This is a genomic window from Myxococcus guangdongensis (genome assembly GCF_024198255.1).
GTDB lineage: Bacteria > Myxococcota > Myxococcia > Myxococcales > Myxococcaceae > Myxococcus > Myxococcus guangdongensis.
This window is the reverse complement of sequence record NZ_JAJVKW010000009.1, coordinates 343,985-456,279: the sequence shown is the minus strand read 5'-3', so window position 1 is coordinate 456,279 and position 112,295 is coordinate 343,985. Positions and strand designations below refer to the sequence as shown.

The window sequence follows — 112,295 nt, the reverse complement described above, 5'->3', positions numbered from 1 at the left end:
ACGCCCACTCCGGCGTCGTCAACCGCCTCCTCTGGATGCAGCAGCAGTACTCCCTCACCGCTCTGGACACCGTCCTCCAGAAGACCCCCTTCAGCTTCGACGTCTCCGTCTGGGAGTTCTTCTGGCCGCTCCTCACCGGTGCTCGCCTCGTTCTCGCCAGGCCCGGCGGTCACCAGGACCCCGCCTACCTCGTCCGCCTCCTCTCCGACGAGCGCGTCTCCACCGTCCACTTCGTCCCCTCCATGCTCCGCGCCTTCCTCGAGGAGCCGGGGCTCGACTCCCTCAAGCACCTGCGCCGCGTCCTCTGCTCCGGTGAGGCCCTCCCCGCTGACCTCGTCGGCCGCGCCCACTCGCGCCTGCCTTCCTCCTCCGAGCTCCACAACCTCTACGGCCCCACCGAAGCCGCCGTCGACGTCTCCTTCTTCCACTGCGCTCGCGGCTCCTCCCTCGCCTCCATCCCCATCGGCAGGCCTGTCGCCAACACCCGCCTCTACGTCCTCGACTCCCACGGCCAGCCTTCTCCCGTCGGCGTCCCGGGCGAGCTCTTCATCGGCGGCGTCCAGGTCGGCCTCGGCTACTGGCGCTCACCTCACCTCACCGCTGAGCGCTTCATCCCCGATGCCTTCAGTGACTCGCCCGGCGCTCGCCTCTACCGCACCGGTGACCTCGCTCGCTGGCTCCCCGACGGCACCCTCGAGTACCTCGGCCGCTCCGACTTCCAGGTCAAGCTGCGTGGCTTCCGCATCGAGCTGGGTGAAGTCGAGAACGCGCTGCTCGCGCATCCGTCCGTGCGCGATGCCATCGTCACCGTGCGCGAGGACGTCGCGGGTGACGCGCGGCTCGTGGCGTACGTCACGAGCAACGCGGAGCCGCTGCCCCAGGCGCAGCTCCGGGCGCACCTCGAGCCTCGGCTGCCCGAGTACATGGTGCCCTCGGTCTTCATGCACCTGGAGTCCATGCCGCTGACGCCGAGTGGCAAGGCCGACCGCAAGGCGCTCCCCGCGCCGGACCGGCTCACCACCACGGCTCGCGAGCACCTCGCGCCCCGCACGCCGACGGAGCAGCTCCTCGCCTCGCTCTTCGCCTCCGTGCTCCATGTCGAGCGCGTCGGTGTCACCGACAGCTTCTTCGAGCTGGGCGGACACTCGTTGCTCGCCACGCAGCTCGTGTCGCGGGTGCGTCAGTCGTTCAGCGTCGAGCTGCCGGTGCGGGCCATCTTCGAGGCTTCCACGGTGGCCCAGCTCGCCTCGCGCATCGAGTCCGCGCGACACGAGCATCAAGGCCTCCAGGTCCCGCCCTTGGCGCCCGTGCCGCGCACGGCGGGGCTGCCGCTCTCGTTCGCGCAGCAGCGTCTGTGGTTCCTCGACAAGCTGCAGCCGGACAGCCCCACGTTCAACATGCCCATCGCGCTGCGGCTCGAAGGCGTGCTGGACGTCGAGGCGCTGCGACAGGCCATCACCGAGCTGGTGCGGCGTCACGAGGTGCTGCGCACCACATTCCAGGAAGGCCCCGTCCAGATCATCCACGCGCCCGCGCCGGTGCCGATGCCCGTCGAGGACCTGTCCTCGCTGTCGGGAGACGCTCGAGAGGCGGAGGTCCAGCGAAGGGTTCTCGCCGAGGCGAGGCGTCCGTTCGACCTGGGCCGAGGCCCCGTGCTGCGCGCGTCGCTGCTGCGAGTGGAGGCGACGCAGCACGTGTTGATGCTGACGCTGCACCACATCGCCGCGGACGGCTGGTCCATGGGACTGCTGGTGCGCGAGTCCACGGCGCTCTACGAGTCGTTCGTGACGGGCAAGCCTTCGCGGCTGCCCGAGCTGCCCGTCCAGTACGCCGACTACGCGGCATGGCAGCGCGACTGGCTCCAGGGTGACGCGCTCGAGGCGCAGCTCGCGTGGTGGCGGACGCACCTGGCCGGCGCGGCGCCGCAGTTGGACCTGCCCACCGACTTCCCGCGGCCCGTGGTGCAGGGCTTCCAGGGTGCGATGGTGGGCCGCGTCCTGCCGCGCTCGCTCGTCGATTCGCTCCAGGCGCTGTGCCGTCAGGAGGGCTCCACGCTCTTCATGGCGCTGCTGGCGGGCTTCCAGGTCGTGCTGTCGCGCTACTCGGGTCAGGAGGACTTCGTCCTCGGCACGGACATCGCGAACCGCAACCGCGCGGAGACCGAGGGCCTCATCGGCTTCTTCATCAACCAGCTCGCCCTGCGCGCGCGGCTGGGTGGCAATCCGTCCTTCCGTGAGCTGCTCGCTCGGGTGAAGTCGGACACGCTGGGCGCCTACGCGCACCAGGACCTGCCGTTCGAGGAGCTGGTCAAGGAGATCAATCCCGGCCGAGGACTGGGCTTCGCTCCGCTCTTCCAGGTGAAGCTGGTGCTCCAGAACCAGCCGGACCTGGTGCTGGAGGTCCCTGGTCTCACCTTCCGTCCGTTGGAAGGCGGCACGGGCACGTCGCGACTCGACCTCACGCTCTCCATCACCGAGTCGGCGCAGGGCCTCGCGTGCTCGGCGGAGTACCGCACGGACCTGTTCACCGCGGAGACCATCGACGGACTGATTCGCCACCTCGGCAACGTGCTCGAGGCCGCGGTGGAGCAGCCGTCCGCCCGCGTCTCCACGCTGTCCCTCATGCGACAGGAGGAGCAGCAGCGCGTGCTGGTCGAGTGGAACGACTCCGCTCGCGACTTCCCGCGCGAGGCCACCGCGCACTCGCTCTTCGAGGCCCAGGCGCTGCGTACGCCCGAGGCCGAGGCGATTCGCTTCGAGGGCGCTTCCCTCACCTTCGCCCAGCTCGACGCGCGCGCCAATCAGCTCGCACACCACCTGCGCTCACTCGGCGTCAGGCCCGAGGTCCCCGTCGCGCTCTGCCTCGAGCGCTCACTCGACCTCGTCGTCTCCATGCTCGCCATCCTCAAGGCGGGCGGCGCCTGGGTCCCGCTCGATCCGAGCTACCCCGTCGAGCGACTCTCCTTCATCCTCCGCGACTGCTCCGCGCCCGTCCTCCTCACCACCGAGGCCCTGGCCGACGAGCTGCCCGTCTCGACGCAGCAACTGGTCCTGCTCGACTCGGACGCCCGCTTCATCTCGCGGCAGCCGACGTCCACGCCGGAGTCGGGCGCGCTCGCCGACAACCTCGCCTACGTCATCTACACCTCCGGCTCCACCGGCACTCCCAAGGGCACCCTCCTCCAGCACCGCGGCCTCTCCAACACCGCCCTCACCGCCGGCCGCCGTCACGGCTTCTCCCCCTCCTCTCGCGTCCTCCAGTTCGCCTCCTTCAACTTCGACGCCTCCGTCGCCGAAATCTTCGGCGCTCTCCTCGCCGGCTCCACCCTCGTCCTCGCTCCTCGCGAGCGCCTCATGCCCGGCGCTCCTCTTCGCGACTTGCTCCGCGACGAGTCCATCTCCGCCGTCACCCTCACCCCCTCCGTCCTCGCTCAGCTCAACCCCGAGGACTTCCCCTCCCTCTCCACCCTCATCTCCGCCGGTGAGGCCTGCCCTCCGGAGCTCGTCTCCCGCTGGGGCTCTCGCCTCCGCCTCCTCAACGCCTACGGCCCCACCGAAGTCACCGTCTGCGCCTCCATCTCCCAGCCTCTGCTCCCCGGCCAGACTCCCTCCATCGGCACCCCCTGGGACAACGTCCGCCTCTTCGTCCTCGACTCCTCCCTTCGCCCTCTCCCCGTCGGCGTCCCCGGCCAGCTCTGCGTCGACTCCGTCGGCCTCGCTCGTGGCTACCTCCACCGCGCCGACCTCTCCGCCGAGCGCTTCGTCCCCAACCCCTTCTCCGACGTCCCCGGCGCTCGCCTCTACCTCTCCGGTGACAAGGCTCGCTGGCTTGCCAACGGCACCCTCGAGTTCCTCGGCCGCCTCGACTCCCAGGTGAAGCTGCGCGGCTTCCGCATCGAGCTGGGTGAAGTCGAAGCCGCCCTCCTCCTCCACCCCTCCGTCTCCCAGGCCGTCGCCTCCATCCGCACCGAGTCCTCCGGCGACAAGCGCCTCGTCGCCTACGTCGTCGGTGACGACATCGACGTCTCCGTCCTCCGCGACTTCCTCAAGCTGCGTCTGCCCGAGCACATGGTGCCCGCCGCCATCGCCCAGCTCGACGCACTGCCTCTCACCCCCAACGGCAAGGTCGACCGCGACGCGCTGCCCTCGCCCGACGTGTCCATCTCCGCCCCCGTGCGCGAGTACGTCGCGCCGCGGACGAGCACGGAGATTCGCCTCGCCGCGCTCTGGGCCGAGCTGCTTCACGTCGAGCGCGTCGGTCTCACCGACGACTTCTTCGAGCTCGGTGGACACTCCCTCCTCGCCACGCAGTCGCTGTCCCGCCTCCAGGCCCACTTCGGCATCGAGGTACCGCTGCGTGAGCTCTTCGAGGCGCCCACGGTGGAGAAGCTCGCGGCCCGCGTGGAGGCGCTCGTCCAGGCCGGCGCGACCACCCCGCGTGCACCGGAGCTGACGCCGGTCCCTCGCACGGGTGACCTCCCGCTCTCCTTCGCCCAGCGTCGACTGTGGTTCCTGGACCAGTTGGAGCCAGGCACCGCGCTCTACAACCTCCCGGCGGCCATCCGGCTCGACGGCACGGTGGAGGTCCCCGCGCTGGAGCAGGCCTTCGCCGCGCTCGTGCGACGCCACGAGGCGCTGCGCACCACGTTCCCCGCGAGCACGGACGGCAGCCCGCGTCAGGCCATCGCGGAAGACGTGACGTTGAACGTCGTCCGGGTGGACCTCTCCTCGCTCTCCACCGAGCAGCGTGAGGACGAGGCCCGTCGCCTGGCGCTCTCCGAGGCCCAGAAGCCGTTCGACCTCGCCCGAGGTCCGCTGCTGCGCGTGACGCTCCTGCGTCTCGCGGAGCGCCAGCACGTGCTGCTGCTGACGATGCACCACATCGTCTCCGACGGCTGGTCCACGGGCGTACTCGTGCGCGAGGCCGCGGAGTTGTACGGCGCGGCGCGCGAGGGGCGCACGGCGTCCCTGCCGGAGCTTCGCGTGCAGTACGCCGACCACGCCGCCTGGCAGCACCAGTGGCTCGGCGCCGGTGAGCTCACGCGTCAGCTGTCGTACTGGAAGACGCAGCTCGCGGGAGCCAACCAAGTGCTGGCGCTCCCGACGGACCGACCCGTGCCGCCGATGCAGACGCAGGCCGGCACCACGCATCCCGTGCGACTGTCACCGGAGGTCTCCTCCGCCGTGACGGCCCTGGGACAGCAGCTGGGCGCCACGCCCTTCATGGTGGTCCTCGCCGCGTTCCAGGCGTTCCTGTACCGCATCACCGGTCAGGACGACGTGCTGGTGGGCTCGCCGGTAGCGGGACGCAACCGCCCGGAGACCGAGGGCCTCATCGGCGTGTTCATCAACACGCTCGTGCTGCGCGGCCAGATGTCCGGAGCCATGTCGTTCCGCGCGCTCGTCGAGCAGGCCCGCGAGGCCGCGCTCGGTGCACTCACGCATCAGGACGTCCCGTTCGAGCACCTGGTGGAGGAGCTGCAGCCGGCGCGCAGCCTGAGCCACTCGCCGCTCTTCCAGGTGATGTTCGCGCTCCAGAACACGCCGGTGCCGTCGCTGACGCTGCCGGAGCTCTCGCTCAGCCCCGCGGACGTGGACCCGGGCATCGCGAAGTACTCGCTGTCCCTCGCGCTCCAGGAGACGCCCGCGGGCCTCATGGGCGGCTTCGAGTACAACACCGGCCTGTTCGACGCCCGCACCATCGAGGCGATGACGGGTCAGTTCACCCGACTGCTCGAAGCGGCGGTCTCCACGCCGGACCTCTCGCTCGCCGCGCTGCCGCTGCTCTCCCGCGAGGAGCGTGAGCAGCTGCTGGTGCGGTGGAACGACACCCGCTCCGACCACTCGCGCGACAGCTCCGTCTTCACGTGGTTCCAGGCGCGCGCGGCGCAGACGCCCGACGCCGTGGCCCTCGAGTGGACCGACGGGAAGCTCACGTATCGCGAGCTGGAGCGACGCGCCCTCGCGCTCGCGGACGTGCTGCGTCAGCGCCACGTGGGTCCCGAGGTGCGCGTGGGTCTGTTCGCGCGCCGCTCGCCTGAGCTCGTCATCGGCGTGCTCGGTGTGCTCGCGGCGGGAGGCGTCTGGGTCCCGCTCGATCCTTCGTCGCCGTCCGAGCGACTGGGCATGATGCTGGACGACACCACCCCCGCGGTGGTGCTGAGCCAGCGCGCGCTGCGTGCCGCGGTGCCGTCGACGAGCGCGGCCCAGGTGCTCGTGCTCGAGGACCTGGTGTCCGCCGACGCGGTGGCGAGCAGCGACTTCGCCACACCGAGCCTCACCGGTGAGAACGCGGCCTACGTCCTGTTCACCTCCGGCTCCACCGGTCGCCCCAAGGGCGTCGTGGTCCCGCACCGCGCGCTCGCGCGTCACACCGCCTGGTTCACGAAGAACCTGGGACTGGGTGCGACGGACCGCATGCTCCAGAAGACGGCGCCCGGCTTCGACGCCGTGGTGCCCGAGCTGCTCGCCTCACTGGCCAGCGGCGCCACGCTGGTGCTGCCGCCCTCCTCCGCGGACCTGGACATGGACGCGCTGCTGACCGTGCTCGCGCAGCAGCGGGTGACGGTGCTCCAGTTGGTGCCGTCGCAGCTCAGCCTCCTGGTCGAGGCGGAGCGACTCGAGCGTGCCTCGGGGCTCCGAGTGCTCGTGTCCGGTGGTGAGGCGCTGCCAGCGGAGCTGGCGCGAAGGCTGCGTGCGCAGTGGCCGCAGACCCGGTTGGCCAACTGCTACGGCCCCACCGAGACGACCGTCGACGCGACGTCGTGGACGGTGAGCGGAGACATCCAGGGCGCCACCGCGCCCATCGGTGGCCCCATCGCGGACACGCAGGTGTACGTGCTGGATGTGAACGGACAGCCGGTGCCCGTGGGCGTCACGGGTGAGCTGTTCATCGGAGGCGAGGGCGTGGCCCGGGGCTACATCGGCCAGGCCGCGATGACCGCCGAGCGCTTCGTGCCAGACGCGTTCTCCTCCGTCCCCGGCGCCCGGCTGTACCGGACGGGCGACCAGGTGCGCTGGCGTCATGACGGCGTGCTGGAGTTCCTCGGCCGCGCGGATGACCAGGTCAAGGTGCGTGGCTTCCGCATCGAGCTGTCGGAGATTGAATCCGCCCTGCTCGCGCACCCCGAGGTGCGTGAGTCCGTGGTCCTCGTGCGCGAGGACCGTCCTGGAGACAGGCGCCTCGTGGGCTACGTCGTGGCGCCCGCGTCGCTGGACACCACCGCGCTGCGGTCCTTCGTCGCCCAGCGGCTGCCTGAGTACATGGTCCCGTCCGCCCTGCGGGTGCTCGAGTCCCTACCGCTCATGAGCAACGGCAAGGTGGACCGCAAGGCGCTGCCGGTCCCCGAGCAGACGTGGTTCCTCGCGGAGGATGCGCAGGTCGGACCGGGCACTCCCACCGAGGAGCTGCTCGCGGGCCTCTTCGCCCAGGTCCTGGGTGTGCCGCGCGTCAGCACCACCGCGAGCTTCTTCGAGCTCGGTGGTCACTCACTGCTCGCCACGCAGCTCGTCTCGCGCGTGCGCTCCGCCTTCCAGATCGAGCTGCCGCTGCGTGACCTCTTCGAGTCGCCCACGGTCCAGGCGCTCGCCCAGCGCATCGACGTGGCGGTGAGCACGGGCACCGGACTCCAGCGGCCCGCGCTCACGGCGCTGCCTCGCGAGGCGGACGCGCCCAGGGCGTTCGTCCAGTCCTTCGCCCAGCAGCGACTGTGGTTCCTCGACCAGCTCGACCCGGGGAGCCCGACGTACAACATGCCCATCGCGCTGCGGCTCGAGGGCGCCGTGGACATGCGAGCCCTGGAGGGCGCGTTCACGGAGATGGTGCGGCGTCACGAGTCCCTGCGCACCACCTTCCGCGCGGGCCCGGAGCAGGTCGTCCATGCACCGTCGCCAGTGACGATTCCCGTGGTGGACGTGTCCTCGCTCGACGAGGGCCAGGTCCAGCGATGGGTCGATGAGGAGGCGCGTCGTCCGTTCGACCTCGCGCGGGGTCCGCTCCTGCGCACGACGTTGCTGCGCCTGGGTGAACAGCGGCACATCCTGCTCCTGACGATGCACCACATCGTCTCGGACGGTTGGTCCATCGGCGTGCTCGTGCGCGAGTCGGCGGCGCTCTACGCCGCGTTCCACGCGGGCCAGCCTTCACCGCTGCCCGAGCTGTCCATCCAGTACGCCGACTACGCCGCATGGCAGCGCGCGTGGCTTCAGGGCGAGGCGCTCGAGGCCCAGGTCTCGTGGTGGAAGAAGCACCTCGTCGGAGCGCCTCCGCTGCTGGAGTTGCCCACCGACTTCCCGCGCCCGGCGCGGCAGGGCTTCCGTGGCGCGTCGGTTTCACATGTGCTCCCGCGCTCGCTCGCCGATTCGCTCCAGGCGCTGTGCCGTCAGGAGGGCTCCACGCTCTTCATGGCGCTGATGGCGGGCCTCCAGGCCGTCCTGTCCCGATACTCGGGCCAGGAGGACTTCGTCGTGGGCACGGGTATCGCCAACCGTCACCAGGCGGAGACCGAGGACCTCATCGGCTTCTTCATCAACCAGCTCCCGCTGCGCGCGCGGCTGGGTGGCAATCCGTCCTTCCGTGAGCTGCTCGCTCGCGTGAGGAAGGACACGCTGGGCGCCTACGCGCACCAGGACCTGCCGTTCGAGGAAGTGGTCAAGGCCATCAACCCGGAGCGCAACCCCGCCCACGCGCCGCTGTTCCAGGTGGCGCTGGTGCTCCAGAACCAGCCGGACTCGGAGCTGAAGCTCCCCGACCTCACGTTCCACCTCCAGCCCTCGAACACGGGGACCTCGCGGCTCGACCTCACGATCTCCGCCGCCGAGACGGCCCAGGGCCTGGCCTTCGCCGTCGAGTACCGCACGGACCTGTTCACCGAGCAGACCGTCGACGGACTGGTTCGTCACCTCGGCGTCCTGCTCGAGAAGGCCGTGGAGCGCCCCGAGGCGCCTGTCGCCTCGCTGTCCCTGCTCACCGAAGCCGAGCGGCAGCGCGTCCTGGTCGAATGGAACGACTCCGCTCGCGACTTCCCGCGCGAGGCCACCGCGCACTCGCTCTTCGAGGCCCAGGCGCTGCGTACGCCCGAGGCCGAGGCGATTCGCTTCGAGGGCGCTTCCCTCACCTTCGCCCAGCTCGACGCGCGCGCCAATCAGCTCGCACACCACCTGCGCTCACTCGGCGTCAGGCCCGAGGTCCCCGTCGCGCTCTGCCTCGAGCGCTCACTCGACCTCGTCGTCTCCATCCTCGCCATCCTCAAGGCGGGCGGCGCTTGGGTTCCGCTCGACCCGACCTATCCCGCCGAGCGGCTCTCCTTCATCCTCCGCGACTGCTCCGCGCCCGTCCTCCTCACCACCGAGGGGCTCGCGAAGCAGCTCCCTGTCTCGACCCAGCAGCGTGTGCTGATCGACTCGGAGGCGGAGCGCATCGCGAATCAGTCGACTGCCGCGTTGGAGTCGGGCGCGCTCGCCGACAACCTCGCCTACGTCATCTACACCTCCGGCTCCACCGGCACTCCCAAGGGCACCCTCCTCCAGCACCGCGGCCTCTCCAACACCGCTCTCACCGCCGGCCGCCGTCACGGCTTCTCCCCCTCCTCCCGCGTCCTCCAGTTCGCCTCCTTCAACTTCGACGCCTCCGTCGCCGAAATCTTCGGCTCCCTCCTCGCCGGCTCCACCCTCGTCCTCGCTCCTCGCGAGCGCCTCATGCCCGGCGCTCCTCTTCGCGACTTGCTCCGCGACGAGTCCATCTCCGCCGTCACCCTCACCCCCTCCGTCCTCGCTCAGCTCAACCCCGAGGACTTCCCCTCCCTCTCCACCCTCATCTCCGCCGGTGAGACCTGCCCTCCGGAGCTCGTCTCCCGCTGGGGCTCTCGCCTCCGCCTCCTCAACGCCTACGGCCCCACCGAAGTCACCGTCTGCGCCTCCATCTCCCAGCCTCTGCTCCCCGGCCAGACTCCCTCCATCGGCACCCCCTGGGACAACGTCCGTCTCTTCGTCCTCGACTCCTCCCTTCGCCCTCTCCCCGTCGGCGTCCCCGGTCAGCTCTGCGTCGACTCCGTCGGCCTCGCTCGTGGCTACCTCCACCGCGCCGACCTCTCCGCCGAGCGCTTCGTCCCCAACCCCTTCTCCGACGTCCCCGGCGCTCGCCTCTACCTCTCCGGTGACAAGGCTCGCTGGCTCTCCAACGGCACCCTCGAGTTCCTCGGCCGCCTCGACTCCCAGGTGAAGCTGCGCGGCTTCCGCATCGAGCTGGGTGAAGTCGAAGCCGCCCTCCTCCTCCACCCCTCCGTCTCCCAGGCCGTCGCCTCCATCCGCACCGAGTCCTCCGGCGACAAGCGCCTCGTCGCCTACGTCGTCGGTGACGACATCGACGTCTCCGTCCTCCGCGACTTCCTCAAGCTGCGTCTGCCCGAGCACATGGTGCCCGCCGCCATCGCCCAGCTCGACGCACTGCCCCTCACCCCCAACGGCAAGGTCGACCGCGACGCGCTGCCGGCGTTCGACTCGCAGGCCTCGACCCGCGAGTACGTCGCGCCGCGGACGAGCACGGAGATTCGCCTCGCCGCGCTCTGGGTCGAGCTGCTCCACGTCGAGCGCGTCGGTCTCACCGACGACTTCTTCGAACTCGGTGGACACTCCCTCCTCGCCACGCAGCTCGTCTCCCGAGTCCGGGCGACCTTCGGCGTCGAGCTCGCGCTGAGGGACTTGTTCGCGGTGCCGACGGTCGAGGCGCTCGCCCAGCGCATCGACGACGCGGTCCTCGCTGGCAAGAGCGTCCAGTTGCCGCCGCTGGTCCCGGTGTCTCGCGAGAGCGGCCCGCTGCCGCTGTCGTTCGCGCAGCAGCGGCTCTGGTTCCTCGACCGCTTCCAGCCGGAGAGCGCCTTCTACAACATCCCCTCCGCGCTCCGGCTCGACACGGCGGTCGACCTCGACGCGCTCATCCGCGCGCTCCAGGAGCTGGTCCACCGCCACGAGGCGCTGCGCACCAGCTTCCACACGCGTGAGGACGGTGAGCCGTACCAGCACATCCACCCGCGCGTGGAGCTGTCCGTGCCCGTGGTGGATCTGACGCGTCTGTCGGAGTCCGCGCGCGAGGCCGAGGCCCTGGAGCTCGCCTCCACCGAGGCTCAAAAGCCGTTCGACCTGTCGCGCATCCCGCTGCTGCGCGCCACGCTCCTGAAGCTCGCCCCCGAGCAGCACGTGTTGCTCTTCACGGTGCACCACATCGTCTCGGACGGTTGGTCCAGCGGCATCCTCGCCCGCGAGGTCGGCGCGCTGTACGCCGCCTTCAGCCAGGGGCTGCCTTCACCGCTGCCCGCCCTGCCGCTCCAGTACGCGGACTACGCGGCCTGGCAGCGCGGCTGGCTGCGCGACGAGACGCTCGCCGCCCAAGTGGGCTGGTGGAGTCAGCACCTCGCCGGTGTACCCCACGCGCTGGAGCTGCCCACGGACCGGCCTCGGCCTCCCGTGCAGACGTCGCGCGGCGCCAGCTTCCCCGTGAAGCTCGGGGCCGAGCTGTCCGCCGCGCTCCACGCCCTGTGCAAGCAGGAGGGCATCACGCCCTTCATGGCGCTGCTGACCGGCCTGCACGTCCTGCTCGCCCGCTACTCGGGTCAGGACGACATCGTCATCGGCTCGCCCATCGCGAACCGCCGCCAGTCCGAGCTGGAAAACATCGTCGGCTTCTTCGTCAACACGCTGGCGCTGCGCGCTCGCCTCACGTCCGGAATCACCTTCCGCACACTGCTCGCGCAGGTGAAGGAGACCACGCTCGGGGCCTATGCCCACCAGGACGTGCCCTTCGAGAAGCTGGTGGAGGAGCTGAAGCTGGAGCGCGACCTGAGCCGCTCGCCGCTGTTCCAGGTCATGCTCGCCCTCCAGAACACGCCGCGTGGCGCGCCGGGCGCCCAGGCCGCCCGTGGCACCGACGCACTGCGCTCGGTGGACGTCGACAGCGGCACGGCCAAGTACGACCTGTCGCTGCTCATGGGGGACTCGGGCCAGGAGATCGAGGGCCTGCTCGAGTTCAACACCGACCTGTTCGACGTGAGCACCGCGCGGCGCATGGGCGCGCACTGGGTGCGGCTGCTCCAGTCCGCCGTCGCGAACCCGGACCAGTCGCCCTGGAGCCTGTCGCTGCTGAGCCGCGAGGAGGAGCGTCAGCTCCTCGTGGAATGGAACGACACGTCGCGCGAGCCGCACACCGCCACCACCATGCATGGACCGGTGGAGGCACAGGTCGCGCGCACGCCGGAGGCCATCGCCATCACCGATGGACAGCGCTCGCTGACGTACGCGGCGTTGGAGCAGCGGGCCAACCAGCTCGCGCATCACCTGCTCCAGCACGGCGTGACGCCCGGGAGCGCCGTGGGCATCTGCGTGGACAAGAGCCTGGACATGGCCATCGCCGTGCTCGCGACGCTCAAGGTCGGCGCGTACTACGTGGCGCTGGACCCCACGTACCCCGCGGACCGGCTCGCGTTCATGCTCGAGGACACACGCGCCCCGGTCGTCCTCACGCAGTCACACCTGGGCGGGAGCCTGCCGTCCAAGAGCCTCGCCCGCCGCATCGCCATGGACACCGAGGCGGTGCTCATCGCGCGGCAGCCGACGACGTCCCTGGCGCGTGACGTGTCGCCCGAGGCGAACGCGTACGTCATCTACACCTCCGGCAGCACGGGCATCCCCAAGGGCATCGTCATGCCCCACCGGGCCCTGAGCTACATGCTGGCGTGGCAGATTCAGCAGTCGCCGCGCCCGCGCGCCACCACGCTCCAGTTCGCGTCGCTCAACTTCGACGTGTCCATCCAGGAGCTGTTCGCGTCCTGGTGGGTCGGCGCCCGGGTGGTGCTGCCCACGGACTCGCTGCGACGGGACATCCCCGCGCTGCTCGACTTCATGGACCGCCAGGGGGTGGAGCGACTCTTCCTGCCGTTCGTCGCCCTGCAGGCCATGGCCGACTCCGTGGCCCACGGCGCCACGCTGCCGCGCGCGCTGTGCGAGGTCATCACCGCCGGCGAGCAGCTCCAGGTGAACGCCACCCTCGCCGCGATGTTCGAGAAGCTGCCGGGCTGCACGCTCGAGAACCAGTACGGCCCGTCGGAGGCGCACGTCGTCTCCGCGTACCGGATGCGGGGCCCGCCGGCCTCCTGGCCTCGGCTGCCCCCCGTCGGAAGCCCGCTGGGCCACACGCAGCTGTACATCCTCGATTCGCTCGGTCAGCCCGCGCCCATCGGTGTCGCTGGCGAGGTCTTCGTCGGTGGCAGCCACCTGGCGCACGGCTACCTGGCCCGGCCGGACATCACCGCCGCCGCCTTCGTCCCGAACCCGTTCAGCGGCATCCCCGGCGACCGGCTGTACCGCACCGGTGACTCCGCGCGATGGACGGCGGACGGCAACCTGGAGTTCCTCGGCCGCATCGACTTCCAGGTGAAGGTGCGTGGCTTCCGCGTGGAGCTGGGCGAGGTCGAGTCCGTGCTGCGCACCGCCCCCGGCGTTCGCGACGCGGCCGCCGCCGTGCGCGAGGACGTGCCGGGTGACAAGCGGCTCGTCGCCTACGTCGTCCCGGTGCCCCCGGACGAGGCCCCCGCCTCGGCGACGACGGCGGAGACGCTGCGGACGTTCCTGCTCAAGCGCCTGCCCGAGTACATGGTGCCCTCCGCGTTCGTCACGCTGGAGACCCTGCCGCTGACGCCCAGCGGGAAGCTGGCCCGCAAGCTCCTGCCCGCGCCCGACGCGGAGAGCCTGCGCACGCAGACGTCGTTCTTCGCCCCGCGCACGCCGGTGGAGGAGAAGCTGGCGGAGCTGTTCGCGACCGTGCTGAAGCTGGCGCGCGTCAGCGTCACGGAGAACTTCTTCGAGCTGGGTGGCCACTCCCTGCTGGCCACGCAGGTCACCTCGCGCATCCGCTCCGCCTTCTCGGTGGAGTTGCCCGTGCGCGAGCTGTTCGAGGCCCCCACCGTGGCCGCGCTGGCCCAGCGGGTGGACGCGGCGCTGCGCACCGGCGCGACGACCTCCGCTCCGCCCATCGGCCGCGTGGCGCGCGAGGGCAAGCTGCCCCTGTCGTTCTCCCAGCAGCGCGTGTGGTTCCTGGACCAGTTGGAGCCCGGCAGCCCCGCGTTCAACATCCCCGCCACGCTGGTGCTCGCCGGAGCGCTCGACGTGGAGGTGCTGCGCCGGACGCTGGAAGCCGTCATCCATCGCCACGAGGCCCTGCGCACCACGTTCCGCGCGGAGTCGGACGGCCCCGTGCAGGTCATCCACGCGCCCACGCCGCTCGTGCTGCCGTTGACCGACCTGCGCGACCTGGCGCCCGAGCAGCGTGAGGCCGAGGCCCGCCGCCGCGCGGGCGAGCACGCGCTCCACTCGTTCGACCTGAGCACCGGGCCGCTGCTGCGCGTCGAGCTGTTGGTGCTCGCGGACCGTGAGCACCTGCTGCTGCTCAACCTGCATCACATCGTCTCGGACGGCTGGTCCATCAGCGTCATCGTCCGCGAGATGTCCACGCTGTACGGCGACTTCCAGGCGGGCCGGACGCCGAGCCTCCCCGAGCTGTCGCTCCAGTACGCGGACTTCGCCGCGTGGCAGCGTCAGTGGTTGGAGGGCGCGGAGCTGGACCGCCAGCTCGCGTGGTGGCAGCGCCAGCTGGACGGCGCGCCGCAGGACCTGGAGCTGCCCACCGACAGACCGCGCACGCACCTGTCGCGGCCCCGGGGTGGCGTGGTGTCCCTGGTCATCCCGCCCGCGAAGGCGGACGCCATCGAGGCCTTCTGCCAGCGCGAGGGCATCACCCCGTTCATGTTCTTCCTGACCGCGTTCCAGCTCCTGCTGTCGCGCTACTCGGGACAGGACGACATCTCCGTCGGCTCGCCCGTGGCCGGACGCAACCGCGCGGAGCTGGAGGGCCTGGTCGGCTTCTTCCTCAACACGCTGGTGCTCCGCACGAAGCTGGAGGGCGACCCGACGGTGCGCGAGCTGCTGGGCCGCGTGCGCGAGACGGCGCTCGGTGCGTACGCGCACCAGCATCTGCCCTTCGAGCAGCTCCAGCCGCTGCGCGACCTGCAGCAGTCGCCGCTGTTCCGGGTGATGTTCATCCTCCAGAACACCCCGGACGCGGCCGTGTCCCTGCCGGGCCTGGAGCTGCGTCCCGGCCCCGACGAGGTCCATGTCGCCAAGTTCGACATGACGCTCTCGATGGGCCGCAACGGCGCGGGCTTCACGGGTGAGCTCGACTACCAGGCGGACCTCTACGACGCGTCCACCATCGAGCGGATGACGCGACACTTCCTCGCGCTCGTGGAGGTCCTGGTCTCCGCGCCCGACCGCCGCATCTCCACGGTGACGCTGCTCTCCGACGAGGAGCGCTCGCGTCAGCTCGTGGCGTGGAACGACACGCGCGCGGACTTCCCCGACACGTGCGTGCACACCCTCTTCGAGGCCCAGGTCCGCGACGCGCCCGACGCGCTCGCGGCCCGCTTCGAGGGCGCGCAGCTCACGTACGCCGAGCTCGACGCGCGCGCCAACCAGCTCGCCCAGGCGCTGCGCCGCCGCGGCGTCGGCCCCGAGGTGCGCGTCGCCCTGAGCGTGGAGCGCTCGCTGGACGTGGTCATCGGCCTGCTCGGCATCCTCAAGGCGGGTGGCGCGTGGGTGCCGGTGGATCCGCTGCTGCCTCGCGAGCGACTGACCTTCCTGCTGGAGGACAGCGGCGCGGAGATGCTGCTCACCCAGGCGCCCCTGTTGGAGCGCTACCCCGAGGCGCACCGCGCCCGCGCGCTGTGCCTGGACACCGAGAAGGAGTCGCTGTCGCGCGAGAGCACCGAGGCGCCCGTCACCGGCGTGCATTCGGGCCACCTCGCCTACGTGCTCTACACGTCCGGAAGCACGGGCCAGCCCAAGGGCACGGCGGTGGAGCACCGCTCCGTGGCCAACCTGGTCACCCACGAGGCCCGGGCCTACGGCATCGGTCCCGGTGAGCGCGTGCTGCAGTTCGCGAACCTCTCCTTCGACCTGTCCGTGGAGGAGATCTTCACCACGCTGACGTCGGGCGCCGCCCTGGTGCTCGCGCCGCTGGAGAAGGTCATGCCCGGCGCGCCGCTGCACGCGCTGCTGCGTGACGAGGCGCTCACGGTCATCAGCCTCACGCCCGCGGCCCTGGCGGCCACGCCCGCCGAGGACCTGCCCGCGCTGAAGACGGTCATCTCCGGCGGCGAGGCGCTGCCCTCGGACGTCGTCGCGCGGTGGGCGCCGGGTCGACGGTTCCTCAACACCTACGGCCCCACGGAGGCCACGGTGGTGGCCACCCTCACGGAGGTCGTGGCGGAGGAAGGCCGCGTGCCCTCCATCGGCCGTCCGCTGGCCAACGTGCGCGTCCACGTGCTGGATGCGCGCGGCGAGCCGGTGCCCGTGGGCGTCAAGGGTGAGCTGTACCTGGGCGGCGTGGGCGTGGCGCGAGGCTACGTGGGCCGCGCCTCGCTCACCGCCGAGCGGTTCGTCCCGGATTCGTTCTCCGGCCTCCCCGGCGCGCGGCTGTACCGCACGGGCGACGTGGTGCGCTGGCGCGACGACGGCACCCTGGAGTTCGTGGGCCGCGTGGACGCGCAGGTGAAGGTGCGCGGCTTCCGCATCGAGCTCGGTGAGGTCGAGGCCGCGCTGGCCCGGCACCCCGCCGTGCGCGAGGCGGTGGTCATCGCCCGCGAGGACGGCCCCGGCGGCAAGCGGCTGGTCGGCTACGCGGTGGCGCGCGAGGGCGTGCCCACCGACGGCGCCACGCTGCGCTCGGCGCTGAAGGAGGTGCTGCCCGAGTACATGGTGCCCACCGCCGTGCTGGTGCTGGACGCGCTGCCGCTGACGCCGAACGGCAAGGTGGACCGCAAGGCCCTGCCCGTGCCCGACATGAGCGTGGTCAGCGGACGCCCGGAGTTCGTCGGCCCCCGCACGCCCACCGAGGCGCGGCTGGGCGCCATCTGGTGCGCGGTGCTCGAGGTGGAGCGCGTGGGCATCCACGACAACTTCTTCGAGCTGGGTGGCCACTCACTGATGGCGACGCAGGCCATCAGCCGCATGCGCGCGGTGTTCGGCGTCGAGCTGCCGCTGCGAGACTTGTTCGACACCCCGACGCTGGAGGCGCTGGCCCAGCGCGTGGACCTGGCGGTGCAGCAGGGTCAGGGGCTGGAGATTCCGGCGCTCGTCCCGGTGCCGCGCGAGGGCAACCAGCCGGTGTCCTTCGCGCAGCAGCGCCTGTGGTTCCTGGACCAGCTGGAGCCGAACAGCGCCTTCTACAACATCCCCGCCACCGTGCGACTGGAGGGGGCGCTGAACGTCGAGGCCATGGAGCGGGCCACGAACGAGCTGCGGCGTCGCCACGAGTCGCTGCGCACGTCCATCCAGAACAACGGCGGCCAGCCCATCCAGGTCGTCCATCCGCACGAGCCGTCGCGGCTGGAGGTGCTGGACCTGAGCGCGCTGGAGCCCACGGCCCGCGAGGCCGAGGCCCGCCGCGCCGCCACCGAGGAGACGCAGCGCCCGTTCAACCTGGCGGACCGCTCGCTGCTGCGCGTGCGGCTGTTGAAGCTGGGCGCCGAGGACCACGTGCTGCTGATGTCCATGCACCACATCGTCTCGGACGGTTGGTCCATGGGCCTGCTCGTCAACGAGCTGGCGACCGCGTACTCGGCGTTCTCCAAGGGCCTGCCGCTCACCCTGCCGGAGCTGCCGCTGCAGTACGTGGACTACTCCGCGTGGCAGCGCGGCTGGCTCAAGGGCGACGTGCTCGACAAGCAGGTGGCCTGGTGGAGCAAGCACCTGACGGGCGCGCCTCCCGCGCTCGAGCTGCCGTCGGACTTCCCCCGTCCCCCGGTGAGCTCCTTCCGCGGCGACATGGTGGGCTTCACCATGCCTCGCGAGCTCCAGGACGCGGTGCAGACGCTGGCCCGACGCGAGGGCGCCACGACGTTCATGGTGCTGCTCGCCGCGTTCCAGACGATGCTGTCGCGCTACTCCGGCCAGGACGACATCAGCATCGGCTCGCCCATCGCGGGCCGCCGTCACTCGGACCTGGAGAAGCTCATCGGCTTCTTCGCGAACACGCTCGTGCTGCGCACGCAGCTGTCGGAGCACCTCACCTTCCGCGAGCTGCTCGGCCGGGTGCGTGAGACGACGCTGGACGCGTACGCGCACCAGGACGTGCCCTTCGAGAAGCTGGTGGAGGAGCTCCAGCCCGAGCGCAGCCTGAACCGCACGCCGCTGTTCCAGGTGCTGTTCGTGCTGCAGAACGTCTACAAGGAGAACTACGACACGGGCGACTTGCGCATGTCCCCGGTGGAGGCCACCAGCGGCACGGCCAAGTTCGACCTGACGCTCTCCGTGTTCGAGTCCTCGCACGGCCTCACGGGCTACCTGGAGTACGCCTCCGACCTCTTCACGCGGCAGACGGCCGAGCGCATGGTGGGCGCGCTCCAGCGGCTGCTCGAGGGCGCCGTCGCCCAGCCGGACCAGACGCTGGGACGGCTGCCGCTGTTGTCCGAGGCGGAGCGCCGTCAGGTGGTGGAGGACTTCAACGCCGCCGTGGACCCGACGTACGTGCCGGGGCTGATGCACCAGTGGGTGGAGGCCCAGGTCGCCCGCACGCCGGAGCGCGTGGCGGTGACGGACGGCACGCAGTCGCTCACCTACGCCCAGCTCGATGCACGCGCCAACCAGCTCGCGCACCACCTGCGCGCGCTCGGCGTGAGCGTCAACAGCACGGTGGGCCTGTGCCTGGAGCGCGCGAGCCTGGACATGCCCATCGCGGTGCTGGCCACGCTCAAGGCGGGCGCGGCGTTCCTGCCGCTGGACCCCAGCTACCCCGCGGACCGACTGGCGTTGATGCTCGAGGACACCGGCGCGCCCGTGGTCCTCGCGCACTCGGCCCTGGTCTCCGCGCTGCCGCCAGGGCTGACGGCGCGCATCGTCCGCATCGAGGAGGAGACGGCCGTCACGTCTCGCCCGACGCACCGGCCCGACGTGGACATGTCGCCGGAGACGAACTGCTACTTCGTCTACACCTCCGGCAGCACCGGCCGCCCCAAGGGCATCGTCATGTCCCACCGCGCGGTGGGCAACATGCTGTGGTGGCTGATGAAGCGCGCGGTGAAGCCGGACGCCACCACGCTCCAGTTCGCCTCGCTCAACTTCGACGTGTCGTTCCAGGAGCTCTTCGGCACCTGGTGCCTGGGCGGCAAGGTGCTGCTCATCAACGGCTCGCTGCGACAGGACCCGCCCGCCATGCTGCGCTACATGCGCGAGCACCGCGTGGAGCGGCTGTTCCTACCCTTCGTCGCCCTCCAGGCGATGTGCGACGCGGCCCTCACGCAGAAGGAGCTGCCCCCGCTGGGCGAAATCGTCACCGCCGGTGAGCAGCTCCAGGTGACGCCCGCGCTGCTCGCGTTCTTCGACCGGCTGCCCGAGTGCACGCTGGAGAACCAGTACGGCCCGTCGGAGGCCCACGTCGTCACGGCGTGGCGCGCGCCGAAGGACCGCAAGCAGTGGCCCGCGCTGCCGCCGGTGGGCTCGCCGCTCACCAACATGCAGATCTACGTGTTGGATCCGCATGGCGCGCCCTGCCCCATCGGCGTCGCGGGCGAGGTCTACGTGGGCGGCGCCAACGTGGCGCACGGCTACCACGGCCGTCCGGACCTGACGGCGGACCGCTTCCTGCCGCACTTCATGCGAGGCACGTCCGGCGCCCGGCTGTACCGCACGGGTGACAAGGCCCGGTGGCTCGCGGACGGCAACCTGGAGTTCCTGGGCCGCCTGGACAGCCAGGTGAAGCTGCGCGGCTTCCGCATCGAGCTGGGTGAGGTGGAGGTGGCCCTGCGCGCCCTGCCCCACGTGCGCGACGCGGTGGCCATCGTCCGAGAGGACGTCCCGGGAGACCGGCGCCTCGTGGGCTACGTGGTGCTGCCGCCCGACGCGCCGTGGAGCACCGAGGAGGCGCGGCAGGTGCTGCGCGAGAAGGTGCCCGAGTACATGGTGCCGTCCATCTTCATGCGGCTGGAGGCGCTGCCGCTGATGCCCACCGGCAAGGTGGCCCGAGGCGGGCTGCCACAGCCGGACGAGGAGAGCCTGCGTGGCACCACGCCGTTCGCCGCGCCCCGCACGCCGTTGGAGGAGCTGCTCGCCAACGCCTTCGCGGAGGTGCTGCGCGCGCCTCGCGTGAGCGTCACCGACAACTTCTTCTCATTGGGTGGACACTCGCTGCTCGCCACGCAGGTCGTCTCCCGCGTGCGCGTGGCCCTGGGCGTGGAGCTGCCGCTGCGCGCCCTCTTCGAGGCGCCCACGGTGGAGTCGCTCGCGGCGCTGCTGCAGCGGGCACAGGCGCAGGAGGCGCGTCCCAAGGCGCGTCCCGCCACGCCCGCCTGGTCTCCGCTCGTCACGCTGCGCGCGGGCAACGACCACCGCCGCGTGCTGCACGTCATCCATGACCTGGATGGCCGCGTGGAGCGCTACACCGAGCTGGCCCGCCACGCCCCCGAGGGCTGGAGCGTGGTCGGCATCCAGGCCCGTGGCCTGGAGGAAGGCCGTGCCCCGCTCGAGTCCGTGGAGGCCATGGCCACGCTCTACGTGGAGGCGCTGCGCGGCGCGATGCCCCAGGGCCCCTACCGCCTGGCGGGCCCGGGTCTGGGTGGCCACATCGCCTGGGAGATGGCGCAGCAGCTCCAGCGCGAGGGCCACGCCGTGGAGCTGCTCCTCGTCGAGCCCCTGCCCGCCGAGCCGGATGCGTCCACGGCGGCGACGACGGCGGGAGCGCAGGCCGCGCTCTTCGCCCGGACCCTGGCCACGCAAGGAGGCATCGACGCGCCGGCGTTCCCCGCCGCGCTCACGTCCGGCAAGGACGCCGAGCCGCTGCTCGCGCTCATGCACGAGCAGGGCGCGAAGACGGGCCTGCTGCCCGAGGACCTGTCGCTCGCGGAGCTGCGCACGCGCTTCAAGGTCTTCGCCAGCCACCTGCGCGCCGCGCGCCGCTACCTGCCCGAGCCCTACGAGGGCCCGGTGCACCTGCTGCGCGCCGCCGACGCCCCCGAGCATGACGAGGATGCGCTCGATGGCGGCTGGGGCGAGCTGGCCGAGGGCGGGCTGACGATGTTGGAAACATCCGGTGACGCCGTCGCGGTGCTGCAAGCGCCGGCCGTCACCGAGTGGGTGAAGCGGTGGGTGGACCTGGGAGGTTCCGGGGAATGAGGGCCGCGTTTCACACCAGGGCCGGGCGGCCCTCGCGCACCAGCACCCACGGTGCCGCGGAAGACAGCCTGTCGGAGCAGTGCGACCAGGAGAGGGTCAAGTGGGCGTCAGCCTACTTTTGGCGGTCTTGACCCATTTTCCTGGGATGTGAACAAGATGCAGCCACTTTCAGGGGTGACTCACATGGCGGACGAGCGCGAAGACACGACGATCTACAAGGTCGTCGTCAACCACGAGGAGCAGTACTCCATCTGGCCGGCGGACCGGGAGAACGCGCTGGGCTGGAAGGACGCGGGCAAGCAGGGCCTGAAGGCCGAGTGCCTCGCGTACATCAAGGAAGTGTGGACGGACATGCGTCCGCTCAGCCTGCGCAAGAAGATGGAAGAGCAGGCCCTGAAGAACTGAGGCGCCCCGAGTCGTGCCCGACGGACCCCGGCGACCTGGCTGGGGTCCGTGGCGGGCGGTGTCGACTCAGAGGTCCGGAGGCGGACGAACCCCCAGGTGGCACGCGCGCAGCGCGAGCTGGGTGCGGTTCTCGGCCCCGAGCTTCCGGTAGAGCTGCGTGACGTGCGACTTCACGGTGCGCTCGGCGATTTGCAGGTGCGCGGCGATCTTCAAGTTGTCCGCGCCGCCCGAGACATACTGCAGCACCTCGCGCTCGCGTTGCGTGAGCGCCATGAGCACGCTCGCGGTGGGCGTCGTCACCGGTGGATGCTCGAAGTCGTTGCGCAGCAATTGGACCGGGAACAGCCGCTCACCGCGCACCAGTGAGTTGATGGCCGAGGAGACCGCGGAGGTGCCCAATCCCTTGCGGAAGAGATACCCCGAGGCGCCTTCATCGAAGCACTGGGAGATGATCTCCGGAACGCTCACGGCCGACAGGAGGAGCATGCGCACCTCCAGACGTCGCTTGCGCGCCTCGCGCAACAGATTGATGCCCTCCGTCACGGAGCATCCCAGGGATGCTTCGCCGTCTCCTTCCACGTCCATCACCGCCACCTGAGGCGGATCAGTCCCGAGACTGTCGAGGAACAGGCGCGCATCCCTCGTCACCGAGGTCACGCTCACGCCCTCACCACGAAGACCGTCGGCGATGTTCTCCCACATCACGAACGGCCCTTCGAGAATGGATACACGAATCGCAGCTTGATTAGTTGCCATGCGAAGGCCCCCCAGCCGCCATGGCGAAACAACTTGTACTAGCGTGTTGACTGCTTCCGACCTCGGGACTGCTCGGTCAGCGGGATGAGGCTTCCAGGTCGAGCTTGCGCGTCCGCTGAACCACTCCGGGGTCGGTCCGATGATGCACGACCTGACTCCGTGACTGCTTTTCACTCCTCACAACTGGTGACGTCCTTCCGGGCTCCACCTCCGATGGAGCCAGCTCCAGGTCCAACGTCACCAATACCCTAACACCGAGGAAGCGCAGAGGCGAAGCCGACCCTGGAGAGAGTGTCAAGTGTGCGCGAATCCGATGCGATTCAGGCACCGCGTCCGTTGGTTCGTCATCGCTGTCGTTGGACTGACAAGCCCTTCCGTCCAGCAGCCGATATCCGCCGAGCCTGGGCACGCGGTCGGCTGTCGACCAGGCGACAGCGGGTGATGTCCGGAATCGTCGGAGGGACTGCCCCAGGTGGCGACGGGCGACGGGCCCTCGGCGTGTATGCTGGGGAGCGGACATGAGTACCGCACCCAGCCCGCATCTCGCCGTGGCCACGCCGGAGCGCGTGGCGCTCTCCCTGCCCGTGGCCGGAATCGGCTACCGCTGCCTGGCGTGGTTGGTGGACGCCAGCCTGCTCTTCTTCTTCTGGGTGGTGGCGTACTTCGTCTTCACGCTGCTGGTGTCGGACGTGCTGGGCGTGTTCCAGGGCCTGTCGAGCCTGGGGCAGACCCTGCTGGTGGTGGGCGTGTTCGCCACCCAGTGGCTGTACTGGACGCTGGGCGAGGTCTTCTTCCATGGACAGACGCCAGGCAAGCGCGCGCTGGGCATCCGCGTGGTGCGCCTGGACGGCTCGCCCGTGGGCCTCTACGAGAGCGCCGTGCGCAACCTGTGCCGCGCGGTGGACTTCCTGCCCGGCGTCTACGCGGTGGGCTGCATCAGCCTCCTGCTGACGCCCCGGCATCAGCGGCTGGGCGACGTGCTGGCGGGTACGGTGCTGGTTCGCGAGGAGCGCATCGACCTGGACAAGTACACGCAGCCAGCGCCCCAGGCGACGAGCGGCGCGGCGCCCTCCACGACGCGGGCGCTGAAGCCCGACGAGGTGGAGCTGGTGCTGGCGTTCCTCACCCGCGCGCCGGGCCTCGCGCCCGACGTGCGGCGCAACATGGGCGCGCGGATGGTGGAGAAGGTGGGCGGGCTGACGGACGAGGAGCGCGACGCGGTGCTCGCGTCCTCGGAGTCCATCGAGGCCCACCTGCGCGGCCTCGTGCGGACGGAGCGCTGAGGATGGCCCTGGCGCTGACGACGTTCGTCTCCCAGAAGCGGGAGGGCTGGAAGTCGCTGGAGGGGCTGCTCGAGCGCCAGCGCGCGGGCACGCTGACGCTGGAGGAGCTGCGCACGCTGGACACGCTGTATCGCCGCGCGGCCTCGGACCTGGCGCTCGCGCAGACGTTCTATCCGGACACCGACGCGCACCGCTTCCTCAACCAGCTCTGCGCGCGCGCGTACGCCGCCATCTACCAGCCCCCCCGCGAGCGCTGGGCCGCGGTGCGAGGCTTCTTCCGCCGCGACTTCCCGCGCACGCTGCGCCGCGAGCTGGGCTTCGTGGGGACGAGCGCCGCGCTGTTCTGCCTGGGGCTGCTGCTGGGCGCGCTGGTGGTGCTGTGGGAGCCCCGCGGCGCGGAGCTGCTGGTGCCCGCGGGCGTGCGTCAGTACGTGGCCCAGGGCCGCATGTGGACGGACGACATCCTGTCGGTCGCGCCGCCCAACTCCGTGTCGTCCGGCATCGCCACCAACAACCTCACCGTCACCATCCTCACCTTCGCGATGGGCATCTTCGCGGGGCTGGGGACGATGTTCATCCTGGTGAACAACGGCGTGCAGATTGGCGCCATCACCGCGCTGTGCATCCGCGAGGGCATGACGGTGGGCTTCCTGGACTTCATCGCCGCGCACGGCCCGGTGGAGCTGTCCATCATCGTCATCGCCGGCGGCGCGGGGCTGATGGTGGGCCAGGCGTTGGTGGACCCCGGGGAGCTGCCCCGGAGCCAGGCGTTGGCCCTGCGCGGCCGCGAAGCGGTGAAGCTGGTGCTGGGGTGCGCGCCCTTCCTCGCCTGCATCGGCGTGGTGGAGGGCTACGTGTCCCCGGGCGACCTGTTCCCCACCTGGGCCAAGGCCGCGCTGGGCCTGACCCTGGGGGGCCTGTTCTGGGCCTACCTGCTGCGGGCCGGCAGGGCCGACGCGGACACCACGGAGGCGCCGGAGGTCAGCGCCTCCTGACGCTTGCGCTGCTGGTGGCGGAGGATGCGCTCATAGGCCACGTTCAGCTCGCGCATCTTCTCCGCGGAGCCGCCCCGGTCCGGGTGACGCTCCATCGCCAGCGCGTGGTAGCGCGCGCGCACCTTGTCCGCCGAGTCCAGCGGCGACACGCCGAGCAGCTGGTACGGGTCCTGGTCCTCGATGGCGGACAGCCAGCGCTCCAGCCGGTCCTTCACCTCGATGAACTGCTCGTCCTGGGCCCCGGTGTCCTTCACGGGGTGGGTGCGCACCTTGGCGTCCGCCCGGAACACCTCCGAGTAGGTGCTCGAGACCCAGCGGTGGCAGCTGGAACACCGGAAGTAGCGAATCCGGTTCCCCATCTGAAGGGTCATCCGGATGCCGCAGTGGGTACACTCCACCTCGACGTTTTCCAGTGTCCGCCAGTTCGAAGCCACCGCGTTCATCGGCCCTTGCTCCCGTCAGCAACAGTCCTGTAGCAGCGCCAAGGTCCCACGTCGGGAGATCGCGTCAAGAAAATCTCCACCACGCCCCGCCGAACCTTCGGCCTTTCGGGTAGAACCCACCGCATGAGCCCCCTGCTCGTCGCCGGATTGCTGCTCGCCGCCGCCCCGGCCCGGCCCCCGGCCGCCCAGGCCCGCCCCGCCGCCGAAACGCCCCGGCCCGCCCCCGAGCCGGCCAACCCCCAGGCCGCGCCCGGCGACGACGCCGCCTTCCTGCGCGCCCTTTTGTGGGCCGCCCGTCCCGCGCCCGAGGAGATTCGCGCCATCGCCGTGGAGGACCTGGCCCTCTTGGGGGACCCCCGCGCCCTGGACTCGCTGGCCATCCACCTGTGGGACCCCAACCCCCGCACCCAGCAGGCCGTGCTGCGCGCGGTGGCGCTGTTCCAGCATCCCCGGGCCGAGGAGATTCTGGGCAACGTGGTGCGCCACCCCCGGATGCCGGACGCGCTGAAGATCCAGGCCCTCAACGGGCTCATCTTCCAGCGCACCCCCTCCGCCCGGCGCACCCTTCAGGACGCCATCACGGATGCGCGCCTCACCTCCGCCGTGCAGAACGCGGCCCGCGCCGTCGCCGCGCAGTGGGAGGCCCCCGCCGCCGCTCCCTGAGGGCCCGCTGCTCCCTCGCACTGCGGGCAGGCGGGCCTGGAAGGGCGGCTGGGGTCACCCCGGGCCGATTCCTGGAGAAGTCGCGGTCCTGCGCTAGACTCCCGGCGCATGAAGATCACTCCGCTCGACATCCGGCAGAAGCGGTTCGACACGGCGCTGCGCGGCTTCTCCCGCCGCGAGGTCGAGGCCTACCTCGAGTTGATCGCCGGCGAGTTCGAGGAGGTGGTGAAGGAGAACATCGCGCTCAAGGAGGAGCTCAAGCGCACGCAGCTCAAGCTCGAGCAGCATCAGGAGCGGGAGCGCACCCTCCAGGAGACGATGGTCACCGCGCAGCGCATCAGCGAGGACCTCCAGTCCGCCGCCAAGAAGGAGGCGGAGATCATCATCGCGGACGCCGAGCACCAGGCGGAGAAGATCGTCCACGGCGCGCACCAGCGGCTGGTGCAGGTGGTGGAGGACATCAACGAGCTCAAGCGCCAGCGCACCCAGTTCGAGTCGCAGGTGCGCTCGGTACTGGACGCACACCAGAAGCTGCTGGAGACGTTCAAGGCCCCCGCCTTCGCGGACCGCGACTACGCCCGCGTCGAGGACAACGTGGCCTACCTGTCCCAGAAGAAGGCCACCGTCAGCGAGTAGCACCGTGGCCCCACCCTGGCTGAAGTCCCTGCCGGACGGCGTGGAGCTGGCGCTGCTCATCCAGCCCCGCGCCTCGCGCACCCGCGTCGTCGGGGAGCATGACGGGCTGTTGAAAATCCAGCTCGCCGCCCCTCCCGTGGATGGAGAAGCCAACGCCGCCCTGCTCGAGTTCCTGGGCAAGCAGTTGGGTGTCCCCCGGAGGCAGGTGACGCTCATCGCGGGTGACGCATCGCGCCGCAAACGCGTGCACGTGGTCGGCATTGATGCGGCGCGGACTGAGGCTGTTATGTCTGGGGCCTAGCGAGGCCCCCGCATGCGCCACCTGCTCGTCCTGCTGCTGTTGCTTTGGGCCATGCCTCGGGCGTGGGCCCAGGGCCTGGTCGAAGGCTCTGTGTCCCATCCCCACGGCGCGGGTGACGCCCTCGTGGACAACGACGTGGTGCTCGTCCCCCATGCCCGGCCCCCCCAGGTCGCCGGCGAGGTGACGACGAAGCGCTTCCGCATCCTCCACACGGCCGCGGCCACCGGGGCGGCCCGGGAGCTGGCGGGGCAGATTGAAGCGGTGCGTGACGGCTTCGGCACCATCCTCGGGCGGGACTGGCCGGGGGTGACCGAGGTGCGGCTGGGCGTGGGACGCGACGAGTTCGACGCGCTGGCGCTCCCCGGCGGCAAGCCCCCGGGCTGGGCGGTGGCGCTCGCCTACCCCGCCCATCAAATCATCCTCCTGGACGCGCTGAGCCTGAACGCGCCGGACGGGCAGCAGACGCTGCGGCACGAGCTGGCGCACGTGGCGCTGGGACAGCTCGCGCGCGGCTGGCCCCGCTGGTTCCAGGAGGGCGTCGCGCAGAACGTCACCGGGGAGCGCTTCTCGCTCACGCACTACTCCGCCCTCTTCCGCGCGGTGACGCAGGAGCGCGTCTTCCACTTCGAGGACCTGTCCGACGACTGGCCGGACCTGCCCGCGGACGTGGAGATCGCCTATGCCCAGAGCGCCGCCTTCGTCGCGCACCTGGGGGCCCGTTACGGCGCCCACGCCATGGGGCAGTTGGTGGACGGGGTGCGCGCCGGAGAGCCCTTCGAGACGGCCTTCGGCAAGGCCTTCCACACCTCGCTGGACGTGGAGGAGTCCGGCTGGCGCGAGGGGCTCGCGGCCCGCTACGGCTGGCTGCCGCTCACCACCAGCTCCGCGCTGCTGTGGTTGACGGCCTCCGTGCTGTGCGTGGCCGCGTACGCGCGCCGCAGCCGGCAGAAGAACCTGCGCCTGGCCGAGATGGCCGCCCAGGAGGCCGCGGACGAGGCCGCCCTGAGGCTGATGCTCGTCGCCCAGCAGCAGGCGGCCGAGGCCAACGCCACGCCCCTGCCCGTCCCCGCGGACGACGCGCCCCCAGGCGAGGTGTACTGGACGGGCGCCCCACCCGCGCCGGAGCCCGAGCACGCCGACAGCGCGCCCCACGCGGAGTCGCCCTCCGGCGAGTTCGGGATGGGCCCCGAGGGTGAGGCTCCGGACGCGGACGGCGAGGACGCGCGGGCCCGCACGCTCAAGCCCACCCTGCACTGAAGCGTCCGGAGCATCTGGACCTCCGGACACCTCTACAAGCCGAACCCGGAAGTTTTTACCGTTCCACGCACCTCCACGCCACACCCCCTCTGGCCAAGTGGCTGGAATTGCTGGAGGGTGCGGACCTCAGGCGCTGGCAACCGCCTTGCTATAGCTCCCGATGCGATGCGGAAGGCACCGGACATGAGCGAGCGGGGACGTAAGGCAGCGGGGTTGGCGAGGTTCTTCCGCCAGCAGCCGGACCGAATCGCCGCGCTGTGGCGGCGGATGCGGATGACGGCGCACGACTCGGACGGCTCGCAGACGCCGCTGAGCCAACTGGACGGACTGGTGGAGCCGTTCGTCCGGGAGCTGGGCGTGACGCTGGAGGGGGACGACACGAGCCCCTGGAGCCGGACGAAGGCGGTGCTGCGGCTGTCGCCGGAGCGTGGCGCGCGCGCCTTGCACGAGGAGTTCTCGGCGCTGCGGCGCTGTCTGGTGGATGCCGCGGAGGTGTTGGGCGGCGGGGATTGGGAGAAGGAGCAGATCAACCGCGCCGTGGACGAGGCCGTGGACTCGGCGGTGGCGCTGCTCCAGCGACTCAGGGATTCGAGGGTGGAAGGGCCGAGGGTGCCCTTCGGGGGATTGGTGGTGGAGTACTTCGAGCGGCCGTCGCGCGTCAGGCACGTGCCGCCCGGCTCGAGGGATGGACGCACCGCGATGCATTGAGTGAGGGGTGGTCGGGTTTGCCGACCCGTTCGGCTTGACGCTCCAGACTGGGAGGGTCCGAGGCCGGCGGGAGGGAGCGTGCCAGGGGTGGGGACCCCGTGGCGCGCCTTATGGGGACGCGTGCTCCCGCTGGGGAGTGGTGAGCGCGCATCGCGAGCCGCTGGCAAGACGCGTGGATGGGGGTCCGCGCGACTCGCCGGTCGGACGGGTCGGCATTGTTGTCGTGGGGGCTGTTTCGTGGGGGCAGTGAGATAGCGCGTGGAACCGCGGGAGGAGCGTCTACGGGGGTGGGCGCTCCTCCCGTGTTGCTTTTCAGTGGGCGTCCGCCCAGCTCCGCCCCGCGCCGACGTCCACCTTCAGCGGCACCTTCAGCGACGCCACGCCCGCCATGCCGCGCGCCACCAGCGCCTTCACCTGCTCCACCTCCGCGTCCGGCGCCTCCAGCAGGAGCTCGTCGTGCACCTGCAGGAGCAGCACGGTGGAGAGCTTCTGGGCGCGCAGCTCCTCGTCCACCACCAGCATGGCCTTCTTGATGAGGTCCGCGGCGGTGCCCTGGATGGGCATGTTGATGGCGGCCCGCTCGGCGGCCTGCGCCACGCCCCGGTTCTTCGAGTTCAGGTCCGCCATGTACCGGCGCCGACCGTACAGCGTCTCCACGTAGCCCGTCTTGCGGGCGGTGTTGACCGTTTCGTCCAGGTAGCGGCGGATGCCGGCGTAGCGGATGAAGTAGCGCTCGATGATGTCGCGCGCCGTCTCCTGGGGGATGCCCAGGCGCGTGGACAGGCCGTGCGGCGACAGGCCGTAGGCGATGCCGAAGTTCACCATCTTCGCCACGCGGCGCTGCTCGCGGTCCACCTGGTCCGGCGCCACGCCGAAGACCTCGGCGGCGGTGCGGCTGTGCACGTCCTCGTCGTTGCGGAACGCCTCCACCAGCACGGCGTCTTCAGCGATGTGCGCCAAGAGCCGCAGCTCCACCTGGCTGTAGTCCGCGCTGACCAGCTGATGCCCCGGGGCCGCCACGAAGGCGCGGCGGATCTCCCGACCCAGCTCCGTGCGCACGGGGATGTTCTGGAGGTTGGGGTCCGTGGAGGACAGGCGGCCCGTGGCGGTGGCGGCCTGGTGGTACGTGGTGTGGATGCGGCCATCCGCGGCCACCAGCGTGGGCAGCGTGTCCAGGTAGGTGCTCTTGAGCTTGGACAGGCTGCGATACTCGATGATGGCGTTGGGCAGCGGGTGCTCCTCGGCCAGCTTCTCCAGCACCTCCTGGTCCGCGGACGGCCCCGTCTTGCCGCGCTTGATGATGGGCAGCTTCAGCTCGGTGAAGAGCACCTGCACCAGCTGCGGATTGGAGCCGATGTTGAACTCGCGTCCGGCGTGCTTGTAGACCTCCTTCACCTGCGACTCGACGGCCGCGTCCACCTTCACGGAGATGCGCGCGAGCTCCTGCGTGTCCAGGCTCACGCCCCGCCGCTCCATGCGCGCGAGGATGGGCAGCAGCGGCAACTCCAGCTTCTGGGCCAGCTCCGAGAGCTTCGCCTCGTCCAGCTCCTTCCACAGCTCCGGGGCGAGCCTGCGCGCGGCCTCGGCGCGCACCGCGAAGCCCAGCGCCAGCTCCTCCGGTGAGTGGTCCGCCAGCGCGCGGTCCTTCTTGCCGCGCCGCCCTTCGGCCGCGGGGGGCAGCGCCGGCAGCTCGGTCACGAGCCGCTCGCGCGCCAGGTCCGCCAGCGCGTGCTCGCGCCGCGAGGGGTTGAGCAGGTAGCTGAGCAGCTCCACGTCGTCGTGCGCGCCCGTGAGGTCGATGCCCTCGTTGGCGAGCACCAGGGTGAGCGCCTTGAGGTCATGGCCGCCCTTCTTCACCGCCGCGTCCTCGAGCACGGCCTTGAAGGCGGCGGCGAAGGCGTCCGGGCGCACCTGGGTGGCCCCGAGGACATCGTGGCGCAGCGGCACGTAGCGGGTGCTCGCGTCGGGCAGGGCCACGCCCAGGCCCACCAGCTTCGCGGCGAAGGGCAGGCCCTCGTAGGCCGGCACCAGGCTCACCGAGCCCGCCGCGCGCACCGCCTGGGCCAGCGCCTTGAGCTCCTCGTCCGTCGTGACGAGCGTCGTGGTGGTGGGCAGCGGCGCGGGCTTCTCCTTCGCGGGCTCGGAGGCCCCCGGCGGTCCGCCCTGCCCCGCCTGCGGCAGCTCCTTGAGCAGCGCGTAGAACTCCAGCTCGGTGAACAGCTCCCGGGCGCGCGTGGCGTCCAGCTCCTTGCGCGTCAGCTCCGCCACGCGGACGTCCAGCGGCAGGTCCGTCTTGAAGCTCACCAGCTGACGGGCGCGCAGCAGGCTCTCGCGGTGCGAGGCGAGGTTCTCGCGAACCTTCGGCTTCTTCACCTCGTCCAGCCGCGACAGCAGCGTGTCCACGTCGCCGAATTGCTGGATGAGCTCCGTGGCCGTCTTCGGGCCGATGCCCGGCACCTTGGCCACGTTGTCCACCGCGTCGCCGATGAGCGCCAGGTAGTCGCGCATCTGCTTCGGTTCGATGCCCAGCCGCTCCTTCACGTCCGCAGGCAGGGTGTGCACGTCCTTCATCGGGTCGAACAGGCGCACGTCCTCGTCGACAATCTGGATGAAGTCCTTGTCCCCGGTGACGACCTGGACGCAGAAGCCCTCCGCCTTCGCCTTCTGCGCGAGCGTTCCGATGACGTCGTCCGCCTCCCAGCCCGGCATCTCCAGGATGGGCAGGTTGAGCGCCTCCACCACGCGGCGGATGAGCGCGAACTGCGGCACCAGGTCCTCGGGAGGCCCTTCGCGGTTCGCCTTGTACGTGGGGTCGATCTTCTGGCGCTCCACGCGGCTCTCCTTGTCGAAGGCGAGCGCGACGTGGGTGGGCTTCAAGTCCCGCAGGGACTTGAGCACCATGCGCGTGAAGCCGAGCACGGCGTTGGTGGGCACGCCCTTGCTCGTCGTGAGCGGCGGAATCGCGTGGTAGGCGCGGAAGATGAAGCCGGACGCGTCGATGAGGACCAGGGTGGGCGCGGAGCGCGGAGGGCTGGTGTCGGCCATGCCCCCGTGCCTAGCGCGCCCGTCCCTCCCTGTCCACGTCGCGCGCTAGTTGCAGCTCCACTCCTTCTTCTTCGCGACGACCATCTCCTCCACGCCGTCACCCTTGACGGCCAGGTCCAGCACCGCCGCCAGGTCCGGACAGCCGCCGGCCCCACGGAAGGTGTTGAGCGCCAGCGTCGAGCAGAAGCCCGCCGCCTTGTTGAGGTCCGCGTTGCCCGCGTAGAAGCTGAAGCCCAGCTTCCACACGCGGCACGCGCGGCGGTTGTCCTCGCGGTCCGCCCAATGCCTGCCACGCTGGTAGGCCTTGTCCGCCATGTCCTGGAGGATGCTGCGCCGGTAGAACGACGGCTTGGACTCGGCCAGGTCGAGCATCAGCGACTTGTCCACCTCCAGCGCCTCGCGCAGCGGCTCCGACGCCTTCTCCGGGTCATCCGCGGCCAGGTAGCTCTGGCCACCCTTGAAGAGCTGATCCACCGTGGACATGGTCTTCATCATCTCGTCCGCGGCCCCGTGCAGCGCCGAGGACTCGTAGTTGGCGCGCAGCTTCTGCAGCGTGGCCAGGGCCTCGCTGCCGCGGCCGGACCAGTAGTCCATCATCGCCGCCTGCATCAGCTTGTTCGGGTAGCGCTGCTTCACCGACTCGAGCACCACCGTCTTCGGGTCCGTGGGCAGGTTCTCCTGGTTGAGCACCTCGGCCACCGGGCACGTCCAGGGGATGGAGTTCGGGTCCAGCTTCAGGCGCGAGATGAGGAACTTCACGAACAGCGGGTCCTTCGGCCGCCACTCGTTGCGGCGCAGGCGCCCGTCCAGCTTGAGCGTGTAGCCCAGGGGCGGCTGCAGGTCCTCGCGCGGCTGGTTCTGGCACCACACCGCCATGTACGTCTGGCAGCGCGGCACCGCGGCGCTCCACTGCGAGTTGTTCAGGTAGCGCTTGCAGTCATCCAGCGCGCGCTTCGTCACCTGCTCGGCCGCCTCGCTCGCCTTGGAGCGAGCGCGGCGGAAGTACTCGCTCTCGCGCGGAATCTTGCGGAACGACGCCAGGGCCTCCTCGGGCTTGAGGCGCTGCACCAGCTTCTCGCCCGCGGAGAAGTTCTCGTACGCCTCCTTCTCCAGCTTGATGCGGCGGATGAGGGTGTTGGCGTCCGTGTTGATGGGGTCCAGGTCCAGCACCTGGGAGCAGATCTGCTCGGCCTTCACCCAATTGGGAGCGCCCAGCTCGCTGGACGCGAAGGAGCGACACTCGCTGAGCAGGTCCGAGATCTGTTGCGCGGGGTCCACCTGCACGCCCGGCCCCATGGGGCGGTTCGTGTCCGAAGGCGTGGAGGGCAGCATCACCTTCACCACGCCGGCCACGAGCAGCACCGCCACCAGGCCACCGCCCGCCACGAACAGCTTCTTGCGCCGCGCGGCCTCCGGGTCTGCACCGCCGTTGCCAGCGTCTCGACGCCGACTGGGCGGAGGCGCGCCCGCGCCACGCCGGGAGGGCACCGCCGCCGCCTCTTCCTGCGGCGCCTCGAAGGTCAGCTCGATGACGCCGAACTGGAGCTGGTCTCCGGGCTGGAGCTCCACGGGCTCCGGGCCCAGCGGGTCTCCGTTGAGCAACGTGCCGTTGGCGCTGCCCAGATCCCTCACCAGGACGCCCCGGCTGGAAGCCTCGAGCTCCGCGTGCTTCCGGCTGACCGAGTCGTCCTCCAGGATGATGGCCGCCGGAGGAAGCCGGCCCACCAGCACCTTGCCCTTGAGCGGATACGTCTTGCCCGCCCAGGGCCCCACGGTGCCCCGCAGCAGCGGACCGCTCGCGCCACCTCCCGCGGGCCCGCCCGCCGGCTTCGGACGCTTCGCCAGCGCCCCACCCGGAGGAGGAGCGCCCGCGGGCTTCGACTTGACGCTCGGCAGGGCCCGCGTGGCGCGCGCACCACCGCCCTCGCCGCCCACGGGCATGGGCGGCTCGGAGCCGGCGGCCTTCGCGGCGCGCCGGGGGCCGGACGCGCGGCTGGGCGCGGCCTTGAGGCTCAGCGTGTAGTCACCGAGCACCACCTCGGACTGAGGAGTGAGGGCCGTGGGCTCGGCGATGGCTTCGCCGTTCACGAAGGTGCCGTTGGCGCTCCCCAAATCCTCGATGAAGACCGTACCCGCCTCGGTGAAGACGCGCGCGTGCGTGCGCGACACGCCTCCCTCGGTGAGCAGGATGTCACAGCCCGCCTGACGACCCAGCTTCAGCTCGCCGACGACTTCGTGCTCGTTCTCCGTGCCGTCGGGCAGACGGACGACCAATGTAGCCATGGCGCGTCAGTCCTCGCGGAAGATGCTCATGTTGACGGGGATGCCCTTGCGCTGAAGCTCGTCGTAGAACTTCGGCACGAAGCCGGACGCCACGAAGCGACCACGCACCTTGTGGTCCTCCGTGAAGCCGTCCTGCTTGTAATAGAAGATGTCCTGGAGCGTGACGATGTCGACCTCCATGCCGGACACCTCCGTGACGTAGCAGATCTTCCGCGTTCCGTCGGAGAAGCGCGTCTGCTGGACGATCATGTGCACGGCGCTGGAGATCTGTTCGCGGATGGCCTTCACCGGCAGGTCCATGCCGGACATGAGCACCATCGTCTCCAACCGGGCGATGGCGTCGCGCGGCGTGTTGGCGTGCAGCGTGGTGAGCGAGCCGTCGTGGCCCGTGTTCATCGCCTGGAGCATGTCCAGCGTCTCGCCCGAGCGGCACTCGCCCACGACGATGCGGTCCGGACGCATGCGCAGGCAGTTCTTCACCAGGTCGCGGATGGTGATGGCGCCCTTGCCTTCCAGGTTGGGCGGCCGGCTCTCCAACTGCACCCAGTGGTCCTGGGGCAGCTGCAGCTCCGCGGCGTCCTCCACCGTGACGATGCGCTCGTCGTCGGGGATGAAGGCGCTGATGATGTTGAGCGTCGTCGTCTTGCCGGAGCCGGTGCCGCCGGAGATGACGATGTTGCGCCGGGCCTTGACGCACATCTCCAGGAACTCGGCCATCTGCGCCGTCAGCGTCTTGTACTTGATGAGGTCCTGGATCTTCAGCGAGTCCTTCTTGAACTTGCGGATGGTGATGCAGGGACCCTTCAGCGCCAGCGGCGGGATGATGGCGTTGACGCGGCTGCCGTCCTTGAGGCGCGCGTCCACCAGCGGGCTGGACTCGTCGATGCGCCGACCGATGGGCGCCACGATTCGCTCGATGACGCCGAGCACCGCCTGGTTCGAGGAGAACGTCTTCTCCGACAGCGTCAGCTTGCCCTTCTTCTCGATGTAGATCTGGTTGGCGTGGTTCACCATGATCTCGCTGATCTCATCCGACGCGAGGAACGCCTCGAGGGGCCCCAGGCCCAGCGCCTCGTTGATGACGTCGGTGAGCAGCTCCTCCCGGTCCACGTCCTCCGGGAGCTCACCATCGGCCTCCATCTGGTCGATGATGTCGCGGATGGCCTTCTCGGTGCGACGCCACAGCTCGTCGTCACCCAGCCGGTCCATGTCCATGCGACGCAGGTCGAGGTACTCGATGAGCCGGTCGTGGATCTCCTTCTGGAGCCGCGTGTAGCGCTCCACCCGGGGGTCCACCTTCTTCTTGTTCTTCGCCAGCGCGGACGCCATCGACGCGGGCATGCGGCCCGCCGCGGGCTGAGGAGGCGGCGGCGGAGGCGGCTCCTCCTCCTCGTAGGGCTCCTCGTCCTCGTACTGCTCCTCCTCGGGGTAGCCCTCCTCCTCACCCTGGTCGTCGTAGGCCTCTTCTTCCTGGCCCGCGCGCGTCATCGCCGGACCCGCGTCCTCCAGCGGTTCCACGTTGATGATGTAGTCGCCGATGTAGATCTGGTCCGTCGGCTTCAGCACCTGTGGCGCGGCGATCTTCTTGCCGTTCACGAAGGTGCCGTTCGTGGACTTCATGTCCACGATGATGCACTTGCCATCCTTGGCGACGATGCGGGAGTGGTACTTCGAGACATTGCCCTTCGCGAGCATGATGTCATTGCCGGGCAGCCGACCGATGGTGATCTCCGGCTTGTGGTACTCACGCTGCTCGGTCCCGCCGCCCTTTTCCGCGAGGGTGATCAAAAACATGGGGCTGATGCTACCAAGCGCCTCTTCCACCTCAAAGCGTCGCTCGCAGCCGAATGCCCGCCCGCAAAGCCGACGGGCCGGCTCCCACCCCCGAAGGGGAAGGAAACCGGCCCGTGACGGGGCCCCTGGTGGGCCCCGGTGACACCTGGCGCCGGGTGAGCGGCGCCCCGTGTTTCAGTCGAAGATGTTGAAGTTCACCTCGGACCGGGCCTGCTTGTAGCGGCTCTTCACGTCCTCGATGATGGTGCGGACCTTGTCGGAGTCCGGGTTGACGATGCGCGGCGTGACGAAGATGACCAGCTCGCGCTTGGTCGAGTCGAAGCCGCGGCTCTTGAAGAGCTCGCCGACGATGGGGATGTGACCCAGGCCGGGAATCTTGGAGACGGACTTCTGCTCGTCGTGGCTGAACACGCCGGACAGGACGATGGTCTCACCGTGGCGCACGGTGACGTTCGTCTTCACCTTGCGGGTGCGGAAGCCCGGAATCGTGGACGAACCGCCGAAGGACACCGCGACGGACGTGTCGATTTCGGAGGCCTCGGCCTCGATCTCCGTCTGGATGTTGCCGTTGCGGTCCGCCGTGGGGCGCAGGTTCAGGATGACGCCGTACTTCTTGTACTCGACGGAGAACTGGTTGTTGGTGATGAGCGGAATCGGGACCTCGCCGCCCGCCAGGAACTCCGCCTTCTCACCGCTGGCGCACACCAGCTTGGGCTGCGCGAGCAGACGGCCGTAACCGTCGTTGCCCTGGAAGCCGATGGAGAAGTCCGCGCCCGCCGTCAGGCCCAGGTTGGAACCGCCCTGGCCGAAGGTGCCCGGGAACAGCTCCTGCGTCACCGTGGCCGCGGCGGACGCTGTGCCCGTGATGTCCAGGGGGTAGCGGATGCCGTAACGGTCGCGGCTGTTGCGGCGGATTTCGACGAACTGGACCTCCGACAGAATCATCCGCTTGATGCCGACCACGAGCAGGTTCTCCACCTTCTCGCCGATGGCCTTGGTGATGAGCTCCGCCTTCTGGAGGTCCTGCTGGCTCTCCACCGAGCCCTCCAGGAAGATGGTCGCGCCGACCACGTTGGCCTGCACGTTCTTCAGGCCGCCCTTCTGGAACGCGGCGTTCAGGTTCTGCGCCACCAGCTTCTTGGCGTTGGGGGCGATCTTCACGAACGACTTCACGTTCGGATACAGGCTCACCACCTGCTCGATGCGGTCCGCGTCCTGCGTGGTGTAGGCCTGACCGTCCAGGTAGATGCGGTCTCCCACCATGCGGACGGAGACGCCTTCGATCTCACCCAGCAGGCGCTTGATCTCCGCGATGACGTCGTTGGGGTCCTGCTTGCGCACGTTGATGAGGTAGCTGGTGCGCTGACCGGTGGTCTTCCAGATGAGGAGGGTCGTCTTGCCTTCCGCCTGGCCGGTGACGAGCAGCTGGCCGGAGCCGAGCGTCTTCACGTCGGCGATGGACGGATCGCCGAGGGCCACCTTGCTGAGGCCCGGGATGTTGAGAACCTTCTGGGCGCCCACCCCGAGGCTGAACGTGGTGCCTTCCTGGGCCAGGGCGGAGCCGCTGGCAACCAGGGCAACGAGCGCGCCCAGGGCGGCGGCATGCGTGAAGCGTGTGAACATCGTGCGTGTCCCCTCTTCCAAAGTCTCTGCGCCTACAGTCTCTGCGCTAACCCAAGCTTTGTTGCTGCCACCACACCGCCCAGAAGGTCCCGAGCGCGATGGCCACCCCGTAGGGGATGTGGCGCTGCGTGGAGGGCTCCGTCTCCGCGCGCGCCAGGCGAAGACGGACCGCCCAACGCCGCAGCGCCGCCGCCACCGTGTCCCAGACCGCCCCCTGCCACAGGAGCGAGACCACCGCCTGGGCCGCGCCCACCAGGGAGATGAACGCGGCGGCCGCCATCGACGCTGGGAACCCCAGCACGGCGCCCACCCCACCCATCAACTTCACGTCGCCCCACCCCATCCGCCCCCGGACCGCCGCGGGCACCAGCAGCAGTGCCAGGCCCACGCCCGACACCAGCCCGCTGATGAGCCCCTGGTCCAGCCCCCCCACCCCTTCGGTGGCGAGGCGCACTCCCAGCCCCACCGCCATCAGCGGGTAGGTGACCACGTCGAGGATCTCCCGGCGCATGACGTCCGTCACCACCGAGATCACCAGGGCCACTGCAAGGGCCGTCCAAAGCGCGAGTTGTCCAGGCGTCATCCGTCGCCTGTCCCATTCGCGTCCAGGCGTCCGGTATCAAACCAGGGACGCCTGGAGCCCGTCAATTGGCGAACAGCGAGAGCCCCCCTGGAACGAGGGGTGTCTCATCGTCTCAGCGGAAGATGAGCCGGATTTTCTCGCTGCAGATGAAGTACTCGTCCGAGTCTTCGATCTTGCGGCGTTTGATCCGCTGCTTGTTGAACCAGGTCCCGTTGGACGAGCCCAGGTCCTCGATGATCCAGTCATTGCCTTCCTGGCTGATGACGGCGTGCTCGCGCGACACCTTGCCGGAATTGATGACGAAGTCGCAGTGCTTGCCGCGGCCGATGACGTAGCGCTCCTTGACGATGCGCTCCTCGCCACCGTCCTCCGTGCAGAGGTAGAGCGCGGCGCCCTCCTCCTCGGCGAGCTCGTCCGCGGGCTCCTCCTCGGGCTCGGCCTGCTCCTCGTCCTCGAGGGGCGGCTCGTCCTGGTCGGGCAGCGGCTCCTCGTCCTCGACCATCTCGTCGGTGGGCGGGGGCGGCTCGTTCTTGCCCTTGATGAGGCGCTCGAGCTCCGCGGCGGTCTCCAGCACGCGCTCGGCCACCTCGCGGCGGACGGGGTCATTGTCCAGGCCGTTGGCGGAAGAGCGGTCCTCGGGAGGAGGCGGCGCGCCACGGCCCCCCGCACGGGCGGGCGCGGGTGGCTCGGCCTTGGGCGCCGGCGCGGGCGCCAGCACCGGGGGCGCGGAGGGACGGGCGGCGGGGGCCGCCGCCACGGGAGACGGACGCGAAGGCGCGGCCACGGGAGCAGGCGCGACGTGCGCCTCCCCTCGGGACTTCGCCTCGATGAACCCGTTGAGGCGCGCGAACATGAACAGCGCCTGGTTGATCAGGGCGTCGCGGTCCGAGCCCATCTGCTGGGCCATGTCTTCGTACGTCTCCCACAGGTGGTCGGCGATACCGACCTTGCGGGCGGGGCGTGAGTTCTGATCGATCATCGGTCTTGACTCGGACGGTACAGGATGACCCGGACTCTAACAGACACCTCTGGCCACGCCCAATTACTCGAACGCGGACAGGCCGAACGCGTTGAGCGTGTTGTCGGTAATCACGCTCAGGTTCAGCTGTAGAATTCCATCGGCGGAGGGGTAGGCGATGTAGGCCAGGGACGCCCCACCCTTCTGGGCCGCCACCACGGGACCCGGCAGCGTGTAGAACACCAGGCCCGCTCCCGAGGACGAGGACGTGTCCACGCCGAAGATGTGGTTGCGGATGCCGGACCCCACGGACACCACGAACCGATCACCCCGACTCAGCGCGCTGCTCGCGGTCGCACGAAGAGTGAGAGGTGGCGGCGTGGCCGGGAAGAGCGGCACCGTGAGGTCGCTCGACACGCCACAGGTGACGGCGGAGTTGGCCACCGTCGTCGTCTGGGTGAAGTCGATGGGGTGGAAGAAGTAGCTCGTCGGAATCTGGTAGCCCGGCCCCGAGTCCGCCACGTCGCGGGAGAGGACCTCACCCAGGTCGTTCACCAGCACGAAGGGCTGGTCCCCACCAGCGCGCACCGTGAAGAGGGGCAGCTCCGCGCAGTCCTCGGGAATGGGCGTCGTCGTCTCGAGCACCACCTTGCCGGCCTCGCTCGCGGGCCGGATGCTGGTCACCTTGAGGTCCGTGGTGCAGCGGATGTCCTGGTTCGCGAGGACGATGGAGTCGTCCACCCTCACCTGCCGGGAAACCTCGGCGGACTGGAGGACCACGAAGCTCGTGGGCGTGGTCAGGTCCCGCGTCTGGTCCACCATGGTCGGGAACGCGCCCTGGAAGATGAAGCGGAACAGCCCGTTCTCCACCGAGCCCTCGAGCAGCGTCCGCCGGGGGACGCTCGTTCCCGTCGGATTCGACGGGTCGCACGGGTACTCCACCACCTGGCTCACGTTGACGAGCGTGGAGGCGTCGCCCACCGTGATGGCCTGCTCCAGCTCGTTGCGGGCCTCCACCACCACGTTGGCCCGGCGCTGATCCAGGTCGAACTGACGCCGGTCGCTCGCCGAGAAGGTGGTGATGCTGCCGTTGGACGACGGCATCAGCCCCAGCAGGGGTACCGTCGCCGACGCGTCCGCGGTGATGGTCCCCTCCGCGCCCAGCAGCCGCAGCCGCAGGGTCGCCGTCGGGACCAGCGCCAGCCCCGTGGGCAGACCGTCCGGCGGACGGATGGGCAGCATCTTCGCGCCGCTCAGGTCCGTGGCCGTCAGGCCCGTCACCGTGTCCACCGCGAGCACGCCCGTGCACTCCGGCGCGCCACCGCATGACAGCTCGTCCTTGATGCCGAAGACGAACTGCCCCGCCGCCATCACCTGGGTCTCGTTCTGCGGCGTCTCCGCGTTGTCGGGGATGGACACGCGCGGGTGCGTCACCAGGTAGCGCACCGGGAAGTTGTCGAAGCCGCCGGACAAATCCCGCACCGCCGCGGAGGGCGTGGTGCAGTCGACGCTCGTCGCCGGGTTCGTGTCCGCCACCAGCAGCGTGCGGCCCGTCAGGCCCGTGGCCTGGCGCGTGGCCACGACGAGCTGGTCGTTCGGGAGCACCGCCATCGCCTGCACGGACTCACCCGGCTGCAGGCAGAACAGCGTCACCGCCGCCGGAACGGTCTCGCCCGCCACCAGGGCGAGGGGGCCGGGCACCCGCTGACGCTCGATGCGCGAGCCGCCCGTGTCGGGCTCGAAGGGCGCGTCGGGGTCCTGGATGCCGTAGTAGAGCACGCCGGGCCCGGGCGTCTGTCCCTGGGGCACGGGCGCGGGCGAGCGCGCCGCGAACGCGGTGATGAGGCTGCGGCCCTCGATCCGGAGCACCTGCACCAGCCGCTCCGGGTCCGCGGCCACCACGGAGATCTGCGAGGCGCCGGCGCTGCGCGCGTAGACGTAAGGCCCCGGGTGGTCCGCGCCTTCGTCGGTGTAGCCCACGTCGCGCGTGAGCGAGTCCGGCCGGTCCAGCACCGGGATGGCCAGCGTCTGCAGCGGGTTGGGCGCGGGGATGAACTGCTTGGGGTCCTTCGACAAGTCGAGGACCTGGAGCTCGTCGCGGTCCGAGGACGTGACGAAGACCAGGTCGCCGACCATGGCCAGGTCATAGGTGCCGGACAGGCCGGCGAAGCCCGTGGTGGCCTGGGTATCCGAGCAGCCGGCGCCCAGCCCGGCGCACGCGAGGAGGACGGTGAGGGTGCCGCGCTTCACGGGGAGGACTCCTGACACACGCTGGTGCCCTGACGCGTGTCGCGGAGCTGCTGCACGCCGAGCAGGGCGACCCGCCGCGCATCCTGCGGCCGGTCGAGGTTGGGGATGTCGATGACGGCGACGCGTCCGTCGCCAAACGTCGTGGTGAACAGGCGCGCCGAGTTGTTCCGCACGTCCGCCGTCAACCCGTAGGGCTGGCTGGGCTGGGCCGGGTCCTGGTCTCCGACGAGCACCTGGGCCACCAGCTGTCCCACCTCCTCGTCGTAGATGGAGACCGCCTCGTCGCCACTGCCCGTCACCGCCACCAGGTTGCCGCGACCAGCGGCCCGGGGGATGACCTCCAGCTCGCTGGCGCCCTCGGGCAGCGACTGCGCGGACACCACGCGCAGCGTCGGCAGGTCCGCGCGCGCGTTCTCGATGTCGATGATGAGCAGCGTGTCCGGACCTCGCGCGAGCAGATAGACGCGCTCGCGGTCCAGGTCCACCTGCGTCGGGTCGTCGCGCCGCGGCAGGGACACCACCGCCACGCCGCGCGCCTCGCGGATGGAGTAGATGCTCCGCACGTCGGTCTCCAGCACCCGGTCGGTCGCCGTGCGGTCCACCAGGCGCAGCACGTATGCCGCCGACAACGTGCCCAGCTGCTGCGTCGCGGAGTTGCGGCCCGACGCGTAGAGGTACCGGCTGCCGATGGCCACCGAGTGCGCCGCGCCCGGCAACAGCCCGTTGACGCCCAGCGGGACGAAGCTCGCCGGGCTCAGCGAGTCGCGCGTGGGGGCCGCCGCGGGCAGGTCCACCAGATACCCCTGGAGGTCGGACTGGGTGTCCGTCGTCGGCGGGCCGACGAGCTCCGTGTGCGTCACCCACACCCGGCCGTCCGGGTTGAAGCGGTCCACCGTGACGCCCAGCGGCGCCGGCGCGCCCGGGACACCATCCTTGTTGGCGCCCGGGACGCCCACCAGCGAGAGCGCGTTGACGCGGCAGTCGCGGTTGGACGCGGACTGCGCGCACGTCAGGCCCAGCCCGTCATCCGCCACGTCGATGACCTGGAGGTAGCTGCCCTCGGCGCGCGTCGGGACGAACAAGCGGGGCGAGCGGCCCGGCGGGGTCCAGAGCGTCATCTCCCCGGCGAAGCTGTCGATGCGCACGTAGCTGCGGTTGGCGTCGACCTTCAGGTCGGTCAGCAGCGCGGGGAAGCTTCCGACCTCGGCGGCGTCGGCGAAGTCCTTGCCGAAGGGCCGCAGGCCCAGGGCGTCCAGGTCCAGCGCCGTCACCGCGCCGGATTCGTAGCACTTGTCGAAGTTGGCTCCCGCCACGTACAGGAATCCGTTCGTGGACTGGGTGACCTCGGGTCGCCAGAAGGCGACACCGCTCGGATAGACGAGGCGAGTGGACGGCGGAGGCTTCTGCGTGGTGTCGACACAAGACGACAGCAGCAGCAGCGCGGAGGTGACGAGGTAGGGGCGCATCAGAGGGGGCGGGAGTGTAGGAAGGGGCCTCCCCCCGGGCAACCGGAAAGGGGCCGCGCCATTCCCGGGCGCACGGCAGCCGACGAACCGGCGCCCCCGGGGACGTGCTCCATCCCCCGGGGGGCAGGCGGCCGCGTGCAGGCCGTCAGGCCGCGACTTCGGCCTGGATCTTCGAGAAGTCGGCCACCTGGTTGAACAGGGCGCCAATCTCCGTGAGCAGCCGGATGCGGTTCTCCCGCAGCTCCTTGTCCTCGGCCATCACCATCACCTTGTCGAAGAAGGTGTCCACGACGGGCTTCAACCCGGTGATTTCCTTGAGGGCGCCCGCGTAGTCATCCCCCTGGAGCAGCCCCGTCACGGACGTGCGCGCCTGGGAGAAGGCGGTGTGGAGCTGCTTCTCGGCGTCGTCCACCAGCTTCTGGGCCTGCGTCTGGCCCCCCGCCACGTCGCGGCCCTGCTTCTCCACGATGTTGACCACGCGCTTGAAGGCCGCGGCCAGGGGCTGGAAGTCGGCCCGCCCGACGATGAGGCTCAGCGCCTCCAGGCGCTTCTGGGCGGCCACCAGGTCATCGAAGCCCGCCGCGAGCACCGCCTCCACCACGTCCGTGCGGTGCTGCTCCCCCCACAGCGCCTTGAGGCGCCCGCGGAAGAACTCCAGCACCTGCTCGCGCGGCGCGGGGTCGCCCGCCTTGCGCTTGACGTTGGCCAGCCGGGGGGCGAGCAGCCGAAGCGCCTCGTCCACCGCCGCAGACAGGCTGAAGCGGTAGCCCCGCCCCAGCACCAGCCGGATGATGGCCAGACACGCGCGGCGCAGGCCGAACGGGTCCGCCGCGCCGCTGGGCACCTTGCCGATGGCGAAGATGCCGCACAGCGAGTCGAGCCGGTCGGCGATGCCGATGAGCGCGCCCGCGTCCTGCGTGGGCAGCGCGTCCTCGGCGCCTCGGGGCAGGTAGTGCTCGAAGATGGCCAGGGCCACCGCGTCCGGTTCGCCGCTGGCCCGCGCGTACTCGCGGCCCATGACGCCCTGGAGCTCCGGGAACTCGCCCACCATGCCGGTGACGAGGTCCGCCTTGGCCAGCGTGGCCGCGCGCTCGATGGTGGCGCTCTCCCCTGCCCGCTTCGTCTGCCCGGCCAGCCACACCGCCAGCGAGCGGAAGCGCTCCACCTTCTCCAGATAGGTGCCCAGCTGCCCCTGCCACACCACGCGGCCCAGCTTCTCCACGCGGTCGGCGAGCGGCGTCTTGCGGTCCTCGTCGAAGAAGAAGCGGCCGTCCGCCAGCCGCGCGCGCAGCACGCGCTGGTAGCCGCGCAGGCTGAGCTGCTCGTCGCGCACCGGCGTGTTCGACACGGCGATGAACTTGGGCAACAGCTTCCCCGCCCCGTCCACCAGCGAGAAGTAGCGCTGGTGGCTCTTCATCTCCTGCACCAGCACCTCCGCCGGCAGGTCCAGGTGGCGCTCTTCGAACGTGCCCACCACGGGGCTGGGCAGCTCCACCAGGTTGGTCACCTGGTCCACCAGGCCCTCGTCCTCGAGCAGCGCGCCGCCGGCCGCCTTCGCCGCCGCCGTCACCTTCTCGACCAGCTGGGCGCGGCGCTTCGCGATGTCCGCCACCACGTTCGCCTTCGCCAGCGCGGCCTCGTAGTCCCCAGGCGCCTTCAGCTCGATGGCGCCGGGCGACAGGAAGCGGTGGCCGTACGTCACGCGGCCGCTCTTCACGTCGCCGAAGATGACGGGCACCACGTCGCCGCCGAGCAGCGCCACCAGCCACTGCACGGGCCGGGCGAAGGAGGACTCCACGTCACCCCAGCGCATGGACTTGCGGAAGTTGATGGAGTGCACCGCCGCGTACAGCGCGTCCGGGACGATGTCCGCCGCCGCGCGGCCCTTCTCCTCCACGCGCGCGGACACGTACTCACCCTTGGCCGTCTGCGCGCGACCGAGCTGGTCCACCGAGAGCTTCAGCCCCTCGGCGAACTTCTCCGCCGCCTTGGTGGGCTTGCCCTGCGCGTCGAACGCGGCCTTGGCGCTGGGCCCCAGCACCTCCTTCACCACGTCCTTGCCCGCGTCCGCCACGTCGCGCACCCAGACCGCCAGGCGCCGGGGCGTGCCGTAGACCTTCACCTCACCGTGCTCGAGGCGCGCGTCCGCCAGGCGCTCCGTCACCACCCGGCGCAGGTCCTCCAGCGCGGGGGCGATGAACGAGGCGGGGATCTCCTCCGCGCCCACTTCCAGGAGCAGATCACGCGCCACGGGTCACCTCCGCCTTCTCCTTCTTCTCCACCGGCTTGTTGAGCTGCACCGTCTTCCAGTAGTCGCTGGCGGCCTTGCCCTCGAGGATGGCGGGCTGCTCCCCCACCGTCCACGGCGTCTTGAGCAGCGGATAGCCCAGCCGCTCACGCATCTGGAGGTAGCCCTCCGCGCACAGCCGCGCGTTGTCCCGCACGCGCTTGATGAAGGCGGCGCGCTCCGTGACGGAGATGGCGCCGCGCGCGTCCAGCAGGTTGAACGTGTGCGAGCACTTCAGCGCGAAGTCGTACGCGGGCAGCGGCAACTGCCGCTCGATGAGCCGCTTGCACTCCTTCTCGTACGCGTCGAACAGCGAGAAGAGCATGGCCGCGTCCGACTCCTGGAGCGCGTACCGGCTCATCTCCACCTCGTTCGGGTGGAACACCTCGCGGTACTTCACGCCCTTGACCCACTCGATGTCGAAGACGTTCTCCACGTTCTGCAGGTACATGCAGATGCGCTCGAGCCCGTACGTGAGCTCCGCGGAGACGGGCTTGCAGTCGAAGCCGCCGCACTGCTGGAAGTAGGTGAACTGCGTCACCTCCATCCCGTCGCACCACACCTCCCAGCCCAGGCCCCAGGCGCCGAGCGTGGGCGACTCCCAGTCGTCCTCGACGAAGCGGATGTCGTGCTCGAGCGGGTCGATGCGAATCTTCCGCAGCGACTCCAGATACAGCTCCTGCACGTTCTTGGGCGCGGGCTTGAGGATGACCTGGAACTGGTGGTGCTGGAACAGCCGGTTCGGGTTCTCACCGAAGCGGCCGTCCGCGGGGCGCCGAGACGGCTGCACGTACGCCACGTTCCAGGGCTCCGGCCCCAGCGCGCGGAGGAACGTCGTGGGAGCCATGGTGCCCGCGCCGACCTCGAGGTCATACGGCTGCGTGGAGAGGCAGCCCTGGTCGGCCCAGTGCTTCTGGAGCGTGAAGATGAGGTCCTGGAAATACATAGCGATGGTGTCCTTCTCGCAGTGCGTCGAAGGAAAAAGAGCCCGCGGACCCTATTGAGGGGGTCCGAGGGCGTCAAGGACGGCGCTCACTCCTTGTACAGGGGGAGGTCCGCCAGTCGAATCTGCAGCTTCGTCACCTCGCCGGGCTTCACCGGCGCGGACAGGCGCCGGCTCACCCCGTCGGGGCTCGTGGGGTCGACCAACCTCAGCGTGTACGTCCCCACCGGCAGCGGGAACTTCAACAGCGGCGTGGTGCCCAATTGGGTGGCGCCGTCGAACACCGCCGCCCGGGGCACCGTGTAGAGGGTGATCCACCCGAGCCCAGCCTTCGCCGCGCCCTTGGGGGTGCTGGTGTCCATCACCTCCGCCAGCGCGTCCGGGTCCTTCGTCACCGTGGTGACGGGCTCGTCCTCCGGCTTCTCCTTGCCGGCGTACACCCGCGCCTTGCGCGTGACGGGCTTGGAGGCCTCGGCGTTCCGGGCCACCTGGGCCGGGTCCTCCTTCGGCGACTCCTTCCCCTTGCGCACCGTGGCGGTGGACGCGGGGCGAACCTCGGGCGTGGTCGGGGGTGGCTCCGGCGGGGTCTCGGGCTGGGCGGTGGGCTCTGGCGCGGAGGGTGCCTCGGCCTGCTGGGCGCCAGGACGGGGGTCCGGCGCGGGCGCGGTCCCCGGGAAGCCCGGCGGAGGCCCCGGCTTCTGCTGGGGCGGCCACTCCGCGTTGAGCGTGGGGTCGACAGGGGCCTGTGGATCCAGCTCCGCCTTCACCCAGGCCTTCGCGGACTCGTACGCGGGAACGAACTGGGCGCGGATCATGGGCTGCGTCGACGCCCAGCCCGCGGCGCCCAGCAGCGCGAGCAGGAACAACCGTCCCATCCAGCGGGACTTGGGCTTCGCGGCCGGCGTGTGCACCGGCGTGTCCGAGCGCGACACGCCCCGTCCACGGCCCGCGGACCCGGCGCCAGGGCGCGGAGGACGGGTGCGGAACTGCTGCGTCGACAAGTCACTCGGCTCGTCGAGCGAGTCCACGTCCTCCTGTGGCTCCTCGCGCGCCGCGGGACGCGGACGCGGCGTGCGGGACGTGCTGCCCGCCTCCAGCAGCGCGCGCGGGGCACGCGGCGTCGTCGAGGCGGCCTCGGAACCGGTGCGCCGCTGGGGCATGGGCTTGGGACCGCTGCCCGCGCGCGTGGGGACCTCCGGGTCCGTGGGCGTGGCCGGACGCCGCTGGGGAACCGGCTTGGGCGCGCTGCTCCCATCCGTGCGCCGCTGCGGCGTCGGCTTGGGCGCGCTGCTCCCATCCGTGCGCGCCGTGCGGGCCGCCGTCGGCGTCGGCAGCTGCGCGGTGGCGCCCATCTCACCGACGTCGTCCTGCTGCAGCTCGTCGGCCGCCTCGCTCACCCGGGCGTCCTCGGCGCGGCTGGCCAGCTCCAGGAGCGTGCGCGTCTTCTGGCGCTTCTCCTCGAACAGCTCGCCCATCACCGCCGTGACGCCGTCCTCGTCGAACAGCTCGGGCCCGAGCGCCGCCTCGATGGCCCGCGCCATCTCACGGCCGCTCGTGAAGCGCTGCGTCGCGTCCCGGGCCAGCGAGCGCATCACCACCGCATCCAGCGCCTCCGGGATGTCCGGGTTGGCGGCGCGGGGCGACGTGACGTTCGCCTCGACGATCTGCAGCATCACCGCGGCCTCATGCGGGCCGTTGAACAGCCGCTGGCCGGTGAGCATCTCGTGGAGCATCACGCCCACGGAGAACAAGTCGCTGCGGCCGTCCATCGCGTGGCCACGCACCTGCTCCGGGGACATGTACCCACTGGTCCCCTTCACCGTGCCCACCTGCGTGCGCCCCAGCCGCCCCCTCGCCTTCGCGATGCCGAAGTCGATCACCTTGACGACGCCGTCATAGGTGAGCATCACGTTCTTCGGGGACACGTCCCGGTGCACCACCGCCACCGAGCGGCCCGACGGGTCCGTGAAGTGGTGGGCGTAGTGCAGCCCCAGGCACGTGTCGCGGATCACCCGGCCGATGAAGCCCAGCGGCAGCCCGTACTGGCGCCGCGAGGCGGCCTTGATGACCTGCTCCAGGTTCTGCCCGGGCAGGAACTCCATCGCCAGGAACAGCTCGCCGCCGTCCTCGCCCAGGTCGAAGACCTGTCCGATGTTCGCGTGCGAGAACGCCGCCGTGATTCGCGCCTCATCCAGGAACATCTGGACGAATTGCTCGTCCTTCTTGATGTCCGGGAGGATCTGCTTGACGGCGACGAACTTGCGAAATCCGCCCGGCCCCGAGGTGAAGGCGAGGAACAGCTCCGCCATCCCTCCCATCGAGAGGCGGGTGAGGATCTCGTATTTTCCAATGCGCCGCCCCCGGTCGGGATCTTCGCTGGCGCCATCCTGCCTGGCCATGAAGCGGGGCATGTTACCCGTGCGCTGCGTCCACGTCGATGACAGTCGCGCGAAAAGGACCCACCTCCTGGGTGAGCCGAGCCACCAGCCGTGCCCACTCCCCCACGCCCGGATGGAGTCCTCTACAGTGCGCTGTTCACATCACGCGGGCCGAAAGCCGAGCCCCTCTCCGAAAGGACGCCCATGTCTCGCGACGCAGCGCAGCCTCGACTCCTGCTGGGAATGCTGGCCACCCTCGTGCTGCTCGCCTGTGCTCCCGCGCACGCCGACGAACAGGCCGTGGCGCCCAAGGACACGAATACCCAGTCCTCCCAGAAGAAGGACGGCGCGAAGCAGGAAACCCCCGCGAAGGAGGACACGAAGCAGGCCCCCGAGGACACCGGGCCGGGCGAGGGCGGCCAGTGCACTGGCAAGGCGACCTTCTGTGGCGTGTACTCGAGCGTCTTCTGTAACAGCCAGCCGGGCTGTTCCTACTCGTACGCCACCAAGCGGTGCATGGGCCTCGCCATGGATTGCACGAAGGCCACGAACGCGGCCTTCTGCAAGAAGATCAAGGGCTGCAACTGGAAGTGAGCCGCCCCGTCAGGCGCTGAGGGCGCGCACCCGGGCCGCGAGGTTCTGCGTGAAGAGACGGTAGATGCGCAGGGCCGCGGCCTCGTGGGTGTCCAGGTAGTGCTCGAACGCCGTGCGGCTGATGCGCAGCGCGCGCACGGCCGTGCGGGCCCGCACGTGCGCGGACACCGGCGCGTCCTGCACCAGGGAGATCTCCCCGAGATACTCCCCGGGCCCCAGCGAGTTGAGCAGCCGCGCGTCCGACTCCGGGCCGCTGAAGACGTCCACCGTCCCCTCCATCAGGACGAGCAGCGCCACGCCGGGCTCTCCCTTCTCCAGCACCACCGAGTCCTGCGCGAGCACCACCTGCCGGGCCTGCCGGTAGAGGTCCTTCATGTCCTCCAGCGACAGCTCGCTGAAGATGGGGATGGCCTTGAGGAAGCGATAGCCGTTGGCCACGGGCGTGGTGGCGGGCGCGTTGCGACGGCCGAGCACCGCCTCCGCCTCCGCGTTCATGCCCATGCGACGCAAGAGGCGCGCGCGCTCGGTCACCATCGCCGGTTCGGCCCGCGCCACGTCGGAGCTGGTCAACGCGTCCACCAGCACCGCGAGCGCGCGGTGCGTGAAGCCCTCGACATCCAGCAGCCGGCACATGCGCAGCACGGCCTCGATGTAGCGCGGGTCCTCGGGCGTCACGCCGCCAAGGGTCTCCACCTCCGCGTGAGGCTGACCGAGCTCGCGGTAGAGGTCCGCCGCGTCGAAGGGCCGCTTGAGGCGCACCAGGCACTGCGCCATGGACTCACGCGCGCCCAGGCCTCGGTACACCTCCAGCGCGCGCTCCAGCGCCCCCGCGCGCTCGAAGGCCGCCGCGGCGCGCTCGGACTCACCCGCGCGCAGCCACGCCTCCCCCGCCTCCATGTACTGACCGCTCTGCACGTAGAGGTCGGCGGCCGCGGCGTCGTCGCCGCTGCCGTCCATCAACCGCGCGGCGCCCAGGAAGTCCCGGGCGCGACGCAGCACCTCCACCAACCCGCGTCGCTCCTTCACCGGCCCCTGCGCGGCCTGCTTGCGCAGCCGCTCGCGCTGGGAGGCGCCCAACTCCTCGTAGAGCTGCGCGGCCTGCTCCGTGTCCTCCAGCTCCACCAACGACCGCACCGCGCGCAACGCCCCTTCTGCATCCGTCCCCATGCGTGCTCCCCCCACGCGAAGCCCCACTGTGGCTCCTGGCATGTCTCATCCTCCGGCCCGGTTGGCCGCCAGAAAAGGCCCGGTTCGACGCTTTGTATCGCGACGACACCGAATGACACGACGCCCCCATACCTCGTACAGGCCTTAAACGTGAGATAGAAAGCATCCAGCCGGATTCATCCCATGCCCCGCGCACGGCCCATCACCGTCTCGACCTGGACGCCCGCCGGAGCCCCCGGTGTCCAGGTCCTCCGAGTAGAGGATGACACCCGGCTGTGGACCGGCCACGCCACCGCCTACGGCCTCACCGTGACGTACTCGGGCGCCTTCGACTTCTGGTATCGCCAGCGCGTCTGGAGCCACGGTCCCGGCCCCCGGCTCAAGCTCAAGGAGCCCGGCGAGGTGCACCGCGACGAGCGGGTCCACGCCCCCGTCACCGCGCAGTCCATCACCCTCGCCCCCGCGCTCGTGGAAGACGCGGCGCGACAGCTCGGCCTCACCGCGGCACCCCACCTGACGCACGCCGTGAGCCACGGGCATGGGCGCACGGAGTCCACCGCGCTCGCGCTCCACGAGGCCCTGGCCCGAAGGACGCCGGATGCGCTCGAGCGCGACAGCCTCATCGCCCAGACACTCGAGGCGCTGCTCTCCGAGTACGGCGAGGCCCGCCCCAGGCTCTCGCGCGCCACGCACCGCCCCGCCGTGTCGCGCGCGCGTGACGTCCTGCATGCGAGCTACACGCGGAACGTGGACCTGGAGTCGCTCGCGACGAGCGTGGGGCTCAACAAGTTCCATCTGCTGCGTGTGTTCCGGGCGGAGCTGGGCCTGCCTCCCCATGAGTACGTGACGCACCTGCGCGTGGCCCGCGCGAAGACGCTGCTCACCCAGGGGCTCTCCGCGAGCGCCGTCGCCGTGGAGGTGGGCCTCTATGACCAGAGCCAGCTCAACCGACACTTCGGGCGCATCGTCGGACTGACACCCGGGCAGTACGCTCGCGCGATGCGACGTCAATAACGCCCAAGCACGTCTCCTCCCCTCGCCTCTATTCCTCGGTGCCGCCGACACGCCGGCGCTCGCGACCGTCCGCGAGGCCGCTCCACCGAGGAACACCGATGCACCGCTCGCGCGCATTCGCTCCCCCGCTGCTGACGTCCCTGCTGCTCGTGGCGACAGCGCCCCTGACCCACGCCTCTTCCACGAACGAAGCGTCGAAACGATCTCCCGCCTCGAGCGGCGCACGGGCCACGTCGACGGCGCAAGCCACGAAGACCCTCCAGCCGATTCAGGTCACCTGGCTCGGCCACGCCGCGTTCGAGGTGCGCTCACCCGGAGGCACCCGCCTGCTCATCGACCCGTGGCTGAAGGAGAACCCGAGCACCCCCACGCAATGGAAGGACCTCGCCCGCTTCGCCCAGGAGAAACCGGCCGCCATCCTGGTGACACACGCCCATGCAGACCACGCCGGTGATGTCCCCGAGCTGGCCCGCGTGACGGGCGCGCTCGTGGTCACCACGGGCGAGCACCTGCGCGCGATGAAGATTCCCGAACCCCAGCAGCACAGCGTCAACGTGGGGGGAAGCTTCCGGGTGGGCGACATCCAGGTGGATGCGGTGCCCGCCATGCACTCGACGGAGCCCGGAGGCAGGCCGCTGGGCTACGTGCTCACCTTCGCGGATGGACGCTCGCTGTATCACACGGGCGACACGTGGCTCTTCGGCGACATGTCGCTCATCCAGGAGCTCTTCCATCCGGACATCCTGTTGCTCGCGGCCGGCGGTGGCAGATGGGCGATGGGGCCGGACGCCGCGGCGCTCGCCGTGCGCAAATACTTCCGCCCGTCGCTCGTCATCCCCATGCACTACGGCACCTTCGAGCCTCTCTCCACCGAGGCCCAGGTCCGCGCCGCGTTCCCAGAAGACCGCCGCGTGCGGTTCCTCACGCCCGGCGAGCAGACCCCCCTCTGACGACACTCACCGCCGAGGCCGCGTGCTCGGGCGACGTCGCGGCTTCGGTGCACCTCGACGCGCCTGGCTCCGGGGACCCCGACGCGCGGGCGGCTTGGCGCCCCCGGGCCCGTCGACACTCGACAGCACCAGGTGTTTCAGCAGCGCGTACACCGGCGTCGGGTCGAACTTCGGATCCAACAGCGCCTGCAGCGCCAGTCCGTCGAAGCACGACTTGATGATGACGGCGTAGTGGTGGTCCAGCGGCTCGGGGCGCGACGCCTCCCCGCCTCGGTACCGCGCCACCGTGCGGGCCACCTCCACGTCCCCTTCCGCCTGGAGCTCCGCGACGGCGGAGGTGAGCTCCGCGTTGCGCAGCCCCAGCGCGAACAGCTCGTAGCGCAGGCGGAACTGCTCGGGTGACGCGCGCAGGTGGCGCTCACCCCACGCGAAGCTCGTGTCCGCCAGCTCCTCCAGCGGCGTCTCGTCCCGCAGCTTCTTGAGCTCCGCCACGTACTGCGCGCTGTGCGCCCGCGTGACGGCGAGCAGCAACGCGTCCTTGCTGCCGAAGTAGTAGTGCACCAGGCCCTGGTTCACCCCGGCCACGCGCGCTACCTCCTTCACCGTCGTCGCGTCGTAGCCCCGCTCCGCCAACACGCGCGAGCTGGCGGCGATGAGCCGCTCCCGGGCATCCGGCTCGCCCGCGAGCGCCGGCTCGGGCTGAGGGGACGACGGCTTCTTCGGGCTGCGTGGACGGGCCATCTGTCTCCCATAGGACGCCACACACCTACCCGCAAGCACCCCGATGCCGGCCGCCCGGTCGCCTTGACATCGCTCGGGCGCCGCCTTAGTTAGTCGTGTAACTAAATTAGTCGAACGACTAAGAGCACGGGAGCACGACATGAAGATCCAGACCCAGGGAGTCCTGACGGGCGTGTTGGCGGCGGCGGTGTTGGCGGGAGCGCCGGCGTGGGCGGATGACGCGGGCGAGCTGATTCCGTCGCGGGAGCGGGAGCGGCGGGGCTCGGTGCTGCTGGAGCTGCAGCCTCCCGCGCTGGACGCGTCCATGTACGGCGTGCGGCTGGACATCTCGCCCAAGTTCGACGGGCGGTTCTCCTTCGGCCTGATGACGCGCGCGGGCCAGTGGGGCAACGCGGTGGGCGTGCGCACGCGCTTCGAGGGGGCGGAGCTGGGCGAGGTGAAGCTCAACTACGCGGTGGGCGCGGACGCGCGCTACACGGTGACGACGTTCGCGAACGGCACGCTGCGGCCCTTCGTCGGGCTGACGGCGGGCTTCGAGGAGTTCGTGGCGCGCGCGGGCAAGGGCCCCTCGCAGAGCGCGAGCACGGCGGCCTTCGTGGAGCCCGCGGTGGGCCTCATGTGGCGGCCGGGCGCGGGGCGGCTGGGCCTGACGGCGCGCGGAGGCCCGGGCTTCACCTTCACGGACGTGCGCACGCTGCGCATCTCGAATGGGGAGCTGAAGCTGCGTCAGGTCTACCCGACAGCGTCACTCGGCCTGCTCGTCGTCCTCTGAGCATCCGACGGCCCAGCGTGTCGGGCGCGTGACAGGCAAGGCCCACCCCGTCGTGCCCACCCCCTGAGTCCCTTCTTCACCGTGGTGAGCTTTCCCATCGGACGGCCCCGCATCCCGGGCGCCGCCCTTCACATCGTCGCTTCCGACGCGTCGCTGGAGTCCCTCTCATGAGGACGTCGTTCCTGGCCCTCACCCTCACTCTGGGGGCCCTGCTCGGGCTCGCCTGCGGGCGCTCCCCTCCTCCTCCCGCGCCTCCCACCGCGGTGCGCATCGCCACCGTGGGCCGCGCCGGGACGACGGCTGATGCGCGCTTCTCCGCGGAGATTCAGCCCGCCACGCGCGTGGACATGGCCTTCAAGGTCGGCGGCTACGTGGAGTCCATCGCGAAGGTGAAGGACGTGGACGGACGCCCCCGCCTCATCCAGGAGGGCGACGCCGTGCGCGAGGGCATGGAGCTGGCCGCGCTGCGCAAGACGGACTACTCGCAGAAGCTCACCGAGGCCCGCGCGGCGCTCTCCCAGGCCCGCGCCGCCGAGGAGCAGGCGCGCATCAACTTCGAGCGCACCACGAAGCTCGTCGCCGCGGAGGTGTCCACGCCCGCGCAGCTCGACGCTGCCCGCACGCAGAAGGACAGCGCCGTCGGCGCCTCGGCCGTCGCCCAGGCCCGCGTGGACGAAGCCCGCACGGCGCTCGAGGACACCCAGCTGCGCTCGCCGCTCTCCGGCGTGGTGCTCAAGCGCGCCGTGGAGGTGGGCGTGCTGGCCGCGCCCGGCACCATCGCCTTCTCCGTGGCGGAGACGCGCAGCGTCCGGGTGGTGTTCGGCGTCCCGGACACGCTGCTGCCCAGCGTCCGCCTCGGCGCGCCCCAGGCCGTCATCACCCAGGCCTTCCCGGGGCAGCGCTTCGAGGGGCGCATCTCCCGCATCGCCCCCTCCGCGGACCCGAAGAGCCGCGTGTTCGCGGTGGAGGTCTCCATCCCCAACGAGGACCAGCGGCTCAAGCCGGGCATGGTGGCCGCGCTGTCGCTGCGTGATGGCGGATCCGCCCGACTCCAGCCGGAGCTGCTCGTGCCGCTGGCCTCCATCGTCCGCGCGCCCGGCAAGCCGGACGGGTTCGCCGTCTTCGTGTTCCAGCAGCAGGACGGCAAGTCACTCGTGCGTGCGCGCGAGGTGGAGCTGGGCGAGTACCTGGGCAACGTCATCCCGGTGCGCAAGGGGCTGGAGGCCGGTGAGCGCATCGTCGTCACCGGCGCCAGCCTCCTGTCGGACGGCGAGGCGGTGGAGGTGATTCCGTGACGCCCGAGCAAGCGGAGCAGGCAGAGCGCGAGCGCGACGAGGCGCTGGTCCGCCACAAGCACAACACCGCGCGCTACTTCACGGAGAAGCGTCAGGTGGCCTGGGTGTTCCTGGCCTTCACGATGGTGTGGGGCGTCTATGGCTACTTCAAGATGCCCAAGGCGAAGGACCCGGTCATCGCCGTGCGCGTCGCGGTGGCCACGTGTCTGTGGCCCGGCGCGGAGGCGGAGAAGATTGAACAGCTGGTCACCCGCCGCATCGAGCAGAAGATCTCCGAGAACGCCAGCGTCGAGAAGATTGAGTCCATCAGTCGCACCAGCCTGTCCGTCGTCTACGTCACCCTGAAGGAAGACGTCGCGGACCGGGCCAAGGAGTTCGACGACATCCAGGGACGGCTCGACACGATTCGCGATTTGCCGAGCGGCGCCGGGCCGGTGCAGTTCCTCAAGGACTTCGGCGACACCGCGACGCTGATGCTCACGGTGGCCAGCCCCCCGGCGAACGATGTGGAGCTGGAGCTGCGCTCGCGGGCCGTCGCCCGAGCCATCGAGGACGTGCGCAAGTCCGCGTCCTCCTCCGCCCCCCGGGCCACAGTGGTGGTGAGCTTCCCACCCTCCATCAACGCGACGTCCATGCAGCGACTGGGGGACCAGGCGCTGCGCTTCTTCGACGAGCTCCCCGAGACAGACGACGCGCGCTTCATCCAGAGCCCCGGCTTCATCGGCGTGGACATGGCCACCTCCCTGGACGACGCCACGCTGCTGCAGCACCTGCGAGCGTTCGCCCAGGACCACCTGAGCCTGTCCGAGCTCCACCCCGACGTGTGGCGCCCCATCATCGTCCGCGACCCGAAGGACGTCCGCGCCCGACTGACGGCGAACGCCGGAGACCGCTACAGCCACCGGCAGCTCGACGACTTCACCGACACGATTCAGCGACACCTGCAGCGGCTGCCCGTCGTCTCGAAGGTCACCCGCACGGGCGTGCTGCCCGAGAAGATCTTCCTGGAGTACTCGCAGGAGCGCCTCGCCTCCTACGGCATCCAGGCGTCGGGGCTCGCAAACCTCATCTCCGCGCGCAACATCACCGCGCCCGGCGGCATCCTGGAGATGGGCGGCAAGAGCATCACCATCGACCCGTCGGGCGAGCTCTCCAGCGAGCGCGAGCTGGGAGACATCGTCGCCACCACCAGCACCAACGGCACGCCGGTGTACCTGCGCGACATGGTGGACGTGCGCCGCGACTACCAGAGCCCGCCGCGCTTCCTGAACTACCTGGACGCGCGCAACGCCCAGGGCGAGTTCGTCCGCAACCGCGCCATCACCCTCGCCGTCAACATGCGCCCGGGCGAGCAGATCGACGCCTTCGGGCACAGCGTGAGCGAGGAGCTGGCGCACGTCCAACGGCTGCTGCCCGAGGACCTGGTCATCCGCCGCACGTCGGACCAGCCGCTCCAGGTGAAGGAGAACGTGGACCTGTTCATGTCCTCGCTCTACGAGGCCATCATCCTGGTGGTGCTCGTCGCGCTCATCGGCTTCTGGGAGTGGCGGACGGCGCTGCTGTTGGCCCTGTCCATCCCCATCACCCTGGCGATGACCTTCGGGCTGATGCACGTCTTCGGCGTGGACCTGCAGCAGATCTCCATCGCGTCGCTCATCATCGCGCTGGGCCTGCTGGTGGATGACCCCGTCGTGGCCAGCGACGCCATCAAGCGCTCCCTCTCGATGGGATGGAAGCCGCGCATCGCCGCGTGGCTCGGGCCCACGAAGCTGGCCACCGCCATCCTCTTCGCCACCCTCACCAACATCGCCGCCTACCTGCCCTTCCTCTCGTTGCCGGGAGACACGGGCAAGTTCATCCGCACGCTGCCCATCGTCCTCACGCTGTCCCTGGTCGCCTCGCGCGTTGTCTCCATGACGTTCATCCCGCTGCTGGGCTCCGCCATCCTCCGCGCCCCCGCGTCCGAGGTGCCCGCGTCGGAGAGGAAGACCACCGGCTTCGCGCGGCGCTACCAACAGGTCGTCGGCTGGGCCATCGACCATCGCCTGTTCGTGGTCGGCGTGGCGCTGCTCGTGCTCATCGCGGGAGGACTCGTGGGCACCCGCGTCCGCTCCGCGTTCTTCCCCAAGGACCTGTCCTACCTGTCCTATGTGGACGTCTGGCTGCCCGAGGACGCCACCCTCACCGCGACGCGAGACACCGCCAGGGACGCCACCCGCATCCTCCAGGAGGTGGCCGAGGAGTACGGCAAGGCCCACCCGAGCGACGGCAAGCCGCGCCAGGTGCTCGAGTCGGTGACGGAGTTCATCGGCGGCGGCGGTCCCCGCTTCTGGTTCTCCGTGGCGCCGGAGCTCCAGCAGCTCAACTACGCGCAGCTGGTCATCCAGGTCCGCGACAAGGAGGACACCCGCCTGCTGGTGCCCCTGTTCCAGGACGCGCTGTCACGCCGCATCGCCGGGGCGCGCATCGACGTGCGGGAGCTGGAGACGGGCAAGCCCGTGGGCATCCCCGTGTCCATCCGCGTGTCGGGCGAGGACATCTCCGTGCTGCGCGACATCGCGGAGCAGGCCAAGGCCATCTTCCGCTCCGTCCCCGGCACCGCGCGCACGCGCGACGACTGGGGCAGCGACACGTTCTCCGTGAAGCTGGAGGTGGACCCGGACCGGGCCAACCTCGCGGGCGTCACCAACCTGGACGTGGCCACGTCCTCCGCCTCCGCGATGAACGGCATGACGGTGGGCCAGCTGCGCGAGGGCATCCATCAAATCGACATCGTGGCCCGGCTCCGCGCCGAGGAGCGCGCCCAGCTGGGCGACATCGAGAACCTGTACATCAGCTCGCGCAGCGGGCCCCAGAAGGTGCCCCTGCGGCAGGTCTCCCGCGTCGCCTACTCGCTCCAGACGGAGAAGATCCGCCGCCGCAACCAGTTCCGCACCATCACCATCGCCACGTTCCCGCAGCAGGGCGTGCTCCCGTCGGAGGTGCTGAAGGAGGCCCGACCGAAGCTCGACGCGCTCCAGCAGCGCCTGCCCATCGGCTACACGCTGGAGATTGGCGGCGAGGCGGAGGAGCAGAAGAAGAGCTTCGCCAGCATGGTCGTCGTGCTCGGCATGCTCATCGTCGCCATCTACGTGGCGCTCGTCATCCAGTTCAAGAACGCCGTCAAGCCGCTGGTCGTATTCGCGGCCCTCCCCTTCGGCGCGGCGGCGGCACTGGTGTCGCTGGTCATCATGGGCGCGCCGTTCAGCTTCATGGCCTTCCTGGGCATCATCAGCCTGATGGGCGTCATCGTCAGCCACATCATCGTGCTCTTCGACTACATCGAGGAGGCGCACGAGCGCGGCGAGTCCCTGCGCGAATCCCTGCTCGACGCGGGGCTCCACCGCCTGCGGCCCGTGCTGGTGACGGTGGGAGCCACCGTGCTGGGGCTCATCCCCCTGGCGCTGCACGGTGGCCCCCTGTGGCAACCGCTCTGCTACGCGCAGATAGGCGGCCTCACCGTGGCCACGGTGCTCACCCTGCTGCTCGTCCCCGTGCTCTACACGCTGTTCGTGAAGGACCTGCGCTGGATTCATTGGGAGAAGCACTGAAGCGGGCGGAGGAGCGGACGCTGACGCGGCGTTGGTCAACGACAGGACGAGACTCCAGGTTCGTGGATGGAGGTTTCATCGCGCCCTCTGGAAAGGGTGCTCGGCTGGCTGGTCCCGCTCGTGTGCACGTTCACCGTCCTGGTGTCGGCCACGGTGCTGGTGGGCTGGGCGATGGCCAGCGAGCGGCTCACCCGCGTGGTCTTCCTCCCGGGAGCCGGGGTGATGATGCCCATCACCGCCGTGAGTCTGCTCACCACCGGCTGCGCGCTGTGGCTGCTGAGGAGCAAGCCGGGTAAGCGCCTGGCGCGAGGCGTGGGCCTGGCGCTGGCGCTGCTCGTGGTGGGGCTGGGCGGGCTGGTGCTGCTCGAGTACGGGATGCAGCGAAGCTTCGGCATCGACCAACTGCTCTTCGCGAGCACAGTCGACGGCCTGGCGCCCCGGCTCCCGGGACGCCCATCTCCGCTGACGGCGATGAGCTTGATGATGCTCGGGTTCGCGCTGCTGCTGCTGCACGTCCGGACCCGCTCGGGATGGCATCCGGCCCGTCCGCTCGCCTTGTTCGTCGCGCTCATCGCCACGCAGGCCCTCATCGGCTACGCGTACCTGGAGGAAGCGCCGCTGACGGCGTTCATCGGGCTCCGGGCCTTCGGGCGCTACACGCCCATGGCGCTGCACTCGGCGCTGCTGTTCCTGCTGCTCTCGGTGGGAATCCTCTCCGTGCATCCCCGGCATGGGCTGATGGGCGTGTTGCTGCGGAACGACGCCGGCGGACTCATGGCGCGCAGGCTGCTGCCCGCGGTCATCGTCCTGCCACTGCTCGTGTGGGGACTGCACCTGCTCATCGAGGAGCTCGGCTATCGCGGCGGTCCGTTCGGCAACTCCGTCTTCGCGCTCGTCACGGTGCTCGCCTTCGTGCTCCTGCTGGCTCGCAACGCGAATGCCCTGTCCCGGCTGGACGCGCGTCAGCGCGAGGTGGCGCAGTCCCTGCGCATCTCCGAGGCGCGCCTCGCCGGCATCGTCAACAACGCGGCGGACGCCATCATCGCCATCGACGAACAACGCGACATCACCCTGTTCAACACCGGCGCCGAGCGCATCTTCGGCTACGCGGCGGGCGAGGTCCTGGGCAAGCCGATGGATTTGTTGCTGAACGGGCCGCTCGAACTCCCGTCCCCCGCGGCCCTGGGGACGGTCCGCTCCGACGACGAGCGCTGGCGCCTGTCCGGCCGTCGCAAGAATGGAGAGGTGTTCCCCGCGGAGGCCACGCTCGCCGACGTGCGCGTGGACGACGTGGCGTTCAGGGCCGTCATCCTCCGAGACATGAGCGCGCGGGTTCGAGCCGAGGAGGCCCGTCGCAACCGGGAGGCGTTGTTCCGCACCGCCTTCGACCATGCCCCCATCGGCATGTCCCTGGTCGGCCTGGACGGACACTTCCTGAACGTGAACGAGGCGCTGGGGCAGATGCTCGGGTACTCGCGCGAGGAGATGTGCGCGGTGACGTTCCAGGACCTCACGCACCCGGAGGACCTGGAGGGGGACCTGTTCCAGGTACGACGACTGCTGGAGGGTGAGCGAGGGATGTATCAACTCGAGAAGCGCTACCGCCACAAGCTGGGCCACTCGGTGTTCGTCCTGCTCACGGCGTCGCTCGTCCGCGACTCGCGAGGGGAGCCGCTGCACTTCATCTCCCAGGTGCAGGACATCTCCGAGCGCAAGCGACAGGAGCGCGACCAGCACCTGCTCGCGGAGGCCGGGCCGCGGCTCGCCAGCTCGCTGGACCTGGGGACCACGGTCACCACGGTGTCGCGGCTGCTCGTCCCCACGCTGGCGGACTTCTGCATCGTGACGATGATCGACGAGCGCGGGAAGGTCCAACACCGCGAGTGCCTCGCCTCCACGCAGGAGAAGACGCAACTGATGGAGGAGCTGTTCGGCGCGTATCCGCAGGCCCACCTGCGCCGTGGACATGCGCTGACGGAGGTCTTCATGAGCGGCCAGTCGCTGCTGCTGGAGGACGTCCCCGAGTCGCTGCTGGAGAGCACCGCGGAGGATGCCCGGCACCTGGACCTGCTGCGACGGCTCGCGCCCTCCTCCATCATCGTGGTGCCCTTGAGCGCGCGCGGGCACACGGTGGGCGTCGTCGCGCTGGGCACCTCCGAGTCCGGGCGGAGCTATGGGCCTCGGGACCTGACGCTCTGCGAGGAACTGGCGCGGCGCGCGGCGCTGGCCCTGGACAACGCGCGCCTGCACGCGCGCTCGGAAGAGGCCACGCACCTCCGCGACGAGGTGCTGCGCATCGTGGCCCATGACCTGCGCGCGCCCCTGAATGTCATCTCCCTGAGCGCGGGGACCATGATGAAGCGCTCGCCGTCGGAGCGGGCGGCGGATTCACGTCCCCTGAACTCCATCCAGAAGGCGGTCACCCGGGCGACGGCGCTCATCGAGGACCTGCTGGACGTGGCGCGGATGCAGGGCGGTGGCCTCACCGTGGACCGCCGACCGGAGTCGACGGTGGCGCTGCTCACGGAGGCCTTGGAGCTGCATCGCGCGCTGGCCGAGGCCCAGTCCATCCAGCTCCAGCTGGACGTCAGCCCCGACACGCCGGACCTGTTCGTGGACAGGGACCGGGTGCTGCAGCTGTTCTCCAACCTGATTGGCAACGCGCTCAAGTTCACGCCCATGGGCGGCAGCATCATCCTGCGCGCGAGCCCCTGGGGAGAGATGGTGCGGTGCTCGGTGAGCGACACGGGCTCGGGGATCCTCCCCGAGGACCAGCACCACCTGTTCGAGCCGTTCTGGCAGGCCCGGAGCCGCGCGAAGGAAGGCGCGGGCCTGGGGCTCACCATCGTCAAGGGCATCACCGAGGCCCATGGCGGCCGGGTCTGGGTGGACAGCCAGCCGGGCCTGGGCACCACGTTCTACTGCTCGCTGCCCGCCGCGCACTCGGCGGACAGCTCCCTCACCTGGCACGTCTGAGGCCGCGCGGGCCTCGCGCTCAATGCGACGCGGGCGTGGACCCGTCGTGGCCCGGAGCGTGACGCGGGCCGCGCTCCCGGGGCCCCGGGATTTCGGGGGCCGGCGTGCTCGCGGCGCGCTCCAGCGCGTCCTCCGTGAAGACGCTCAACCCGAGCTCCGGCCGGTAGCCGTGGACCTCCTTCACGTCCAGCTTCCGCATGAACTCCACGATGCCCGGGCTCACCTCCTGCCCCGGCACGAGGATGGGGAAGCCCGGCGGATACGGCACCACGAAGCGCGTGGACACCAGTCGCCGCCCCGAGTCCAACACCTGCGCGGCCTCCGGCAACGTCACGAACTCCGCGTTCTCCTCGCGGTACGCCAGGAAGAAGGCGCTGCGCGAATCACCCTCCCCCACTCCGCCCGAGGGCTGGAACGCCGGATGGAACCCGCTGAAGTCCGGCAGCGGCGGCAGCTCCTCGGTGATGGCGCGCACCTTCGCGTCGAACAGCCTGCGCTCCGCGCCCGTCGCCTGCGCCAGCATCGTCTCCAGTCGCTCCGCCTCGTGCCGGAGCCCGTCCAAGAGGAACGACAGCGAGCCCCACGTCACGCCAATCGTCGCGTTCATCAACACCGTGTTGATGGACGTGTGGTTCACCTGGATGCCCAGCCGCTCCATCAACACCTTGCCCCGGAACTCGAACCCGTTGCGGCCCGTGAGCGCGGTGAAGAGCGTCAGGCGCGTCGGGTCCAGCACGAACTCGTCCTGCGCCCACGCCCGGGTCATCTCGTCCACGCCCGCCGAGCCCGGCCCCACGTATCGGTTCAACCCCGAGCTCCTGAACACCTCCGGCACCATCTGGTCCGCGTCCAAGAGCCGCAGGTACCGATGCAGCAACGGGTCCTCGCGCAGCCGCTCGCGCATGCGCATCGCCAGTTGGTAGGCCTCCTTCACCATCGCGAAGCCCTCCAGGTCCATCTGCCGGCGCGCCAGGTCCAGCGACGCCACGAGCTGGTGGTTGGGCGACGTGGTGATGTGCGTGAAGTACGCCTCCGTCAGCGGTGCGGCCGCGCGCCGCTCGAAGTCCTCGTCCCAGACGTGCAGCATCGAGGCCTGACGGAACGCCGACAGCGACTTGTGCGTGGACTGCGTCGCGTACACGCGCACGCGCACCTTGTCCGGGTCCGGCAGCAGCCGCTCCTCCAGCGCCCGGCCTCCCGCCACCGCGTCCCCGTCTGCGCGTCGGGCACGCCACGCGCGATACTCCTCGCGGTACGCGCGACTGCGCAGCCGCTCCGCCAGCTTCTGCGCGGCCCGCATCGCCGTGCGTTGACGCGCCAGCGGCATGAACGTGGCGTAGGCGAACCACGCCTCGTCCCAGAGGAACGCCAGGTCCGGCTTGATGGCCAGCAGCTCCTCCATCACCCGCTCCGGGTGGTAGACGAGCCCGTCGAAGGTGCAGTTGGTCAGCACCACCAGCTTCACCCGGTCCAACCGCCCCGCGGACTTCAGCTCCAGGAGCTTCGCCTTCAGCGTGCTCAGCGCCACGCCGCCGTACATCGCGAACTCCCGCACCGGATACGCATCCAGGTACACCGTGTGCGCGCCCGCCAGCACCAGCCCGTAGTGGTGCGACTTGTGGCAGTTGCGGTCGATGAGCACCACGTCACCGGGCTGGAGCAGCGTCTGGTGGACGATCTTGTTCGCCGTCGACGTGCCGTTGGTGACGAAGAACGTCTGCTTCGCGCCGAACGTCTTCGCCGCCATCTCCTGGGCCTGCTTGATGGACCCCGTCGGCTCCAGCAGGGAGTCCAGCCCCCCCGCGGTGGAGGACGACTCCGCCATGAACAGGTTGGGCCCGTAGAACTCCCCCATGTCCCGCAGCCAGCGCGAGTTGAACACCGAGTGCCCCCGGGCAATCGGCAGCGCGTGGAAGTTGCCGATGGGCCGCGAGGCGTAGTGCTTGAGCGCGTCGAAGAACGGCGTCCGGTAGCGCTCGCGGACCCCGTCCACCACGGTGACGTTCAGCTCGTGCGCGGACTCGTACCGGTAGAAGACGCGGTCGAACAGGCGCTCGGTGTGCATCTCCCGCCCCACCAGCGACTCGTCGGTGACGAGGTAGACGTTGAGGTGCGGACGCAGGCGGCGCACCCAACGCGCCACCACGAGGGCCGCCTCGTCACCGTTGCGCTCCGCCTCCGCCAGCATGGGCTCCAGCATGGAGCGCAGCTGCTTCACCGGTGAGCGCGAGCGCAGCGGCAGGTCCTGCCGCACGACACACGCCTGCACGTCGTCGTTGACGAGCACCGCCACCAGCGCGTCCTCCACCGAGCGGACCTGGAGCAGCTCGTAGAGGAACTGATGCTCTCCGCGCTGCGCCTCGAGCATCCCGCGGTGGACGCGGTCGAAGTCCTCCGCCGCCATGTCGTCCACCACCAGCGTGGTGAAGTAGTGCGAGTCCTCCGGCACCGACGCGCGCAGGCCCTCCGTCCGCGTGAGCAGGCAGGCGCGGTCGCGATGCAGGCTCAACAGCCCCACCAGCCGACGCACCTCCTCGGCCAGCTCCTCCACGTCGTGTCGACGCGCCATCTCCGCCAGCTTCAGCAGCCGGGCCTCGCCCGGGAACACGAAGAGCCGCTCGATGGGGTGCACCTCCGCGAAGAGCGAGAGCACCTGCTCCATGTGCTCGGAGGCCCCGTGCCCCTCGGCGTGCCGCGCCTCCAGCCGCGTCACCTCCTCGCGCAGCCGGTTCCACACGTCAAGTCGGACCTGCTCGGGATTGAAGACCGCGGACAACAGGTGTGCCTGGACACCGGACTCCAGCGAGGTCAGGGGCTCCGCCATGGCGGTACCTCCTCCTTTCGTCAGCGGGCACCGGCGGAGCGCCGTGCGACACGACGTCGGACAAGGTAGGGGCCACGTCATCGACGCGAAGCCCGGACGGCGGGGAGGGCTCCTCCACGCACGCGTGGACGCGAGGGCCTCTTCGCTCGTGCGCTCCCGGCGTTGCCGCGCGGCCGGGTGGCCCCCACTCCTCAACCACCGAAGCCGACGCGCCTGCTGTTGCGCTCGCGGGTGCTCTCGTCGCTGGGAGGAGATGACATGAAGCTCGCAAGCCGCGGTCGCAGAAGCTGGTTGCTCTCCACATGCCTGCTGGCCCTCGCGGGCCCCGGTGTCGCGCTGGGCGCCGCGCCCAAGTCCAGGCCGGCCGCGTCTCCGACGACCGCTCGCCCCTCCCCGGGAGACGAGGCGATGCCGTCCGAGACGGACATCCAGCAGGCCCTCCAGAAGGCCCACAAGCAGTTCCGCGGGACGAAGGAGGGAAAGAACGCGGACTACATCCCGTACCTGGCCAAGGTGGACTCCAACCTCTTCGGCCTCGCGCTCGTCACCGTCGACGGGAAGATCTACACCGCCGGCGACGCCGCCTCGCCCTTCCCCATCGAGTCGCTCTCCAAGCCCTTCACGCTGGCGCGACTGATGGAGGAGGTGGGCGCGAAGAAGGTCGAGGACAAGATTGGCGTGGACGCCACCGGGCAGCCTTTCAACTCCATCGTCGCCATCGAGATGAACGAGGACCACCGCGCCGGCAATCCGCTGGTCAACGCGGGCGCCATCACCTCGGTGAGCATGATTCCCGCGAAGACGCCCGACGAGCGCTGGAAGAAGATCAACGACAACTTCAACTCCTTCGCGGGCGAGCCGCTCTCGGTGAATGAAGAAGTCTACAAGTCGGAGACGGACACCAACACCCGCAACCAGTCCATCTCCGCGCTGCTGGAGTCCTATGACGTCCTCGGCTCTCCGCGCGAGCAGGCGCTCGACATCTACACGCGGCAGTGCTCGGTCAACGTCACGGCCCGGCAGCTCGCCACCATGGGGGCCACGCTCGCCAATGGCGGCATCAACCCCGTCACGGGCGAGCGGGTCATCAGCCCGGACACCGCGCGGCGCACCCTGGCGCTGATGGCCACCAATGGTCTGTATGAGAACACCGGCGAGTGGCTCTATCAGGCGGGCGTCCCCGCCAAGAGCGGCGTGGGCGGTGGCATCGTCGCGGTGGTGCCGGGCCGCTATGCCATCGCGGCCTTCTCACCCCCGCTCGACAAGGCGGGCAACAGCGTGCGCGCCCAGCGCGCCATCACCCAGGTGGTGAACTCACTGGGTGACAACCTGTATGCCGCCACGCCGGGCGGCGAGGGCAAGCAGGGCATCGGTGGCTCGGGCCACGATGGCGCGGAGCAGAAGAAGACGCCTCCCTCACCGTAGATGGCCGTAGCCGCGATTCGAGGGCGCCTCTTCCCATCGCGTGGGAGGGGCGCCTTCTCGCGTGTCGCTCTCGAGCATCCCCTCCCACGAGGACGAGGCCGCTGTCCGTCAGCCATCGCCGCCCCTCGCCCGCCGTCGGCTCGCGGATAGCGCGCGTCGCTCCCGACTGGCGCGCTCCACACGCATGCCCACCGTGCCGCTCGGCCCCTCGCGAGTCGTCTCGCCCGGGGCCGCGCTCATTCGAGGGAACAGGGCATGCGCTGGATACGAGTGGCGGCGGTGGTGGCGGGCGTGGGCAGCGGGCTGCTCGCGCCGACGCAGAGCCACGCGCAGGACGAGAAGAAGGACGACGACAAGCCCACCATCACCGGCGGCTACGACGAGAAGAACGGCTTCCACATCCAGTCCGAGGATGGGAACTACCTGCTCGGCATCGGGCTGCAGGCCGGCTACAAGCTCGAGCCCGTCTATCTGGATGGCAAGGCCGAGTCCCGCACGGCCTTCTCGTTCCTGCGCCCCATCATGCGCGGCAACATCTTCCGTCCCTGGATCCGCTTCTGGACGTCGCTGGAGCTGGCGGACCCGCCGCTGTACCTGCTCGACTCGCTGGTGGAGATTCAACCCTGGGACGCGCTGGGCGTGCGCGCGGGCCAGCAGTACACCCCGCTGAGCCGTCACGAGTCCTGGGGGCCGCAGCAGATCCTCTTCCCCGAGTTCTCCACCATCGCCAACTACTACTGGACGGGTCGCGACAAGGGCGTGACGCTCTTCGGGACCATGGACCGGCTGGAGTACTACGTCGGCATCTACGGTGGCTCGCCGCTGCGCAGCGTCCGCTCCGAGTCCGATAAGTATCAGCTCAACGCGCGCGCCACGTTCTCCCCCATGGGCAAGCCCGGCTACGGCGAGCTGCCGTACATCATGTCCGGCGACAAGGAGCCGCCTCCGCTCAACGTGTCCTTCACCCTGCAAGGCGCCGGCGGCGATGTCTCCCAGGTGAAGGAGAACTTCAACCCGGAGTCCGGCGTCTTCGAAATCCTGCGCGAGGGCGAGCGCCGCTTCGTGACCGGCGGCGTGGACCTGTTCGTCCAGGCGCGGCGGTTCAGCTTCTTCGGCGAGGCGTACATCAGTCGCGTCGACCCGATGAACAGCGCGCGCAACTACTCGAGCTTCGGCGCGTGGGTGCAGGCCGACTACGTCATCTACAAGAAGACCGTGGATGTGGGCGTGCGCCTGAGCTACCTCAACCCGAGCTTCGACCTGGACGACGACCTGCTCTACATCGGCGAGGCCCAGCTCGCCTGGTTCGTCAACGCGCCTCACCTGGCGTTCAAGCTGCGCTACCAGATTGCCCACCAGGAAGCCGCCAACGGCGCCGAGGACGCTGGCGTCGTGATTCCCAAGGACCCGGGCACCTCGCAGCTCATCACCTTGCAGCTCAACCTGGCGTTCTAGCGCCACCGTCTGGCGGGCATCCTGGCGGCGCTTGCGTTATGCCTGCCGACGGCAAGGAGACGCCGCCGCCATGCTCCCCATCGACCACGCCCAGCTCTCGCGCCTGGACCTCAACCTGCTCGTGGCCTTCGACGCGCTGATGCGCGAGCGCCACGTCACCCGCGCCGCCCACCGCATCGGCCTGGGACAGCCGGCGATGAGTCACCACCTGGCGAGGCTGCGCGAGCTGCTCGGCGACGAGCTCTTCACCCGCGCGCCCACTGGCGTCGTGCCCACGCCCCACGCCCTGATGCTCGCCGAGCCCGTGCGCACCGCGCTCGCGTGTCTGCAGGGCGTCCTCACCCAGCGCCCCTTCGACCCCGCCACCCAGGAGCGCCACTTCAAGGTGAGCCTGTCGGACGGCCTGGAGTCCTCGCTGGTGCCCGCCTTCCTCTCGCTCGCCGCGAGCGAGGCGCCCGGCGTCACGCTCTCGCTGTCGCCCCTCCAGGAGTCCCTGGGCCTGTCGCTGCTGGATGATGGCGCGCTGGACCTGCTCGTGGGCCCGCCGCTGGAGCAGGCCCCGCACCACAAGCTGCGCCAGTTCTGCGCGGGCGGCTACCGCGTGGTGTTCGACCCCGACGTCGTGGACGTGGACCTGCCGCTGTCCCTGGAGGACTTCCTGTCCATTCCGCACGTGCGGGTGTCGCGGCGGGCGGACTCGAGCGACGTCGTGGACGATGCGCTGGCCCGGCTCCGCTTGAAGCGCCGCGTCGCCGTGCAGACGGCGCACTCGCTCAGCGTGCCGCACCTGCTGCGTGGTTCACGACTGCTCGCCGTGCTCCCGCGCCGCGCGGCCCTGGCCAGCGCCCAGGCCTTCGGCCTGAGCATCAGCGAGCCACCCCTGCCCCTCACCGCGGACGCCATCGTGATGCGCTGGCACGCGTCGCGCGACGCGGACCCCGGACACCGCTGGCTGCGCGAGACGATGTTCCGCGCCGCCACGCAGAGCGGTGAGGAGAACTCCGCCCCGCACGTCACGGCCAGGACGCCGCCGCGCCGTCGTCGCTCCCGTCAGAAGGTCGCGATGGGGTTGACGGGAGAGCCCGTGCCGCCCTCCACCGCCAGGGGCGCCACGCTCAAGAGGAAGTCGTAGCGCCCTCGCGACGCGGCCGCCTTCGCGAGCGCCTCCGGGTCCGCGTTGTCGATGACGTGGACGCCCAGTGTGTTGATAAGCAGCACGTGCACCGGCACCAGCATCCCCTCCACGCCCGAGGGGATGACGTCCAGGCCCACGTCCGTCGCCACGACGGCCACTCCGCGCGCCGCGAGCCACTCCACGCTCGACGCATGCAACCCTGGTGAGCTCGACGACACGTCCCACGCCCCCACCGCCGCGCGCCGCGCCCACCGCCCCGTGCGCACGATGACCGCGTCCCCGCTCGTCACCTTCACCTTCGTCTTGCGCTCCCACGCCTCCAGGTCCGAGGCATGGATGGGCGTCCCCGGCTCCAGGTACGGCACGCCCTTGAACGCGGCCATGTCGATGAGCACCCCGCGCGTCAGCAGACCGTCCCGCACCGCGTTCACCGACAGCACCGAGCACCCGCGCGCATCCACTCGCGACTGCGGATGGCCGTTGTACGTGCGGCCCTCGTCGAACATGTGGCAGAGCGCGTCCAGGTGCGTGTGGGACCACCCGTGGAAGCCCAGGCCCAGCCGGTCCGCGCTGTACGTGGCGTCGGGCGCCCCGCCGTGGAACAGCATCTGGTGCTCCAGCGGCGACGGGACATCGGCGGCCTCGCGCGTCTCCAGCGTGTGAGCCAGCGACACGGACACGCCCTCTCGCACGAGCTTCGCGGCCTCGCGGCGCTTCGCGGGCGTGATGAGGTTCGCCGTGCCCAGCTGGTCCTTGTCTCCCCACCGCCCCCAGTTGCGGTGCTCCTTCTTCCAGGCCTGGATGGCCTCGGGGCTCGACAGCCCCTTCGCTCCGGACGGAGGCTCGGCCGCCAGCGCGCTGAGCGCCCCCCACCCCACGCTCGCGATGACCAGGCCCTGGATGACGCGCTTGAACATGTGCACTCCGTGGCTTCTCACCTCCCCAGGAATGGAGAGACGGACACGCCCTACCTAGCGACGTGGCCCCGGGGCGCCCAATCGAGTCCGTCGATGACGGTCATCGATGGCGAAGCCCTCCACCTGTGACCCCCCACGCCACAGACGGGCCGGATTTGTAACCTCCAAGGCTACGCCCTGGCTTCGAGGGCGGGAGTGACCCCAGGGTGAGGGTGGAACGGCACACCCGCTGCATTGCCAGCGAGCGCCACACGGTCGGGCGCAACCCACCACGACCGTGCGCTCCGTGCAGCAAGGGGGGCCGGGGGGCGGAGAGGGGGGACGCGGGGCCCGGCCGGTATCGACCGAGCCGGGCCTCCGCGGGGGCATTTCACGGGGCAACCTGACGATTGGACAGGGATGGACGACCGGAACTTCGCGTCACGTGGCCATGGTATCTTGAAGCTCATGTCTGCTTCCGACCGGGCCCGCACAGCACCTCCGACTCCCGACGTGAAGAACGATGCGGTCTGGAAGGTCGAGGCAAGGGAGTCCGGCGACGAGGCGCTCCACGTCACGCTCCCCTACGAGCAGGGCCGCCGCGCGTACGACGCCTCCACCGTGCGCCGCTTCCGGCTGACGGTGGTGGAGGGCCCCCAGTCGGGCAGCACGTGGGAGTCCACGGCGGACACGTGCTCGGTGGGCTCGCATCCGCTCAACGACTTCGCGGTGGATGACTCCACCGTGTCGCGCTTCCACTGCGAGATTCGCATCGGCCCCAAGGGCCCGCAGGTGCGCGACCTGGACAGCCTCAACGGCGTCATCCTGGATGGCGTCCTGGTGATGGAGGGCGTGCTGCGCAGCGGCTCGCTGCTGCGACTGGGCCGGGTGGTGCTGCGCTTCGACTTCAGCGCGGAGAACAACCGGCTGCCGGTGTCGGAGAGCACGCGCTTCGGGACGCTGGTGGGCGCGTCGGTGGCCATGCGCGTGTGCTTCGCGATGATGGAGCGCGCCGCGTCGCGCGACGTCACCGTGCTGCTGGAGGGCGAGACGGGCACGGGCAAGAGCCAGGCGGCCCAGGCCATCCACGAGGCGGGCCGGCGCAAGGACGGCCCCTTCCTGGTGGTGGACTGCGGCGCCATCCCCGCGCACCTGCTGGAGAGCGAGCTGTTCGGCCACGAGAAGGGCGCCTTCACCGGCGCGCTCCAGCGCCGCGCGGGCGTGTTCGAGGAGGCCATCGGCGGCACCGTCTTCCTCGACGAGATTGGCGAGCTGCCCGCGGAGCTGCAGCCCAAGCTGCTGCGCGTCCTGGAGAACCGGGAGATCCGCCGCGTCGGCAGCAACACGTACCAGCCGGTGGACGTGCGACTGATGGCGGCCACGCACCGCGACTTGCGCGCGGAGGTGAACGCGGGGCGCTTCCGCTCCGACCTCTTCTTCCGCCTCGCGGTGCTGAGAATCGCCCTGCCGCCCTTGCGTCAGCGGCCCGAGGATTTGCCGCTGCTGGTGGAGGGAATCCTGGGCACGCTGGGCGCGGACAAGGAGCGCACCGCGTCCCTGCGCACGCCGGACTTCCTGGCCCGGCTGCGCTACGCGGCGTGGCCCGGCAACGTGCGCGAGCTGCGCAACTACCTGGAGCGCTGCCTCGTCTTCGAGGAGGCGGTGGAGCTGACCGAGGACGAGTCGCGCTCGGGCAACCCCATGGAGGTGGACCCCACCCTGCCCTACGCGGACCAGCGCCGCCGCGCCGTCGACGACTTCGAGCGTCGCTACCTGCGCGCGCTCCTGGAGAAGCACCAGGGCAAGGTGGCCCAGGCCGCCGTCACCGCGGGCATGGACCGGGTGCACCTCTACCGGCTGCTGCGTCGGCACGGCATCAAGCCGTGAGCCTCACCGCCGTCCGGTGACGCGGGACCAGATGGCCCCGCCACCGGGCAGCGGCGCCGCGAGGAAGCCGGACTCCAGCCCTCGCAGTGCCGACTCGGTGGCCACCAGCCCCCCGTCCTTCGCGTCCGCCACCCACCCCGGCAGATGCAGCAGGCTCCCACCCGCGCGGCCCTCCGCGCCCGGCAGCTGGTCCACGTGGACGGTGATGGCCAGGTGCACCGGGGAGGCGGACTCGCGCGGGTCCTCGTCTCGCGCCCCTTCCTGCTCCAGGAGGGACAGCGCCGCCGCCAACACGCGCTCTCGCACGGCGCGCTCGGAGGCCGCGTCGTCCGGCAGCGGCGCCAGCGCCATCAGACAGCCGCTCCCCTCCAGTCGCACCTCCAACCCCACCTCGCGAGCGATGAGCCCCGTGCGCTCGAGCAGGGAGTCCATGCGCTCCAGGCTCGTCGAGTCGGGCGCGTGGGACATGCGGGCCTCCGCGTAGAGCGCCACCGCGTGGCCCGGGTTCGCGAGAGGCCCCACGCCGCCCACCGCGCGACGCAGCTCCTCCAGGAACAGGGCCACGTCCGGGTAGCGCTCCTCGCGAGTCTTGCCCAGACAGCGCAGCACCACGTCATCCAGGCCCGAGGGCACGGGCGCGCGCTCGGTGGGCCTGGGGGGCGGCGCGTGCAGGTGCTGCTCCTCCACCTCGTGCCGCGTGGCTCCCTGGAACGGAGGTTGCCCGGTGACGAGCTGGAACAGGAGCACGCCCAGCGCATACAGGTCCGTGCGCGTGTCCGGCACCTCACCGCGAATCTGCTCGGGCGCCATGGACAGGGGCGTGCCCAGGGCGACGCCCGTGTGCGTGAGCGAGGAGGCTCCGGGAACGCCCGGTGTCAGCGCCTTCGCCACGCCGAAGTCCACCAGCTTCACCCACAGGGCCTCGCCGCCGCCAGACAGGCGCATCACGTTCTGCGCCTTGAGGTCACGGTGCACCACGCCCGCGGCGTGCGCGACGCCCAGCGCGGCGCCCACCTGCTCCAGCACCTCCAGCGCCTCGCGTGAGGACAGGGGCCCTCGCGCGGACAGCTCCGCGGCCAGGTCCCTGCCCTCCAGCCACTCCATGGCGATGAAGGGCCGGCCTTCCGGGAGCTCGCCGTAGTCGAGCACCTGGACGATGTGCGGATGACTCAACCGCTGCAGCGTCGCCGCCTCCCGGCGGAAGCGGCGCAGCGCGGTGTCCGTGGACAAGGCCGACGACTGCAGGACCTTGAGCGCGGCGAGCGAACCGCTGCTCGCATCCCGAGCGCGATAGAGGGTGGAGACCGGCCCCCGGTAATGGACACGCTCCACGACCCAGCGCCCCACCAGCGCGCCGGGCCGCAGCTCCTCACCGTAGAGGGCCTCCACGCCTCCGCTCGTCATCGACTAGCGCTCCTTGCCCGGGCGAACCGTCCGCGAGCACAGCTTGCGCAGGCGCGCGTCCTTCACCGGGCCGCAGGCGTCATGCAGGAAGGTTGTCACCGGCTCCTTCCAGAGGCCGCCGTACGGGTCCTTGCAGCGCTCGTAGTCGCCATCCCCCGGCACCTCCGGGCCATCGTCGATCGCACACCGGCCCTCCCCCTTCGCGCCGCTCCCCCAGCAGGGGCCCGCCACCGTGGACGCGCAGTTGGCGCCAGAGCCGGGCAGCGCGCAGACGCGGTACGAGGAGTACGCCGCGCCGTTGCTCCACTGCGGGTCGTAACAGGAGTACATCCGCATGTAGATGGCACCATCCACCACCGCATCATCTCCCACCACGCGGTAGCGCGTGATGTCGCCCTGGCGGATCTCCTCCACGTACACCTGCGTGGCCAGCGCCTTCGAGTCGAAGATGTTGCCGTAGAAGGCGCCCTCGCGGACGCCGAAGACCTCCGCCTCCGCCAGCGGATAGGCCGACACTTCGGCGGGGTCCGCGGCCACGCTCACCGAACCGCTGTCACTGCTGTCGTACGGCGCGGACATCACGCTGAAGTACCCCTCCGCCGGGCAGGTGAAGCCGAGCACCGGCCCCGTGCCAGAGCAGCTCGACTCCGACTCGCCGAGCACCGTGTCGCGGCCGGTATCGCAGCCCACCACGCCCGAGCAGACCCGCAGCGCCATGCGCCCGCCGGACGAGGCCCCCAACGCCGGCCCCGGGCAGGAGACGGCGCCGCCCGCCCCGACCCAGACCTGCGAGCCCGGCAGACAGGAGCCGATACCGTCCGGCGTCCACCCGCAGTCACGCTGCGCGCCCGTCTCGCCCTCCTGGCAGCCCTCGAAGCTCGGCAGCTTCGTCGCCGTCGTCGGATCGTACTCCGCCGGCTTCGACACCGGCTCCAGGTAGAAGATGCTCGGGTTGTTGGTGACCTCGCCGCGGATGGACAGCTCCACGCGCCGGCCGAACGCGTTGTTGCGGGCCAGGAGGCACGCGGAGACGCGGTTGAGACACTCGGGCGTCGGCGCCGACGTCAGCCACTGCGTACACAAGCCCGCCTTGCCCTGCCACACCCCGGGGCCCGGCGTCGGCCCGCGCGGGTTGTAGTACCAGAGCACCTGGGTGGGCCCCAGCGCGCAGCTCACCAGGTAGCTCATGAACGTCTGGGCATCGGGATCATGCATCTGCTTGCGGATGTACGGGTCCCCGCCCGACGCGCTGAACAGGTCCTGCAGCTTCTGCGTCGCCAACATCCGGTTGGCCAGCGCGTTGGTGGAGAGGGCGTTGAGGACGAGCGCATCCGTGGACAGCGAGTTCGCGATGCGAATCTCCGCCCGGCTCTCTGCGACGTCGGACGTGGGGGCGTCCGCGACGGGCACACTCCCTCCTCCACAGCCGGCCAGGGCCCACAACAGCAAGGACACAAAACCCAACGGGGCGCGACGGACAGTGACACCCATGGACGCTCCTCCAGTGAAAAACATGAAATTGGAGAAATACCCCCCCACTGAAGCACGCTCCAGGCCAGCCGTGTCGCCAGTCACCCTCCCCTCTGGGACCCTCCCTGGGAGGTCCTCCTTTGTAGCGTGGGGAGTCACTCCCCGGCGGGTTTGTGACGTCCCGCGCTACACCCGCCCCACCGTGTCGCGCAGGGCCTCCCATCGAGTCCGCCAGAGGGGCGCGGAGGCGACGGCGCTCTCGGCGCGGGTCAGCCAGGTGCGGGCCTCGTCCGGGAGGCGGGAGCGGAAGGCCGAGTGGGCGGCCTGGAGCAGCAGCTCCGCCTTCTCATCGGGAGAGGCCAGCTCGCGGGCCTCGTCCTCCAGCGCCGTCCAGGCGGGGGACTCGTGCACCCCGCCTCCGCGCTCGGCCTCGCGCACCTGGAGCTCCACCAGCTTGCGCATGACGGCGGTGGGCGGCAGCGAGGCGGGCGGACAATGGAACTCGATCCAGCGCAGCTGCCGGGACGCCTCCTCCCAATCACCGAGCGCCACGCCGATGCGCGCGAGCAGCAGCGCGTCCACGGGCACCGGGTGCTCCAGGAAGAAGCGCACGCCGAGCTCATGGGCACGGCGCGCCAACGGGAGCGCCTCCTGCAAGCGCCCCTGCATGTAGAGCACCTCGGCGAGGTTGAAGGTGGACCAGCGCTCCACCTGAGCGTGTCCCAGCTCGCGCCCCAGCCCCATGGCGCGCCGCAGGTCCTCCTCCATCCGCGCCACATCGCCCTGCCCCAACCACAGGAGCACGCGGTTGATGAGCGTGGCGGCCAGGTGCAGCGCGTCGCCCGCGGCCTCGCAGCGGGCCAGGGCCTCCTCGAAGCGGGACGAAGCCTCGTCCGTGCGCTCGAGGAACGTCAGCGACGAGCCCAGCATGGTGAGGGCCACCACCAGCGTCTCATGCTCCCGCGCGCGCTCGGCGCCCTCGATGACGGAGTCGAGGATGCGGGCCGCCGGTCCCCACTCGCCCTGACGCACGTGCAGCCGACCGCGAGCCAGTGTGCAGCGCAGGGACAGGCGTGGGTCATCGAGCTGTTCGATTCGCTCCAAGGCCTCGCGGGCACAGAGCGTCGAGCCCTCCACGTCCTCCATCCAGTCGCGCGCGGTGGCCTCCTCCAGGAGCAGGTCCACGCACAGGGCCTTGTCCCCGCGGACCTCCGCCAGCGTGCGCGCGGAGGCCAGGTCTCCGAGCCCTTCGTGGAAGCGCTGGAGGCGATGGCGCACGCGTCCTCGACCCGCGAGGGCGCGCGCCCGTTGCTCCGAGTCGCGGTCCGGCAGCAGCGCGAGCGCACGGGTGTAGAGCTGCTCGGCCTCCACGGAGCGATGCGCGCGACGTGACTCCTCGGCGAGGGCGAGGAAGGCGGTGGCGGCCTCGTCATGCGCGCCACAGGCCGCGGCGTGGAGGGCGCGACGATGACGCTCGGAAGGTGAATCGCCGGAGGTCGCCAGTCGCGCGGCGGCATGCAGCGCGCGGCGTGTCACCGGCGGCAGGAGCGCTTCGATGGACTCGCGCAGCAAGGGGTGACGGAACGCGAAGCGGCCCAGACCCACGGGCCTCAGGAGCCCCGCGCGCGCCAGACGCTGCAAGCCCGCGCCCGCATCCAGCGAGGTGGCCATGCCCACGCCCTCCTCGGAGGGACCGAGGTGTCGAAGGGCCGCGTCCACGTGCTCGACCTCCAGCTCCGTTCCGAGCACCGCGCACAGTCGCGCGAGCCCGCCGTACGCATCCGGAAGTCCATCCAACGCGCGACTGGCGAGCCGCTGGAAGAGCGGCGTCACGGACACATCGAGCAGCGCGTCCGGTGCGATGTACCAACCTCCCCCGGGCGAGGCCCTCAACGCGCCCGCGGTCCGCAGCGCCACGGCCAGCTCGACGAGCGACAGCGGCACGCCCTGGGCCAGCTGCTCCAATCGCACGAGCACCGGCTCGGGGATGTGCTCCGCGGGGCGCAGCAGGTGCAGCAACAGCGCGCGACTGGCCTCTGGAGGCAGCGGCGGCAGGACATGTCGGACGGCGCTCGCGCTGCGCTCGCCCAGGTGGGGACGCAGGCCGAGCAGCGCCGGTCGAGCGACGACGCAGACCCAGAGCGGAGCGGACGCGCCCGTGAGCGTGGCGACCTCCAGCGCGTCGAGCGTCGTCGGGTCCGCCAGGTGCGCATCATCGAGCAACAGCACCCGGGGCAGCTCACGAGCGCGATGACGAAGCGCCTCGGCGAGCCAGCGCGCCGCCGCGTGACGTGCATCCGCGAGGGGGACGCCGCTGGTCCGAGGAGATTCGGGCAGGGGTGACGCCCCCTCGACGAGCGAGGCGCGCAGGCTCTCGAGCAACGCCTCCGGCGAGCGGACATCCGGAGCCGTGGCGCGCAAGCGGATGACCTGGGCCTGACCGCTCGACTCCAACCGCGCGGCGAGCGCGTCGATGACTCGCGACTTGCCGAGCCCCACGTCCGCTGTGACGACCGAGAAGCCGGGGACCTTCTCCGAGAGGCTGCGGAACGCCTCGTTCGTCAACGACTCCAGCAGGTCCTCGCGGCCGAAGAGTGGCGGCGGTTCGGACGAGGCACTGGACGCCGCGCTGTCGAGGAGCCGCAGTCGCCCCGAGTCCGAGGTGGACTCCAGAAGGCTCGCGGTGTCGCGCCCCACGGCCTCGGTGGCGCTGGGGTCCAGGCGCGCGGCGGCGGCCTCCGTGACGCGTGTCTCACCGGGCACCCACGCCTGCGGCCACCAGTCCGCCGGCGAGTCCAGCGCGGGCCCCGCCAACCGCAACGTGGACGCACCGACGCGCACGTGCAGCTCCGCCAGATGGAGCACGGCGGAGGCCTCCGACTCCTCGAGCAGCTTCCTCGCCGCGAGCGCGCCCGCGCGCACGTTCGCCTCGGCGGTGAGCGACTCCGCGAAGGCGATGACATAGCCACCGGGCCTCACCCGCGCGATGAGCCCTCCGCGCGGCTCGATGGCGGCCTTCACCGCGTCCAACGACAGCGGCGTGTGGAGCCCGAGCAGCGCCACCTGCCGAGGCCCCGCGCCCGACACGAGCGGCTGCTGCGGCGACACGGCCTCGCCCGACGCGACGGTGCCCAGGGCGCTGGTGGCGCGGCACGCGGCATCGAAGGCCGCGAGCACGTCGGGCGCCCTGGCGAAGCGCTCCATCGGAGACTTGGCCAGACAGGAGCGGAGGACATCATCGAGCGCGGCGGGGACCTCCGCGCGCTCGGAGACCTTCGGCGGCCGCAGACTGACGTGGCCGTGGCGGATCTGCTCCGGGCTGCCGACGAAGGGCGGCGCGCCCGTGAGCAGCTCGAAGAGGACGATGCCCAGCGAGTAGATATCGGCGGGAGTGCTGGCCAGCCGCGCGTCGAGACACTGCTCCGGAGCCATGTACAGCGGCGTGCCCAGCCGCTGCCCCGCGGGCGTCACGCCGGGCGGGAGCGCGTCCGACTCGTCCAAGTCCTCGAGGTCATGGAAGCGTGCGAGCCCCAGGTCGAGGAGGCTCAGCGCGCCGCCCTCGCGCAGGAAGATGTTCTCCGGCTTGAGGTCGCGATGCGCCACGCCCGCCGCGTGCGTGTGCTCCAGCGCCGAGCACAGTCCGCGGAGCAGCTCACGCACGCGAGGCAGTGACGCGGCGCCTGAGCCCGGCAGCGCCGCCATCCACGCCGCGAGCGTCTGCCCGTGCAGGTGCTCCATCACCAGGAAGGGCCGACCGCGCGCGACGCCGTGCTCGAGGAGCTCCGGGACGATGGGAGCCCCCACGCGCCGCAGCGCCGCGGCCTCGCGCGCGAAGCGCTCGTGATGCGGACCATGACCGACCTTGAGCGCCACCTCGCGACCGTCCGAGTCGCGATACGCGGTGAACACCTGGGAGAAGCCACCACGGCCCAACGGCGCGGCGCCGCGCACGCCCGGCACGTCCGTGAGCGTCAGTGTCCCGGCGAGCGAGCCGCCTGGAACACTCGCGCCGTGCACGGGACAAGCCGCGCCCGGAGCAAGGCGGCGGTGGCAGTTCAGGCAGCGCATCGGTGTGGAGACGCTACCAGAGCGACTGCGACAGGACGATGGCAACGCCCACCAGCCCCTCGCCCGCGATGCAGCCCGCCGCGAGCGTCACCACTCGCCCTTCGGCTGTCGTGGATTTCACGTAGCTCACGACTCCGGAGATGACGCCCCCGAGGAAGAAACCGAGCGCGTACGATGCGGGCATCAGGCAGGCCAACCCCATGCCGACGGGTGAGGGCATCCATCGACTCCACCGTGGAGGGAGCAGGCGCTCGGCGAGCACGAGGACCGCCGCCACGAGCGCGGCCCACCTCACCGCCGCGCGAGTCATCGGCGCCAGGCTGTCGAGTCCGGAAGCGAGTATCCGCGCGACGCCCGCGGTGGTGAAGACGCCGGGTGCGGGGAAGCGCTCACCGCCCAGCGCCTCCGGGTTCGGCACGAGCAGGAAGAACAGCGGTACCACCGCGAGCGCGCCGATGCCCGAGCCGATCAACTGCGCGAGGAACAGGCGACGGGGATTGGCCCCCAGCAGGTGTCCCGTCTTCAAGTCGGTGAGCAGGTCCGCGGACGAGGACGCCGTGTTCACGGTGATGCCCGCGGTGGCGAGGTTGGCCTGCACCTGGTTCGGCAACAGCACGCCGTAGGTCACCTGCGTCACCTGCCCCAGGGCTCCGACAGGCGTCGAGTCGGTCTCACCCGTGACACGACAGGAGATGAGGCACAGTACGAAGGACATCGCCACGGCGAGCGCTCCGTGCGCCACGGGGACACCGAACCCGACGTAGGCCACGGCGACGGACGCGGGCGTCAGCACGGCGATTCCCGTGAGCAACCAACGCCGTGGGACCTGCAGCGCGTCCACCGGATGCGGCCTTCGAGGCTCTCTTGAGAAGACTCCGCGGAGCGCACGACCGACGACACGGCCCTGGAGCAGGAAGTGGAGCAACGAGCCGACGACGAGCGCGGCGGTGCCGGGCCACAAAGTCCATTCGAGGTGGTTCCCCTCCTTCACGTCGACGACGCCCGCGGAGAACACGTGGGGCGCGACGACACCGTGGATGAGCACCGCGCCCAGCAACATCGACGTCGTGATGCGCGGCCCCAACAGCACGCCCGCGCCGATTGGCAGCAGGCTCAGATCGAATCCGAACCCCAAGCGCTCCAAGGTGAGTCCACGCCAGGTCCCCGGGAACGGGAGCGAGACGGGCAGCTTCCCCCACGCATCCCGCGTCAGCGTGACGAGGCCCGAGAAGAGACCGCCACCTCCGAGCAGCCGCAACCGGAGCGACGCCTCCGAATCCGTCGCGTGAATGGCGCGGATGGTGGTGGCCGCGACGGTGCCGGACGCGAAGGGCAGCTGCTCATGGTCCACGAGCCGCCGCTTGAAGGGCACGGCGAAGAGGACCCCGAGCGCGGACAGGAAGAAGGTCCACGCGAGCAGCACCGGACCCGAGGGATGGTGGCCGGTGACGACGAGCCACGCGCCCTGCACGGACACGAGCGCGCCACCGGTGGCATAGCCCGCGGCCGACGCCACGGTCTGCGCGTTGCACGTCTCCAGCGGAGACAACGGCGCGCCCGCGACGCCGGGGACCAGGCGCCGGAACAAGCCATGGGCGCCCTGCGCGAGCAGCACGGCGGTGATGGCGACACCGAAGACGATGCCCGTCTTGAGCCCGACGTAGAGGTTGGTGGCGCAGGTCACCAGACCGATGGCCGCGCCCAACAGGACCGAGCGCAACGTGAACTGCGGCAGCCGGTCTCCCTGGTACACGTGCTCCAGCCAATACGTGTCCGTGGCCTCGGGCGAGTCCCCCGGGATGCTCAGCAGGGTCAGTGACGCGGCAGACGGCGCGAGCGAAGACGCCGTTGCCTCGGGCGATGCTTGAGGGGGGGACAAAGCCATGGGCCGCCCCATCTTTCCATCCCGCCCCCCTTCCGCACGAGCCCCTCTCGTCGCTTCCGGGTGAACACGCGGTGGCCGGGAGGACTCAGCGACGCTGCACGGCCAACATGAGCAGGTAGCGGTCCGACGTCCCGGGAAGGTAACGCTCCAGGTGGAGCGAGCCGGGACGGAAGCCCATCTCATCGAGGAAGCGGAACACGCGATGCGCGGCCACGTCGTCACGCAGGCCGCACTCCAGGGTGGCGAAGAGCGTGGGCGGGACCTCCTGGCGCCGCGCGCCCGCGGGAGTCCGCCTGCTCGCCTTGATGCGGAACCCGACCTCCCCCGACAGCCGTCCATCCTGCGAGTCGAGCGTCCGCACATAGCCGCTGGTGAGCACCGGCACACCTCGTTGCTGCAAGGCCCGCTTCCTGGAGGCGACATCCGCGCGGAACGGGAGCGGCGCTTCAACCGCGCTCGCGGGGAACCAGACGAGGACGGAGGGCTCGCTCCAATGCTCCAGATGCAGCGGAGGACGCTCGGGTGTCAGTCCGCGCAGGTACTGGTTCGCGACCTGGAGCGAGAGCAGCCTCGCGGCCATCTCCTGCCGCCACGAGGACAGCATCGCCTCCCTCGAGCGGACGTCCTTGCGGAGGAAGTCACGGATGGCGCGGAGGGAGATGCCCGCGGCGCGAAGGCTTCCGAGGAAGCGGGCCTCCGCGACCTGCTTCGGCGAATACGCGCGATAGCCGTTGTCCTGCCGCTCGGCGGGGACGAGCAGGCCCTTGCGCTCGTAGAAGCGCAGGGCGCTCGCGGAGATGCCACAGCGTTCGGAGAACTGGGAAATCGACAGCATGCGACGACATTCTCCTGGAGCTTCAACCTGGTTCAAGGTGCAGGGTATGACCGCATGAACATCTCCATCGTGTCCCTGGACGGCCTGCAACTGGTCGGCCTCAAGGTCGTGGGCCGCCGCAGCGAGCTGAGCCACCGCGTCCCCCTGGCGTGGACCGAGCTCGTCGCGCGTCTGGACTCCGTTCCGAACGCCGTGAATCCGGACGTGCTGTACGGCGTGTTCCCGGAGAGTGACCACCTGAAGGAGAGCGTCGACGGTGTCTACACATACAGCGTCTGCGTCCAGGTCAGCCACCTCGGCCCGGTTCCCGAGGGGATGAGCGCTCGGGAGCTTCCTCCGCGCGAGTACGCCATGGCGACGGCGCTCGGCGATGCATCCGCCATCGGCGCGGCGTACATGGGACTCGCGAAGTGGGAGGAGGAGCAGGAGCGGAAGACGGATGTGGGGGCAGAGTGCATCGAGCGCTACGAACGCCGCCGACAGTGGGTGCTGCCCCCCTACGAGCGCTTCGACTACGACATCCTGAGGCCACTGCTGGCCAGCAAGACGCCTCGGAACGGGTGAGTTTCGAGCACGGACCCGCTGGCTTGCCTCGTGTGGAAACGCTTTCCTAGCCTGTCCACATGAGCTCGATATTCAGACCTTCGTCCTCCCTGTTGCTGTTGAGCGTGGTGGTGGCCTGCGGCGCACCGAGCGAGTCGGAGGTGGCGGAGCGCTCGTCCCATGAACAGCGGGAGCCGCTCGGGGCGAGCGAACTCATACCGGGTCCATGGACCTCCACGTACGGAGGAATCGAGGGCTTCGGAGATGTGGCGGTGCAGTCGAGCGGACATGTGGCGTTCGTGGCCACGTCGTCCTGGGACATCCTTGTCGCGCGGTTCGACCCGAGCGGGCGGCCCCTCTGGACGCGGCGCTTCGGCGACGAGAACTACCAGCAGGCCACGGGCCTCGCGGTGGACGGCGCGGGCAACATCTTCGTCACGGGGGACTACTGGGGCTCGCTCGACTTCGGTGGCGGTCCCCTACCCTGCCGTGGCGAGCCGGGCGACCCGCGCGCGTTCCTGGCGAAGCTCGACGCGCAGGGCGCGCACGTCTGGAGCCGCTGCTTCGGGGACGCGGGCCAGCAGCAGACCGGCGTGCTCGTCGCGGCGAGCAACGGCGATGTGTTGGTGAGCGGGTACTTCGAGCACTTCATCGACTACGACACCGGGCCGATTCCCGCGACGGGGCCGTTGAATCAATTCGTCGCGAGGCTCGCCGGAAGCACGGGGGCCCTCGTCTGGCACCGCCAATACGACGCGGGCACGGCCACCGCGCTCACGTCGCTGGCGTTGGACGACCAGGAGAACCTCTACCTCAGCAGCGGCTACATGGACGTGCTGTCGGTCGACGGAGTGCCCTGGCTCACCGCGCCGGGCTTCAATGTCTACCTGATGAAGCTGGACGCCCACGGCCTTCCCCTCTGGGCGAAGGGCCATGGCGCGCTGAGGACACAAACGCACTGGCGACTGGCCGCGGACCACCAGGGCCAGGTCGTCGCGACAGGCGCCTTCATCGGCACGGTGGACCACGGCGGAGGGCCGCTCTTCAGCGCGGACGGTGACGTGTTCGTCTCCGCGTTCGACAGTGATGGCAACAACCGCTGGAGCCGGAGCTTCGGCGGCCCCGGCTTCGACTGGGCCTACGACGTGGACGTCGACCCCTTGGGCAGCCCCGTGGTGACGGGCACGTTCAGCAGTCGCATCGACTTCGGTGACGGACCGCTGACGAGCGCGGGGGGCGATGATGTCTACGTGGTGAAGCTCGGTCGCGACGGCGAGACGTGGTGGAGCCGAGGCTTCGGCGACCTGGGCAACCAGTCCGCGCAGCGTGTCGTCACAGCGGGTCGACGGGATGTCGTCCTGTGGGGACGCCTGCTCGGGACGTTGGACTTCGGCGCGGGCCCGGTGACGGGGAGGTCGTCGACGGACTCGTTCCTGACACGCGTCTCGCCGGAGTAGACGCGAACCGCTCAGCGAGCGCCTGGTCGGGAGGGCCACACCGAGGAGAGCTCCTCCGCGTGTGGCAGGCCCTCCACCGCGCCGGGCCTCTCGACGACCCTCGAGCCCACGGCGCACGCGAACGTCGCCAGCACCACCAGCTCCTCGCGCGTGGCGGACTCCAGCGCACGGGTTCCGCCGTACCAACGCACCAGCCCGTGGAGGAGCCCCGCGACGAAGCCATCCCCCGCGCCCGTGGTGTCCACCACCCGCGTGCGCGGCGCTGGCACATGGACGTCCTCCCCCTTCCAGCGGAACAGCGCGCCCCGCTCGCCGAGCGTCACCACCGGCAGCTTCACGCCCATGGCGGACAGTCGCGTGAGCGCCTCCTCGGGAGACTCGGTGCCGGTGACGAAGCCGATCTCCTCCTCGGACAGCTTCACCACGGTGCACAACGGCAGCATCCGCGCGAGCAGCGTCTGGAGCTGCGTCGGATCTTCCCACGCATGCAGTCGCAGGTTCGGATCACAGCTGACGATGCGGTCCGCCTCACGCGCCAGACCGAGCATCCGCAGCGTCGCGAGCTGGGCGTCCTCTCGCTGCAGGGAGTTGGAGCCACAGTGCACCGCGCGGGCTCCAAGCAGGAAGTCCGCGTCCACGTCGGCCTGTCCCAGCAGGAACTCCGCGGAGCGGGTGCGGAAGAAGGTGAAGCTGCGCTCACCTTTCGCATCCAGGGAGATGAACACCAGCCCGGTGCGAGCCTCCGTCGTCTGTCGCAGGTGGCTGACGTCCACGCCCTCGCGCGACAGACTGTCTTTGAGGAAGTGGCCGAACTCATCCGAGCCCACCACGCCGAGCATCGCGGGCTTCAACCCCAGCCTCGCCAGTCCCACGGAGACGTTGGCCGGAGAGCCACCGGGACACGGGTGCCACGCGGGCACGTCACGCACGCGCTTGCCCTGCTCGGAGGGGAGGAAGTCCACCAGCGTCTCACCGAAGCACACCACGTCCAGCGGCGACTCCTGCCCCTCGCTCATGTGACCTCTCTCGTGTGACGGCGTCGCGACGTCGGAAACCGCGTCAGTCCAGTCCCACCTGGGCCATGAAGTCCACGCTCTTGAGGCGTCGTCCCAGGTGGTGGGCGATGAACACGTTGAGCAGGCTCCGGGCGCGGGCACGCAGGTCCGGGGGCAGAGGCGTGCGGGCCCCTTCCTGGAGCGCCCGCAGGCCGGACAGCAGCGCGGAGGGGACGAGCACCGCCTCCCGGGCCCGGACGCTGCACGCCTCGCATACCGCGCCGCCGTGCGCCTGGTCGAAGCGCGGGTGCTCACCGGGCGCGCCGCCACACAGCGAGCACGCATCGAAGCGCGGCATCAGGCCCGCGTGGGCGAGCGCCGACAGCTCGAAGGCCAGCAGCGACGTGGGCCCCGCCTCCTTCGCGTCCAGGCGGCCCAGGTAGCCCTCGAGCAGGACGAAGAGCTCCGGGTGCGGCTCATGGTCTCGCGTCAGCTCGCGGCACAGCTCCACCGAGTACAGGGCCCGGGCGATGAGCGACAGGTCCTCGCGCGCGGCGTAGTACCCGGCGACGATGTCGGTGGAGTCCAGCCGCACCGTGGAGCCGCGCGTCTCGACGATGTGCACGCGCAGCCGCATGAACGGCTCCAGCGCGCCCGCGAAGCGCCGCTTGCTCTTGCGTGCCCCCGCGGCGAAGGCCGTCAGCTTCCCATGCTCGCGCGTCAGCAGCGTGACGAGCCGGTCCGACTCGCCGTAGTCCACGGTGGACAGCACGAGCGCATCGTCGTCGTAGCGCTCCATGGCGTCATTCAACGCGCGAGCGGAGAAGGAAGCTTCCCGCTCAGCACGAGGAACACGTAGAGGCCCAGCGCCAGGGCCACCAGGAGGACGGACAGCCCCACGTAGGCCCGCTTGCGGCGCTCCTGCTCCAGCTGCGCGGGCGACGGCGCCGGCACCGAGCGGTCCACCTCCTCGTACCGGAGGATGGCCTCCTCGGGCGACAGGCCAATCACCTGGGCGTACGCCTTGATGTAGTTCACCACGAAGATGCGCGAGGGCAGCCGCTCCACCTGCCCTGCTTCGAGCGCGGAGATGAGCGTCGGGGGAATCTTGGTCTCTCGCGCGACATCCTCGCGAGACATCCCTCGAAGCTCCCGCTGCTGGCTGAGGTACTTGCCGAAGTCGACGTGGTCCACGGTGCGCCCAGATAGCAGAAGACTAGAGCTTTTCGAGCAGCCTTCGGCAGTCGTCCCTCAGCTCCTGTTCGCCCGCCTTCGCCTTGGCCTCACAGGTGGAGAAGGCCTGCCGGGCCCCTTCGGCCTGTCCCAGCTTCGCCAGGCACACGCCCTCGCGCATGTGGGCATCGGCTGCTTCCGGGCAGTTCTCACGGTAGCGGGAGAAATTGCGGCACGAATCGTCCAGCTTGCCCGTCTCGTCGAAGATGATGCCCAGGTTGCGGTAGCCCATGCAGAAGCCGGGGTTGGTCGTCACCGCCGCCTTGAGGCTGCCCACCGCCCGCTGCGTCTCACCCTTCTTGTACAGCGCCCAGCCCATGTTGCCCTGCGCGATGTAGGGCGTCACGTAGAGCATGTCGTTGAGGACCTGCTCGTACAGCTTGATGGCCTCGTCGTAGCGACCCTGGTCCAGGTGCACGTTGGCCAGATTGGTGCGGGCCTCGGAGAAGGTGGGGCGCACCTTCAAGGCGCGCTCATAGTGCCCCATGGCCTCCCCCGGCCGCGCGAAGACCAGGTGCAGCAGGATGCCGATGGCGTTGTTCGCCTCCGGATAGTCCGGGTCGTTCTCCAGCGACACCTGCAGCTCGCGCAGCGCGTCCTGGACGTGGCCCTGCTGCTGGGCCTGGAGCGCCAGGTCGTAGTGGATCTCCGCCTTGCGGCGCTCCTTCTCCGAGGGGACATGGGCACAGCCGGCGAGCACGAGCGCGAGGAGCGCGGAGGCGAAGCGGAGCATGGGACGGTTCTCGACGACGGGGGTGAGCAAGACTCAGAAGGCCGCGAGGAAGCGGCCCAGGGTGGTGGTGACGTTCTTCTTCTCTTCGGCGCGAGCCTTCACCGCGGGCACCAGCGTGGGGTCCTTGAAGAAGACCGGCAGCGTCTTGAGCCACTCGTCCTGCTGCTCCGGGGGCTGACCGCGCCAGTTGGCGTCATCCATCATGAAGCCGAGCGACTCGACGAACGCGAGCGCGTCCGACTCGTCCTCGCGGTACTCGTCCGCCGTCGTGTTGCGGCGCCCGGACAGGTACACCGCGCAGTCCTCGGCCTCGGCCAGGTACAGGTACACGAAGACGGCGGCGCCCTGCCCTCCGCGCAGCCCCACCACGAACGCCTGGGCCGGCCCGGCCTGCTTGCCGGGGATGGCCACGTGCGGCGTGTTGAGCGAGGTGTGCAGCGCGAGGATCTGCTCGCGCGTCGCGGGAAGGCCGCGGTAGCGCTCGTCCAGGTTGAACACGTCGTGTCTCCGAGAGTCTCGCCCCTCAGCGCGTGGTGAGGGTGAACTCCTGCGTGATGTCCTTCGACTCCGCCGCCGACGTCTGGAAGCGGATGAGCGGGTTGTCGATCATCACGTTGCCACCGCCCTCGTTACCCTCGCCAATGATGACCCGGAACAGGTGCTTGGGCGAATCGCTGCGCTTGGAGCCGGTGGAAATCTTCCGGGCCATCAACATCACCTGGTTCGCCCCGGGCTTGAGGTGCTGGGTGATGTCCGCGACCACCTGGTCCTCGTTGCCACGCAGCTTCCGCAGCCACCGGGAGTTCACGTACACCTCGATGTCGTACTCCGTCATCCCGGGCACGGTCTGCTCCGTCACCAGCCAGTAGCGCTGGGTGATGCGCGTCGGCTGCTGCGTGGCCGTGGCCACCGCCGGCTGCGCCGAAGCCGTCCCCGCCGTGGGCACCGCCTGGGCCGCCGGAGCCGCCGTGGCGGCGCCGCCCGCGGGCACCACCGCCTGCGCCGCGCTCGGCGTGGGCGCCGCCGGGGTGGGCGTCGTCACCGTCGAGACGCGGTACCCCGCCGCCTCGATGTGGACGTTGCCAGCCTCGTCGATGCGGACGGAGGCCTTCTCGAACTTCTGGTTGGTGACGCCGTCGATCAACACGCCGTTGAGATAGACGGAGCCCGCGAGGCTGCTCAGCGGGGCGAGCGTCACCAGGGTGGCGACGAGCGCCGCGCGCGAAAAGGGCCGATTCATGGGTTCACTCCTTGGAATCTCCAACAGTCCCGGGCACTTGCAACGCTTAGCGCACCCTGGGGACCGGGACAAGGCGCACATGCCTCCGCTTGGAGCGGCCATGGCGCGGCGAGATTCACCTGGGGTGTATCAGGGCGTGGGGACCGGGTCCGCCTCGCGCTGGGCGAGCGCCCAATCACCGCCCAGGCCATGGCCCTCGCGGAAGCGGCGGAAGTCGCGGCGGACGGCTCGGGGGTAGCGCCGGAAGCGGTCCAGCTCACCCTGCTTGATGGCGTTGCGGATGCGGGTGGGGCCGGCGTTGTAGGCCATCAGCGCCATCTCCAGGTCGCCGCCGAAGCGGTCCTGCAGCGAGCGCAGGTAACGGATGCCCAGCCGCACGCACAGCGCCGTGTCGGCCGTCACCTCTTCCCGGGAGAGGCGAAGGCCCTCCTTCTCCGCCAGGAAGTGGAGCGTGCTGGGCTTGATCTGCATCAGCCCCCGCGCGCCCTTGTCGGACACGGCCTCCTCGGCGAAGTCCGACTCCACGTCGATGAGCGCCAGCACCAGGAGCGGATCATACCCCGCCGTCCGGGCCTCCTCGGCGATGGCGTTCCCCAGCTGCCGGCGCAGCGTGAGGCCCAGGCCCGGAGCCCGCCTGGCGAGCACGAGGTCGATGAGGGACGCCTCCGGAGAGGGGCTCTCGGCGACCACGCGCTCGGGAAGGACAGGCTGGACCGAGCGCTCCTCCAGCAGCGGCACCAGCCGCGCGGACATGACGAGCGCCACCCCCGCCAGCAGGGGGAGTCGGGAACAGCCTGAGCTCAGAGCGTGGAGAGATTCGAAGAAACGCGTCGCGAACGACCTCCCGCCCGTGGGGGCGGGAGAAGTCACTTGCGTTGCTCCAGGGCCTGGATGCGCTCGGCCAGGCGCTCCAACCGGGAGCCGAACGCCTGGAGCTCCTCGCGACGGGGGAGCTTCATCCGCGTGAGGGCCGTGCGAACCCGGTCCTCCACGTTGTGCTCCAAGTCCTTCCGGTGACCCGCCAGCCGGTCCGAGAAGGCCTGGGCCTGGCGCTTCACCTCGTCCTGGCTCCAGCCGGCCACGGACGCCACCTTCTGCACCGCGCGGGAGGCCTCCTCTTCCGCGGTGTTCACCGCGAGGAGCGCCTGACTCCAGATGCGCTCAAAAGTTTCCGCGACAGGGTTCTTCTCTCGGGGGGCCTCGGGCTTGTTGTCCAATGGGTCTCTCCGGGAGGGGGTGTACCAGACCCGTGGGCCTGGAACAGTCGAACGGACCTGCCACGTAATCACACCCCCGGGGTGAAGGAAACGAGAACGAGCCCCCTCCCCTCCCTCATGTCCACTCGTGGAGTGGGAAGGGGGCACCATGCGTCAACCACGCGTCGCTGTTCAGGCGCGGGGCGCGGAGTCGGTGCCCTTCGAGGCACCCGAGCGTCGGATGGGCTTCAAGAGCGAGTCCACCTTGCGCGACAGCTTGGACAGCTCCTTGTTGAGCTCCTGCAGCTGGGACTGGCTGGCCACGCCCACCGCGCCCACCACCTTGGTCTGCAGCCCGTCCAGGCGCTTCTTCAGCTCGGCGCCGGCCGCGTCCACCTTCTTGCCCAGCTCCTTCACGCGCGGGTCCGCGAGCAGCTCTCCGGCCTGGAACCGGGTCCACAGGGCCTGGGCCTCCTTCGTGGCCTCCTGACGGCGGGCGTCCAGCGCCTTCACCACCTTGCCGGCCTCACCCTCCAGCTCCTCGATGCGCTTCTGCGCCTGGGCGAGCTGCGCCTTCAGGAAGACCTCCACGTTGGAGAAACCGCCCTTCGCCGCCTCGGCGCTCGCGTCCACCTCGGGGGTCGTCTCCTCGTGCTTCGTCTCCGCCTGCTTCGTCGTGTCCACCTGCTTCGTCGTGGCCATGTGTCGTCCTCCCCTTTTCACCCGGCACCACCGGGCAGTAACCCAATGAGTCAAACTCTCCGCGCGAAACTTAACGCAGCGCGCCATGGCCGTCAAGACAGACGTCCAGGAAAGCCCGACTAACTGGGTCCGAAAATGAAACCGCCGCCCCGGCACGAAGACCGGAGCGGCGGGAGGACTGCACCCAGGTTCGCCCGAGGGGCGACCCGGCGAGCGCTAGGCGGCGCCCGTCGTCTGGGTGCCTTCCGGACGGGACGCCGGAGCGGACAGGGGCCCGCCGTCGCCGTGGGCACCGGCCAGCGCGGCCTCCATCTCGTTGACCTCGTCGGTCGGGCTCTCCACCTCGATGTCGAGGTGCTTGTAGTTCGGCAGGCCCGTGCCGGCGGGGATGAGCCGGCCCATGATGACGTTCTCCTTGAGGCCGCGCAGGTAGTCCACCTTGCCGTTGATGGCGGCCTCGGTGAGCACCTTGGTGGTCTCCTGGAAGGAGGACGCCGAGATGAACGACTCGGTGGAGAGCGAGGCCTTGGTGATGCCGAGCAGCAGCGGCTCACCCACGGCCGGGCGCTTGCCCTCGGCCATGATCTTCTCGTTCTCCTCCTCGAACACCCACTTCTCGACCTGCTCGTCGACCAGGAAGTTGGTGTCGCCCACATCCGTGACGCGCACCCGGCGCAGCATCTGCCGGACGATGGTCTCGATGTGCTTGTCGTTAATCTTCACGCCCTGGAGGCGGTAGACCTCCTGCACTTCGTCCACCAGGTAGCGCGCGAGCTCCTTCTCGCCCAGCACCTTGAGGATGTCGTGCGGGTTGGCCGCGCCGTCCATCATCGCCTCGCCGGCCTTCACGCGGTCGCCGGAGTGGACACTGATGTTCTTGCCCTTGGAGATCAAATACTCCTTGGCCAGGTCCGTGCGCTGCTCGCCGTTCACCTCGGGGGTGATGATGAGCTTGCGCTTGCCCTTGGTGTCCTTGCCGAACGACACCACGCCGTCGATCTCCGCGATGGCCGCGGCATCCTTCGGCTTGCGCGCCTCGAACAGCTCGGCCACGCGGGGCAGACCGCCCGTGATGTCCTTCGTCTTGGTCGTCTCGCGGGGCACCTTGGCGATGACTTCGCCCGGGTGGATCTCATCGCCGTCGTTGACGGTGATGATGGAGCCCTGCGGCAGGAAGTAGCTCGCCGGGTTGCGGGACGAGGGCAGGTCCTTCGTGTTGCCCTGGGCGTCGCGGATGGAGACGCGCGGGCGCGCCTCCGGGTCCTTCGACTCGATGATGGTCTTGCGCGACAGACCCGTCACCTCGTCCAGGGTCTCGGACATCGTCACGCCTTCGATGATGTCCTCGTAGCGCACGGTGCCGCCCACCTCGGTGAGCAGCGGAATCGCGAACGGATCCCACTCCGCCAGCAGCGTGCCCGCCTCGATGCGCTGGCCCTGCTTCACCAGGATGCGGGCGCCGTAGATGACCTGGTAGCGCTCGCGCTCGCGGCCGGAGTCGTCGACGACGACCAGCTCGCCGTTGCGGTTCATCGCCACGAGCGTGCCGTCCGTCTTCTGCACCGTGGTGAGGCCCGCGAACTTCACGCTGCCCGCGTACCGGTTCTCCAGGCTGGACTGCTCCGCGCGCCGCGTCGCCGCGCCACCGATGTGGAACGTGCGCATCGTCAGCTGCGTACCCGGCTCGCCGATGGACTGCGCCGCGATGACGCCCACGGCCTCGCCCACGGCCACCTTGCGGCCACGCGCCAGGTCACGGCCGTAGCACTCCACGCAGATGCCGCGCTTGGCCTGGCACGTGAGCACCGAGCGGATCTTCACCTTGTCCAGGCCGCTGTTCTCGATGCGGCGGACGCGGTCCTCGTCGATCTCCTCGTTGGCGCGCACCAGCACCTCGCCCGTGACGGGGTCGAGGATGTCGTCCAGGGCCACGCGGCCCAGGATGCGCTCGCCGAGCGGCTCGATGATCTCACCACCCTCGACCAGGGCGCCGATGAACAGACCGTCCATGGTGCCGCAGTCGTACTCGTTGATGATGGCGTCCTGCGCCACGTCGACGAGACGGCGGGTGAGGTAACCGGAGTTGGCCGTCTTGAGCGCCGTGTCCGCCAGACCCTTGCGGGCGCCGTGCGTGGAGATGAAGTACTGCAGAACCGAGAGACCCTCGCGGAAGTTCGCGGTGATGGGCGTCTCGATGATTTCGCCGGAGGGCTTCGCCATCAGTCCGCGCATACCGGCGAGCTGACGGATCTGCTGGGCGCTACCACGCGCGCCCGAGTCGGCCATGATGTAGATGGGGTTGAACGACGGCTGCTTGCGCGACTCGCGCTTGCCGTCCTTGTCCCCGGAGGCCTCCTCCTGGGAGATCTGCTGCATCATCTCCTGGGCGACCTTCTCCGTCACCTCGGCCCAGATATCGATGACCTTGTTGTAGCGCTCACCGTCGGTGATGAGGCCCTCGAGGTACTGGTTCTCGATCTCCGCCACTTCCTTGCCCGCGTAGTCCAGGAACTCCTGCTTCTTCGCAGGGATGATCATGTCCTTGAGGGCGATGGAGATGCCGGCGCGCGTGGCGTTGTAGTAGCCGAGGCTGCGGATGCGGTCCGCGAGCAGCACCGTCTCCTTCTCGCCGGTGAGGCGGTAGCAGAGGTCGATGAGGCCGCCGAGCGACTTCTTGTCGAGCACCTTGTTGATGGCGTCGAAGCCCACGCGGCGGGGAACCACCTCCCACAGCAGGACGCGGCCGACGGTGGTCTCCTTGCGCTTGCCGTCGATGCGGCAGACCACCTTCGCCTGCAGGTGCACCTCGCCGTGGTCGTGCGCGGCGCGGACCTCGTCGGGCGAGCTGAACACGCGGCCCTCGCCGTTGGCGAACTCGCGGGCGCGGGTCATGTAGTAGATGCCGAGCACCATGTCCTGCGTCGGGACGATGATGGGCTTGCCGTTCGCGGGGCTGAGGATGTTGTTCGTCGACATCATCAGCACGCGGGCCTCCATCTGGGCTTCGATAGAGAGCGGCACGTGCACGGCCATCTGGTCACCGTCGAAGTCGGCGTTGAACGCCGCGCAGACGAGCGGGTGCAGCTGGATGGCCTTGCCCTCGATGAGCACGGGCTCGAAGGCCTGCATGCCCAGGCGGTGCAGCGTGGGCGCGCGGTTGAGGAGCACCGGGTGCTCGCGGATGACGTCCTCGAGGATGTCCCAGACCTCGGGACGCTCCTTCTCCACCATCTTCTTCGCCGACTTGATGGTGGTGACGTAGCCCTTCTCTTCGAGCTTGTTGTAGATGAACGGCTTGAACAGCTCGAGCGCCATGATCTTCGGCAGGCCGCACTGGTGCAGGCGCAGCTCGGGACCGACGACGATGACGGAGCGGCCCGAGTAGTCCACGCGCTTGCCGAGCAGGTTCTGACGGAACCGGCCCTGCTTGCCCTTGAGCATGTCGGACAGCGACTTGAGCGGGCGCTTGTTGGGGCCCGTGATGGTCTTGCCGCGGCGGCCGTTGTCGAACAGCGCGTCGACGGCCTCCTGCAGCATCCGCTTCTCGTTGCGGATGATGATGTCCGGAGCGTTGAGCTCCTGCAGGCGCTTGAGACGGTTGTTGCGGTTGATGACGCGGCGGTACAGGTCGTTCAGGTCGGAGGTCGCGAAGCGGCCACCGTCGAGGGGAACGAGCGGGCGCAGGTCCGGCGGAATCACCGGAATCACGTCCAGCATCATCCACTCGGGCTTGTTGCCGGAGACGCGGAACGCCTCGGCCACCTTCAGGCGCTTGGCGTACTTCTTCCGCTTCGCCTCGCTGGTGGTCTCGCGCATGTCCTTGCGCAGCGCCTCGGACAGCTTCTCCACGTCCAGGCCCTTGAGCATCTCACGGACGGCCTCGCCGCCCATGCCCGTGGTGAAGGAGTCCTCACCGTGCTCCTGGTAGAGCCGGTGCATCTTCTCCTCGCTGATGAGCTCACCGGCCTGCAGCGGCGTCGACTTGGGGTCGAGGACGATGTAGCTCTCGCAGTAGAGGACCTTCTCCAGCTCCTTGAGCGTGATGTCCAGCAGGTTGCCGATGCGGCTGGGCAGCGACTTGAGGAACCAGATGTGGGCGACCGGCGTGGCCAGGGTGATGTGACCCAGGCGCTCGCGGCGGACCTTCGACTGGATGACCTCCACGCCACACTTCTCACACACCACGCCACGGTGCTTCATGCGCTTGTACTTGCCGCAGTTGCACTCGTAGTCCTTCACCGGCCCGAAGATGCGGGCGCAGAACAGGCCGTCACGCTCCGGCTTGAACGTACGGTAGTTGATGGTCTCGGGCTTCTTCACCTCACCGTGCGACCACTGGCGGATCTTGTCGGGCGACGCCAGCGCGATGCGAATGGCGTTGAACGACAACGGGTCCTTCGGCTTCTCGAAGAAGTTGAAAATGTCCTTCACGTTGCCTCCGAAATCTCGTGAGGCGTCCCCCGTGGGGAACGCCAGCTGATTCGGGCCCCCGCCCCGGACCCGGCCGCGCCCACCCCCTCACGGGGTGGCGGGCGGCCGGTCAGGCGGGCGCGCCGGCTCTAACTCAGGCCTCGGTCCCGGTCTTGCGCTCCTCGCCGTCACCACCGCCGAGGAAGTCGCCGCCGAAGCTGCGCTGCCGCTCCGGGGGGGCGCTCTCGAGCAGCTCGACGTCCAGCGCGAGCGACTGGAGCTCCTTGAGGAGCACGTTGAACGACTCGGGCAGGCCGCTCTCCAGGACGTTGTCGCCCTTGACGATGGCCTCGTACATGCGCGTGCGGCCCACCACGTCGTCCGACTTGACGGTGAGGAACTCCTGCAGCGTGTACGCCGCGCCGTAGGCCTCCATCGCCCAGACTTCCATCTCGCCCAGACGCTGACCGCCGAACTGCGCCTTGCCGCCCAGCGGCTGCTGCGTGACGAGCGAGTAGGGCCCGATGGAGCGGGCGTGGATCTTCTCGTCCACCAGGTGGTGCAGCTTGAGCATGTACATCACGCCCACGGTGACGTTCTGGTCGAACGGCTCACCCGTGCGGCCGTCGAAGAGCACCATCTGGCCCGTGCGGGGCAGCTTGCCCTCGTCGAGCAGCTGGTGGATCTCCAGCTCCTGGGCGCCGTCGAACACCGGCGTCGCCACGTGGATGCCGCGCTTGGAGCGACGGCACAGCTGGCGGATCTCCTCCTCGTCCAGCTTGTCGAGGAACGCCGCGAACGGGGTCTCCGCGCCGTAGATGACCTTGAGGCGCTCCTTGATGGCCTCCGCGCCCCAGTTGTCCTCCACGTAGCGCTGCAGCGCCTCGCCGGTGCCCTTGGCGGCCCAGCCCAGGTGCGTCTCGAGGATCTGCCCGATGTTCATGCGGCTGGGAACGCCGAGCGGGTTGAGGACGATGTCCACCGGACGGCCGTCCTCCAGGTACGGCATGTCCTCCTCGGGGAGGATGCGGGACACGACGCCCTTGTTTCCGTGGCGGCCGGCCATCTTGTCGCCCACGGCCAGCTTGCGCTTGATGGCGACGTACACCTTCACCATCTTGATGACGCCCGGAGGCAGCTCGTCGCCCTTCTTGATGCGGGCGATCTTCTCGCCGAAGGCCAGCTTCACGGCCTCCTTCGTCTCCTCCAGGTTGCGCAGGATGTCGCGCACGCGGGAGTCGAGCGGGTCGCCGACGGAGATCTCACCCCAGTACTTGTAGGGCACCGTGGCCAGCAGCGCGTCGTCGAGGATGTCCCCCTTCTTCAGGAGGATCTTCCCCTTGTCGTCCACGAGCTTGCCCTGGACCTCCTTGCCACGGACCAGCACGCGGATGCGGCCGATGGCGCTGTCCTGGAGGACCTTGATCTCGTCGTTCTGGTCCTTGAGGAGCTTCGCCTCCTCCATGGACTCGATCTGCTTGGCGCGCTCGTCCTTCTCCACGCCCTTGCGGCTGAACACCTTGGCGTTGATGACGGTGCCCACCACGCCCGGGGGCACGCGCAGGGAGCTGTCGCGCACGTCGCCGGCCTTCTCGCCGAAGATGGCTCGCAGGAGCTTCTCTTCGGGAGACAGCTGCGTCTCGCCCTTCGGGGTGATCTTGCCCACCAGCACGTCGCCGGGCTTCACCTCGGCGCCGATGCGGATGATGCCGCTCTCGTCCAGGTCCTTGAGGGCCTCCTCACCCACGTTCGGGATGTCGCGGGTGATCTCCTCCTTGCCCAGCTTGGTGTCGCGCGCGATGCACTCGAACTCCTCGATGTGGATCGACGTGAAGACGTCGTCCTTGAGGATGCGCTCGCTGATGAGGATGGAGTCCTCGAAGTTGTAGCCCTGCCACGGCATGAACGCGACGACCACGTTCTGGCCCAGCGCCAGCTCACCCGTCTCGGTGGCCGGGCCGTCGGCGATGACGTCACCCTTCCGGACCTTGTCGCCCTTGCTGATGATGGGCTTCTGGTTGAGACACGTGTTCTGGTTGGAGCGCTGGTACTTGAGCAGGTTGTAGATGTCGACTTCGCTCGACACGTCGCTCAGCGAGGCCGGCACGTCCGCCTTCACCACGATGCGGCCGGCGTCCACGCTCTCCACCGTGCCGTCACGGCGCGCGACACACGTCACGCCGGAGTCGCGCGCGACGATGGCCTCGATGCCCGTGCCCACCAGCGGAGCACTGGTGCGCAGCAGCGGAACCGCCTGGCGCTGCATGTTCGAGCCCATGAGGGCGCGGTTGGCGTCGTCGTTCTCCAGGAACGGGATGAGCGACGCGGCCACCGACACCAGCTGGTTCGGCGACACGTCCATCAGGTCCACGTCCTCGGCGCGCGCCTGGACGAACTCACCGCCGCGGCGGCTGGACACGAGCGCGTTGACGAACTTGCCCTTCTTGTCCGTCTCCGCGTTCGCCTGCGCGATGGTGTGCTTCTCCTCCTCGAGCGCCGAGTAGAAGGCCACGTCCGTGGTCACCACGCCCGCGTCGACCTTGCGGTACGGCGTCTCCACGAAGCCGAACTCGTTGACCCGCGCGTAGGTGGACAGCGACGCGATGAGGCCGATGTTCGGACCTTCCGGCGTCTCGATGGGGCAGATGCGGCCGTAGTGCGTCGGGTGAACGTCGCGGACCTCGAAGCCCGCGCGCTCACGCGTCAGACCACCGGGCCCGAGCGCGGACAGACGACGCTTGTGCGTCACCTCGGACAGGGGGTTCGTCTGGTCCATGAACTGCGACAGCTGGCTGGACCCGAAGAACTCCTTGATGACCGCCGTGACGGGCTTGGCGTTGATGAGATCGTGCGGCATGAGCGTCTCGATCTCCTGGAGGCTCATGCGCTCCTTGATCGCCCGCTCCATGCGCACCAGACCGATGCGGTACTGGTTCTCGAGCAGCTCGCCCACCGCGCGCACGCGCCGGTTGCCGAGGTGGTCGATGTCGTCGATGGTGCCCTTGCCGTTCTTCAGATCGATCAGGTAGCGGATCACCTCGAGGATGTCCCGCTTGGTGAGGATCTGCCCGTCGAGCGGCTCCTCGAGCCCGAACTTGAAGTTCAACTTGAGGCGACCGACCTTGGACAGGTCGTAGCGCTCGGGGTTGAAGAACAGGTTCGTGAACAGGTTGATGGCCGTCTCGGGCGTCGGCGGATCGCCAGGACGCAGACGACGGTAGATCTCCATGATGGACTGCTCGGGCGTCTCGAGCTTGTCCAGCATGAGCGTCTCACGCAGGTAGGGACCCACGTTGAGGTTGTCGATGAAGAGGACCTTGAACTCCTTGATGTTGCGCTTGAGGAGCTCGTCCACCTTCTCCTGCGAGACTTCCTCGTTGCACTCGAGGATGACCTCACCGGTGTTCTCGTCCACCACGTCGTACGCGGACACCTTCGTGAAGAGCTCGTCCGCGTCGATGGGGAGCGTCTTCATCTTCGCCGCTTCGAGCTTCTTGATGGCGACGCGGGTGAACTTGCGGTTCTTCTTGACGATCAGCTCACCCGTCTTCGTCTTGATGTCACGGGTGGCGCGCTGGCCCGGGAGCAGCTCCAGCTCGACGCTCTTCTCGAAGTCCGCCGCCGTCTGGAGGTAGATGGTCTCCGTGGCGTAGTAGTAGTTGAGGATCTCCTCGGTGGAGCCCTTGAACTCCAGCGGGTTCTTCTTCGCGGTGTCGCTGACGGCGCCCAGGGCGCGGATGAGCACCGTGGCGGGCAGCTTGCGACGCCGGTCGATGCGCACGTACAGCAGGTCCTTGTGGTCGAACTCGAAGTCGATCCACGAACCGCGGTAGGGGATGATGCGGGCGTTGTACAGCAGCTTGCCCGACGAGTGGCTCTTGCCCTTGTCGTGGTCGAAGAACGCGCCCGGGCTGCGATGCAGCTGGCTGACGACCACGCGCTCCGTGCCGTTGATGATGAAGGTGCCGTTCTGGGTCATCAGCGGGATTTCCCCGAAGTAGACCTCCTGCTCCTTCACGTCACGGATGGACTGCGCGCCGGTCTCCTCGTCCTTGTCCCACACCACCAGGCGAACGACGACCTTGATGGGGGCGGAGTAGGTCATGCCACGCTGGTGGCACTCATCGACGTCGTACTTCGGCTTCTCCAGGTGGTAGCTGACGAACTCCAGCGACGACGTCTCGTTGAAATCCCGAATCGGGAAAACCGAGTTGAAGACACCCTGAAGTCCGAGGTCCTCACGCTTCTCCGGGGCGATATCGGCCTGGAGGAACTTCTCGTAGGACTGCTTCTGGATGTTGATAAGATTGGGAATGTCGATGATCTTCGCGATCTTCGCGAAGGTCTTCCGCACGCGGAAATTGTTCTGGATCTGCGTCGGCATTCTGGCTCCGGGGACTGCTGCTCGGGCGGGGCAAACTTCAATAACGCGCGGCGGCGCCGGGAAATTTGCAACGGTCAAATGGGCAAAGCCGGCAGCCCCCCTACTGGGAGCGCCGGCCTGCTCATCCGGTCAGGAGGCTGCTTGGAAATTCCCGGAAACCAAGCAACCCCTGTGCGACTTACTTGATGTCGACGGTGGCGCCAGCGGCAACGAGCTGGTCCTTGATCTTCTTGGCGTCGTCCTTGTTGACGCCCTCCTTGACCGTCTTGGGCGCGCCCTCGACCAGGTCCTTGGCCTCCTTCAGGCCCAGGCCGGTGATGGCGCGGATCTCCTTGATGACGTTGATCTTGTTGGCGCCGGCGTTCGACAGCACCACCGTGAACTCCGTCTTCTCCTCGACCGGGGCCGCGGCGACGGCGGCGGGGCCGGCGGAAACGGCGACGGCGGCGGCGGAGACGCCCCACTTCTCCTCGAGGGCCTTCACCAGGTTGGCGGCCTCGATGATGGTCAGGCCGGAGAGCTGCTCAACGATTGCATTCAGGTCAGCCATTGAATTCGTCCTTCTGGGTTTGACTAACGGCCTGCATCCCTATGGGAGTCGGGGCCGTCAAGATTGGTGTAGAAAAACTTCTCGGATGAATCAGGAAAACTAACCCTGCGCCTTGTCCGCGTGGGCCTGGACGACCCGCGCGAGCTGGGAACCCGGGGCGGCAATGGTCCGAACCAGCTTGCCAGCCGGCTGGTTGAGCATGCCGAGCAGCTGCGCCCGGAGCTCGTTGAGACCCGGCAGCTTCGCCAGCTGCTTGACGCCGTTGACGTCGACCTTGCGGCCGTCGACCACGGCGGTGCGGATCTTGATCTTGTCCTCGAGGTCCTTCGTGAACTCGGTCAGGATCTTCGCCGGGGCCACCACGTCGCCGTAGCTCAGGCACAGAGCCACCGGTCCCGTGAAGTCATCAGCGATGACAGCCAGGTCCGTGCCCTGCGCCGCACGGCGCGCCAGCGTGTTCTTGATGACCTTGTACTCGACGCCGCCCTCACGGAACTTCTTGCGCAGCTTCGTCACCGTCTCCACATCCACCTTGGAGAACTCCGCGACGATGGCTGACTTGGTCCGCGAGAACTTCTCGTGGAGTTCCTTGATCATCTCCTCCTTCTCGCTCTTCAGCACTTTGACTCACCTCCTTCTTGGCCCGTCTTCCGACGGGCGTGATGCCTGGGCCAAAGTGGCAGAGCGAGAGAGGAGTCTCCGAGAGACACCACACCGCACCTCCAGTCTCGGCAGGGCTGACCTTGCGGCCGTTTGAACCCGACAGAGGAAGCCACACCCCGACCGGTTGTCCGGTTCCCAACGGGGCACTTCTCCTCTGACCGGGTCCCTGCTGTCATGAACCAGGTCGAAGCGCACGCCTCATGACGTGGCGCTCCAATTGCAAAAGCCGGGGGCCTATACCCCCGGCTTCGGCAAAGATCCAGAACTTTCGAACCTGAGACGTCAGGCAGGCGGCACCTCTGACTCCCCCACTGTGGGGAAGCGAGCACCGCCCGCCTGCTGGCCGCCTAGCGGTGGCGGGCCAGAATCTCCTGGGTATCGATCTTGATGCCCGGGCCCATCGTCGTGGAGATGGCGATGCCCTTCAGGTACACGCCCTTGGCGGTGGCCGGCTTGAGCTTCATCACCAGGTCCACCAGCGCGTTGAAGTTGCCCTCGAGCTTGTCCACCGAGAAGGAGGACTTGCCCATCTTCGCGTGGACGATACCGGCCTTCTCCGCGCGGAAGTCGACCTTACCGCCCTTGGCGTCGCGGATGGCCTTGGCCACGTCCATGGTCACCGTGCCGACCTTCGGGTTCGGCATGAGGCCACGGGGACCGAGCACCTTACCGAGGCGACCCACGATACCCATCATGTCCGGGGTGGCGATGACGGTGTCGAAGTCGAGGAAGCCCTCCTCGATGCGCTTCTGGAGGTCCTCCGCGCCCACGATGTCCGCGCCCGCGTTGCCAGCCTCGGTGGCGCGCTCGCCCTTGGCGAACACGGCCACGCGCACGGTGGCGCCCGTACCGTTCGGGAGGACCACGGCGCCGCGGACCATCTGGTCCGCGTGCTTCGGGTCCACACCCAGGTTGATGGCCACGTCGACCGTCTGGTCGTACTTCGACGCGCGCGCGTCCACCGTCTTCTTCAGCAGCGCGAAACCCTCGGCCACCGAGTAACGCTTCTCGCGGTCCACCAGCGCGGCGGCCGCCCGGAACTTCTTCCCATTAGCCATGACAGAAATCCTCGTCCGTGAGTGGGGCGGCGGCCTAGCCGACGACGTCGATGCCCATGGAGCGCGCGGTGCCAGCAATGGTGTTCATGCAGGCCTCGAGCGAAGCGGCGGTGGTGTCCTGAATCTTCTTCTTGGCGATCTCCTCGAGCTGCGCGCGGGTGATCTGCCCCACCTTCTCCTTGCCAGGCTTCTTCGCGCCCGAACCCTTCTTCTTGTCGGTGTGCAGGCCCGCCGCCTTCTTGATGAGGACGGCCGCCGGAGGCGTCTTGAGGATGAACGTGAAGGAGCGGTCCTGATAGACGGTGATGATCACCGGGATGATCAGACCCTCCTTGGCCTCCGCCTGCGTCTTCGCGTTGAACTGCTTGCAGAACTCCATGATGTTCACGCCCTGCTGACCGAGTGCGGGGCCGATCGGCGGAGCGGGGTTCGCCTTGCCGGCGGGAATCTGCAGCTTGACCTGACCTGTGACCTTCTTCATCGGCTGACAACTGCCTTTCGAGGGGGTGGTCCAGACGGGCCTCCAGACGGGGAGGCTCTCCCACCCATGGGACCGCGTCCAGGCGGACGCGGAACTACAGCAGGGCGCGCTCTATCCGAGTCGCCCGCGAAAAACTAGCCGGTGGTCTTCTCCACCTGCATGAAGTCCAGCTCCACGGGGGTGGCGCGACCGAAGATGCTCACGAGCACCTTCACGCGACCCTTCTCCGCGTTGACCTCTTCCACCGTGCCGTTGAAGTTGGCGAACGGGCCGTCCACCACACGCACCGTGTCGCCGTCGTCGAACTGCACCTTGGGCTTGGGCTTGAGCGTGCCCTCGGAGATCTGCGACGTGAGGTTCGCGACCTCCTTCTCCGAGATGGGTCGCGGTTGCTCGTTCTGGCCCGTCCCCGGGAAGCCGGTGATCTTCGGCGTGTTCTTCACCAGGTGGAGCGTCCGGTCGTTCAGCTCCATCTGCACGAAGATGTAGCCGGGGAAGAACTTGCGGCGAGACGTCTTCTTCTCGCCCTTCACCATCTCCACGACCTGCTCCATGGGGATGAGGATCTCACCGAACTGGTCCTGGAGCCCCTCGAGGCGGATCTTCTCCTCCAGGCTCTTCTTCGCCTGGTTCTCGAAGTTCGAGTAGGTGTGGACCACGAACCATTTCATCGCCATTACAGCTTCCCCCACAAGGCCGGCAGCCACTCCACCATCAAGTTGTACGCGACGGTGTCGATGCAGAAGAGCAGCACCGCGGCCACGAGCGAGGCGACGACCACGGCCACGGTCGACGTCCGGGTCTCCGGCCAGGTGGGCCAGGACACCTTCATCAGCTCGGACGCGACCTCCATGGAGAGGGTGTGCGTCTTGGGGTGGAAGTAGCCGGCCACCGCGAGGCCCACGGCCGACAGGTAGCCCACGAGCGTGGACACCTTCCAGTCCAGACCCTCGATGAGCACCGAGTCGGGCCATCCGAAGCTGGCCCACAGCGCTCCGAAGAGACGCTCCAGGAACAGCGCCAGGATGATGCCGGCGAGGAGGTAGAAGATGACCACGAGCCGCTTCGGATCCATCGCCGAGCGGTTAGCCTGCTGGCTGGCCTCTGATGCCGTCGCCATGGTGCCTCACGAGGTACTGCGAAAGCGAAATTTCACGAACTGCGGAAACACAGGAACCCCCGGTACCTCCAGGTACCGGGGGCCCCGCTCCCACTGAGACTTGGCAGGCCAGGAGGGATTCGAACCCCCAACACGCGGATTTGGAGACCGCTGCTCTACCGTTGGAGCTACTGGCCTAGAAACTCTCAGGAACTACCGACCTAGACCTTACCTTCCTTGTGGTCCGTGTGCTTGCGGCACTTCGAGCAGAACTTGCTCAACTCGAGCTTGTCCTGGCTCTTCCGCTTGTTCTTCGTGGTCGTATAGTTCCGCTCTTTGCACACCGTGCACTCGAGCGAAATGATGGAACGATTGCCCTTCGGCATGGCCTACCTCATCAGACACGAGAGGGGAAGGTTACCATCAGGCACCTTCCCCTCGGAATCCGGTGTTTGGGGCCAGGGGGCTCGAAAGCCCCCCGGGCGCGTTACTCGATGACTTCCGCGACGACGCCGGCGCCCACCGTGCGGCCACCCTCGCGAACAGCGAAGCGCAGCTCCTTCTCCATCGCGACAGGGGTGATGAGCTCCACCTCGATCGCGATGTTGTCGCCCGGCATCACCATCTCCACGTTCTCCGGCAGCTTCACCGTTCCCGTCACGTCCGTGGTGCGGAAGTAGAACTGGGGACGGTAGCCCTTGAAGAACGGGGTGTGACGACCACCCTCTTCCTTCGACAGCACGTAGATCTGCGCCTTGAACTTGGTGTGCGGCGTGATGCTGCCAGGCTTGGCAATCACCTGCCCACGCTCCATGTCCTCACGCTTCAGGCCACGGACCAGCGCGCCGATGTTGTCGCCCGCCATGCCCTCGTCCAGCAGCTTGCGGAACATCTCGACGCCCGTCACAACCGTCTTCTGCGTCGGGCGCAGACCGACGACCTCGACCTCCTCGCCGACCTTGACCCGACCGCGCTCCACGCGGCCCGTCGCCACCGTTCCACGGCCGGCGATGGAGAACACGTCCTCCACCGGCATCAGGAAGGGCTTGTCCGTCGCGCGCTGCGGCGTCGGGATGTAGCTGTCCACCGCCTCCATCAGCTTCAGGATGGCCGGCTCGCCGATGTCGCTCGCGTCACCCTCGAGCGCCTTCACCGCGGAGCCCGGGATGATGGGGATGCTGTCGCCGGGGAACTCGTACTTCTTCAGGAGGTCCCGGACCTCCATCTCCACCAGCTCGCGCAGCTCCGGGTCGTCCAGCAGGTCGACCTTGTTCAGGAAGACCACGATGTACGGAACACCGACCTGACGCGCCAGCAGGATGTGCTCACGCGTCTGGGGCATCGGGCCGTCCGCCGCCGACACCACCAGGATCGCGCCGTCCATCTGCGCCGCGCCCGTGATCATGTTCTTCACGTAGTCGGCGTGGCCCGGACAGTCGACGTGCGCGTAGTGACGGTTCTTCGTCTGATACTCGACGTGCGCCGTCGAGATCGTGATGCCGCGCTCGCGCTCTTCCGGCGCCTTGTCGATCTGGTCGTACGCCAGGAACGTGGCGCCGCCCGTCTTCGCCAGCACCTTCGTGATGGCCGCCGTCAGCGACGTCTTGCCGTGGTCCACGTGTCCGATCGTGCCGATGTTCACGTGGGGCTTGTTACGCTCGAACTTCTCCTTGGCCATGACACTCCTCTAAAAAATGGAGCCCTGAACCAGGATTGAACTGGTGACCTCATCCTTACCAAGGATGCGCTCTGCCAACTGAGCTATCAGGGCTTGGCGATGCTATGAACTACAACGTTTGGAGCGGGAAATGGGATTCGAACCCACGACATTCAGCTTGGAAGGCTGACGCTCTACCAACTGAGCTATTCCCGCAATGCCGAGTGGAGGGAGATGGATTCGAACCATCGAAGGCGTAGAGCCGGCAGATTTACAGTCTGCTCCCTTTGGCCGCTTGGGTATCCCTCCAGAATTTTGCACCACGAACCGCGACTACTCCCCGCACTGCTCGTCTCGGGCCCTCATCCGCGGCCCCGTCCTGCTTGGCCGGCGGCGGGACTTGAACCCGCGACCTACTGATTACAAATCAGTTGCTCTACCGACTGAGCTACACCGGCACTCATCGGCTCCTGCCCTACCCTACCTGCACCGAAGCCGTCAACCACCCGACTCCGATGTGCGAGGCGCGCCCTTTTAAAAGTCCCCTTCACCCAAGTCAAGGAGATTGATCCCGGGTTCAGACCGACTAACGGGAGGAGCTGCTCCCCCGTTGGCGGGCGACCTCGTATAGCAGAATGCCGGCCGAAACGGACGCATTGAGTGAACCGACCTGACCCGCCATGGGAATCCGCAGGCGGTGGTCGCAGTGCTTGAGCACACCCTCCCTCACTCCTCCCCCCTCGGCGCCCACGACGAGGGCCAAGGGGCCGTCCAGTCGGGCGCTCCACATGGGCTCGGTCGCGTCCACGTCGGCCGCGGCCACCCAGAGTCCCGCTTCCTTCAGCTCCTCCAGGGCACGCGAGATGTTCACCACCCGGGCGATGAGGCAGTGCTCCACCGCCCCCGCGGAAGCCTTGGCCACCGTCCCCGTCACCTGGACGGCCCGGTCCTTGGCGATGACCACCCCGTGTGCCCCGAGCGCATGGGCCGAGCGGATGATGGCTCCCAGGTTGTGCGGGTCCTGGATGCCGTCGAGCACCACCACGAGCGCGGGCCGCTTGCTGGCTTGAGCCGCCTCGAGCAGGTCCTCGAGCTCCGCGTACCGGAAGCCCCGGAGCTCCAGCACCACGCCCTGGTGCACGCCGCCGTCAGCCATCACCGCCAGCCGCTCACGCGTCACCTTCTCGACACGGACGCCCGCGTCCCGAGCGCGGCTGAGCAGCTCTCCCGCGGCCTTGGCCGCGAGCTGCCCCTCCACGATGAACAACCGCTCGACCTCATCCGGCCGGGCCCGCAGGGCCTCGAGGACCGGATTCACCCCATAGACGTGGCGCGCGGAGGAATCTCCCCCCTCGCGCTCGCCTCGACCACCTCGGGAGGAACGCTCACGCATGAGAACTAGAGGACCTCGACGGGGACGGAGAGGGTCTTCTGCTGACGGGCGCAGATCTTCTCCGTGCAGATGAAGAAGACGAGCTTGGCATCCACCGAGCCCTTGCCCGCGGCGGCCGCGGTGAAGGGGACCTCGAAGCGGGGGTCGGCGAACTCCTGGCCCGCGGCCTTCTTGGAGACCGAGTCCTCGCGGCCCAGCTTCTCCTTGGTCACGGTGAGCTGGGTGCCCTTCACATCCAGCTTGAGCGGAGCCTCCTCGGAGACGTGCGCGCCGGACTTCGTCTTCACCGAGACCACGAACACGCCCTTCTCCCCCGCCTTCACCTGGGAGGAGGAGCCCTCGGTGGACACGTCATAGAGGCTGGCGGGGTCCACTTCGTCCGCGGACGCCGGGGCCGCCCAGACGCAGGCCACCAGCAGGGCGGCGACGGAGGTGACGCTTCGGATGTGCGACATGGCTGACTCTCCTGGATGCGGGGGTTGCGTATCACGCCTCGACGTGGGGTGCCGGGATTCTCTTCACGCGCCCTCCGAGCCGCTCCGGGGCGTCCGGCTCGCGCGCTTCTTGCGCGGCGCCGGGACGACGGCACTCGCGAGCGGAATCGGTGGGAGCAGGTCCGGCATCGACACAGGCTCCGCGCCCGCGACCAGTTCCTCGGCCCGGATGATGATGGGCGTGGCCAGGTCCATGCCCGTCACCGCCTCCATCTCCGGCAGCGCGGGAGAGCTGTTCACCTCGAAGACCTTGGACTTCCCCTGCACATCCAGGAGGTCCACCGCCGCGACCTCCAGGCCCACCAGCCGAGTGGCCTTCTCCGCCGTGGCCCGCTGCCCCGGAGACAGCTCCATCTCCTCCAGACGCGCGCCCTTGATGAGCGTGTGCGCGAGCCGGCCCGGACGAGGACGCCTGCGGACGGCCGCAATCGCCTTGCCGCCCACCACCAACACACGCACGTCCTGGCTGGTGCTCTTCACGTACTCCTGCATCACCAGGTTGTGCCCCAGCCCCAGCACCGCCTCGAGCGCCGCCTCCAGGGACTGGAGGCTCTCGCACACCATCACCCCGTGCTTCTCCTGCCCCTGCAGCAGCTTCACGAGGACAGGGACCCCGCCCACCAAGCCCACCATCTCCTTGAGCTGGGCGGCGTCCCGCGCCATCACCGTGGCCGGGATGTCGATGCCGTGCGCGGACAACAGCTGCAGCGAGCGCATCTTGCTGCGCGATTGGGCGATGGCCTGGGCGTGGTTCACCAGGGGCACGCCGTGCAGCGCGAACTGGTTCACCACCGCCAGGCCATAGGTATTGATGGACTGGGCGATGCGCGGCAGCACCACGTCCGTGGGCGCCAGCTTCTTGCGGTCGTAATAGAGGGTGGCGCTTCCCCCTCCATCCAGATGCATCTGCACCCTGAGAGGGTTGAGAACGCGGAGCTGATGCCCCCTCGCGCGCCCCGCCTCGACAAGACGTCGGGTGGACGGAATGGAAGCGGAGCGCGAGAGAAGAGTGACTTTCATGGGCAGGGGCGGCAACCGGGCCGGAGGCGGACGGGACCTATAATCCCCACCACCCCCGGGGTAAAGCCGCCCCCGGCCGCCTGCTCAGCGCTGACGGATGGCGCGAATCTCGATCTTGATGGGATCTTCCGGGCGCGAGTTCTTGATGCGGTCGCACGTGGCCCCGTTGAAGAGCACACCCTCGTCCGTGAGACTCCAGGTCCCATCACCCGGCTGGAGCCGCTCTTCCTCGACGTAGACGACGATGAGCTTGGGGTTGGACGGCAGCTGCGGACCCTTCAGGGGAATCAGGCACGGCTCGGGATTGATGACCTCCTTGCTGATGCGCTCGAGCGCGGCGGAGAGTTCCTCCTGGTTGCCCGCCTGGTAGAAGGTCCGGCCGCACAGGCCTGTCGCCGCGATGCAGGTGTCATTGGAACCGCAAGCCGTCGGGTCATCCGCACAGGAACGGGCGAAGCCACCCGCCGCCGCCATGCCCTGGAGCACCGCGGGACCATCCCCCGTCGCGGTCTCCGCGCCGAAACCGATGACGATCGTCGTCACGCCCGCGTCCTTCAGCTCCTGCACCGCCGCCACGGACGCATTGGTGTCCAGGCAGCCACGACGCTCGTAGGTCGCGCCCGGCGTCGAACAGGTGGTCGCACCCGCGATGGTGCACTTGCACTGGGCCGGGTTCTCCGCCCCTGAGTACTCGTTCGCCTCATTGCAGTTGGGCAGGCCGTCCGTCAGCAGGATGACGAAGTTCTTGCGGTCGGGGTCCTTCAACGCCGGCATGCTGCCGATGAAGCGGAGGCTGCCGCTCGTGGGCGTACCGCCGCTGGGCTGTCCCGTTCCGAAGTTGGGGATGCCCTGGATGAGCGCGTTGATGGAGTTGGCGTGCTCGAGCAGCGAGCCGTCGTCCTCGATCGCCGGCAGGTCCTTGCGCACAGCGGTCGCCGTCGACTTGGCGCACGCATCGGTCTCGCTGGACTCAGGATAGGTCGTCAGGCCGAAGCGCACGAAGGGACCGCTGGACGAGAGGAAGTCCGGCACGGCGGCCTGCAGTTCGGACCAGCGCGTCGGGCAGGTGGCCGTGGGGCACGCCAAGGACTGGCCACACAACTGCATGTTGCCCTGGTTGTTGCGCACCATGCACGTCGGCTCGTTCGGATTCACCGGCAGCGTCATGGAGCCCGAGATGTCCACCAACAGCATGATGTTGGGCTTGCTCGACAGGGCCGTGATGGTCTCCTCGACCGTCGTCTGCGCGATGGCGAGCGGCTCCACCGGCTCGAAGTCGTAGGACTGACAGCCCGTGACGACGCCTGCGAGGGCGCCCAGAGCAAGGGCGCTCAGGCTCAGGAGGTTCAACTTGGCGCGCATAGGTGATGAATTCCTTCTGCTTCTATGGGGGGACGCGGAGCTCCGCGCGGCCGGGCTCTTCAGGGGGACGGCTTGGGCGCAAGAGTAACGCGTGACTCCCCCCGGAGGCTACAGCCTCAAGAGGAGGCCTCTCGGGGTTCGGATGAGACTGCGAGGTTACAGCAGGAGCCGAAGCGCCTCGTCGTCGAGCGCACACCCGGAGCGGAGCAGACGACATTGTCGCCTGCCTGGCGCTCCTCGGGGTGGAGTGGCTAGAGCGACAGCGTGCGGGCGCCCTGCGTGAGGCGCCAAAGAGAGGCGAGCCCCATCACCTCGTCCAGGGCGCCGCTCAGCGCCTCCGGCGGGTAGCCACACAGGCGCACCGTGGTGTCGCAGGCGATCAACTTCGCGCCCAGTCCCCGCGCCTCCTCCAGCATCTTCATGGGGGCCAGCACGCCCAGCGTCTCGCCTCGCGCGTGCTCCTCCCGCTCACGCTCGCCGTCGGGGTGACCGAAGGTTCCGTCCACCCAGGCGCGGAGGGCATCGAACGCGAGGACGAAGTAGACCTCGTCCCCCATGGCCACCGCGGTGATGCCCATGGAGGTGGCCTGGAACGCCGGCTCATACGTGGCGTGCTGAAGAAAGAAGAAGACCCGTCCAGCCATCGACGAAGCACCATACCGGGGTTCGAGTCCTGGCGGGCAAAAGGCGTATAACCCCGGACGTCCCCTCCCCTGCCGAGGCGCCCCATGTCGACCCCGACCTCGCCGCCCCCTTCCGCCCACACCTCCCGCTCCTCGCGGGGACGTCGATGGCGCGCCCTCGTGCTCGGCGCCGGGCTGCTGGCCACCTCCGCGGGCTCCGCGCTGGCCTACTCCCGGGGCGCTGGCGAGCCGTCCCCCTCGGCGACGCCGCCTCGCGACCTCCGCGCACAGGTGGAGTCGCTGCTCGATGCCTCCCAGGGCGACGAGCAGCTCCGACGACTGGGGCCGCAGGCCGTGCCGGTCCTGAGCTCGTTGGTGATGGATGGCTCCGCGCCCTCGACGCGCCGGGCCCGGGCCGTGGCCTCGCTCGCACTGGTGGATCCGACCCAGAGCGCGCACTCCATCCAGGAGGTCCTGGAGGATGCCCGTGCCCCCGCGGACGTCCGGGCCAGCGCCGCGGGAGCCCTGGCGCGCTGCCTGGGAATCGACGCCATCCCTTCGCTGTCCGCGCGCCTCACGGACCAGGAGGATCCCGTGCGGGAGGCCGTGGCCCTGGCGCTCGGACGGCTCGGCGGGCAGCAGGTCCGACAGGCACTCGAGGAGCGCCTCCCCCTCGAAGAGCGTCCCCTCGTACGCGAGGCGCTCCAGCGCGGCCTCAGCCTCGCGGAGCCGTGAACGGCGACTCGGCACTCGCCTCGGCCCGGGCGTTCCGTTAGATGGGGGCCATGCGTCCCACGGTCCTCCTGTTCGATATCGACGGCACCCTCATCACCACTGGTGGAGCGGGCCGCCGCGCCATGGACCGCGCCTTCGAGCAGCTCCATGGCCGCCGCGATGCGTGCGATTCGTTCCACATGTCGGGCATGACGGACCGAGGCATCGTCCGGAAGGCCCTGCGTGTCATCGGCGTCGAGGACACCGAGGCGGCCATCGACGCGGGCATCGCCTCCTACCTCGCGCACCTGGCGGACGAGGTCCAGAAGGTCGAGGCGCAGCGCTATCTCGTCTTCCCCGGCATGAGAGAGGCCGTGCAGGCCGCGCGCGGCCTCGAGGGCTTCGCCGTGGGTCTGGGGACCGGCAACGTGCGCGAAGGTGCTCGCGTGAAGCTGGAGCGCGTCGGCATCCATGACCAGTTCGCGTTCGGTGGCTTCGGCTGCGACCACGAGGACCGCGTGGAGCTCATTCGTCGGGGAGCCGAGGCGGGCGCGGCCCTGCTCGGGGTGCCTCGCGGGGAGTGCCGGGTGGTCATCATCGGCGACACGCCCAAGGACGTCGACGCGGCCCTGGGCATCGGCGCCGAGTGCATCGGAGTGGGGACCGGTACCTTCACCGCCGAGGCCCTGTTGAAGGCGGGCGCCCACGCGGCCTTCGCCGACTTCTCGCACCACGACGCCCTTCCGACCTTGCTCGGCCGAAGCTGAGGCCCCCGCCCGGGCTCGGAGCCGAGCCCGGGCTGTGGTATCCCCGCCGCCCTTCCGAGGAGCCCGTCGCATGTCATCCACGCTCGAGTCCTATGAGCTCATCCGCTTCGCCGAGGCCTTCGAGGCACGGATCGCCACCGCGGGAGAGATGCTCGCCGGTCGCCCTGGCCTCGACGCCGAGAAGAGCTGGCTGGCCACCGCTCTAGAGCTGGTGCGCACCACCCGCGCCCCCGCCGCCGGGGTCGTCGACCGGGTGAAGGACCTGCCCGAGCTGGACGAGGCTCGCGAGGAGTTCGCCTTCCACCAACAGGGCTTGTGGGTGGATGCGCTGGAGAAGCTGCACGCGGGCATCACCTTCACCGCGAGCAGCCGCGCCCCCGTCATCGAGGCGCTCTTCCCCCACCTCAAGTTCGCCCAGCTCCGCCGCGCGCCTCGCGACACCATCTTCGAGTACGCGACCTCCTACGACCGTCGCACCCGCAGCGCGTACGTCACGCGCATCTTCGCTCGCGAGGACTTCGCGCTCGTCCGCCCCGTGATGGAGCAGGTGGCCACCGCGCACGCCGCGTGGCGCTCGAGCCATGAGCCCGCGCCGCTGTCTCCAGAACAAGAGGCGGTGCTGCGCGAGGAGTTGGTGAACCTGGGCCGCAAGATGGAAGTGGCGCTGCGACAGGCGCGGCTTCTCTCCGAGGCAGCGCTCGTTCCCGTGCCCAGCGTCCACGAAGCCGCGGCGCTCGGACTCAAGCCCAAGCGCCGCGCGGGTCGCGGTCTCGCTCCGTCCGATGACGGACTCGGCGCGCTCGACCTCGAGCCCTCCGATTCCATGGAGCCCACCGAGGCGGAGCTCGCCGAGGTCGCCGCGCTGGATTCTTCGACCGAGGAGGAGGACCCCGGCACCTCCGCTCCACTCGAAACGCGTGAGGCCGCAGGCTCGGAGCTCGACGCGACCACCGAGGACTCGGCGGACCTCGCACTCCCGGATGAGGAGCATATCGCCGTTGATGATGGTGTAACGAATGCAACCGGGTATGTCGAAGACAAGACGGGCTCCGCGGAACACGTGAACGGGAGAGACTCGTCTGGCGCCGAGGCGACTCCTGCAACGACAGGTCCGCGTGCAACGACGGAGGAGCCCCGCGTGAAGGCGGGTCGAGGCCCCCGACGTACTTCAGGTGCTACCGAAGCCAGCGCGGACGCGGCGCGGGCTGCTTCGACTCCCGGTGTCCGTCGTGGTCCGACCGACGCGGCGGCAGACGCGCCTCCTGTGGATTCAGCGCAGGAAACTCGAAGGGGCGCGTCCACCACCTCGGGGGCCGATGAGGACGCGGCCTCTGCTTCGATGGGTTCCGCGGAAGCCTCCTCCATCACGAACGATGGAGCAGCCTCCGCCGAAGGGCCTCGCGGCTCGACGGGACGTGGACGAAAGCGTGAGGGCGGGGCGAACCTGGCGGCGAATGACGGCGCGGGTTCGGAAGACACAGGCACCTCGACTCCACGCGGTCGGCGAGGTGCTGGTGCATCCCCTGGCGGCACATCCGGCTCCGGCGAGGAGACGAGTGGCGCGCCACGTGGCCGGAAGCGTGAGACGAGCGACGACACTGGTGCCCCTCAGGAGCACCGCACTCGCGGCTCCCGAGATGCCGAGGGGGCTCGCGCGCAGGCGCCGTCCGTGCGGAAGAAGCGAAACGCGACGTCGCCTCCCGGCGGGGCGGGCAGCGAGACACCGTGAGCGAGCCTCCGCGCGCGCGTCGAGTGGAGACCTGTCATGTCGGATGCCAACCGTCCATTCGACGCGCTCCTCCCGGCCGCGATGGATGCCGCCCTTCCCTATCGCGTCCCGCACGCTCCATCGTGCGACGCCCCGTGAGCGAGTCCCCACTCGCCCTCTGAGAGGACACCCGCCATGGCGGATGCCACGCTTCCCATCGACCCGCTCCTGCCGGAGATCGTCTCCACGCTGCGCGGTGCTCGCTCACTCGTGCTCGAAGCACCTCCCGGTGCGGGCAAGACGACCCGAGTCCCCCGCGCCCTGCTCGAAGCGGGTCTCGGCGCGGGCAAGGAGATCGTCGTCCTGCAGCCACGTCGACTGCCCACCCGGCTCGCCGCCCAGCGGGTCTCCGAGGAGATCGGCGAGCGCGTGGGTGAGACTGTCGGCTACCAGGTCCGCTTCGAGGATGTCCGCAGCGCGAAGACGCGCATGTCCTTCGTCACCGAGGGCGTGCTCGGCCGACGCCTCCTCTCCGACCCCACCCTCCGGGACGTCGGCATCGTCGTGCTCGACGAGTTCCACGAGCGCCACCTGTCCGCCGACATCTCCCTCGCGATGCTCCGTCGACTCCAGGAGACCCGTCGCCCGGACCTCAAGCTCGTCGTCATGTCCGCGACCCTGGAGGCCGAACCCGTTCGGGCGTACCTCGGAGGTTGTCCCTCGCTTCGCTCCCAGGGGCGTCGCTTCGACGTGAGCGTCGAGTACCTCCCCACTCCCGATGACCGGCACCTGGACCAGCAGGTCCTCTCCGGCATCAAGCGCCTGTTCACCCAGGGCGTCGACGGCGATGTCCTCGTCTTCCTCCCCGGCGCCGGAGAAATCCGCCGCACCCGCGACGCCTGCGCCGAGTTCGCCGAGCGTCACGACACCGACGTCCTCCCCCTCCACGGAGACCTGTCCCCCGCGGAGCAGGACCGCGCCGTGCGCCGGAGTTCGCGCCGGAAGATCATCCTCTCCACCAACGTGGCCGAGACGTCCGTCACCATCGACGGTGTCGCCGTCGTCATCGACACGGGCCTGGCGCGCGTGGCCAGCCACTCGCCCTGGTCCGGCCTCCCCACACTCAAGCTGTCCAAGGTCAGCCGCGCCTCCGCCGTGCAGCGC

Annotated in this window: 72 protein-coding genes and 5 tRNA genes (1 of these 77 cut by a window edge); 26 read left to right on the top strand and 51 right to left on the bottom strand. The window is 69.6% G+C overall.

Translation table 11 applies throughout. The features are described 5' to 3' along the window. Both LXT21_RS27710 and LXT21_RS27705 read left to right on the top strand, forming a co-directional pair. The coding region (locus tag LXT21_RS27710; RefSeq protein WP_256572008.1) for a non-ribosomal peptide synthase/polyketide synthase at positions 1 to 21,209 on the top strand (21,209 nt) is incomplete at its 5' end. Positions 21,210 to 21,392: 183 nt separating this feature from the next. Beyond that, the gene (locus LXT21_RS27705) at positions 21,393 to 21,614 is read left to right on the top strand and encodes an MbtH family protein (protein WP_046713356.1); all 222 of its coding nucleotides are present in this window, start codon (positions 21,393 to 21,395) and stop codon (positions 21,612 to 21,614) included. A gap of 66 nt (positions 21,615 to 21,680) precedes the next feature. Here LXT21_RS27705 and fruA read toward each other — a convergent pair whose 3' ends face one another. Then, on the bottom strand, positions 21,681 to 22,370 hold the full coding sequence (gene fruA / locus LXT21_RS27700) for a response regulator transcription factor FruA (protein WP_046713355.1): 690 nt from the start codon (positions 22,368 to 22,370) through the stop codon (positions 21,681 to 21,683). A 518-nt stretch (positions 22,371 to 22,888) separates the two neighbouring features. On the opposite strand from fruA, the gene LXT21_RS27695 reads away from it, so the two are divergent. Together LXT21_RS27695 and LXT21_RS27690 are read left to right on the top strand one after the other, a co-directional pair. Continuing rightward, entirely contained in the window at positions 22,889 to 23,653 is a 765-nt protein-coding gene (locus LXT21_RS27695) for an RDD family protein (RefSeq protein ID WP_254041191.1), read from the top strand. 2 nt (positions 23,654 to 23,655) lie between these two features. Beyond that, the gene (locus tag LXT21_RS27690; RefSeq protein ID WP_254041190.1) at positions 23,656 to 24,648 is read left to right on the top strand and encodes a stage II sporulation protein M; all 993 of its coding nucleotides are present in this window, start codon (positions 23,656 to 23,658) and stop codon (positions 24,646 to 24,648) included. On the opposite strand, the gene LXT21_RS27685 is transcribed toward LXT21_RS27690, so the two are convergent. Beyond that, positions 24,582 to 25,091 carry a J domain-containing protein gene (locus LXT21_RS27685; protein ID WP_323395034.1) on the bottom strand — a complete coding sequence of 170 codons (510 nt, stop codon included), beginning with the start codon at positions 25,089 to 25,091 and terminating at the stop codon, positions 24,582 to 24,584. The genes LXT21_RS27690 and LXT21_RS27685 overlap by 67 nt on opposite strands. A gap of 123 nt (positions 25,092 to 25,214) precedes the next feature. Between LXT21_RS27685 and LXT21_RS27680 the strand changes: the two genes are divergently transcribed. From LXT21_RS27680 to LXT21_RS27660, 5 genes are all read left to right on the top strand, one after another. Next, positions 25,215 to 25,754, top strand: coding sequence for a HEAT repeat domain-containing protein (locus LXT21_RS27680; RefSeq protein ID WP_254041188.1), 540 nt, complete (start codon positions 25,215 to 25,217; stop codon positions 25,752 to 25,754). A 108-nt stretch (positions 25,755 to 25,862) separates the two neighbouring features. Beyond that, a complete protein-coding gene (locus LXT21_RS27675; RefSeq protein ID WP_046713350.1) occupies positions 25,863 to 26,390 on the top strand; it encodes a DivIVA domain-containing protein in 528 nt (175 codons plus the stop codon). Between the two features lie 4 nt (positions 26,391 to 26,394). Further along, the gene (locus LXT21_RS27670) at positions 26,395 to 26,691 is read left to right on the top strand and encodes a DUF167 domain-containing protein (protein WP_254041187.1); all 297 of its coding nucleotides are present in this window, start codon (positions 26,395 to 26,397) and stop codon (positions 26,689 to 26,691) included. A gap of 12 nt (positions 26,692 to 26,703) precedes the next feature. After that, entirely contained in the window at positions 26,704 to 27,948 is a 1,245-nt protein-coding gene (locus LXT21_RS27665; RefSeq protein WP_254041186.1) for a peptidase MA family metallohydrolase, read from the top strand. A gap of 165 nt (positions 27,949 to 28,113) precedes the next feature. After that, positions 28,114 to 28,656, top strand: a complete 543-nt coding sequence (locus LXT21_RS27660) for a hypothetical protein (protein ID WP_254041185.1) — start codon at positions 28,114 to 28,116, stop codon at positions 28,654 to 28,656. A 312-nt stretch (positions 28,657 to 28,968) separates the two neighbouring features. Here the strand turns inward: LXT21_RS27660 and polA are convergent, their stop codons facing one another. The 11 genes from polA to LXT21_RS27605 form a co-directional block, all read right to left on the bottom strand. After that, the gene (polA, locus tag LXT21_RS27655; RefSeq protein WP_254041184.1) at positions 28,969 to 31,701 is read right to left on the bottom strand and encodes a DNA polymerase I; all 2,733 of its coding nucleotides are present in this window, start codon (positions 31,699 to 31,701) and stop codon (positions 28,969 to 28,971) included. Between the two features lie 45 nt (positions 31,702 to 31,746). Beyond that, complete coding sequence (locus tag LXT21_RS27650) at positions 31,747 to 33,984, bottom strand: FHA domain-containing protein (RefSeq protein ID WP_254041183.1); 2,238 nt, start codon at positions 33,982 to 33,984, stop codon at positions 31,747 to 31,749. A 6-nt stretch (positions 33,985 to 33,990) separates the two neighbouring features. Beyond that, complete coding sequence (locus LXT21_RS27645; RefSeq protein ID WP_254041182.1) at positions 33,991 to 35,778, bottom strand: ATPase, T2SS/T4P/T4SS family; 1,788 nt, start codon at positions 35,776 to 35,778, stop codon at positions 33,991 to 33,993. A 174-nt stretch (positions 35,779 to 35,952) separates the two neighbouring features. Continuing rightward, positions 35,953 to 37,401: a type II and III secretion system protein family protein gene (locus tag LXT21_RS27640; protein ID WP_254041181.1), complete on the bottom strand. Its 1,449-nt coding sequence runs from the start codon at positions 37,399 to 37,401 to the stop codon at positions 35,953 to 35,955. Positions 37,402 to 37,447: 46 nt separating this feature from the next. After that, positions 37,448 to 37,984: an A24 family peptidase gene (locus LXT21_RS27635; protein ID WP_254041180.1), complete on the bottom strand. Its 537-nt coding sequence runs from the start codon at positions 37,982 to 37,984 to the stop codon at positions 37,448 to 37,450. 112 nt (positions 37,985 to 38,096) lie between these two features. Next, entirely contained in the window at positions 38,097 to 38,963 is an 867-nt protein-coding gene (locus LXT21_RS27630) for an FHA domain-containing protein (RefSeq protein ID WP_254041179.1), read from the bottom strand. A gap of 63 nt (positions 38,964 to 39,026) precedes the next feature. After that, the gene (locus LXT21_RS27625) at positions 39,027 to 41,192 is read right to left on the bottom strand and encodes a hypothetical protein (RefSeq protein WP_254041178.1); all 2,166 of its coding nucleotides are present in this window, start codon (positions 41,190 to 41,192) and stop codon (positions 39,027 to 39,029) included. After that, positions 41,189 to 42,658 carry a YncE family protein gene (locus LXT21_RS27620; RefSeq protein WP_254041177.1) on the bottom strand — a complete coding sequence of 490 codons (1,470 nt, stop codon included), beginning with the start codon at positions 42,656 to 42,658 and terminating at the stop codon, positions 41,189 to 41,191. The genes LXT21_RS27625 and LXT21_RS27620 overlap by 4 nt, the downstream gene beginning before the upstream one ends. Before the next feature lie 145 nt (positions 42,659 to 42,803). Beyond that, the gene (gene glyS, locus LXT21_RS27615) at positions 42,804 to 44,909 is read right to left on the bottom strand and encodes a glycine--tRNA ligase subunit beta (RefSeq protein ID WP_254041176.1); all 2,106 of its coding nucleotides are present in this window, start codon (positions 44,907 to 44,909) and stop codon (positions 42,804 to 42,806) included. Further along, positions 44,899 to 45,891 carry a glycine--tRNA ligase subunit alpha gene (glyQ, locus tag LXT21_RS27610; RefSeq protein WP_046713338.1) on the bottom strand — a complete coding sequence of 331 codons (993 nt, stop codon included), beginning with the start codon at positions 45,889 to 45,891 and terminating at the stop codon, positions 44,899 to 44,901. Before glyQ ends, glyS begins: the two co-directional genes overlap by 11 nt. A gap of 86 nt (positions 45,892 to 45,977) precedes the next feature. Then, the gene (locus LXT21_RS27605; protein ID WP_254041200.1) at positions 45,978 to 48,287 is read right to left on the bottom strand and encodes a serine/threonine-protein kinase; all 2,310 of its coding nucleotides are present in this window, start codon (positions 48,285 to 48,287) and stop codon (positions 45,978 to 45,980) included. 183 nt (positions 48,288 to 48,470) lie between these two features. Here LXT21_RS27605 and LXT21_RS27600 point away from each other — a divergent pair, with 183 nt between their 5' ends. After that, positions 48,471 to 48,860 carry a hypothetical protein gene (locus LXT21_RS27600; protein ID WP_254041175.1) on the top strand — a complete coding sequence of 130 codons (390 nt, stop codon included), beginning with the start codon at positions 48,471 to 48,473 and terminating at the stop codon, positions 48,858 to 48,860. A gap of 9 nt (positions 48,861 to 48,869) precedes the next feature. Here the strand turns inward: LXT21_RS27600 and LXT21_RS27595 are convergent, their stop codons facing one another. Further along, the gene (locus tag LXT21_RS27595; protein ID WP_407667061.1) at positions 48,870 to 50,069 is read right to left on the bottom strand and encodes a cyclic nucleotide-binding domain-containing protein; all 1,200 of its coding nucleotides are present in this window, start codon (positions 50,067 to 50,069) and stop codon (positions 48,870 to 48,872) included. Positions 50,070 to 50,210: 141 nt separating this feature from the next. On the opposite strand from LXT21_RS27595, the gene LXT21_RS27590 reads away from it, so the two are divergent. Further along, positions 50,211 to 51,041 carry a helix-turn-helix domain-containing protein gene (locus tag LXT21_RS27590; RefSeq protein WP_254041173.1) on the top strand — a complete coding sequence of 277 codons (831 nt, stop codon included), beginning with the start codon at positions 50,211 to 50,213 and terminating at the stop codon, positions 51,039 to 51,041. Between the two features lie 98 nt (positions 51,042 to 51,139). After that, a complete protein-coding gene (locus tag LXT21_RS27585; protein ID WP_254041172.1) occupies positions 51,140 to 51,991 on the top strand; it encodes a metal-dependent hydrolase in 852 nt (283 codons plus the stop codon). Between the two features lie 6 nt (positions 51,992 to 51,997). Here LXT21_RS27585 and LXT21_RS27580 read toward each other — a convergent pair whose 3' ends face one another. Next, on the bottom strand, positions 51,998 to 52,732 hold the full coding sequence (locus LXT21_RS27580; protein WP_254041171.1) for a TetR/AcrR family transcriptional regulator: 735 nt from the start codon (positions 52,730 to 52,732) through the stop codon (positions 51,998 to 52,000). 139 nt (positions 52,733 to 52,871) lie between these two features. Here LXT21_RS27580 and LXT21_RS27575 point away from each other — a divergent pair, with 139 nt between their 5' ends. The 4 genes from LXT21_RS27575 to LXT21_RS27560 all read left to right on the top strand — a co-directional run bounded on the left by LXT21_RS27575 (position 52,872) and on the right by LXT21_RS27560 (position 61,365). Next, positions 52,872 to 53,504 (top strand): hypothetical protein, encoded by a 633-nt coding sequence (locus LXT21_RS27575; RefSeq protein ID WP_254041170.1) that lies wholly within the window; start codon positions 52,872 to 52,874, stop codon positions 53,502 to 53,504. 167 nt (positions 53,505 to 53,671) lie between these two features. Next, complete coding sequence (locus LXT21_RS27570) at positions 53,672 to 54,799, top strand: efflux RND transporter periplasmic adaptor subunit (RefSeq protein ID WP_254041169.1); 1,128 nt, start codon at positions 53,672 to 53,674, stop codon at positions 54,797 to 54,799. Further along, positions 54,796 to 58,389, top strand: a complete 3,594-nt coding sequence (locus LXT21_RS27565) for an efflux RND transporter permease subunit (protein WP_254041168.1) — start codon at positions 54,796 to 54,798, stop codon at positions 58,387 to 58,389. The genes LXT21_RS27570 and LXT21_RS27565 overlap by 4 nt, the downstream gene beginning before the upstream one ends. A 96-nt stretch (positions 58,390 to 58,485) precedes the next feature. Further along, complete coding sequence (locus LXT21_RS27560) at positions 58,486 to 61,365, top strand: sensor histidine kinase (protein ID WP_254041167.1); 2,880 nt, start codon at positions 58,486 to 58,488, stop codon at positions 61,363 to 61,365. A gap of 19 nt (positions 61,366 to 61,384) precedes the next feature. Here the strand turns inward: LXT21_RS27560 and LXT21_RS27555 are convergent, their stop codons facing one another. Then, positions 61,385 to 64,189 (bottom strand): aminotransferase class I/II-fold pyridoxal phosphate-dependent enzyme, encoded by a 2,805-nt coding sequence (locus tag LXT21_RS27555; RefSeq protein WP_254041166.1) that lies wholly within the window; start codon positions 64,187 to 64,189, stop codon positions 61,385 to 61,387. 258 nt (positions 64,190 to 64,447) lie between these two features. Here LXT21_RS27555 and glsA point away from each other — a divergent pair, with 258 nt between their 5' ends. From glsA to LXT21_RS27540, 3 genes are all read left to right on the top strand, one after another. Further along, positions 64,448 to 65,614, top strand: a complete 1,167-nt coding sequence (gene glsA, locus LXT21_RS27550; protein ID WP_254041165.1) for a glutaminase A — start codon at positions 64,448 to 64,450, stop codon at positions 65,612 to 65,614. A 255-nt stretch (positions 65,615 to 65,869) separates the two neighbouring features. After that, positions 65,870 to 67,069: a porin gene (locus LXT21_RS27545; RefSeq protein ID WP_254041164.1), complete on the top strand. Its 1,200-nt coding sequence runs from the start codon at positions 65,870 to 65,872 to the stop codon at positions 67,067 to 67,069. A gap of 70 nt (positions 67,070 to 67,139) precedes the next feature. Continuing rightward, on the top strand, positions 67,140 to 68,201 hold the full coding sequence (locus LXT21_RS27540; protein WP_254041163.1) for a LysR family transcriptional regulator: 1,062 nt from the start codon (positions 67,140 to 67,142) through the stop codon (positions 68,199 to 68,201). On the opposite strand, the gene LXT21_RS27535 is transcribed toward LXT21_RS27540, so the two are convergent. Next, positions 68,120 to 69,121, bottom strand: coding sequence for a cyclase family protein (locus LXT21_RS27535; RefSeq protein ID WP_254041162.1), 1,002 nt, complete (start codon positions 69,119 to 69,121; stop codon positions 68,120 to 68,122). The genes LXT21_RS27540 and LXT21_RS27535 overlap by 82 nt on opposite strands. 447 nt (positions 69,122 to 69,568) lie before the next feature. Here LXT21_RS27535 and LXT21_RS27530 point away from each other — a divergent pair, with 447 nt between their 5' ends. Next, the gene (locus LXT21_RS27530) at positions 69,569 to 70,987 is read left to right on the top strand and encodes a sigma 54-interacting transcriptional regulator (protein WP_254041161.1); all 1,419 of its coding nucleotides are present in this window, start codon (positions 69,569 to 69,571) and stop codon (positions 70,985 to 70,987) included. 3 nt (positions 70,988 to 70,990) lie between these two features. Here LXT21_RS27530 and LXT21_RS27525 read toward each other — a convergent pair whose 3' ends face one another. The 5 genes from LXT21_RS27525 to LXT21_RS27505 all read right to left on the bottom strand — a co-directional run bounded on the left by LXT21_RS27525 (position 70,991) and on the right by LXT21_RS27505 (position 80,649). After that, positions 70,991 to 72,391, bottom strand: coding sequence for a serine/threonine-protein kinase (locus tag LXT21_RS27525; protein ID WP_254041160.1), 1,401 nt, complete (start codon positions 72,389 to 72,391; stop codon positions 70,991 to 70,993). Positions 72,392 to 72,394: 3 nt separating this feature from the next. Continuing rightward, positions 72,395 to 73,801, bottom strand: coding sequence for a hypothetical protein (locus tag LXT21_RS27520; protein ID WP_254041159.1), 1,407 nt, complete (start codon positions 73,799 to 73,801; stop codon positions 72,395 to 72,397). A gap of 246 nt (positions 73,802 to 74,047) precedes the next feature. Next, entirely contained in the window at positions 74,048 to 77,929 is a 3,882-nt protein-coding gene (locus LXT21_RS27515; protein ID WP_254041158.1) for a serine/threonine-protein kinase, read from the bottom strand. A gap of 13 nt (positions 77,930 to 77,942) precedes the next feature. Next, positions 77,943 to 79,814: an OPT family oligopeptide transporter gene (locus LXT21_RS27510; protein ID WP_254041157.1), complete on the bottom strand. Its 1,872-nt coding sequence runs from the start codon at positions 79,812 to 79,814 to the stop codon at positions 77,943 to 77,945. 85 nt (positions 79,815 to 79,899) lie between these two features. Next, on the bottom strand, positions 79,900 to 80,649 hold the full coding sequence (locus tag LXT21_RS27505) for a MerR family transcriptional regulator (protein ID WP_254041156.1): 750 nt from the start codon (positions 80,647 to 80,649) through the stop codon (positions 79,900 to 79,902). Positions 80,650 to 80,703: 54 nt separating this feature from the next. On the opposite strand from LXT21_RS27505, the gene LXT21_RS27500 reads away from it, so the two are divergent. Continuing rightward, positions 80,704 to 81,213 (top strand): GyrI-like domain-containing protein, encoded by a 510-nt coding sequence (locus tag LXT21_RS27500; RefSeq protein WP_254041155.1) that lies wholly within the window; start codon positions 80,704 to 80,706, stop codon positions 81,211 to 81,213. Between the two features lie 59 nt (positions 81,214 to 81,272). After that, entirely contained in the window at positions 81,273 to 82,649 is a 1,377-nt protein-coding gene (locus tag LXT21_RS27495; RefSeq protein ID WP_254041154.1) for an SBBP repeat-containing protein, read from the top strand. A gap of 11 nt (positions 82,650 to 82,660) precedes the next feature. Here the strand turns inward: LXT21_RS27495 and LXT21_RS27490 are convergent, their stop codons facing one another. The 29 genes from LXT21_RS27490 to LXT21_RS27350 form a co-directional block, all read right to left on the bottom strand. After that, positions 82,661 to 83,665, bottom strand: coding sequence for a carbohydrate kinase family protein (locus LXT21_RS27490; RefSeq protein ID WP_254041153.1), 1,005 nt, complete (start codon positions 83,663 to 83,665; stop codon positions 82,661 to 82,663). Positions 83,666 to 83,708: 43 nt separating this feature from the next. Further along, a complete protein-coding gene (gene recO / locus LXT21_RS27485) occupies positions 83,709 to 84,443 on the bottom strand; it encodes a DNA repair protein RecO (RefSeq protein ID WP_254041152.1) in 735 nt (244 codons plus the stop codon). Between the two features lie 8 nt (positions 84,444 to 84,451). Beyond that, entirely contained in the window at positions 84,452 to 84,838 is a 387-nt protein-coding gene (locus LXT21_RS27480; RefSeq protein WP_254041151.1) for a helix-turn-helix domain-containing protein, read from the bottom strand. Positions 84,839 to 84,860: 22 nt separating this feature from the next. Then, positions 84,861 to 85,610, bottom strand: a complete 750-nt coding sequence (gene tgl, locus LXT21_RS27475) for a social motility TPR repeat lipoprotein Tgl (RefSeq protein WP_254041150.1) — start codon at positions 85,608 to 85,610, stop codon at positions 84,861 to 84,863. Positions 85,611 to 85,643: 33 nt separating this feature from the next. Then, complete coding sequence (locus LXT21_RS27470; protein ID WP_046713319.1) at positions 85,644 to 86,108, bottom strand: hypothetical protein; 465 nt, start codon at positions 86,106 to 86,108, stop codon at positions 85,644 to 85,646. A 25-nt stretch (positions 86,109 to 86,133) separates the two neighbouring features. Continuing rightward, positions 86,134 to 86,850: a hypothetical protein gene (locus tag LXT21_RS27465; protein ID WP_254041149.1), complete on the bottom strand. Its 717-nt coding sequence runs from the start codon at positions 86,848 to 86,850 to the stop codon at positions 86,134 to 86,136. A 129-nt stretch (positions 86,851 to 86,979) separates the two neighbouring features. Next, on the bottom strand, positions 86,980 to 87,720 hold the full coding sequence (locus tag LXT21_RS27460; protein WP_254041148.1) for a lytic transglycosylase domain-containing protein: 741 nt from the start codon (positions 87,718 to 87,720) through the stop codon (positions 86,980 to 86,982). Continuing rightward, positions 87,717 to 88,067 carry a phasin family protein gene (locus tag LXT21_RS27455; RefSeq protein WP_254041147.1) on the bottom strand — a complete coding sequence of 117 codons (351 nt, stop codon included), beginning with the start codon at positions 88,065 to 88,067 and terminating at the stop codon, positions 87,717 to 87,719. The genes LXT21_RS27460 and LXT21_RS27455 overlap by 4 nt, the downstream gene beginning before the upstream one ends. Before the next feature lie 171 nt (positions 88,068 to 88,238). Then, positions 88,239 to 88,748: a hypothetical protein gene (locus LXT21_RS27450; protein WP_254041146.1), complete on the bottom strand. Its 510-nt coding sequence runs from the start codon at positions 88,746 to 88,748 to the stop codon at positions 88,239 to 88,241. A gap of 216 nt (positions 88,749 to 88,964) precedes the next feature. Next, positions 88,965 to 93,179, bottom strand: coding sequence for a DNA-directed RNA polymerase subunit beta' (gene rpoC, locus LXT21_RS27445; protein ID WP_254041145.1), 4,215 nt, complete (start codon positions 93,177 to 93,179; stop codon positions 88,965 to 88,967). A 133-nt stretch (positions 93,180 to 93,312) separates the two neighbouring features. Beyond that, positions 93,313 to 97,542, bottom strand: a complete 4,230-nt coding sequence (gene rpoB / locus LXT21_RS27440) for a DNA-directed RNA polymerase subunit beta (protein ID WP_254041144.1) — start codon at positions 97,540 to 97,542, stop codon at positions 93,313 to 93,315. 178 nt (positions 97,543 to 97,720) lie between these two features. Next, positions 97,721 to 98,092, bottom strand: a complete 372-nt coding sequence (gene rplL / locus LXT21_RS27435; protein WP_254041143.1) for a 50S ribosomal protein L7/L12 — start codon at positions 98,090 to 98,092, stop codon at positions 97,721 to 97,723. A 99-nt stretch (positions 98,093 to 98,191) separates the two neighbouring features. Then, positions 98,192 to 98,713: a 50S ribosomal protein L10 gene (gene rplJ, locus LXT21_RS27430; RefSeq protein WP_046713312.1), complete on the bottom strand. Its 522-nt coding sequence runs from the start codon at positions 98,711 to 98,713 to the stop codon at positions 98,192 to 98,194. Between the two features lie 389 nt (positions 98,714 to 99,102). Continuing rightward, entirely contained in the window at positions 99,103 to 99,813 is a 711-nt protein-coding gene (gene rplA, locus LXT21_RS27425) for a 50S ribosomal protein L1 (RefSeq protein ID WP_046713311.1), read from the bottom strand. A gap of 34 nt (positions 99,814 to 99,847) precedes the next feature. Continuing rightward, entirely contained in the window at positions 99,848 to 100,294 is a 447-nt protein-coding gene (gene rplK, locus LXT21_RS27420; protein WP_254041142.1) for a 50S ribosomal protein L11, read from the bottom strand. Positions 100,295 to 100,428: 134 nt separating this feature from the next. Further along, positions 100,429 to 100,971 (bottom strand): transcription termination/antitermination protein NusG, encoded by a 543-nt coding sequence (gene nusG / locus LXT21_RS27415; RefSeq protein WP_046713309.1) that lies wholly within the window; start codon positions 100,969 to 100,971, stop codon positions 100,429 to 100,431. Continuing rightward, positions 100,971 to 101,414, bottom strand: coding sequence for a preprotein translocase subunit SecE (secE, locus tag LXT21_RS27410; protein ID WP_254041141.1), 444 nt, complete (start codon positions 101,412 to 101,414; stop codon positions 100,971 to 100,973). The genes nusG and secE overlap by 1 nt, the downstream gene beginning before the upstream one ends. Before the next feature lie 101 nt (positions 101,415 to 101,515). After that, a tRNA-Trp gene (locus LXT21_RS27405) sits at positions 101,516 to 101,591 on the bottom strand. Between the two features lie 23 nt (positions 101,592 to 101,614). Then, positions 101,615 to 101,779 (bottom strand): 50S ribosomal protein L33, encoded by a 165-nt coding sequence (gene rpmG, locus LXT21_RS27400; RefSeq protein WP_046713307.1) that lies wholly within the window; start codon positions 101,777 to 101,779, stop codon positions 101,615 to 101,617. Positions 101,780 to 101,880: 101 nt separating this feature from the next. Next, a complete protein-coding gene (gene tuf, locus LXT21_RS27395) occupies positions 101,881 to 103,071 on the bottom strand; it encodes an elongation factor Tu (protein WP_254038747.1) in 1,191 nt (396 codons plus the stop codon). Positions 103,072 to 103,088: 17 nt separating this feature from the next. After that, a tRNA-Thr gene (locus LXT21_RS27390) sits at positions 103,089 to 103,164 on the bottom strand. Positions 103,165 to 103,190: 26 nt separating this feature from the next. Beyond that, positions 103,191 to 103,266 (bottom strand) — tRNA-Gly (locus tag LXT21_RS27385). A gap of 9 nt (positions 103,267 to 103,275) precedes the next feature. After that, positions 103,276 to 103,359 (bottom strand) — tRNA-Tyr (locus LXT21_RS27380). A 76-nt stretch (positions 103,360 to 103,435) separates the two neighbouring features. Continuing rightward, positions 103,436 to 103,508, bottom strand: a tRNA-Thr gene (locus LXT21_RS27375). A gap of 128 nt (positions 103,509 to 103,636) precedes the next feature. Further along, entirely contained in the window at positions 103,637 to 104,443 is an 807-nt protein-coding gene (rlmB, locus tag LXT21_RS27370) for a 23S rRNA (guanosine(2251)-2'-O)-methyltransferase RlmB (RefSeq protein ID WP_254041140.1), read from the bottom strand. Positions 104,444 to 104,448: 5 nt separating this feature from the next. Then, a complete protein-coding gene (locus LXT21_RS27365) occupies positions 104,449 to 104,898 on the bottom strand; it encodes a hypothetical protein (RefSeq protein ID WP_254041139.1) in 450 nt (149 codons plus the stop codon). 63 nt (positions 104,899 to 104,961) lie between these two features. After that, complete coding sequence (locus tag LXT21_RS27360) at positions 104,962 to 105,957, bottom strand: ATP-grasp domain-containing protein (RefSeq protein WP_254041138.1); 996 nt, start codon at positions 105,955 to 105,957, stop codon at positions 104,962 to 104,964. 84 nt (positions 105,958 to 106,041) lie between these two features. Continuing rightward, positions 106,042 to 107,319, bottom strand: a complete 1,278-nt coding sequence (gene cglB / locus LXT21_RS27355) for an adventurous gliding motility lipoprotein CglB (RefSeq protein ID WP_254041137.1) — start codon at positions 107,317 to 107,319, stop codon at positions 106,042 to 106,044. Positions 107,320 to 107,570: 251 nt separating this feature from the next. Next, positions 107,571 to 107,963: a hypothetical protein gene (locus LXT21_RS27350; RefSeq protein ID WP_254041136.1), complete on the bottom strand. Its 393-nt coding sequence runs from the start codon at positions 107,961 to 107,963 to the stop codon at positions 107,571 to 107,573. Between the two features lie 84 nt (positions 107,964 to 108,047). Between LXT21_RS27350 and LXT21_RS27345 the strand changes: the two genes are divergently transcribed. The 4 genes from LXT21_RS27345 to hrpB form a co-directional block, all read left to right on the top strand. After that, the gene (locus LXT21_RS27345; protein ID WP_254041135.1) at positions 108,048 to 108,677 is read left to right on the top strand and encodes a HEAT repeat domain-containing protein; all 630 of its coding nucleotides are present in this window, start codon (positions 108,048 to 108,050) and stop codon (positions 108,675 to 108,677) included. A 41-nt stretch (positions 108,678 to 108,718) separates the two neighbouring features. Further along, positions 108,719 to 109,423 carry an HAD family hydrolase gene (locus tag LXT21_RS27340; RefSeq protein WP_254041134.1) on the top strand — a complete coding sequence of 235 codons (705 nt, stop codon included), beginning with the start codon at positions 108,719 to 108,721 and terminating at the stop codon, positions 109,421 to 109,423. Positions 109,424 to 109,493: 70 nt separating this feature from the next. Then, positions 109,494 to 111,152, top strand: coding sequence for a hypothetical protein (locus LXT21_RS27335; protein ID WP_254041133.1), 1,659 nt, complete (start codon positions 109,494 to 109,496; stop codon positions 111,150 to 111,152). 174 nt (positions 111,153 to 111,326) lie between these two features. After that, a protein-coding gene (gene hrpB, locus LXT21_RS27330; RefSeq protein WP_254041132.1) for an ATP-dependent helicase HrpB crosses the window boundary here: on the top strand, positions 111,327 to 112,295 show its 5' portion. 1,596 nt of this gene lie beyond the right edge of the window; only the first 969 of its 2,565 coding nucleotides appear in the window; its start codon is at positions 111,327 to 111,329; its stop codon lies beyond the right edge, outside the window.

What these genes read in the sequence shown, in the direction of transcription:
- LXT21_RS27630 (WP_254041179.1), bottom strand. Translation starts at nt 38,963, where the DNA reads ATGATCGATCAGAACTCACGCCCCGCCCGCAAGGTCGGTATCGCCGAC.
- LXT21_RS27360 (WP_254041138.1), bottom strand. Translation starts at nt 105,957, where the DNA reads ATGAAAGTCACTCTTCTCTCGCGCTCCGCTTCCATTCCGTCCACCCGA.
- LXT21_RS27575 (WP_254041170.1), top strand. Translation starts at nt 52,872, where the DNA reads ATGAAGATCCAGACCCAGGGAGTCCTGACGGGCGTGTTGGCGGCGGCG.
- LXT21_RS27545 (WP_254041164.1), top strand. Translation starts at nt 65,870, where the DNA reads ATGCGCTGGATACGAGTGGCGGCGGTGGTGGCGGGCGTGGGCAGCGGG.
- LXT21_RS27510 (WP_254041157.1), bottom strand. Translation starts at nt 79,814, where the DNA reads ATGGCTTTGTCCCCCCCTCAAGCATCGCCCGAGGCAACGGCGTCTTCG.
- LXT21_RS27635 (WP_254041180.1), bottom strand. Translation starts at nt 37,984, where the DNA reads ATGACGCCTGGACAACTCGCGCTTTGGACGGCCCTTGCAGTGGCCCTG.
- LXT21_RS27590 (WP_254041173.1), top strand. Translation starts at nt 50,211, where the DNA reads ATGCCCCGCGCACGGCCCATCACCGTCTCGACCTGGACGCCCGCCGGA.
- glsA (WP_254041165.1), top strand. Translation starts at nt 64,448, where the DNA reads ATGAAGCTCGCAAGCCGCGGTCGCAGAAGCTGGTTGCTCTCCACATGC.
- nusG (WP_046713309.1), bottom strand. Translation starts at nt 100,971, where the DNA reads ATGGCGATGAAATGGTTCGTGGTCCACACCTACTCGAACTTCGAGAAC.
- LXT21_RS27335 (WP_254041133.1), top strand. Translation starts at nt 109,494, where the DNA reads ATGTCATCCACGCTCGAGTCCTATGAGCTCATCCGCTTCGCCGAGGCC.
- secE (WP_254041141.1), bottom strand. Translation starts at nt 101,414, where the DNA reads ATGGCGACGGCATCAGAGGCCAGCCAGCAGGCTAACCGCTCGGCGATG.
- LXT21_RS27555 (WP_254041166.1), bottom strand. Translation starts at nt 64,189, where the DNA reads ATGGCGGAGCCCCTGACCTCGCTGGAGTCCGGTGTCCAGGCACACCTG.
- LXT21_RS27490 (WP_254041153.1), bottom strand. Translation starts at nt 83,665, where the DNA reads ATGAGCGAGGGGCAGGAGTCGCCGCTGGACGTGGTGTGCTTCGGTGAG.
- tgl (WP_254041150.1), bottom strand. Translation starts at nt 85,610, where the DNA reads ATGCTCCGCTTCGCCTCCGCGCTCCTCGCGCTCGTGCTCGCCGGCTGT.
- cglB (WP_254041137.1), bottom strand. Translation starts at nt 107,319, where the DNA reads ATGCGCGCCAAGTTGAACCTCCTGAGCCTGAGCGCCCTTGCTCTGGGC.
- LXT21_RS27500 (WP_254041155.1), top strand. Translation starts at nt 80,704, where the DNA reads ATGAACATCTCCATCGTGTCCCTGGACGGCCTGCAACTGGTCGGCCTC.
- polA (WP_254041184.1), bottom strand. Translation starts at nt 31,701, where the DNA reads ATGGCCGACACCAGCCCTCCGCGCTCCGCGCCCACCCTGGTCCTCATC.
- fruA (WP_046713355.1), bottom strand. Translation starts at nt 22,370, where the DNA reads ATGGCAACTAATCAAGCTGCGATTCGTGTATCCATTCTCGAAGGGCCG.
- LXT21_RS27495 (WP_254041154.1), top strand. Translation starts at nt 81,273, where the DNA reads ATGAGCTCGATATTCAGACCTTCGTCCTCCCTGTTGCTGTTGAGCGTG.
- LXT21_RS27595 (WP_407667061.1), bottom strand. Translation starts at nt 50,069, where the DNA reads ATGCCAGGAGCCACAGTGGGGCTTCGCGTGGGGGGAGCACGCATGGGG.
- rplK (WP_254041142.1), bottom strand. Translation starts at nt 100,294, where the DNA reads ATGAAGAAGGTCACAGGTCAGGTCAAGCTGCAGATTCCCGCCGGCAAG.
- LXT21_RS27600 (WP_254041175.1), top strand. Translation starts at nt 48,471, where the DNA reads ATGTCTCGCGACGCAGCGCAGCCTCGACTCCTGCTGGGAATGCTGGCC.
- LXT21_RS27620 (WP_254041177.1), bottom strand. Translation starts at nt 42,658, where the DNA reads ATGCGCCCCTACCTCGTCACCTCCGCGCTGCTGCTGCTGTCGTCTTGT.
- LXT21_RS27535 (WP_254041162.1), bottom strand. Translation starts at nt 69,121, where the DNA reads ATGTTCAAGCGCGTCATCCAGGGCCTGGTCATCGCGAGCGTGGGGTGG.
- LXT21_RS27350 (WP_254041136.1), bottom strand. Translation starts at nt 107,963, where the DNA reads ATGGCTGGACGGGTCTTCTTCTTTCTTCAGCACGCCACGTATGAGCCG.
- rpoB (WP_254041144.1), bottom strand. Translation starts at nt 97,542, where the DNA reads ATGCCGACGCAGATCCAGAACAATTTCCGCGTGCGGAAGACCTTCGCG.
- recO (WP_254041152.1), bottom strand. Translation starts at nt 84,443, where the DNA reads ATGGAGCGCTACGACGACGATGCGCTCGTGCTGTCCACCGTGGACTAC.
- glyQ (WP_046713338.1), bottom strand. Translation starts at nt 45,891, where the DNA reads ATGTATTTCCAGGACCTCATCTTCACGCTCCAGAAGCACTGGGCCGAC.
- LXT21_RS27660 (WP_254041185.1), top strand. Translation starts at nt 28,114, where the DNA reads ATGCGGAAGGCACCGGACATGAGCGAGCGGGGACGTAAGGCAGCGGGG.
- rplL (WP_254041143.1), bottom strand. Translation starts at nt 98,092, where the DNA reads ATGGCTGACCTGAATGCAATCGTTGAGCAGCTCTCCGGCCTGACCATC.
- LXT21_RS27580 (WP_254041171.1), bottom strand. Translation starts at nt 52,732, where the DNA reads ATGGCCCGTCCACGCAGCCCGAAGAAGCCGTCGTCCCCTCAGCCCGAG.
- tuf (WP_254038747.1), bottom strand. Translation starts at nt 103,071, where the DNA reads ATGGCCAAGGAGAAGTTCGAGCGTAACAAGCCCCACGTGAACATCGGC.
- LXT21_RS27465 (WP_254041149.1), bottom strand. Translation starts at nt 86,850, where the DNA reads ATGAATCGGCCCTTTTCGCGCGCGGCGCTCGTCGCCACCCTGGTGACG.
- LXT21_RS27515 (WP_254041158.1), bottom strand. Translation starts at nt 77,929, where the DNA reads ATGCGCTGCCTGAACTGCCACCGCCGCCTTGCTCCGGGCGCGGCTTGT.
- LXT21_RS27450 (WP_254041146.1), bottom strand. Translation starts at nt 88,748, where the DNA reads ATGGCCACGACGAAGCAGGTGGACACGACGAAGCAGGCGGAGACGAAG.
- LXT21_RS27525 (WP_254041160.1), bottom strand. Translation starts at nt 72,391, where the DNA reads ATGACGAGCGGAGGCGTGGAGGCCCTCTACGGTGAGGAGCTGCGGCCC.
- LXT21_RS27345 (WP_254041135.1), top strand. Translation starts at nt 108,048, where the DNA reads ATGTCGACCCCGACCTCGCCGCCCCCTTCCGCCCACACCTCCCGCTCC.
- LXT21_RS27675 (WP_046713350.1), top strand. Translation starts at nt 25,863, where the DNA reads ATGAAGATCACTCCGCTCGACATCCGGCAGAAGCGGTTCGACACGGCG.
- LXT21_RS27540 (WP_254041163.1), top strand. Translation starts at nt 67,140, where the DNA reads ATGCTCCCCATCGACCACGCCCAGCTCTCGCGCCTGGACCTCAACCTG.
- LXT21_RS27645 (WP_254041182.1), bottom strand. Translation starts at nt 35,778, where the DNA reads ATGTTTTTGATCACCCTCGCGGAAAAGGGCGGCGGGACCGAGCAGCGT.
- LXT21_RS27340 (WP_254041134.1), top strand. Translation starts at nt 108,719, where the DNA reads ATGGGGGCCATGCGTCCCACGGTCCTCCTGTTCGATATCGACGGCACC.
- LXT21_RS27690 (WP_254041190.1), top strand. Translation starts at nt 23,656, where the DNA reads ATGGCCCTGGCGCTGACGACGTTCGTCTCCCAGAAGCGGGAGGGCTGG.
- LXT21_RS27365 (WP_254041139.1), bottom strand. Translation starts at nt 104,898, where the DNA reads ATGTCGCACATCCGAAGCGTCACCTCCGTCGCCGCCCTGCTGGTGGCC.
- LXT21_RS27685 (WP_323395034.1), bottom strand. Translation starts at nt 25,091, where the DNA reads ATGAACGCGGTGGCTTCGAACTGGCGGACACTGGAAAACGTCGAGGTG.
- LXT21_RS27705 (WP_046713356.1), top strand. Translation starts at nt 21,393, where the DNA reads ATGGCGGACGAGCGCGAAGACACGACGATCTACAAGGTCGTCGTCAAC.
- LXT21_RS27530 (WP_254041161.1), top strand. Translation starts at nt 69,569, where the DNA reads ATGTCTGCTTCCGACCGGGCCCGCACAGCACCTCCGACTCCCGACGTG.
- LXT21_RS27585 (WP_254041172.1), top strand. Translation starts at nt 51,140, where the DNA reads ATGCACCGCTCGCGCGCATTCGCTCCCCCGCTGCTGACGTCCCTGCTG.
- LXT21_RS27605 (WP_254041200.1), bottom strand. Translation starts at nt 48,287, where the DNA reads ATGGCCAGGCAGGATGGCGCCAGCGAAGATCCCGACCGGGGGCGGCGC.
- rplA (WP_046713311.1), bottom strand. Translation starts at nt 99,813, where the DNA reads ATGGCTAATGGGAAGAAGTTCCGGGCGGCCGCCGCGCTGGTGGACCGC.
- rpmG (WP_046713307.1), bottom strand. Translation starts at nt 101,779, where the DNA reads ATGCCGAAGGGCAATCGTTCCATCATTTCGCTCGAGTGCACGGTGTGC.
- LXT21_RS27695 (WP_254041191.1), top strand. Translation starts at nt 22,889, where the DNA reads ATGAGTACCGCACCCAGCCCGCATCTCGCCGTGGCCACGCCGGAGCGC.
- LXT21_RS27650 (WP_254041183.1), bottom strand. Translation starts at nt 33,984, where the DNA reads ATGGCTACATTGGTCGTCCGTCTGCCCGACGGCACGGAGAACGAGCAC.
- rlmB (WP_254041140.1), bottom strand. Translation starts at nt 104,443, where the DNA reads ATGCGTGAGCGTTCCTCCCGAGGTGGTCGAGGCGAGCGCGAGGGGGGA.
- LXT21_RS27640 (WP_254041181.1), bottom strand. Translation starts at nt 37,401, where the DNA reads ATGTTCACACGCTTCACGCATGCCGCCGCCCTGGGCGCGCTCGTTGCC.
- LXT21_RS27665 (WP_254041186.1), top strand. Translation starts at nt 26,704, where the DNA reads ATGCGCCACCTGCTCGTCCTGCTGCTGTTGCTTTGGGCCATGCCTCGG.
- LXT21_RS27505 (WP_254041156.1), bottom strand. Translation starts at nt 80,649, where the DNA reads ATGCTGTCGATTTCCCAGTTCTCCGAACGCTGTGGCATCTCCGCGAGC.
- LXT21_RS27570 (WP_254041169.1), top strand. Translation starts at nt 53,672, where the DNA reads ATGAGGACGTCGTTCCTGGCCCTCACCCTCACTCTGGGGGCCCTGCTC.
- LXT21_RS27680 (WP_254041188.1), top strand. Translation starts at nt 25,215, where the DNA reads ATGAGCCCCCTGCTCGTCGCCGGATTGCTGCTCGCCGCCGCCCCGGCC.